Annotated in this window: 101 protein-coding genes, 1 other RNA gene and 1 pseudogene; 58 read left to right on the forward strand and 45 right to left on the reverse strand. The window is 69.6% G+C overall.

The genetic code is table 11. From position 1 onward, the window contains the following. Positions 1–72: 72 nt before the first annotated feature. The 3 genes from phaR to gluQRS form a co-directional block, all read right to left on the reverse strand. Complete coding sequence (phaR, locus tag H9658_RS00610; RefSeq protein ID WP_009597630.1) at positions 73–588, reverse strand: polyhydroxyalkanoate synthesis repressor PhaR; 516 nt, start codon at positions 586–588, stop codon at positions 73–75. A 215-nt stretch (positions 589–803) separates the two neighbouring features. After that, positions 804–1544 (reverse strand): beta-ketoacyl-ACP reductase, encoded by a 741-nt coding sequence (gene phbB, locus H9658_RS00615; RefSeq protein WP_179565313.1) that lies wholly within the window; start codon positions 1542–1544, stop codon positions 804–806. Positions 1545–1601: 57 nt separating this feature from the next. Beyond that, the gene (gene gluQRS, locus H9658_RS00620) at positions 1602–2510 is read right to left on the reverse strand and encodes a tRNA glutamyl-Q(34) synthetase GluQRS (protein ID WP_191823999.1); all 909 of its coding nucleotides are present in this window, start codon (positions 2508–2510) and stop codon (positions 1602–1604) included. Positions 2511–2613: 103 nt separating this feature from the next. On the opposite strand from gluQRS, the gene htpX reads away from it, so the two are divergent. Then, positions 2614–3501, forward strand: a complete 888-nt coding sequence (htpX, locus tag H9658_RS00625) for a protease HtpX (RefSeq protein ID WP_191824000.1) — start codon at positions 2614–2616, stop codon at positions 3499–3501. Positions 3502–3707: 206 nt separating this feature from the next. Here the strand turns inward: htpX and H9658_RS00630 are convergent, their stop codons facing one another. The 3 genes from H9658_RS00630 to H9658_RS00640 form a co-directional block, all read right to left on the reverse strand. Continuing rightward, positions 3708–5780, reverse strand: coding sequence for an EAL domain-containing response regulator (locus tag H9658_RS00630; protein ID WP_179565307.1), 2073 nt, complete (start codon positions 5778–5780; stop codon positions 3708–3710). A 202-nt stretch (positions 5781–5982) separates the two neighbouring features. Next, entirely contained in the window at positions 5983–7179 is a 1197-nt protein-coding gene (locus H9658_RS00635; protein ID WP_191824001.1) for a BaiN/RdsA family NAD(P)/FAD-dependent oxidoreductase, read from the reverse strand. Continuing rightward, entirely contained in the window at positions 7176–7721 is a 546-nt protein-coding gene (locus H9658_RS00640; protein WP_191824002.1) for a YaeQ family protein, read from the reverse strand. Before H9658_RS00640 ends, H9658_RS00635 begins: the two co-directional genes overlap by 4 nt. A 123-nt stretch (positions 7722–7844) precedes the next feature. Here H9658_RS00640 and H9658_RS00645 point away from each other — a divergent pair, with 123 nt between their 5' ends. The 4 genes from H9658_RS00645 (at position 7845) to H9658_RS00660 (ending at position 10842) form a co-directional block, all read left to right on the forward strand. Continuing rightward, complete coding sequence (locus H9658_RS00645; protein ID WP_191824003.1) at positions 7845–8216, forward strand: hypothetical protein; 372 nt, start codon at positions 7845–7847, stop codon at positions 8214–8216. Beyond that, a complete protein-coding gene (locus tag H9658_RS00650; RefSeq protein WP_191824004.1) occupies positions 8213–9091 on the forward strand; it encodes a pseudouridine synthase in 879 nt (292 codons plus the stop codon). The genes H9658_RS00645 and H9658_RS00650 overlap by 4 nt, the downstream gene beginning before the upstream one ends. 616 nt (positions 9092–9707) lie before the next feature. Next, positions 9708–9917 (forward strand): cold-shock protein, encoded by a 210-nt coding sequence (locus tag H9658_RS00655; protein WP_033483465.1) that lies wholly within the window; start codon positions 9708–9710, stop codon positions 9915–9917. A gap of 229 nt (positions 9918–10146) precedes the next feature. After that, positions 10147–10842, forward strand: coding sequence for a glutathione S-transferase family protein (locus H9658_RS00660; RefSeq protein ID WP_179565298.1), 696 nt, complete (start codon positions 10147–10149; stop codon positions 10840–10842). Between the two features lie 70 nt (positions 10843–10912). Here H9658_RS00660 and H9658_RS00665 read toward each other — a convergent pair whose 3' ends face one another. Further along, positions 10913–11809: an alpha/beta hydrolase gene (locus H9658_RS00665; RefSeq protein WP_191824005.1), complete on the reverse strand. Its 897-nt coding sequence runs from the start codon at positions 11807–11809 to the stop codon at positions 10913–10915. A 436-nt stretch (positions 11810–12245) separates the two neighbouring features. Between H9658_RS00665 and H9658_RS00670 the strand changes: the two genes are divergently transcribed. Next, the gene (locus H9658_RS00670) at positions 12246–13799 is read left to right on the forward strand and encodes a protein adenylyltransferase SelO (protein WP_191824006.1); all 1554 of its coding nucleotides are present in this window, start codon (positions 12246–12248) and stop codon (positions 13797–13799) included. Positions 13800–13932: 133 nt separating this feature from the next. On the opposite strand, the gene H9658_RS00675 is transcribed toward H9658_RS00670, so the two are convergent. Then, positions 13933–14637: a TetR/AcrR family transcriptional regulator gene (locus H9658_RS00675; RefSeq protein ID WP_225209653.1), complete on the reverse strand. Its 705-nt coding sequence runs from the start codon at positions 14635–14637 to the stop codon at positions 13933–13935. A 62-nt stretch (positions 14638–14699) separates the two neighbouring features. On the opposite strand from H9658_RS00675, the gene H9658_RS00680 reads away from it, so the two are divergent. The 4 genes from H9658_RS00680 (at position 14700) to H9658_RS00695 (ending at position 20187) form a co-directional block, all read left to right on the forward strand. Then, positions 14700–15854, forward strand: a complete 1155-nt coding sequence (locus H9658_RS00680; RefSeq protein ID WP_191824007.1) for an efflux RND transporter periplasmic adaptor subunit — start codon at positions 14700–14702, stop codon at positions 15852–15854. Between the two features lie 6 nt (positions 15855–15860). Then, positions 15861–18974 carry an efflux RND transporter permease subunit gene (locus tag H9658_RS00685; RefSeq protein ID WP_179565290.1) on the forward strand — a complete coding sequence of 1038 codons (3114 nt, stop codon included), beginning with the start codon at positions 15861–15863 and terminating at the stop codon, positions 18972–18974. A gap of 81 nt (positions 18975–19055) precedes the next feature. Further along, positions 19056–19613: an adenine phosphoribosyltransferase gene (locus H9658_RS00690; protein WP_179565288.1), complete on the forward strand. Its 558-nt coding sequence runs from the start codon at positions 19056–19058 to the stop codon at positions 19611–19613. A gap of 223 nt (positions 19614–19836) precedes the next feature. Beyond that, positions 19837–20187: a hypothetical protein gene (locus tag H9658_RS00695; RefSeq protein WP_191824008.1), complete on the forward strand. Its 351-nt coding sequence runs from the start codon at positions 19837–19839 to the stop codon at positions 20185–20187. Positions 20188–20309: 122 nt separating this feature from the next. On the opposite strand, the gene H9658_RS00700 is transcribed toward H9658_RS00695, so the two are convergent. Next, positions 20310–20828: a DUF6985 domain-containing protein gene (locus tag H9658_RS00700; RefSeq protein ID WP_191824009.1), complete on the reverse strand. Its 519-nt coding sequence runs from the start codon at positions 20826–20828 to the stop codon at positions 20310–20312. Further along, positions 20825–22201, reverse strand: a complete 1377-nt coding sequence (gene dbpA, locus H9658_RS00705) for an ATP-dependent RNA helicase DbpA (RefSeq protein WP_191824010.1) — start codon at positions 22199–22201, stop codon at positions 20825–20827. Before dbpA ends, H9658_RS00700 begins: the two co-directional genes overlap by 4 nt. 129 nt (positions 22202–22330) lie before the next feature. Here dbpA and H9658_RS00710 point away from each other — a divergent pair, with 129 nt between their 5' ends. After that, the gene (locus H9658_RS00710) at positions 22331–24229 is read left to right on the forward strand and encodes an ATP-binding cassette domain-containing protein (protein ID WP_191824011.1); all 1899 of its coding nucleotides are present in this window, start codon (positions 22331–22333) and stop codon (positions 24227–24229) included. A 685-nt stretch (positions 24230–24914) separates the two neighbouring features. Here H9658_RS00710 and H9658_RS00715 read toward each other — a convergent pair. Further along, positions 24915–25415: a barstar family protein gene (locus tag H9658_RS00715; RefSeq protein WP_179565278.1), complete on the reverse strand. Its 501-nt coding sequence runs from the start codon at positions 25413–25415 to the stop codon at positions 24915–24917. Then, complete coding sequence (locus H9658_RS00720) at positions 25412–25885, reverse strand: ribonuclease domain-containing protein (RefSeq protein WP_191824012.1); 474 nt, start codon at positions 25883–25885, stop codon at positions 25412–25414. Before H9658_RS00720 ends, H9658_RS00715 begins: the two co-directional genes overlap by 4 nt. A gap of 333 nt (positions 25886–26218) precedes the next feature. Here H9658_RS00720 and H9658_RS00725 point away from each other — a divergent pair, with 333 nt between their 5' ends. Then, entirely contained in the window at positions 26219–26830 is a 612-nt protein-coding gene (locus H9658_RS00725) for a superoxide dismutase (RefSeq protein WP_179565274.1), read from the forward strand. A 60-nt stretch (positions 26831–26890) separates the two neighbouring features. Here the strand turns inward: H9658_RS00725 and H9658_RS00730 are convergent, their stop codons facing one another. Beyond that, positions 26891–27382 (reverse strand): helix-turn-helix domain-containing protein, encoded by a 492-nt coding sequence (locus tag H9658_RS00730; RefSeq protein ID WP_191824013.1) that lies wholly within the window; start codon positions 27380–27382, stop codon positions 26891–26893. Positions 27383–27525: 143 nt separating this feature from the next. Beyond that, entirely contained in the window at positions 27526–27924 is a 399-nt protein-coding gene (locus H9658_RS00735) for a hypothetical protein (protein ID WP_179565271.1), read from the reverse strand. Between the two features lie 177 nt (positions 27925–28101). Here H9658_RS00735 and H9658_RS00740 point away from each other — a divergent pair, with 177 nt between their 5' ends. Together H9658_RS00740 and H9658_RS00745 are read left to right on the forward strand one after the other, a co-directional pair. After that, entirely contained in the window at positions 28102–31107 is a 3006-nt protein-coding gene (locus H9658_RS00740) for a sensor histidine kinase (protein WP_191824014.1), read from the forward strand. A 45-nt stretch (positions 31108–31152) separates the two neighbouring features. Continuing rightward, the gene (locus H9658_RS00745; RefSeq protein ID WP_179565666.1) at positions 31153–31770 is read left to right on the forward strand and encodes a response regulator; all 618 of its coding nucleotides are present in this window, start codon (positions 31153–31155) and stop codon (positions 31768–31770) included. A gap of 33 nt (positions 31771–31803) precedes the next feature. Here H9658_RS00745 and H9658_RS00750 read toward each other — a convergent pair whose 3' ends face one another. From H9658_RS00750 to H9658_RS00760, 3 genes are all read right to left on the reverse strand, one after another. Then, positions 31804–32709 carry an endonuclease/exonuclease/phosphatase family protein gene (locus tag H9658_RS00750; protein ID WP_191824015.1) on the reverse strand — a complete coding sequence of 302 codons (906 nt, stop codon included), beginning with the start codon at positions 32707–32709 and terminating at the stop codon, positions 31804–31806. 64 nt (positions 32710–32773) lie between these two features. Beyond that, positions 32774–35755: a glycoside hydrolase family 3 C-terminal domain-containing protein gene (locus tag H9658_RS00755; RefSeq protein ID WP_191824016.1), complete on the reverse strand. Its 2982-nt coding sequence runs from the start codon at positions 35753–35755 to the stop codon at positions 32774–32776. A 78-nt stretch (positions 35756–35833) separates the two neighbouring features. Further along, positions 35834–37606: a M14 family metallopeptidase gene (locus tag H9658_RS00760; RefSeq protein ID WP_191824017.1), complete on the reverse strand. Its 1773-nt coding sequence runs from the start codon at positions 37604–37606 to the stop codon at positions 35834–35836. Between the two features lie 179 nt (positions 37607–37785). Between H9658_RS00760 and H9658_RS00765 the strand changes: the two genes are divergently transcribed. Further along, complete coding sequence (locus H9658_RS00765; RefSeq protein WP_179565266.1) at positions 37786–39342, forward strand: POT-type proton-dependent oligopeptide transporter; 1557 nt, start codon at positions 37786–37788, stop codon at positions 39340–39342. 9 nt (positions 39343–39351) lie between these two features. Next, positions 39352–39987, forward strand: a complete 636-nt coding sequence (locus H9658_RS00770; RefSeq protein WP_191824018.1) for a rhomboid family intramembrane serine protease — start codon at positions 39352–39354, stop codon at positions 39985–39987. A gap of 175 nt (positions 39988–40162) precedes the next feature. Here the strand turns inward: H9658_RS00770 and H9658_RS00775 are convergent, their stop codons facing one another. Further along, entirely contained in the window at positions 40163–40363 is a 201-nt protein-coding gene (locus H9658_RS00775) for a hypothetical protein (protein WP_179565262.1), read from the reverse strand. Positions 40364–40662: 299 nt separating this feature from the next. Here H9658_RS00775 and H9658_RS00780 point away from each other — a divergent pair, with 299 nt between their 5' ends. From H9658_RS00780 to H9658_RS00795, 4 genes are all read left to right on the forward strand, one after another. Continuing rightward, positions 40663–40950: a GNAT family N-acetyltransferase gene (locus tag H9658_RS00780; protein ID WP_191824019.1), complete on the forward strand. Its 288-nt coding sequence runs from the start codon at positions 40663–40665 to the stop codon at positions 40948–40950. Positions 40951–41011: 61 nt separating this feature from the next. Continuing rightward, positions 41012–41872, forward strand: coding sequence for a DUF3298 and DUF4163 domain-containing protein (locus H9658_RS00785; protein WP_179565258.1), 861 nt, complete (start codon positions 41012–41014; stop codon positions 41870–41872). An 11-nt stretch (positions 41873–41883) separates the two neighbouring features. Continuing rightward, complete coding sequence (gene cfa / locus H9658_RS00790) at positions 41884–43002, forward strand: cyclopropane fatty acyl phospholipid synthase (RefSeq protein WP_191824020.1); 1119 nt, start codon at positions 41884–41886, stop codon at positions 43000–43002. A 79-nt stretch (positions 43003–43081) separates the two neighbouring features. Then, positions 43082–43579 (forward strand): MarR family winged helix-turn-helix transcriptional regulator, encoded by a 498-nt coding sequence (locus tag H9658_RS00795; protein WP_191824021.1) that lies wholly within the window; start codon positions 43082–43084, stop codon positions 43577–43579. Between the two features lie 106 nt (positions 43580–43685). Here H9658_RS00795 and H9658_RS00800 read toward each other — a convergent pair whose 3' ends face one another. Beyond that, positions 43686–45887, reverse strand: a complete 2202-nt coding sequence (locus H9658_RS00800; RefSeq protein ID WP_191824022.1) for a M3 family metallopeptidase — start codon at positions 45885–45887, stop codon at positions 43686–43688. A gap of 209 nt (positions 45888–46096) precedes the next feature. Here H9658_RS00800 and H9658_RS00805 point away from each other — a divergent pair, with 209 nt between their 5' ends. Both H9658_RS00805 and H9658_RS00810 read left to right on the forward strand, forming a co-directional pair. Further along, positions 46097–48139: an amidohydrolase family protein gene (locus H9658_RS00805; RefSeq protein WP_191824023.1), complete on the forward strand. Its 2043-nt coding sequence runs from the start codon at positions 46097–46099 to the stop codon at positions 48137–48139. Between the two features lie 4 nt (positions 48140–48143). Next, positions 48144–48635 (forward strand): glutathione peroxidase, encoded by a 492-nt coding sequence (locus tag H9658_RS00810; protein ID WP_179565249.1) that lies wholly within the window; start codon positions 48144–48146, stop codon positions 48633–48635. A gap of 144 nt (positions 48636–48779) precedes the next feature. Here H9658_RS00810 and H9658_RS00815 read toward each other — a convergent pair whose 3' ends face one another. The 3 genes from H9658_RS00815 to H9658_RS00825 form a co-directional block, all read right to left on the reverse strand. After that, positions 48780–49559 (reverse strand): ferredoxin--NADP reductase, encoded by a 780-nt coding sequence (locus tag H9658_RS00815; RefSeq protein WP_179565247.1) that lies wholly within the window; start codon positions 49557–49559, stop codon positions 48780–48782. Between the two features lie 97 nt (positions 49560–49656). After that, the gene (locus H9658_RS00820) at positions 49657–50052 is read right to left on the reverse strand and encodes a hypothetical protein (RefSeq protein WP_225209654.1); all 396 of its coding nucleotides are present in this window, start codon (positions 50050–50052) and stop codon (positions 49657–49659) included. 26 nt (positions 50053–50078) lie between these two features. After that, entirely contained in the window at positions 50079–51962 is a 1884-nt protein-coding gene (locus H9658_RS00825) for an ABC transporter ATP-binding protein (RefSeq protein ID WP_191824024.1), read from the reverse strand. A 207-nt stretch (positions 51963–52169) separates the two neighbouring features. Here H9658_RS00825 and H9658_RS00830 point away from each other — a divergent pair, with 207 nt between their 5' ends. Continuing rightward, a complete protein-coding gene (locus H9658_RS00830; protein ID WP_191824025.1) occupies positions 52170–52397 on the forward strand; it encodes a hypothetical protein in 228 nt (75 codons plus the stop codon). 70 nt (positions 52398–52467) lie between these two features. On the opposite strand, the gene H9658_RS00835 is transcribed toward H9658_RS00830, so the two are convergent. The 3 genes from H9658_RS00835 to H9658_RS00845 all read right to left on the reverse strand — a co-directional run bounded on the left by H9658_RS00835 (position 52468) and on the right by H9658_RS00845 (position 54987). Next, a complete protein-coding gene (locus tag H9658_RS00835) occupies positions 52468–53373 on the reverse strand; it encodes a dimethylarginine dimethylaminohydrolase family protein (protein ID WP_191824026.1) in 906 nt (301 codons plus the stop codon). A 194-nt stretch (positions 53374–53567) separates the two neighbouring features. Beyond that, entirely contained in the window at positions 53568–54008 is a 441-nt protein-coding gene (locus tag H9658_RS00840) for a carboxymuconolactone decarboxylase family protein (RefSeq protein ID WP_179565239.1), read from the reverse strand. A 97-nt stretch (positions 54009–54105) separates the two neighbouring features. Further along, positions 54106–54987, reverse strand: coding sequence for an RNA polymerase sigma-70 factor (locus tag H9658_RS00845; RefSeq protein WP_191824027.1), 882 nt, complete (start codon positions 54985–54987; stop codon positions 54106–54108). A 101-nt stretch (positions 54988–55088) separates the two neighbouring features. On the opposite strand from H9658_RS00845, the gene H9658_RS00850 reads away from it, so the two are divergent. Both H9658_RS00850 and H9658_RS00855 read left to right on the forward strand, forming a co-directional pair. Continuing rightward, positions 55089–56612 carry a fumarate hydratase gene (locus H9658_RS00850; RefSeq protein ID WP_179565235.1) on the forward strand — a complete coding sequence of 508 codons (1524 nt, stop codon included), beginning with the start codon at positions 55089–55091 and terminating at the stop codon, positions 56610–56612. 84 nt (positions 56613–56696) lie between these two features. After that, positions 56697–57332 carry a glutathione S-transferase family protein gene (locus H9658_RS00855; protein ID WP_191824028.1) on the forward strand — a complete coding sequence of 212 codons (636 nt, stop codon included), beginning with the start codon at positions 56697–56699 and terminating at the stop codon, positions 57330–57332. A gap of 74 nt (positions 57333–57406) precedes the next feature. Here H9658_RS00855 and H9658_RS00860 read toward each other — a convergent pair whose 3' ends face one another. Continuing rightward, on the reverse strand, positions 57407–58558 hold the full coding sequence (locus tag H9658_RS00860) for a phospholipase A (protein ID WP_179565231.1): 1152 nt from the start codon (positions 58556–58558) through the stop codon (positions 57407–57409). 129 nt (positions 58559–58687) lie between these two features. Beyond that, entirely contained in the window at positions 58688–59173 is a 486-nt protein-coding gene (locus H9658_RS00865; protein ID WP_179565229.1) for a DUF456 domain-containing protein, read from the reverse strand. A gap of 236 nt (positions 59174–59409) precedes the next feature. Here H9658_RS00865 and H9658_RS00870 point away from each other — a divergent pair, with 236 nt between their 5' ends. Further along, positions 59410–59625 carry a cold-shock protein gene (locus tag H9658_RS00870; protein WP_046979462.1) on the forward strand — a complete coding sequence of 72 codons (216 nt, stop codon included), beginning with the start codon at positions 59410–59412 and terminating at the stop codon, positions 59623–59625. A gap of 96 nt (positions 59626–59721) precedes the next feature. Here H9658_RS00870 and H9658_RS00875 read toward each other — a convergent pair whose 3' ends face one another. Next, on the reverse strand, positions 59722–60198 hold the full coding sequence (locus H9658_RS00875; protein ID WP_179565227.1) for a glycine zipper 2TM domain-containing protein: 477 nt from the start codon (positions 60196–60198) through the stop codon (positions 59722–59724). A gap of 153 nt (positions 60199–60351) precedes the next feature. Beyond that, positions 60352–60777: a hypothetical protein gene (locus tag H9658_RS00880; protein ID WP_191824029.1), complete on the reverse strand. Its 426-nt coding sequence runs from the start codon at positions 60775–60777 to the stop codon at positions 60352–60354. 95 nt (positions 60778–60872) lie between these two features. Here H9658_RS00880 and H9658_RS00885 point away from each other — a divergent pair, with 95 nt between their 5' ends. Then, the gene (locus tag H9658_RS00885; RefSeq protein ID WP_191824030.1) at positions 60873–61706 is read left to right on the forward strand and encodes a tRNA threonylcarbamoyladenosine dehydratase; all 834 of its coding nucleotides are present in this window, start codon (positions 60873–60875) and stop codon (positions 61704–61706) included. Between the two features lie 69 nt (positions 61707–61775). Here H9658_RS00885 and H9658_RS00890 read toward each other — a convergent pair whose 3' ends face one another. The 4 genes from H9658_RS00890 to H9658_RS00905 form a co-directional block, all read right to left on the reverse strand. Beyond that, a complete protein-coding gene (locus H9658_RS00890) occupies positions 61776–62210 on the reverse strand; it encodes a tetratricopeptide repeat protein (protein ID WP_191824031.1) in 435 nt (144 codons plus the stop codon). Between the two features lie 3 nt (positions 62211–62213). Next, the gene (locus H9658_RS00895; protein ID WP_191824032.1) at positions 62214–62477 is read right to left on the reverse strand and encodes a hypothetical protein; all 264 of its coding nucleotides are present in this window, start codon (positions 62475–62477) and stop codon (positions 62214–62216) included. Between the two features lie 213 nt (positions 62478–62690). Next, the gene (locus H9658_RS00900; RefSeq protein ID WP_191824033.1) at positions 62691–63473 is read right to left on the reverse strand and encodes a TatD family hydrolase; all 783 of its coding nucleotides are present in this window, start codon (positions 63471–63473) and stop codon (positions 62691–62693) included. Positions 63474–63479: 6 nt separating this feature from the next. After that, entirely contained in the window at positions 63480–63719 is a 240-nt protein-coding gene (locus H9658_RS00905) for a DUF6116 family protein (RefSeq protein ID WP_191824034.1), read from the reverse strand. A 179-nt stretch (positions 63720–63898) separates the two neighbouring features. Between H9658_RS00905 and H9658_RS00910 the strand changes: the two genes are divergently transcribed. From H9658_RS00910 to H9658_RS00965, 12 genes are all read left to right on the forward strand, one after another. Continuing rightward, on the forward strand, positions 63899–64711 hold the full coding sequence (locus H9658_RS00910; RefSeq protein ID WP_179565213.1) for a glycine zipper 2TM domain-containing protein: 813 nt from the start codon (positions 63899–63901) through the stop codon (positions 64709–64711). A 107-nt stretch (positions 64712–64818) separates the two neighbouring features. Then, the gene (locus H9658_RS00915; RefSeq protein ID WP_191824035.1) at positions 64819–65982 is read left to right on the forward strand and encodes an acyl-CoA dehydrogenase family protein; all 1164 of its coding nucleotides are present in this window, start codon (positions 64819–64821) and stop codon (positions 65980–65982) included. Between the two features lie 60 nt (positions 65983–66042). Continuing rightward, entirely contained in the window at positions 66043–66582 is a 540-nt protein-coding gene (locus H9658_RS00920) for a GNAT family N-acetyltransferase (protein WP_191824036.1), read from the forward strand. 91 nt (positions 66583–66673) lie between these two features. Further along, entirely contained in the window at positions 66674–67228 is a 555-nt protein-coding gene (locus H9658_RS00925) for an NADPH-dependent FMN reductase (RefSeq protein WP_179565207.1), read from the forward strand. A 216-nt stretch (positions 67229–67444) separates the two neighbouring features. Continuing rightward, a complete protein-coding gene (locus tag H9658_RS00930) occupies positions 67445–68863 on the forward strand; it encodes a replicative DNA helicase (protein WP_179565205.1) in 1419 nt (472 codons plus the stop codon). Between the two features lie 176 nt (positions 68864–69039). Then, positions 69040–70149: an FIST N-terminal domain-containing protein gene (locus H9658_RS00935; protein WP_179565203.1), complete on the forward strand. Its 1110-nt coding sequence runs from the start codon at positions 69040–69042 to the stop codon at positions 70147–70149. A 2-nt stretch (positions 70150–70151) separates the two neighbouring features. After that, positions 70152–71285 carry a sensor histidine kinase gene (locus tag H9658_RS00940; RefSeq protein ID WP_191824037.1) on the forward strand — a complete coding sequence of 378 codons (1134 nt, stop codon included), beginning with the start codon at positions 70152–70154 and terminating at the stop codon, positions 71283–71285. Between the two features lie 3 nt (positions 71286–71288). After that, positions 71289–72395 carry an HDOD domain-containing protein gene (locus H9658_RS00945; RefSeq protein ID WP_191824038.1) on the forward strand — a complete coding sequence of 369 codons (1107 nt, stop codon included), beginning with the start codon at positions 71289–71291 and terminating at the stop codon, positions 72393–72395. Continuing rightward, positions 72392–73549: an HD domain-containing phosphohydrolase gene (locus H9658_RS00950; RefSeq protein WP_191824039.1), complete on the forward strand. Its 1158-nt coding sequence runs from the start codon at positions 72392–72394 to the stop codon at positions 73547–73549. Before H9658_RS00945 ends, H9658_RS00950 begins: the two co-directional genes overlap by 4 nt. Positions 73550–73651: 102 nt before the next feature. Continuing rightward, entirely contained in the window at positions 73652–75073 is a 1422-nt protein-coding gene (locus H9658_RS00955; protein ID WP_191824040.1) for a cryptochrome/photolyase family protein, read from the forward strand. A 123-nt stretch (positions 75074–75196) separates the two neighbouring features. Beyond that, positions 75197–76651 (forward strand): WS/DGAT/MGAT family O-acyltransferase, encoded by a 1455-nt coding sequence (locus H9658_RS00960; RefSeq protein WP_179565193.1) that lies wholly within the window; start codon positions 75197–75199, stop codon positions 76649–76651. A gap of 106 nt (positions 76652–76757) precedes the next feature. Next, positions 76758–77456 (forward strand): OmpA family protein, encoded by a 699-nt coding sequence (locus H9658_RS00965; protein ID WP_185816158.1) that lies wholly within the window; start codon positions 76758–76760, stop codon positions 77454–77456. 153 nt (positions 77457–77609) lie between these two features. On the opposite strand, the gene H9658_RS00970 is transcribed toward H9658_RS00965, so the two are convergent. After that, positions 77610–78701 (reverse strand): LysR family transcriptional regulator, encoded by a 1092-nt coding sequence (locus H9658_RS00970; protein ID WP_191824041.1) that lies wholly within the window; start codon positions 78699–78701, stop codon positions 77610–77612. A gap of 129 nt (positions 78702–78830) precedes the next feature. On the opposite strand from H9658_RS00970, the gene H9658_RS00975 reads away from it, so the two are divergent. The 6 genes from H9658_RS00975 (at position 78831) to H9658_RS01000 (ending at position 86649) form a co-directional block, all read left to right on the forward strand. Continuing rightward, a complete protein-coding gene (locus tag H9658_RS00975) occupies positions 78831–79055 on the forward strand; it encodes a hypothetical protein (RefSeq protein WP_191824042.1) in 225 nt (74 codons plus the stop codon). Next, entirely contained in the window at positions 79052–79900 is an 849-nt protein-coding gene (locus tag H9658_RS00980; protein WP_191824043.1) for an SDR family oxidoreductase, read from the forward strand. Before H9658_RS00975 ends, H9658_RS00980 begins: the two co-directional genes overlap by 4 nt. An 11-nt stretch (positions 79901–79911) precedes the next feature. Beyond that, positions 79912–81105 carry an efflux RND transporter periplasmic adaptor subunit gene (locus H9658_RS00985; protein ID WP_191824263.1) on the forward strand — a complete coding sequence of 398 codons (1194 nt, stop codon included), beginning with the start codon at positions 79912–79914 and terminating at the stop codon, positions 81103–81105. A gap of 162 nt (positions 81106–81267) precedes the next feature. After that, complete coding sequence (locus tag H9658_RS00990) at positions 81268–84438, forward strand: efflux RND transporter permease subunit (protein ID WP_191824044.1); 3171 nt, start codon at positions 81268–81270, stop codon at positions 84436–84438. Between the two features lie 31 nt (positions 84439–84469). Next, entirely contained in the window at positions 84470–85204 is a 735-nt protein-coding gene (locus H9658_RS00995; RefSeq protein WP_191824045.1) for an SDR family oxidoreductase, read from the forward strand. Next, positions 85198–86649 (forward strand): efflux transporter outer membrane subunit, encoded by a 1452-nt coding sequence (locus H9658_RS01000; RefSeq protein WP_191824046.1) that lies wholly within the window; start codon positions 85198–85200, stop codon positions 86647–86649. The genes H9658_RS00995 and H9658_RS01000 overlap by 7 nt, the downstream gene beginning before the upstream one ends. Before the next feature lie 275 nt (positions 86650–86924). Here H9658_RS01000 and H9658_RS01005 read toward each other — a convergent pair whose 3' ends face one another. Then, the gene (locus H9658_RS01005; RefSeq protein ID WP_179565177.1) at positions 86925–87899 is read right to left on the reverse strand and encodes a GGDEF domain-containing protein; all 975 of its coding nucleotides are present in this window, start codon (positions 87897–87899) and stop codon (positions 86925–86927) included. 288 nt (positions 87900–88187) lie between these two features. Beyond that, entirely contained in the window at positions 88188–89216 is a 1029-nt protein-coding gene (locus H9658_RS01010; RefSeq protein ID WP_191824047.1) for a LysR substrate-binding domain-containing protein, read from the reverse strand. Between the two features lie 120 nt (positions 89217–89336). On the opposite strand from H9658_RS01010, the gene H9658_RS01015 reads away from it, so the two are divergent. Beyond that, positions 89337–89921, forward strand: a complete 585-nt coding sequence (locus tag H9658_RS01015) for an FMN-dependent NADH-azoreductase (protein WP_191824048.1) — start codon at positions 89337–89339, stop codon at positions 89919–89921. Positions 89922–90186: 265 nt separating this feature from the next. On the opposite strand, the gene H9658_RS01020 is transcribed toward H9658_RS01015, so the two are convergent. After that, positions 90187–90360 carry a hypothetical protein gene (locus H9658_RS01020; protein ID WP_179565175.1) on the reverse strand — a complete coding sequence of 58 codons (174 nt, stop codon included), beginning with the start codon at positions 90358–90360 and terminating at the stop codon, positions 90187–90189. Between the two features lie 630 nt (positions 90361–90990). Then, positions 90991–91342, reverse strand: a transfer-messenger RNA (tmRNA) gene (ssrA, locus tag H9658_RS01025). A 674-nt stretch (positions 91343–92016) separates the two neighbouring features. Between ssrA and H9658_RS01030 the strand changes: the two genes are divergently transcribed. After that, complete coding sequence (locus tag H9658_RS01030) at positions 92017–94257, forward strand: S8 family serine peptidase (RefSeq protein ID WP_191824264.1); 2241 nt, start codon at positions 92017–92019, stop codon at positions 94255–94257. A gap of 78 nt (positions 94258–94335) precedes the next feature. Here H9658_RS01030 and smpB read toward each other — a convergent pair whose 3' ends face one another. After that, the gene (smpB, locus tag H9658_RS01035; RefSeq protein WP_003467984.1) at positions 94336–94839 is read right to left on the reverse strand and encodes an SsrA-binding protein SmpB; all 504 of its coding nucleotides are present in this window, start codon (positions 94837–94839) and stop codon (positions 94336–94338) included. Positions 94840–94899: 60 nt separating this feature from the next. On the opposite strand from smpB, the gene H9658_RS01040 reads away from it, so the two are divergent. Both H9658_RS01040 and H9658_RS01045 read left to right on the forward strand, forming a co-directional pair. Further along, positions 94900–95331, forward strand: coding sequence for a type II toxin-antitoxin system RatA family toxin (locus H9658_RS01040; protein ID WP_191824049.1), 432 nt, complete (start codon positions 94900–94902; stop codon positions 95329–95331). After that, the gene (locus tag H9658_RS01045; RefSeq protein ID WP_179565173.1) at positions 95328–95591 is read left to right on the forward strand and encodes an RnfH family protein; all 264 of its coding nucleotides are present in this window, start codon (positions 95328–95330) and stop codon (positions 95589–95591) included. Before H9658_RS01040 ends, H9658_RS01045 begins: the two co-directional genes overlap by 4 nt. A gap of 27 nt (positions 95592–95618) precedes the next feature. On the opposite strand, the gene H9658_RS01050 is transcribed toward H9658_RS01045, so the two are convergent. Beyond that, positions 95619–96017, reverse strand: coding sequence for an outer membrane protein assembly factor BamE (locus tag H9658_RS01050; protein ID WP_179565171.1), 399 nt, complete (start codon positions 96015–96017; stop codon positions 95619–95621). 103 nt (positions 96018–96120) lie between these two features. Between H9658_RS01050 and fur the strand changes: the two genes are divergently transcribed. After that, positions 96121–96543 carry a ferric iron uptake transcriptional regulator gene (gene fur / locus H9658_RS01055; protein WP_179565169.1) on the forward strand — a complete coding sequence of 141 codons (423 nt, stop codon included), beginning with the start codon at positions 96121–96123 and terminating at the stop codon, positions 96541–96543. A gap of 796 nt (positions 96544–97339) precedes the next feature. Here the strand turns inward: fur and H9658_RS23260 are convergent. Together H9658_RS23260 and recN are read right to left on the reverse strand one after the other, a co-directional pair. Continuing rightward, positions 97340–97411 (reverse strand): annotated as a pseudogene (locus H9658_RS23260) (MarR family transcriptional regulator); the annotation flags it as partial. Further along, complete coding sequence (recN, locus tag H9658_RS01065) at positions 97412–99079, reverse strand: DNA repair protein RecN (RefSeq protein WP_191824050.1); 1668 nt, start codon at positions 99077–99079, stop codon at positions 97412–97414. 112 nt (positions 99080–99191) lie between these two features. Between recN and hrcA the strand changes: the two genes are divergently transcribed. From hrcA to H9658_RS01105, 8 genes are all read left to right on the forward strand, one after another. Then, positions 99192–100250: a heat-inducible transcriptional repressor HrcA gene (gene hrcA / locus H9658_RS01070; protein WP_179565165.1), complete on the forward strand. Its 1059-nt coding sequence runs from the start codon at positions 99192–99194 to the stop codon at positions 100248–100250. Between the two features lie 175 nt (positions 100251–100425). Next, the gene (gene grpE / locus H9658_RS01075) at positions 100426–100947 is read left to right on the forward strand and encodes a nucleotide exchange factor GrpE (RefSeq protein ID WP_179565163.1); all 522 of its coding nucleotides are present in this window, start codon (positions 100426–100428) and stop codon (positions 100945–100947) included. Between the two features lie 149 nt (positions 100948–101096). Further along, on the forward strand, positions 101097–103013 hold the full coding sequence (gene dnaK / locus H9658_RS01080) for a molecular chaperone DnaK (protein ID WP_191824051.1): 1917 nt from the start codon (positions 101097–101099) through the stop codon (positions 103011–103013). A 161-nt stretch (positions 103014–103174) separates the two neighbouring features. Beyond that, on the forward strand, positions 103175–104314 hold the full coding sequence (dnaJ, locus tag H9658_RS01085; protein WP_179565159.1) for a molecular chaperone DnaJ: 1140 nt from the start codon (positions 103175–103177) through the stop codon (positions 104312–104314). A gap of 431 nt (positions 104315–104745) precedes the next feature. Continuing rightward, positions 104746–106821, forward strand: coding sequence for a hypothetical protein (locus H9658_RS01090; protein WP_191824052.1), 2076 nt, complete (start codon positions 104746–104748; stop codon positions 106819–106821). Positions 106822–106829: 8 nt separating this feature from the next. Beyond that, positions 106830–107537: a DUF3142 domain-containing protein gene (locus tag H9658_RS01095; protein ID WP_191824053.1), complete on the forward strand. Its 708-nt coding sequence runs from the start codon at positions 106830–106832 to the stop codon at positions 107535–107537. Positions 107538–107583: 46 nt separating this feature from the next. After that, on the forward strand, positions 107584–108492 hold the full coding sequence (gene pdxY, locus H9658_RS01100; protein ID WP_191824054.1) for a pyridoxal kinase: 909 nt from the start codon (positions 107584–107586) through the stop codon (positions 108490–108492). Then, positions 108489–109601, forward strand: coding sequence for a prephenate dehydrogenase (locus H9658_RS01105; protein ID WP_179565153.1), 1113 nt, complete (start codon positions 108489–108491; stop codon positions 109599–109601). The genes pdxY and H9658_RS01105 overlap by 4 nt, the downstream gene beginning before the upstream one ends. 364 nt (positions 109602–109965) lie before the next feature. Here the strand turns inward: H9658_RS01105 and H9658_RS01110 are convergent, their stop codons facing one another. The 3 genes from H9658_RS01110 to H9658_RS01120 form a co-directional block, all read right to left on the reverse strand. Continuing rightward, the gene (locus tag H9658_RS01110; protein WP_179565151.1) at positions 109966–110178 is read right to left on the reverse strand and encodes a hypothetical protein; all 213 of its coding nucleotides are present in this window, start codon (positions 110176–110178) and stop codon (positions 109966–109968) included. 124 nt (positions 110179–110302) lie between these two features. Beyond that, positions 110303–112069, reverse strand: a complete 1767-nt coding sequence (locus tag H9658_RS01115) for an ABC transporter transmembrane domain-containing protein (RefSeq protein WP_191824055.1) — start codon at positions 112067–112069, stop codon at positions 110303–110305. Then, the gene (locus tag H9658_RS01120) at positions 112066–112659 is read right to left on the reverse strand and encodes an IMPACT family protein (RefSeq protein WP_191824056.1); all 594 of its coding nucleotides are present in this window, start codon (positions 112657–112659) and stop codon (positions 112066–112068) included. Before H9658_RS01120 ends, H9658_RS01115 begins: the two co-directional genes overlap by 4 nt. Positions 112660–112704: the final 45 nt, after the last annotated feature.

The raw sequence follows: 112704 nt of genomic DNA on the forward strand, positions 1-112704 counted from the left end.
ACCGGGGCTTTGCCGGTCGCGGCTGAAGCCGCTCCTACAAGGGGGCAGGCGCCTGAAGGCGCCGCAGCGCGCTCAGCGCGCCCGCGACTTCGGTGCGGCCCCGGCGGCCGGCGGCTCGCTCGGCTTGGTGCCGCCCGCGGCAGGGCGACCGAAGCCGGTGCCGAGGTTGCGCTGGAACTCCTGCCACAGCTCCATGTTGCGCTCGGTCAGCTGGTTCATCATGGTCCACGGGGTCTGCCCGAGCAGATTGCCCATCTGCTGGCGGAACTGCTGCTGCTGGTCCAGGAACACCTGCATGCTGCGCTCCAGGTAGTTGCCCATGAAGCCCTGCAGCGAATCGCCGTAGAAACGGATGATCTGGCTGAGCAACTGGGTGGACAGCATCGGTTCGCCGTCCTGTTCCTGGTCGGCGATGATCTGCAGCAGCACTGCACGGCTCAGGTCTTCGCCGGTCTTGGCGTCGCGGACCTCGAATTCTTCGCCGTCGATGATCAGCTGGCGGACGTCTTCGATCGTGATGTAACTGGAAATCTCGGTGTCGTAGAGGCGGCGATTGGGATACTTCTTGATGATGCGGATCTCAGCCATGAAGCGTTCGCTCTTGACGGTAGGCGCGCAGCATGGCGCAGCGCAGCAGGGCTTGCAACCGCCAAAAGCCCCTGAACTCGGGCCCGACGGCAAAAAAAATGCTGCGCAGCACGCGCGCAGCACGGGTACGAAGCGCGCAACGCCAGCTGCAGCATTTTCGGTAGCGTTACCTCGGCGGTGCCGCCTGCGCGCCTGAGCGGTTCAGTCGCCTGCCGCTACCAGCCCATGTGGTGGCCGCCGTTGATGTCCAGGTTCGAGCCGGTGATCCAGGCCGCCTCTTCGGCGACCAGGAACGCGACCGCGTAGGCGATCTCTTCCGGCCTGCCCAGGCGCCCGGTGGGGATGTCGGCGATGATCTTGGCGCGCACCTCTTCCGGCACCGACATCACCATGTCGGTGGCCACGTAGCCCGGCGACACCGTGTTGACGGTGATGCCGTAACCGGCGTTCTCGCGCGCCAGGGAAATGGTGAAGCCGTGCATGCCGGCCTTGGCCGCGGCGTAGTTGGCCTGGCCGTACTGGCCCTTCAGGCCGTTGATCGAACTGATCTGGATGACCCGGCCCCAGCGCTGCTTGCGCATGCCTTCGATCACCGGGCGGGTGACGTTGAACACCGAATTGAGGTTGGTGTTGATGACCTCGTGCCACTGCTCGGCGGTCATCTTGTGGAAGGTGGTGTCGCGGGTGATGCCGGCGTTGTTGATCAGCACCTCGATCGGGCCGAGCTGCCGCTCCACTTCCTGCACCAGCGCCTGGGCGTGGTCGGGCGAGGCGACGTCGCCGGCGACGATGGCGACGTCGTGACCGCGTTCGCGCATGCGCTGCTGCCAGGCCTGCGCCTTGGCCGCGTCGCGGTAGTTGCTGGCCACGCGGTGGCCCTGTGCGGCCAGCCGCTCGCAGATGGCGGTGCCGATGCCGCCGGTACCGCCTGTGACCAGCGCAACGCGTGATGTCATGGATTCGCTCCGGATGGGGGAAGAGGAGAGGGCCGCGCCGCAGCCGAAACCCCGATTCTAGTCAGCCTTGGCGTCGCTGGGGATACCGGCCGCGTCCGCTAGCCTCCGATCTTGCGCCGGCAGCCGCGCCGGCTCGAACGCGCGCAGCGCCGCGGCCAGCAATGCGGTTACCGAGCCGGCCCCGGCCAGCGCTGCCGGGGCCTGCCCCAGCAGGGTCCAGGCCAGGCGCAGCGCGGGCAGCGGATCGGCGTCGTCCAGCGGCAGCGCCGCATGCGACTTGGACAGCTTGCGGCCGTCGTCACCGAGCAGCAGCGGCAGGTGCAGGTAATTCGGCGTCGGCAGGCCCAGTGCGCGCTGCAGCAGGATCTGCCGCGGCGTCGAATCGAGCAGATCGGCGCCGCGGACCACGTCGCTGATGCCTTGCGCGGCATCGTCGACCACCACCGCCAACTGATAGGCCCAGCAGCCGTCGGCGCGCAGCAGCACGAAATCGCCGACCTCGGCATGGACGTCCTGTTCGACATCGCCGCGTACCCCGTCGCGAAACCCGACCGTGCTGCCCGCGGCCACGCGCAGGCGCAGCGCCGGCTGCGGCCGCGCCTGCGCGGCCACGCAACGGTGGTGCACGCCGCCTTGCGCGGCCAGTTCGCTGCGGCTGCAACTGCAGGCGAACGCCTGGCCGCGCTGCAGCAGGCGCTGCGCGGCGGCCTGGTAGAGCGCAGCGCGCTCGCTCTGGCGCAGGATCGGCCCATCGGCTTCCAGTCCGCAGGCGCGCAGGCTGGCGAGTTGGCGCTCGGCCGCGCCGGGCACGCTGCGCGGCCGGTCCACGTCCTCGATGCGCAGCAGCCACTCGCCGCCGGCATGGCGCGCCAGCAGCCAGCTGCCGAAGGCGGCGAGCAGCGAGCCCAGGTGCAGCGGGCCGGTGGGCGAGGGCGCGAAACGGCCGCGGTAGGGAGGCGAGGACATGGGCAAGCTGAATCGTCGGTCAGGTATGCGCTTGAATTCAAGCTGTACGCGCCGCAGATTCGAGCCAGTCCTTCATTTTTCTTGGTGCGGAGTCCACGCCTACATGTTCAATCGAATCGCCTTGTTCCTCATCACCAATCTGGCGGTGCTGGTGCTGGCCGGCATTGTCATGTCCGTGTTCGGGATCAATCCCAACCAGATGGGTGGCCTGCTGGTGATGGCCGCGCTGTTCGGCTTCGGCGGCTCGCTGGTGTCGCTGCTGCTGTCCAAGTTCATGGCCAAGCGCGCCACCGGCGCGCAGGTGATCACCGAGCCGCGCAACCACACCGAGCGCTGGCTGCTGGAGACGGTGCGGCGGCAGGCGCAGGCCGCCGGCATCGGCATGCCCGAGGTCGCGGTCTACGAAGGCCCGGAGATCAACGCCTTCGCCACCGGCGCCAACCGCAACAATGCGCTGGTCGCGGTGTCCACCGGCCTGCTGCAGAACATGACCGAAGACGAAGCGGAAGCCGTGCTCGCGCATGAGATCAGCCATGTCGCCAATGGTGACATGGTGACGATGGCGCTGCTGCAGGGCGTGCTGAACACGTTCGTGATCGTGCTGGCGCGGGTGGTCGGCGGGATCGTCGACGGTTATCTGTCCGGTAACCGCGACGGCGGCCGCCGCGGTCTGGCCTACTACGCCATCGTGATGGTGCTGGAGATGGTGTTCGGCCTGTTCGCGACGATGATCGCGATGTGGTTCTCGCGCTACCGCGAGTTCCGCGCCGACGCCGGCGGCGCCGGCCTGGCCGGGCGCAACAAGATGATCGCGGCGCTGCAGCGGCTGGAACTCAACCATGGGCAGAGCACGCTGCCGTCGCAGGTGCAGGCGTTCGGCATCGCCGGTGGCCTGGGCCAGGGCCTGCGCAAGCTGTTCATGAGCCACCCGCCGCTGTCCGAGCGCATCGCCACGCTGCGCGCCTCGCATAGCAATGCGACGGTGAGCTGAGGCAGGAAGCGGGCTGTCACGCTCTCGGATGGCGCTTCGGCGGACTCGAGCCACCGACTGCACCTGACAGTCGGCTCGGGCAACGCCAGGCAGGTCACCCTGCCTGGCGTTGCTTTTTGCAGGATCGTGTGGATTTGCAGGATCGTGTGGAACGGCTTGGCCGCTGCCGTTGCGAATCCCCAATCCCGAATCCCAAATCCCGGCCTTCAAGCAAAATCGAAGGTCATCCCCGGTCCCGCCAGGCCCACGAATTCGCCCTGCACGTAGTCGACGCCGGCGCTGAACAGCAGGCTCATCGACGTGGCGTCGGTGACGAACTCGGCGATGCTGCGGATCCCGGCCGACTGCGCGCGCTCGGTGATCTCGCGGATCTTTTCCTGGTGCTCGCGGGTCTGCGCCAGGTCCTGGGTAAAGCCGCGATCCAGTTTCAGGAACGAAGGCTGGAAATGCGCCAGCAACTGGAACGAGTCCAGGCCCGAGCCGAACTGCTCCAGCCCGACCTTGCAGCCCAGCCCGGTGGCGGCCGCCAGGAACTGCTGCGCATTGCGCAGGTGGGTGAACACCTTGGCTTCCGGCGTCTGCAGCCACAGGCGCTCGCCGGGCACGCCGTGCGCGGCCAGTTCGCGGCGGATCAGCTCCACCATCTGCAGGTCGGCGAAGGCGTCCGGGCTGATCTTGACCAGCAGGCTGGTGGCATGGCCGGCGCGCTGGCGCTCGCCGATCACCGCGATCGCGCGCGCCACCACCCAGCGGTCGATCTCGGCCATCAGCCCATGTTCGGTGGCGATGCCGAGGAACGTGGTCGGGCCGATGATCTCGTCATTGCGCTCCAGGCGCAGGTAGGCCTCGTACAGTTCGTGCGGCTCGCCCTGCAGGTTCAGCACCGGCTGGTAGTGCAGCAGGAAGCCGTCGCCGGCCAGCGCGTCGCGCAATTGCTGCACCCAGCGCTGGATGCGCTCTTCCTCGACCCGGTCGGCCGCGCCGGGGTCGAAGATCTTGCAGGCGTTGCCGCCCAGCTCGATGGTGGCCTGCACGTTCTCGCTGGCGCGGGCCAGGACCTGGCCGACGGTGGCGATCTTCTCGCCGATCTGCACGCCGCCGATGCTGACGGTGACCGTGGCCGAGCGCTCGCCGACGCTGAACACGTGCGCGGCGTAGGCGTTGAGCAGGCGCTCGGCCTGCGCCGAGGTGCGGCCGTAGTCGCCCTGCAGCAGCAGCGCGAAGTTGTGCTCGCCGAAGCGCGCCGCCTGCACGTCGCCGTCGATCGCCGCGGCCAGGTGCTGGGCCAGCGCCGCGACAAGTGCGTCGGCCGAGTCCAGGCCGATGTCGGCCAGCAGCCGCGTGTAGTGATCGGGTTCGACCAGCAGGAAGCCGTAGTGGCCGTCGCCGCGGCCGACCTGGGCCACCGCGTTCTCCAGCGCCAGCATGAAGGTGGGACGGTTGAGCAGGCCGGTGACCTGGTCGCGCTGGCGCAGGTCCTCGACCTCGCGCGCCAGTTCCGGATCGAATTCCTCGCGACGGCGGAACACCACCTGCACGCAGGCCTCGCCCTCGTAGCTGGCGGTGGCGAACTCCATCGTCGCGGGGAAGCTCTCGCCCTCCATGGTGCGCGCGTCGACCTGGTACTGCGCCGGCGGTGGTTCGCCCTTGCCCAGCGACTTCAGCAGTTGCTTGAATTCCTCCACGTGCTGCGGCGCGACCATGTCCAGCAGCGAGACGCCTTCCACGTCGTCGAACGAGGCGAAGCCGAACATCTCCAGATAGGCGTCGTTGGCGCGGATGTGCATGCCTTCGTGGATGTACGCGATCGGGTCGCGCGAGGAGGCGATCAGCGCATCGCAGCGGCGCTCGGTCTCGCGCATCTGCGCCTCGATCCGGCGCAGGCCGCGGCGCGCGTGCAGGTCGGCCCAGGTGTTGCGCAGCACCGACAGCAGGTGCTCGGGACGCTGGCGCAGGGCGATCGCGCGCGCGCCGCCGGCCACCGCCTCGACCCATTCGTTCTCGTCGATGCTGTCGGCGAGCAGGATCACCGGGATGTCCTTGCCGCTGGCGCCCACGCGCTGCAGCACCTGCGGCAGCGGGATGGCCTGCGAACGCGCGCTCAGCACCAGGTCGATCGGCTGCGCGGCGAGCATCGCGCCCAGTTCCTCGGCGTGCTGCGGCCGCGACGGTCGCACCGCGATGCCGCTGTTGCGCAGGCTGCTGACGATCGCTTCGGCGTCTTCACCGCTGTCGTCGACGATCATCAGGCGCAGGGTGGTGTCTTTGCCTGTTTGCATGAAGCCTCCCGGAGACGGGGTTTAATACACGATGCCCGCAGCGGCGTCCATGTGTGGCCGGGATTGGGGATGCGGGATTGGGGATTCGCAAAGGCGCGCTTCGATGTTTAAGCCCAGCTTTGGGCAACCCACGAACGTTCAGGCACCGGGAACCGCTGTTACGAATCCCCAATCCCCAATCCCCAATCCCCAATCCCGGCCTTCAGGCCACCATGCCGGCCGCGTGGCCCGAGGCCCAGGCCCACTGGAAGTTGTAGCCGCCCAGCCAGCCGGTCACGTCCAGGACCTCGCCGACGAAGTACAGGCTGCGCACCTGGCGCGATTCCATGGTCGCCGACGACACCTGATCGGTGTCCACCCCGCCCAGGGTGACCTCGGCGGTGCGGTAGCCCTCGGTGCCGCTGGCCACCAGCGGCCAGGCGCCGAGCAGGGCGGCGGCGGCGCGCAGCTGCGGTTCGTCGAGCTGGCGGACCGGCTTGTCCGGCAGCCAGACTTCGCACAGGCGCTGCGCGAAGCGGCGCGGCAGGGCCTCGCCCAGCACCGTGCGCAGCTCGGCGGCGCCGCGCAGGCGCTTCTGCTCGCGCAGCCACGCGGCCGCGTCCTGCCCGGGCAGCAGGTCCAGGCGCAGGTCGTCGCCCGGCTGCCAGTACGAGGAGATCTGCAGGATCGCCGGGCCGCTGATGCCGCGATGGGTGATCAGCATGAAGTTGCGGAAGCTGGCGCCATTGCAGCTGGCTTCCACCGGCAGCGCCAGCCCCGACAGGTCCTGCAGGCGTTCCTGGTGCTTGCCGCTGAGGGTCAGCGGCACCAGTCCGGCGCGGGTCGGCAGCACGGCGTGGCCGAACTGGCGGGCCAGGTCGTAGCCGAAGCCGGTGGCGCCCAGGCTGGGAATGGACAGCCCGCCGCTGGCCACGACCAGCGAGGCGGCGTGCACCGGGCCGTCGTCGCTGTCGATGCGGAACCCCTCGCTGTCGCGTTCCACGCTGCGCACGCCGCACTGGGTGCGGATGGTGACGCCAGCCGCGTCGCATTCGTCCACCAGCATGCGCACGATCTGCTTGGAGGAAATGTCGCAGAACAGCTGGCCCAGTTCCTTCTCGTGATAGGCGATGCCGTGGCGTTCGACCATCTCGATGAAATCGGCCGGGCGGTAGCGCGCCAGCGCCGATTTGCAGAAATGCGGGTTGGCGGACAGGAAATTTCCCGGGCCGGTGCCGGTGTTGGTGAAGTTGCAGCGCCCGCCGCCGGACATCAGGATCTTCTTGCCGACCTTGTTGGCATGCTCGATCACCCGCACGCGGCGCCCGCGGCGGCCGGCGGTCAGCGCGCACATCAGCCCGGCGGCGCCGGCGCCGATGACCGCGACGTCGACCCGGATCGGCTCGGCGCGCGCGCTCATGCCGCGGCTTTGCGCACCGTCGGGGTGAAGGTGACGCTGCCGTCGTCGCCGAGCAACTGCACTTCGCCGTCCTGGATCACGACGTCGAAACGCATGCTGCGCTGGATCAGCTCGGCCGCCGCCGCGACCGCGTCGCCGGGCAGGTCGATCACCTGCAGCGGCTTGAGCTTGAGCAGGCCGGAGGCGTTCTTCTCCCACCAGATGTCGGCGACGCGGCCGCCGTAGTTGGCCACCACCACTTCGCGGGCGCGGCCGCAGGCCTTGCGGATGCGCGATTCGTCGGGCTGGCCGACCTCGATCCACTGCTCGATCGCGCCGGTGTAGTCCATCCGCCACAGGTCCGGCTCGTCGTCGCTGCTCAGGCCCTTGCCGAACAGCAGGCGCTCCTCGGCGAACAGGGCGAAGGTCAGCAGTCGCGCCATCAGCCGCTGGTCGGTTTCGGACGGGTGCTGGGCCAGGGTCAGCGCATGCGCCGCGTAGTAGCCGCGGTCCATGTCGGAAATCTGCAGGTCGGCCTTGCGGAGGGTGGCGGTGAGGGCCATGGGGGCACCGGAAGCAAAAAAGAGGACCATGATAGTGGTTTGCTCGAGGCTGTCCGAGACGGTGCTTCTGGATCGACGCGATTGGTGGCACGCTTCCAGCCCGCCGTCCTGGTTGCCCGGTCCATGTCACGCCCCCGTTCCCGACGCCTGCAGATCGAAGGCGCTCCCTTCATCTGCGGCGTGCGCCCGCTGCGCGATGCTGCGGCCGCGGCCGTGGTATTCGCCGCCCACGGCGCGGGCCGGCATCTGCGGCTGTGCTTCCGCTCCGATCCTGCGCAGGGGGGCCTGGCCGGCGACGCCGGGCTGGAGGCCGGCGCCGTGCGCGCGGCGGCGGGACGCTGGGTCAGCCTGCACCGTCCCGGTGTGATGCGGGCGCTGATCGAGGCCGGGTTGGCGCACACCGCGCCGGCAGGGCGCCTCGAGGACGGCTGGCAGTTGCTGGCGGCTGTCACCCTGCCGGCCGACAGCCTGGACCACGCCGGTGAGCCGGCATGACCGCACCCAGTCGCCTGCAATTGCCGCCCGGCGCGTGGCCGACCCTGCTGGACGGACTGTGCGCGCGGTTTCCGCAGGTGCCGCGCGGGCACTGGCTGGACCGCTTCGCGCGCGGGCGGGTGCAGGACCGGCATGGCCGGCCGTTGCCGGCGTCGCTGCCGTACCGGGTCGGGCTGGAAGTGCGCTATTTCCGCGAGGTCGCCGACGAGGCGCCGATCGCCGGGGTGGAGCGGATCGTCCATGCCGACGCGCATCTGGTGGTGGCCGACAAGCCGCACGGGCTGCCGGTGACTCCGTCCGGGCGCTACGTGCGCGAGACCTTGCTGGCGCGGCTGGTGGCGCGGCTGGGCAATCCGGCGCTGGTGCCGCTGCACCGGCTGGACCGCGCCACTGCGGGGCTGGTGCTGTTCTCAGCCGATCCGGGCAGCCGCGCCGCCTACCAGGCGCTGTTCCGCGAGCGGCGCATCGCCAAGGCCTACCAGGCGCTGGCCCCGGCCTTGCCAGGACAGGCGTTTCCGCTGCTGCGCGCGAGCCGGCTGGTGCGCGGCGAGCCGTTCTTCCGCATGGCCGAGGTCGACGGCGAGGCCAACAGCCTGACCCGGATCGCCGTGCTGGACGCGCCCGACGGACCGCTGTGGCGCTACGCGCTGGCGCCGGTGACCGGCCGCAAGCACCAGTTGCGCGTGCACATGGCCGCGCTGGGCGCGCCGATCCTTGGCGATGCGCTGTATCCGCAGTTGCGCGCGGAGGAGGAGGAGGGCGGCGTCCCCGATGTGCTGCAGCTGTTGGCATGCGGGCTGGCGTTCGACGATCCGCTCAGCGGGCAGGCGCGCAGTTTCGCCAGTGCGCAGACCTTGGCCTGGCCGTCGGCGTGATGACGCGACCGAACTCCGCGAGACGCTTCGCGCCGCACCCTCACCCCAACCCCTCTGCCGGCGGGAGCGGGGTTATGCGCCTGGCGGCTGTTTCCCTTCTCCCGTCGGGACCATGGTCCCCTTTTCGGGGGAAGGTGCCCCGCAGGGGCGGATGAGGGTACGGGCGCAGCCTCGTGCACCCAAACTCCGCGAGTCGCTTCGCGCCGGACCCTCACCCCCAACCCTCTCCCGACGGGAGAGGGGCTTTCAGTGTCATAGTGGACGACGATTGCGTGCGCCGGCAGGTCATCTCAGTGGAACGCCCGGCAAGGGGAGGGCGGCTGCGCACTTTGCGTAGAACGGCAGGGGTATCGACTGCGCTGCCGCAAACTTTAGGCCTGGGTTCAGCATCTTTGTGGGCGATCTCGGTTTGTCTACACAAACATGTCGCTTTTTGCGGACGACCCGCGTATGGTAGGTCCCACTGTGTTTGCTAGGGTCACCGTGAATCGTGGCCTGGTGCAGTTGATCTCGCGATCCGCTTCATCGTTCCGCTTTACCAACGCCTGCAACTCAGTCTCGGCCCCGATACCCGGTGGCTGCGATTTCTTCAATCCAATGTTTCAGGAGTTAGTAAATGAGCGAGCGTCAGGGTGGTACCGTGAAGTGGTTCAACGATGCCAAGGGCTTCGGCTTCATCACCCCGGAAAGCGGCCCGGACCTGTTCGTGCATTTCCGCGCGATCCAGGGCACCGGCTTCAAGTCGCTGCAGGAAGGCCAGAAGGTGACGTTCGTCGCCGTCCAGGGCCAGAAGGGCATGCAGGCCGACCAGGTGCAGGCCGTCTAATTTAGACGCCAGCTACCGCAAGGTTGCCAAAACGCCGGGAGCGCAAGCTCTCGGCGTTTTTATTTGTGCGTGTGCGTCGCTGCGGCCCAGCTTGGAGCCGCGCCCGCGTTGGCCCACAGGCGCCTCTGCAGTCGCGTCGGGGTGCAGAGACCTTGCGCGGTGCCTGTAGTCGCGATCCCCATGCGGGCCCGGCTACCATGGCCGCCCCCGCGCCTTCGGAACCGCTGCCATGATCACCGTCCACCACCTCAACCAGTCCCGTTCCCAGCGCGTGCTGTGGCTGCTGGAGGAACTGGCGCTGCCCTATCAGGTGGTCAAATATCAGCGCGACAAGCAGACCATGCTGGCGCCGCCGGAGCTGCGCGCGATCCATCCGCTGGGCAAGTCTCCGGTGCTGGTCGACGACGGCCACGTGCTGGCCGAGTCCGGCGCGATCCTCGATTACCTGGTGGAGCGCTACGACACCGAGCGCGCGCTGTCGCCGTCGCCGCAGCCGCTGGAGGCGCCAGAGCGCCTGCGCTACCGCTACTGGATGCATTACGCCGAGGGTTCGGCGATGCCGCCGTTGCTGATGAGCCTGGTGTTCGGGCGCATCCGTTCGGCGAAGATGCCGTTCTTCGCGCGGCCGATCGCCCGCGCCATCGTCGACAAGGCGATGCACAGCTTCGTCGGCCCGCAACTGAAGCTGCATCTGGACTGGATGGAGCGCGAACTGGCGGCCACCGGCTGGTTCGCCGGCGACCGCTTCACCGCCGCCGACGTGCAGATGAGCTTCCCGGTCCAGGCCGCGGCCGCGCGCGCCGGCCTGCAGGCCTATCCGAACCTGGCCGGCTTCGTGCAGCGCATCGAGCAGCGTCCGGCCTACCAGCGCGCGCTGCAGCAGGGCGGGCCGTTCGAACTGCTCGGCAGCGGCAAGGCCGGCTAGGGCGCGTCCTTCGTCCCCACGCGGATTGCGGCCCGTGGCGAGGGCGTTCGATACGCTGCGCTACGTTGCTTCACGGTTGCGGCGTGCGCGGCTGGCACTGGCGCACGAAGGCGATGCTGTCGGCCATGACCGGCAGCGTCGGATCGTCCTTGCGCAGCGCCAGCGCCAGGCGCAGATGGCCGACGCCCGGATAGATCTTCAGCTCGGCGGGCACGCCGGCGCGGTGCAGGGCCGCCTGCAGCGAGCGGCTGTCGCGCGGTTCGACCACGCGGTCGTCGGCGCCGTGCAGCAGCAGCGCCGGCGGTTCGTCGCCATCGACGAAGGCCACCGGCTGCGAGCGCCGCTGCTGCGCCGGGTCGCGGCCGAACATGCCGATCAGGTCGGTGTCGGTCAGCGGCAGGAAGTCGTAGGGGCCGGCCAGGCCGACCAGACCGCACAGTTGCCGCGGCGACAGGCCCTGCGCCTGCAGCCAGCGGCCGTCGGTGGCCAGCAGCGCGGCCATGTGCGCGCCGGCGGAGTGGCCCATCAGCACCAGCCGGCGCGGATCGCCGCCGTGCTCGGCGGCATGCCGTTGGCTCCAGGCGACCGCGGTGGCGGCGTCGTGCATGAAGCCGTCCAGGGTCACCTGCGGGTACTTGCGGTAGTCCGGCACGATCGCGACCACGCCATGCCGTGCCAGCGCCTCGCCGGCCCAGCGGTACTGTTGGCGGTTGCCGGTCTTCCAGGTGCCGCCGTGAAAGAACACCACCACCGGCGCGTTCTGCGCCGCGACCGGGCGATAGACGTCCAGCTTCAGGCCATGCGCCGCATCGAACACGATCCCGCGCTGCTCGCTCAGCCCGTTGCGCGCGGAGCCGGCGTTGAGGCCGCCGAAGAACACGCTGCTGCAGGCGGAGACCAGCAGCGAGGACAGGGCGACCAGCAGGTGGCGCGGCCAGCGTGGCGGCAACGGCGAACGTTCGGACATGGACGGTACCTGCAGGAAAGGAGCGGGAGCATGCCGCATGCCTGTGTCGGCAGCGAGTGCATGGCGTCGGCGGCACTGCCGGCAAGTACGCGCAAGATGTCGCTGCGGATGCGCTGGCCCGGCTGAGTCCGCCATTTCCTTCTCTCGCCGGGAGCGTGATTCCCTTTTCGGGAAGGTGCCTGGCAGGGCGGATGAGGAGAGGGTAGGGGCTTGTGCACCCAAACACCGCGAGACGCTTCGCGCCGTACCCTCACCCCAACCCCTCTCCCGGTGGGAGAGGGGCTAGCGCTGCACCTTCTTCCATCTGGAGAAGGTGCCCCGCAGGAGCGGATGAGGGTCCGGGCGCAGCCTCGTGAATCCAAACGCAGCGAGGCGCTTCGCGCCGCGCCTTGACCCCAGCTCCTCTCCCGATGGAGAGGGCTGTAAGCTGGCGCGTATGCCTGCATTGCGCTTCGATAACCGTTTTACCGCCGAGCTGCCTGGCGATCCCGAGCGCGGACCGCGTTTGCGCGAGGTGGTGGGCGCGCTGTGGTCGGAGGTCGCGCCGACCCCGGTGGCCGCGCCGCAGTTGCTGGCCCATTCGCGCGAAGTGGCGGCCATGCTCGGCTTGTCGGAGCAGGAGGTGCTGGCGCCGCAGTTCGCCGAGGTCTTCGCCGGCAATGCGCTTTACCCGGGCATGCGGCCGTATGCGACGAACTACGGCGGCCACCAGTTCGGGCATTGGGCCGGTCAGCTCGGCGATGGCCGCGCGATCGCGCTGGGCGAGGCGCTGGGGGCGGACGGGCAGCGCTGGGAGCTGCAACTCAAGGGCGCCGGGCGCACGCCGTATTCGCGCGGCGCCGATGGCCGCGCGGTGCTGCGCTCGTCGATCCGCGAATTCCTGTGCAGCGAGGCGATGCATCACCTCGGCGTGCCGACCACGCGCGCGCTGAGCCTGGTCGCCAGCGGCGAGCGCGTGGTGCGCGACATGTTCTACGACGGCCATCCGCGCGCCGAGCCGGGCGCGGTGGTGTGCCGGGTGGCGCCGTCGTTCGTGCGCTTCGGCAGTTTCGAACTGCCGGCCGCGCGCGGCGAGACGGCCTTGCTGCGGCAACTGGCCGATTTCGTGATCGATCGCGATTTCCCCGAGCTGCGCGCACGCGGCGCCACGCGCCATGCCGACTGGTTCGGCGAGGTCTGCACGCGCACCGCGACGATGGTCGCGCACTGGATGCGGGTCGGTTTCGTGCATGGAGTGATGAACACCGACAACATGTCGATCCTGGGCTTGACCATCGACTACGGCCCGTACGGCTGGATCGACGACTACGATCCGGACTGGACGCCGAACACCACCGATGCCCAGGGCCGCCGCTACCGTTTCGGCACCCAGCCGCAGATCGCGTACTGGAACCTGACGCGGCTGGCGCAGGCGCTGGCGCCGCTGTTCGCCGACGTCGCGCCGCTGCAGGCCGGGCTGGCGCGTTTCCGCGAGACATACGCGCAGGCCGAACGCGACAACACCGCCGCCAAGCTCGGCCTGTCTGCCTGCGGCGAGACCGACCTGGCGCTGATGCAGGACCTGCTGCAACTGCTGCAGCAGGGCGAGGTGGACATGACCCTGTGGTTCCGCGGGCTGAGCGCGGCGCAACTGCCGGCGCTGGAGGACCTGGCCGTGGCGTTCTACGACCCGGCCAAGCTGGCCGCGCAGGCGCCGGCATTCGAGGCCTGGCTGGCGCGCTATGCGCAGCGGCTGCGCGACGATCCGCTGCCGGCGCCCGCGCGCGCGGCGAAGATGCGCGCGGCCAACCCGCGCTACGTGTTGCGCAACTACCTGGCGCAGCAGGCGATCGACCGTGCCGAGCAGGGCGACGCCGAGGGCATCGCCGAATTGCTGGAGGTGCTGCGCCGGCCCTACGACGAGCAGCCGGGACGCGAGGCGTTCGCGGCGCGGCGCCCGGACTGGGCGCGCGACCGCGCCGGTTGTTCGATGCTGTCGTGCAGTTCCTGACGAAACACGAAGCACTGCAGCAGGGGCTTCGGCTCAGACGCTTTGCCGGCAAGGTGTCGGAGCTGAAGCCCCTCCTGCAGAAGACTCGGCATCGCCGCGATTTCGCAGTCGCGTCGTCAGACCCGGGCGGGCGTCAGCGCGACGAAGGCGCGCGATAGCGCCAGGCGGCGAGGAAGCTGGTCACCACCTCTGCGGCCAGCGCCTGCTGGCTGTCGCGATCGGGGGCCTGCCCGTTGAGCATCGCGCCGGGATAGGCGTAGCCGATCGCCGCGCCGATGAAGGCGCTGGCGGCCAGCGTGGGCGAGGCCACGCGCACGTCGCCGCGCGCATCCAGCATCTGCAGCAGGTCGCTCAGGCGCTGGCGCAGGCGCCCGGTGCGGCGCTGGTGCATCGATTGCAGCAGGTCCGGCATCTGCGCGCTGGCCTGCACCAGCAGCCGGTGCAGGCGCAGCGAGGACGGCGCGTACAGGTGCGCCTGCACGGTCAGCGCGATCTGCTGCAGCGCGCGCGGCAGGTCCTGCGAGGCCGCATCGCCGATGTTCTCCAGCTGCGCCTGCAGTTCCTCGTTCAATGCCTCGAACACCTGCATCAGCAGGTCGGCCTTGCTGGAAAAATGGTTGTACAGGCTTTGCCGGGTGAGCCCGGCATGTAGCGCGATCTGCTCCAGCGAGACCTCCAGGCCGTGCTCCAGCAGCAGCTCGCGCGCGGCGTGCAGCAACCGCGGCCGCGCCAGCGCCGGGCGCCCGCGCTGGCGCCCGGGCGGCACAATCGCCCGCGCTTCCGCCGTCGCCGCGGGGGCGCGAGGCGGCGTGGCGCGGACGATTGTGCGATCCTTCATGCTTATTTATTTGTCTTTAAGTAAATTAAATGATCCTCCCCCCAGCTTCCAGGATCAAGCGCATGCCTGCGCCTTTCGTCCAGCGTTCCTGCCGCACGCTGTCGTTGCTGCTGTCCGTCGCCCTCGTCACGCTCGCCGGCTGCAAGGGCGAGCGCACCGCGCCGCCGGCGCAGGCCAGGACCGTGGGGGTGGTGACCTTGCAGCCGCAAAGCGTGCCGCTCAGCGCCGAACTGGCCGGGCGCACCGCCGCCTCCGAAGAATCCGAAGTGCGCCCGCAGGTCGGCGGCATCCTGCGCAAGCGGCTGTTCGAGGAGGGCGCGATGGTGCGCGCCGGGCAGCCGCTGTTCCAGATCGAGCCGGTCCTGTACCAGGCCGCGGCCAACGAGGCGCAGGCCAACCTGGCTACCGCCGAGGCCACGCTGGCCACCGCCAAGCTGCGCGCCGAGCGCTACCGCGAACTGGGCAAGACCCGGCTGGCCGCACAGCAGGACGTGGACGACGCCCAGGCCACCTACAAGGAAGCGCTGGCCAGCCGTGACGCCAACCGCGCCGCGCTGGACACCGCGCGCACGCAGTTGCGCTTCGCCACCGTGGAGGCGCCGATCAGCGGCCGCATCGGCCGCGCGCGGGTGACCCCGGGCGCGCTGGTCACCGCCAGCCAGGCCGATGCGATCGCCAAGATCCAGCAACTGGACCCGATGAACGTGGACATCACCCAGTCCGGCAGTCAGTTCCTGGCGCTGCGTCGCGCGATCGCCGACGGCGGGGTGCAGCCGGCGACCGCCGAAGTGCGGCTGAAGCTGTCCGACGGCAGCGACTATCCGCTGCCGGGCACGCTGCAGTTCGCCGACATCGACGTGGAAGAAACCACCGGCAGCGTGACCCTGCGCGCGCGCTTCCCCAACCCTGACGCGCAGCTGCTGCCGGGCATGTACGTGCGCGCGATCGTCGGCCAGGGCATCCGCCAGCAGGCGCTGCTGGTGCCGCAGGCGGCAGTGGACCGTACGCCGCGCGGCGACGCGCAGGCCTGGGTGGTGGGCACCGACAACATCGTGCGCCAGCGCCAGTTCACCACGCTGCGCGCGGTCGGCGACCGCTGGCTGGTCGGCGACGGGCTCAAGCCCGGCGAGCGGGTGGTGGTGGAGGGCCGACAGGGCCTGAGCGACGGCGCCAAGGTCACGGTCAAGCCGGCCGCCGCTGCCGCCGGCCAGGGCTGATCCGGCATGCTCGCGCGCTTCTTCATCGCCCGCCCGATCTTCGCCTGGGTGCTGGCGATCTGCATCATGGCCGCCGGCGCCATCGCCGTGTTCACCCTGCCGGTGGAGCAGTATCCGGACATCGCCCCGCCTGGGGTCAACGTCACCGCCACCTACAACGGCGCCTCGGCGCAGACGGTGGAGGACAGCGTCACCCAGGTGATCGAGCAGCAGATCAAGGGCATCGACCACCTGCTGTACTTCTCCTCGACCAGTTCCTCGTCCGGGCAGGCGCGGATCAGCATCACCTTCGACCAGGCCGCCAATCCCGACATCGCCCAGGTGCAGGTGCAGAACGCGGTCAACCAGGCACTCAACCGCCTGCCGCAGGAAGTGCAGCAGCAGGGCGTGACCGTCTCCAAGTCGCAGGGCGACAGCCTGATGGCGGTGGCGCTGTACGACAGCACCGACCGGCTGGACAACGTCGACATCTCCGACTACCTGATCAGCACCCTGCAGGACCCGATCAGCCGCATCAACGGCGTCGGCGAGATCAACGTGTTCGGCGCGCAGTACGCGATGCGCGTGTGGATGGATCCACACAAGCTCAACGCCTACAACCTGATGCCCGGCGACGTGCGCAGCGCGATCGAGGCGCAGAACACCCAGGTCACCGCTGGCGAACTCGGCGCGCTGCCCACCGGCGCCGACCAGGAGCTCAACGCCACGGTGACCGCGCAGTCGCGGCTGCAGACCGCAGAGCAGTTCCGCGCCATCATCCTGGCCACCCAGGCCGACGGCTCCAGCGTGCGCCTGGGCGACGTGGCGCGGGTGGAGATCGGCGCGGAGAACTACCAGAACAGCGCCACGCTCAACGGCCATCCGGCGTCCGGCTTCTCGGTGACGCTGTCCTCCGGCGCCAACGCGGTGGCCACCTCCGACGCGGTGCGCGCCACCATCGAGCGGCTCAAGCCGACCTTCCCGCCGGGCATGGAGGTCGCCTACCCGCGCGACAGCACGCCGTTCGTGCGGATCTCGATCGAGGGCGTGGTGCACACCCTGATCGAGGCGATCGTGCTGGTGGTGGTGGTGATGTTCCTGTTCCTGCAGAACGGCCGCGCCACGCTGATCCCGGCGATCACCGTGCCGGTGGTGCTGCTGGGCACGTTCGGCATCCTCGCCGCGGCCGGCTTCACCATCAACACGCTGACCCTGTTCGCGATGGTGCTGGCGATCGGCCTGCTGGTGGACGATGCGATCGTGGTGGTGGAGAACGTCGAGCGGATCATGCACGAGCAGCATCTGCCGCCGCGCGAGGCGACCGAGCAGTCGATGGGCGAGATCACCGGCGCGCTGATCGGCATCACCGTGGTGCTGGGTGCGGTGTTCCTGCCGATGGCGTTCTTCGGCGGCTCCACCGGCATCATCTACCGCCAGTTCTCGATCACCATCGCCTCGGCGATGGCGCTGTCGGCGCTGGTCGCGCTGACCCTGACCCCGGCGCTGTGCGCGACCCTGCTCAAGCCGGTGGAAAAGGAGCGCCAGCTCGGACGCTTCTTCCGCTGGTTCAACCGCGGCGTGGAGCGCAGCCAGCACGCCTACCAGCGCCGGCTCGGCACGATGCTGCGGCAGCCACGGCGCTGGATGGCGCTGTACGCGGTGATCGTGCTGGCGATGGCGGCGCTGTACGCGCGCATGCCGACCGGCTTCCTGCCGGTGGAGGACCAGGGCCAGGTGCAGATCCAGTTCACCACGCCCGAGGGCACGCCGCTGGCCAAGACCGAGGCGCTGGGCCGGCGCATCAACGATTACTTCATGGCCCACGAGAAGAACAACATCACCGCGGTGTTCATGGTGATCGGCCGCAACAACGCCGGCACCGGTCAGAACGCCGGCCAGGCCTTCGTCGCGCTGCGGCCCTGGGGCGAACGCAACCGCGACAACACCGCGCAGGCGATCATCGACCGCGCCAATGCGTATTTCCGCGGCACCGCCGACGCCAAGATCAGCGTGCTGTCGCCGCCGGCGGTGCGCGGCCTGGGCCAGTCCAGCGGCTTCGAGCTGTGGATCCGCGACAGCGACGGCGCCGGCCGCCCGGCGCTGCTGAAGGCGCAGCAGCAGGTGCTGCAGGAGGCCGGCGACGATCCGCAGCTGACCGCGGTGCGGCTCAACGGGCTGGGCGACAAGGCGCAGCTGCAGGTGGACATCGACCAGGCCCAGGCCAGCGCGCTGGGGCTGGCGCAGAGCGACATCAACACCACGCTGTCCACCGCGTGGGGCGGCAGCTACGTCAACGACTTCATCGACCGCGGCCGGGTCAAGCGCGTCTACGTGCAGGGCGATGCGCCGTACCGTTCGCTGCCGGAAGATATCGGCCAGTGGTACGTGCGCGGCAAGGACGGGCAGATGGCGCCGTTCGCCAGCTTCGCCAGCACCCATTGGACCCGCGGGCCGCAGCTGCAGCAGCGGTTCAACGGCCTGCCGGCGTCGCAGATCCAGGGCGGGGCCGCGGCCGACAGCAGTTCCGGCGAGGCGATGCAGCGGATGCAGGCGCTGGTCGCCAAGCAGAAGGGCTTCGACCTGCAGTGGAGCGGCCTGTCCTACCAGGAGCAGCTGTCGAGCAACCAGACGCTGTGGCTGTACACCGCCTCGATCGTCTTCATTTTCCTGTGCCTGGCGGCGCTGTACGAGAGCTGGTCGATTCCGGTGGCGGTGCTGCTGGTGATCCCGCTGGGCGTGCTCGGCACGGTCACCGCGACCACCCTGGCCGGCTTCGTCAACGACATCTATTTCCAGGTCGGCCTGCTGACCACGATCGGCCTGTCGGCGAAGAACGCGATCCTGATCGTCGAGTTCGCCGAGGCCGAGCAGCGCGCCGGGCGGCCGTTGCTGGAGGCGGCGCTGGAAGGCGCGCGGTTGCGCCTGCGGCCGATCGTGATGACCTCGCTGGCGTTCGTCGCCGGCGTGCTGCCGCTGGCGCTGTCCACCGGCGCCGGCGCGGCCAGCCGCCGCGAGATCGGCGTCAGCGTGATCGGCGGCATGCTCTCGGGCACGCTGCTGGCGGTGCTGCTGGTGCCGCTGTTCTTCGTGCTGGTGCGGCGCCTGCTGCATGGCCGGGCGGCGGAGACGCAGGCCGGGTAGGGCGTAGACGGGCAATGCGGCGGCGCTGCACGGCGCCGCATTGCGCCTAAAATGAGCGCTTCCCCACGCTGCGATGTCCCGATGAACGATTCCTCCTGCTGCGGCGCGCCCAGCGACGCACCGGCCCACTGGTCCGGACGCATCCGCGATATCGCCGATTTCCCGAAGCCGGGCATCGTGTTCAAGGACATCACCCCGCTGCTGGCCGACGGCCCGGATTTCGCCTCGGCGCTGGACGAGATGGCGCGTCCCTGGCGCACCACGCCGCTGGACGCGGTGCTGGGCATCGAGTCGCGCGGCTTCATCCTGGGCGCGGCGCTGGCGCACGAACTGCGCACCGGTTTCGTGCCGATCCGCAAGCCGGGCAAGCTGCCGGGCAGGACGGTGACCCAGGACTACACGCTTGAATACGGCAGCGACCGCATCGAGATGCACGCCGACGCGCTGCCGGCCGGCGCGCGGGTGCTGATCGTCGACGACGTGCTCGCCACCGGCGGTACCTTGCGCGCGGCGCTGTCGCTGGCGCGGCAACTGCAGCTGGAGATCGTCGGTGCGGTGGTGCTGGTCGAGCTGCAGGCGCTGCAGGGGCGCGAGCGCTGGAGCGATGCGGTGCCGCTGTTGGCGACGCTGACGTACTAGGGCGGGACGGTCGGTGCGGATGGACGTCGTCGTGTGCGGCGCGCGGTCCTGCGCGCACGGCGAGGGCGACGGACTACCGCGGCAGCGGCAATCGAGCCGGGCGAGCGCTCGTTGGCGGGCGATGTCGATCCGCGGCTGAATGTGTCAACCGCGCGCATTCGCCCGCGAACTGCGTGGCTTACCGTTTTCCGCATGCGATCGGCATGCGACGGGTGGTGGCACGATGAACGGACAAACGCTGTTGCTGGCCTTGGCGGCCGCATTCGCGCTGGCCAAGCTGGTCTCGGCATTGCTCGTGGCGATCTGGCCGGGCGGCACAGCGGCGATCGCCGCTTCGCGTCTGGGCCGCTGCGTCTACGCCAGCGGCAAGACCACACCGGTGCTGCTGGCGCTGACCCTGCTGCTGTACGCGGTGCTGTTCGAACCGCCGGCGCAGCTGCGCGCCTGGTTAGCGCTGGCGCTGCTGCTGGGCGCGGCGCTGGCGCTGCCGATCATCCACCTGCGCCGCAGCCGGCGCGGCAGGGGCGGGGCGCATCCGCTGCGGCAGTGGTCGCGGATCGTGCGGCTGCGCTGAGCGGGTCGAGGCCGGCACCGACGTCGGGTGCGCTTTGGAGCCGATCGTCGACGAGCGAGCGGCCATCGGCGGCAGCGTGCTCGCAGGGACCGCTGCGATCGCGATCCCCGCGCGACGCCGCATCAGTGCGGATAGACCACCGTTTCCAGGCTGGGGTCGGCGTAGGCGTCGGCGTGGCTCAGGTGCCCATCGAACGGGCCGACCTTGCAGATCCGTCCGTCGTGCGTGAACACCAGTTGCAGTCCGTGTTCCTGTTCCCAGTCGCAGTTGCATTCCAGGCTGATGCGGATCCGGCCGTCGCGATAGCGGCTGGCATAGGCCTCGCTGCCGAACTGGACGTGCTGCCACACCTGCGCCTGGTCGTCGACGCGCGGCGAGGGCAAGCCGTGCTTTTCGTGCAAGGCGTGCATGCGTTGGTAATACGCGAACACGTGCGTCGCGGCGGCGGCGAACACCGCATCGTCGATGTGCAGAAACGCTTCGATGGCGGCACCGAAGTCGGCCTGCGCCGGATCGGCGGCATAGTCTTCGAGGACGAAACTGCAGTCCGCGCGCATCCAGCGCACCGGCACCGCATCGCTCCAGGCGGTGCCGTCCTCGTCCTCGTCCAGCGACGCCAATATCTGCGCCAGCAAGCTCACAGCTTGCTGACCCGGAACCGGCGGCCCTTGATCTTGCCCGCCTGCAGTTGTCCCAGCGCGCGGCCGGCATGCTCGCGGGCGATGGCGACATAGGAGCGGGTCGCGTAGATCGCGATCTTGCCGATCGCCGCGCCCGACAGGCCGGCATCGCCGGTCAGCGCGCCGAGGATGTCGCCGGCGCGCAGCTTGTCGGTCTTGCCGCCGTCGATGCGCAACGTGACCATCGCCGCCTGCGGCAGCTGCGCCGGGCGCGCGGTGGCCAGCGGTGCGCGCGACCAGCGCAGCGGCTGGCCCTGTTCGGCCTCCAGCGCCTGCGCGCGCGCCAGCTCGCGCGGCGCCACCAGGCTCAGTGCCAGGCCGCGCTTGCCGGCACGCGCGGTGCGGCCGATGCGGTGGCGGTAGGTTTCGGTATCGGTCGGCAGTTCGTAGTTGAGCACCGCCGCCAGGTCCTCCACGTCCAGTCCGCGCGCGGCCACGTCGCTGGCGACCAGCACGTTGCAGCTGCGGTTGACGAAGCGCACCAGCACCTCGTCGCGGTCGCGCTGTTCCATGTCGCCGTGCAGCGCCAGCGCCGAGAAGCCGAACTGCTGCAGCGAGCCGGCCACCTCGTCGACCTCCTTGCGGGTGTTGCAGAACACCACGCTGGACTCGGGGGTGAAGCGCAGCAGCAGCCCGGCCACCGCTTTCTGCCGGTAGGTGGGGTCGACTTCGAAGAACTGCTGCTCGATCTCCGGCGCGCTGTCGGCGCCTTCGATGGTGATTTCCGCCGGCTCCTTCAGCAGTTCGCGCGCCAGGGTGCGGATCGCGTCGGGGAAGGTGGCCGAGAACAGCAGACTCTGGCGGTGCTTGTCGCAGCGGCTGGCGATCTCGCGGATCGGCTCCTCGAAGCCCATGTCGAGCATGCGGTCGCCCTCGTCCAGCACCAGCGTGCGCACCCCGCCCAGGTGCAGCGCGCGCTTGCGCGCAAGCTCCTGGATGCGCCCGGGCGTGCCGACCACCACCTGCGGGTCGTGCGCCTCCAGCGAGGCCAGCTGCGGGCCCAGCGGCATGCCGCCGGTCAGCACCACCAGCTTCATGTTGGGAATGCCGGTGGCCAGCTTGCGCAGCTGCTTGCCGACCTGGTCGGCCAGTTCGCGGGTCGGGCACAGCACCAGCGCCTGCGCGCGGCTCAGCGCCGGGTCCAGCTTGTGCAGCAGGCCCAGGCCGAACGCCGCGGTCTTGCCGCTGCCGGTGGGCGCCTGCACGATGACGTCCTGGCCGGCCAGGATCGGCGGCAGGCTCTGCGCCTGCACCGGGGTCATCGTGGTGTAGCCGAGCGCGTCGATGCCCGGCGCCAGCGCCGGGGAGAGGGACAGGGTGTCGAAATCGTTCATGGCGCATTTTAGCCGGGACTGGGGACTCGGGACCGGGGACTCGGCAAATCCAGAGCAACGCGCGGCCAACCGCGGCCGTCTGCGCTCTTGGTCCCGAGTCCCGAGTCCCGAGTCCCGTACAATTCCCCCATGCCTCTTATCACCCTACAGAACGTCGACTACAGCGTCGGCGGCCCCTTGTTGCTGGAAAAGACCGAACTGTCGATCGAGCCGGGCGAGCGTATCGCCCTGATCGGCCGCAACGGCGCCGGCAAATCGACCTTGATGAAACTGATCGCCGGCGAGCTCAAGCCCGACGATGGCGAGATTCGCGTCCAGCAGGGCGTGCGCATCGCGCGGCTGGAGCAGGAGGTGCCGCACGGCGCCGCCGGCAGCGTGTTCGACGTGGTCGCCGACGGCCTGGGCGAGCTCGGCCACTGGCTGGCCGAGTTCCACCGGCTCAGCCACGCCGCCGAGTTCGACGGCGACGCGCTGGGCGCGGTGCAGTCCAAGATCGACGGCGCCAACGGCTGGGCGCTGGACCAGCGGGTCAACGAGACCCTGACCCGGCTCGACCTGGACGGCGACGCCGAGTTCGCGCGGCTGTCCGGCGGCATGAAGCGGCGCGTGCTGCTGGCGCGTGCGCTGGTGTCGGCGCCGGACCTGCTGCTGCTCGACGAGCCGACCAACCACCTGGATATCGAGGCGATCGACTGGCTGGAACTGTTCCTGAAAGGCTGGAACGGCAGCGTGGTGTTCGTCACCCACGACCGGCGCTTCCTGCGTGCCCTGGCGACGCGCATCGTCGAGATCGACCGCGGCCAGGTCACCAGCTGGCCCGGCGACTGGGCCAACTACGAGCGCCGCCGCGAGGAGCGGCTCAATGCGCAGGCGCAGGAGAATGCGCGCTTCGACAAGATGCTGGCGCAGGAAGAAGTGTGGATCCGCCAGGGCATCAAGGCGCGCCGCACCCGCGACGAAGGCCGCGTGCGGCGCCTGGAATCGATGCGCAACGAGCGCACCCAGCGCCGCGAACTCGGCGGCAACGTGCGCATGGAGGCGGCGCAGGGCGAGTCTTCGGGCAAGAAGGTGATCGAGGCCAAGGAGCTGAGTTTCGCCTTCGGCGCGCGGACCATGGTGCGCGATTTCTCCAGCACCATCCTGCGCGGCGACCGCATCGGCCTGATCGGCCCCAACGGCAGCGGCAAGACCACGCTGCTGAAGCTGCTGCTGGGCGAGCTGACCCCGGGCAGCGGCGAGGTCCGCACCGGTACCAACCTGCAGGTGGCGTATTTCGACCAGTACCGCGCCACCTTGCGCGAGGACTGGAGCGCGATCGAGAACGTCGCCGAGGGCCGCGACTTCATCGAGGTCAACGGCAAGCGCAAGCATGTGCACGGCTATCTGCAGGATTTCCTGTTCACTCCGGAACGCGCGCGCGCGCCGATCACCCGCCTGTCCGGCGGCGAGCGCAACCGCCTGCTGCTGGCGCGGCTGTTCGCGCAGCCGTCGAACCTGCTGGTGATGGATGAACCGACCAACGACCTGGACGTGGAGACGCTGGAGCTGCTGGAAGAGCTGCTCGGCGACTACACCGGCACCTTGCTGCTGGTCAGCCACGACCGCGACTTCATCGACAACGTGGTGACCTCGACCATGGTGATGGAAGGCGACGGCCGCATCGGCGAGTACGTCGGTGGCTACAGCGACTGGGTGCGCCAGCGCGCCGCGCCGCCGGCCAGCGCGATGGCGGTGGCCAAGGCCTCGGCCACCGCGGCGGCGACCGCGCCTTCAGTGGCAGCGCCCGCCGCTGCCGCGGCGCCGGCGGCCAAGCGCAAGCTCAGCTACAAGGATGCGCGCGAGCTGGAGCAGTTGCCGGCGCGGATCGAGACCCTGGAGCAGCAGGTCGCGGCATTGACCGCGGCGATGACGGAGTCGTCGTTCTACCAGCGCGATGCGGCGGCGGTGACCGCGCATACGCAGGCGCTGACCCAGGCGCAGGCCGAGCTGGACGCGGCCTATGCGCGCTGGAGCGAGCTGGACGCGTAGCGGCGCCGGTTTAAGGGGCGTTCTCTGCTACAGGCGCTTGCCATCGGCTGGCTGGCGCACTGTGGGGCTGCAGGGGGACTTCAGTCACTACAGCATCCGAAGCCGGAGAGTCCACCGCTTCGCGCGTCGCGACTGAAGTCGCTCCCACAGGGAACTGGCGCCGAGTTGGATAGGTGCACTGTGTGAGGGACTTCAGTCCCGACGCGGTCCGGTTGCGGCGACTCCGCCGCTTCGTTCGTCGCGGCTGAAGCCGCTCCTACAAAGTCTCGTGGCCTGCGTGCTGGGTGCACTGTGGGAGGGACTTCAGTCCCGGCGCGGTGCGGTTGCGGCGACTTCGCCGCTTCGTCCGTCGCGGCTGAAGCCGCTCCTACAAAGTCTCGCGGCCAGCGTGCTGGGTGCACTGTGGGAGGGACTTCAGTCCCGGCGCGGTTCGGTTGCGGCGACTTCGCCGCTTCGTTCGTCGCGGCTGAAGCCGCTCCTACAAAGTCTCGCGGCCAGCGTGCTGGGTGCGCTGTGGGAGGGACTTCAGTCCCGGCGCGGTTCGGTTGCGGCGACTTCGCGGCTTCGTCCGTCGCGGCTGAAGCCGCTCCTACAAAGTCTTGCGGCCAGCGTGCTGGGTGCACCTTGGGCGGGATTTCAGCATTGAAGCGGCGCCAGCCGCGCGACTGCGCAGCCGGCGCTCCGCTCAGCGCGAGGCGGCTTCCTCTTCGTCGTCGTCTTCGTCCAGATCATCGGCCTGGCTGTCGCGCTCGTCGGATTCGGCCTCGTCGCCGGTCAGCAGGCCGACGAAGGCGACGAAGGCGATGCCGTCCTGCGCCCATTCCTTGGCCACGTCGTCGAGCAGTTCCAGCAGCACGTCGAAATCCTTCTTCGCCACCGATTGCAGCTCGGCCGCGTCTTCCAGCAGCAGCGCATAGCCGCCCTTGGCCGGCAGCCACGACAGGTCGCGCAGGCCGTCCATCAAGGCATCCCAGTTGCGGCCGAAGCCGATCGGGAAGTCCAACTGCGCGGCCAGCCGCATCAGCAGCATCGGCTTGCTGCTGCAGCCCTGCAGGTCGATCCGGCACAGCCGCAGGCCGGCGTCGCGGCCGAGCGCGGCGATGCTGTCCAGGTCGCTGTTGGCGACGCGGTAGACGCCGGATGCGGCCGGCTCGGCCAGGTTCAGCGAAAAATTGAAAGTGTTCATGGCGACGGCCTCCCGGAGGCGATGCTGAAACTGCGGAAACTGGCGTAGTGGTCGTCGCTGTAGTACCAGACGTCCGGCGGGTCGCCGCCGGTGACGATGCGCCGCGTCCCGCGGTGCTCCAGCCCCGGCGTGTCGACGGTGTATTCGCGATAGTAGCCGCGCGGGCGTGACGGCAGCCGGTTTTCGCGGTTGCCGAACACGCTGCCGTCCTGGCGGTGCGGGAACGGACCGCCGCGCTGGATCAGGGCGATGGTGGTGCGCGCTTCGGGCGGCAGGAACGCCGGCAGCGTGGCGTCCGCGCTCGCGGCCGGCGTGGCCGGCGGCTGGGCCGGCGCAGGTGCCGGCAGCGGAGCGGGGTTGGTGAGCGCGGGCGCGAACTGCGGATGCGGCGGCTGCTGCAATGCGCGGATGCCCCACAGCCCGGCGGCGAGCAGCACGATCGCGGCGATCAGTAACACGGGCTTGCGCATCGGGGGAAGCTCCAGCGAGAACGGCGGGCGCCGCGTTCTGGCGCAGCAGCGGCACAGTATGGGCGAGCGCGGCTGTTCGTGCTCTTAACCACGCGCCAGCAATGCTGGCCTGGCGTCGCGCCAGCGCCGCGGACGCGGCTGCAACGCGCGATTCACATGCGACTAACCGGGTGCTGGCGCATGGTAGCCGCCGATCCGCGGCGGCGGCCGGCACTGCCGCTGCGCGATGGGACGATGTTTCCCCAACGCCGGTCTTGGTATGGTCGCCGGTCGTCCCTACCATTCATCATGCAACGTCCGTCCTTCCGGCGGGCGAACGTCCAGGAGAACCACATGGCCTACACCCTCCCCAAGCTGCCCTACGCTTACGACGCGCTGGAACCGCACATCGATGCGCAGACGATGGAAATCCATCACACCAAGCATCACCAGACCTACATCAACAACGTCAATGCCGCGCTGGAAGGCACCGAGTACGCCGACCTGCCGGTCGAGGCGCTGGTGTCCAAGCTGAAGTCGCTGCCGGAGAATCTGCAGGGTCCGGTGCGCAACAACGGCGGCGGCCACGCCAACCATTCGCTGTTCTGGACGGTGATGGCGCCCAACGCCGGCGGCACCCCGGTCGGCGAGGTCGCCAAGGCGATCGACAGCCAGCTCGGCGGCTTCGACAAGTTCAAGGAAGCCTTCACCAAGGCCGCGCTGACCCGCTTCGGCAGCGGCTGGGCATGGCTGAGCGTGACCCCGGACAAGAAGATCGTGGTCGAAAGCACCGCCAACCAGGACAGCCCGCTGTTCGAGGGCAACACTCCGATCCTGGGCCTGGACGTGTGGGAACACGCCTACTACCTGAAGTACCAGAACCGCCGCCCGGACTACATCGGCGCGTTCTTCAATGTGGTGGACTGGAACGAAGTCGAGCGCCGCTATCACGCCGCGATCGCCTGATCGCGCCGGCAGCGCCGTGGATCGAAAGGCCGGGTTCGCCCGGCCTTTCGTTTTGTGCGCTCAGGCGGCCGGCAGGCATAGCCTGGCGGTGACGGGCGCACGCTCGGCACCATTGCCGGGCACCGCGGCCGGCGTGCCGGTACCGGCGCTGTCGCGGTTGTGCCGCGCATACCAGCCCGGGGTCGCGCCGGTGACGCGGCGGAAGCTGTTGACGAAATGGCTCTGGTCGAAGAAGCCGAGTTCGTAGGCCACGGTGCTGACCGAATGGCGTCCGCTCAACAGCAGTTGCCGGGCGCGTTCGATCCGCCGCTGCAGCAGGTATTGCATCGGGCTGTGGCCGGTACTCAGGCGGAACATGCGCGCGAAGTGGTAGCGGCTGACGCAGGCGGCGTTGGCGATGTCGGCCAGGCCGATGCGCTCGGCCAGATGGTGGTCGATGTAGCGTTGGGCGCGGGCCAGTGCGCACGGGCGCAGGCCTTTGCCGGCGGCGCTGGCGGCGGGCGGGCGATCGGTGGCGGTGGAGCGTTGGGCGGGAGCGTGGGGGCGGGGCATGGCGTGTCTCCTGGGAAGCGCCGGAAACGCACGCGCGCGATCTCGGCTGGCGCCTGCGGCATGCGCGTGGATGCGGTTCCGGGACCTGTCCATGCTGCTGCCGGCACCGCAGCGCGGCCACCCCATTCCGGCAGAGCGGATGCTCACCCGTTCGGGGGATTCCGCTGCGAGGCCTGTGCCGGTTCGCGCGGTAACACCAGCAGGCGCCGGCCGAAACAGCGTGCGTCGAGCGAATAGGCTCCGGGCCCGAGCAGGGCCAGTGCCAGCGCCGGCAGTGCCGCCAGCAGTGCGCTGCCCGCCACGGTCGTGCCATGCCACAACGCCAGCGCCGGCACTGCGCAGGCCAGCGCGGCGGCGAGCGGAGTGAGCGCGCCGACCGCCGCCAGCAGCGCCAGCGCCAGCGCCGCCCAGCGCCAGTGCGGCGGCAATGCCCAGGCGCCGCCGGCGGTGGACGGCCATAGGCTCAGCGCCAGGAACAGCCGCAGGGCCAGCAGCCCGAGTCCGGCGCTGCCGCCGGGGAACATGGAGTAAAGTCGTTGCATGGCCCTCAGGCTAAGGCCGGCGCAGCACGCCGGCCTAGCCGTATTCGGGGCAGCGCAACATCCCTCGATCGGGGCGTTGGCGGGTTCGGCGCAGCCGTCGAAAATCCGGTTTTTTCCTTTTTGCGAGCGAGAGAAAGCGCAGTGCGAAGTCTGCGAAGACGGCTTTGGGCGGGCGCCGTGCTGGTGCTCGGCCTGGCCTTCGCGGCGACGCTTGCCGCGGCCACACCGACGCCGTTGCGGCCGACGCCGCTGCACAACACCGCCTGGCGAGTGGAGCAGGGCGCGCCGGCGGACGTGTGGGCGCTGGCGCAGTCGGGCGACGGCTATCTGTGGATGGCCACCGGGTTCGGCCTGTACCGCTTCGATGGCGAGCGCTTCGAGCGCCGCGAGCCGGCGCATGGCGCGCAGCTGCTGTCGCAGAACGTGACCGCGCTGACCGTGTTGCCGGACGGGCGCATGTGGCTGGGCTATTTCGATGGCGGCGCCAGCCTGCTGCAAGGCGGCCGACTGCTGAACTTCGGCGCGGCCGAGGGCTTCCCGGCCGGGCCGGTGGCGCGCTTGGAAACGGACGGCCAGGGCACGCTGTGGGCGGCGACCTGGGCCGGGCTGGCCCGCTTCGACGGCCGCCGTTGGCAGCGGATCGGCGCCGACTGGGGGTATCCGTCCGCACGCGCCGACTGGCTGCTGCGCGACCGCCGCGGCGTGCTGTGGGTGAGCAGCGGCGACAGCGTGCTGCGGCTGCGCCCGGGCGCACGCCGCTTCGAGTCCACGGGCATCGCCACCATGCTGTACGCGGTGCTGGCCGAAAGCCCGGACGGCCGCATCTGGCTGTCGGACCGGCGCGGCGGCACCCGCGTCATCGCCGATGCCGACGGCACGTTGCTGCCGCCGACGGCGCAGCTCGCCGTGCCGGCGCTGCGCGGTCTGGCGGCACGGCGCATGGGCTTCGCCCGCGACGGCAGCCTGTGGCTGTCCGATTTCCAGGCGCGCGGCGCGGTGCGGGTGGTGCTGGACGATCCGCGCGCGCCGCGGCTGGAGCGGTTGCGCCGCAGCGACGGGCTGGCCTCGGACTTCGCCGCGCCGGTGCTGGAGGACAAGGAGGGCAATGTCTGGATCGGCAGCACGCTAGGTCTCAACCGCTACCGCCAGCGCAACGTGATGGCGCTGCCCGGCCAGCCCGGTGCCGAGGCCGGCGAGGTCGAAGTGCATGCGCAGCCCGACGGCAGCGTGCTGGTCTCCGACCCGCAGGGCATGTTCCGCGCCGACCGCGCCAGTGCCGAGCGGCTGCTGCGCGGCGAACCGCTGGCGCAGGAGTACGCGCGGCTGCGCGACAGTGGCTGGGTGCTCGGCGCCGACGCCATGCTGCGGCTGCGCCACGGGCGCCGCGAGGAGGTCGCGTTGCCGAACGGGTTCGCGCCGCGGCAGGTGCGCGCGTTCCTGTCCGATCGCGCCGGCGACGCCTGGGTCGCGATCGCCGAGCACGGCGTGTTCCGCTACCGCGCCGGGCAATGGACGCGGCAGGCGCTGCTGCCGCCGGCGACCTGCACCGCGATCGCCGAGGACGCGCAAGGCCGCTACTGGTTTGGCTACGCATCCGGGGAAGTGCGGCAGTTGCAGGGCGGGCGGGTCCGCGCGTTCGCGGCCGGCGACGGCGTGCAGGTCGGCCGGGTCAATACCATCCATGCCGGCGCCGGCGCGCTGCTGGTGGCCGGCGAGCTGGGCATCGCGCAATGGCAGGGCGCGCGCTTCGCGACATTGCCGCCGTCGCGCGCACCGGGCTTGCGCGGCATCACCGGCATCGCCGAGAGCGAGGACGGCGAGCTGTGGCTCAACGGTGCCGTCGGCGTGTCGCGGATCGGCCGGCGCCAGCTCGATGCGGCGCTCGGCGCCGCCGCGGCGACGCTGCAACCGGCCTACTACGGTGCCGCCGACGGCTTGCCCGGCCTGGCGGTGCAGGCCAGCCGCAGCGGCACCGCGGCGCGCGACGGCGACGGCCTGGTCTGGCTGGCCACCAGCCAGGGCCTGGCCTGGATCGACACCCGGCGCCTGTGGCGCAACCCGTGGCCGCCGCAGGTGTTCGTGCGCGCGCTGTTCGCTAACGAGCGGCCGCTGCCGCTGGACGCGCCGCTGCTGTTGCCCAAGGGCACCACGCGGGTGCAGATCGCCTACACCGCGACCAGCCTGACCTCGCCGGAGCGGATGCGTTTCCGCTTCCGCCTGGACGGCGTGGACGAGACCTGGCGCGATGCCGGCGCGCGCCGCGAGGCGTTCTACACCAACCTGCGCCCCGGGCAGTACCGCTTCCAGGTCATCGCCGCCAACAACGACGGGGTCTGGAACACGCAGGGCGCCACGCTGCGCTTCGGCATCGCGCCGCGCTTCGTGCAGACCCCTGCGTTCTGGCTGCTGTGCGCGCTGGCGCTGCTGCTGGCCTTGTCGGCGCTGTACCTGCTGCGCATGCGCCAGCTGGCCACGCGGCTGCGGCTGCGGCTGGAAGAGCGCTACCAGGAGCGCGAACGCATCGCCCGCGAACTGCACGACACCTTGCTGCAGGGCTACCAGGGCCTGATCCTGCGCACCCATGCGGCGCTGGGCACGCTGCCGGCCGGCGCGCCGCTGCGGCGCGAACTGGAGAGCACGCTCGATCGCGCCGAACAGGCGCTGGAGCAGGGGCGCGACCGGGTCGAGGGCTTGCGCGCCAGCGCCGGGAACACGCCCTCGCTGCCGACCGCCTTCGCCGACATGCTCGAGGAACTGGGCGCGCAATCGCAGGTGCAGCGGCGGGTGCTGGTCGAAGGCGCGCCGCTGCCGCTGCAGCCGCTGGTCGCCGACGAGTTGTACCAGCTCGGCCGCGAGGCGCTGCTCAACGCGTTCCGGCATGCGCAGGCGAGCAGCATCGAGGTCGAGATCGCCTACGGCCGCGATGCGCTGCGGCTGCGTTTCCGCGACGACGGCCGCGGCATCGAGCCGCAGGTGCTGGCCGCCGGCGGCCGCGCCGGGCATTGGGGACTGACCGGCATGCAGGAGCGCGCGCGGCGCATCGAGGCGCGCCTGGATGTGTGGTCGCGGCCCGGCATGGGCACCGAGCTCAATCTGCGCCTGCCGGCGCGCCGCGCCTACCGCGAACCGGCGCGAAACCGGCTATGGTGCCGCCTGCGCCAGTGGCTGGCGGGAACCGAATGAAGTGAGACGTGAAGTGAGCGAGCCGAAGTGAACGAGGTGTTGCCGATGCCGATCCGCATCCTCGTCGTCGACGACCATCCGCTGCTGCGCGAGGGCATGGCCGCGGTGCTGGCCGCGCAACCGGACCTGCAACTGGTCGGCGAGGCTGCCGATGGCCTGCAGGCGCTGCAGGCCTATCGCACGCTGCGCCCGGACCTGGTGCTGCTGGACCTGCAGTTGCCCGGCCTCGGCGGCATCGAGGTGATCGTCGCCCTGCGCAAGGAATTCCCGCAGGCGCGGATCGTGGTGGTCACCGCCTCGCGCGGCGACGTGCAGGCGGTGCGCGCGCTGGAAGCCGGCGCCAGCGGCTATCTGCTCAAGAGCGGGCTGCGCCGCGAACTGGTCGACACGGTGCGCGCGGTGCACCAGGGCCGGCGCCAGGTGCAGGCCGAAGTGGCGGCGGGGATCGCCGAACACCTGCTCGGCGACAGCCTGTCCGCGCGCGAAATCCAGGTGCTGCAGAGCGTGGCCGCGGGCAACTCCAACAAGGCCATCGCCGCGCTGCTGTCGATCGCCGAGGAGACGGTCAAGGCGCACATGAAGAACATCCTGTGCAAGCTCGGCGCACGCGACCGCACTCATGCGGTGGCGATCGCGGTCAAGCGCGGCATCATCGAACTGTAGGCAGAGCGGCGCGCGCCGTCGCGCGCGCTGCGGTCAAGGCACCGGCAACGGCGGGGCCGCGTCCGCCGGCAGCGGATCCAGCGGTTGCAGCGCCACCAGCAGGCCGCGCGGGTCGGCGCCACGCGCGGCGCCCGGCGTTCGCGGCAGCAGCCGCGCGCTGCGCAGCGGACGGAAGCGGTCGCGTTCGAAGAACACATGGTCGGCCTGCGCGGCCAGCGCGAACAGGTGCGGATCCAGGCCGTTGCGCGGCGCGTCGTTGCCGGCGCCGCGCAGGCGCGCGTCGCTGTCGCCGAAGCGCGCGGCCAGCGGCGCCAGTTCCGGTGCGTCGGCGGCGGCGTAGAAGCCGCCGGCCAGCAGCGAGGGCACGCCTTCGGCGGTGGCATCGATCCACGCCATCAGGTCGTCGGCCTGTTCGCGGCGGCTGGCGCCACCGTCGCGCTCGGCATGCAGGCGGGTGAAGTACAGGTTCACCGGCTGCCCGTGCAGGTCCACGCGGACCAGACCGGCCACGCTGTAGTCCTCGAACGGATGCAACAGGGTCTCCGCTTCTTCCAGTACCGGTAACCGGGTCAGCAGCGCATTGCCGCGGCGTTGCGGCCGGCTCGGCGGATCGGCGCTGATGAAATGGCAGTGGTAGCCGAGCTGCGCGGCCAGCCATTGCGCCTGGTTCGGCAACGCGGAGGTCTGCAGCACTTCCTGCAGCGCGATCGCATCGGGTTGCAGCCGTTGCAGCGCATCGACGAGGCGCCCGCGGCGCGCGGGCCAGTCGTTGCGGTCCTGATCGAGATTGAGGCTGACCACGCTGAGCGTCGCCGCGGGCGCAGGCGGCGGCACCGGCAAGCCGGCGGGCAGCGCTTGCGCGCCCGCATGCGTCACCAGGGCCAGCAGCAGCCAGCCGAGGCGATGCCGTCGTCGTGGAGTCCCGGGCGTGCGCGTCATGCGCTGGATGCTAGGACCTGCGGCTTCAGCGCCGCGTGTACACGGACACGCGGCGCTGCGGTTTCTAGCGCGACAGCACGCTTTCTTGTAGACGCAGCGGCACGCTGGCCGCGGCCTGCGTCGCCGAGCGGCCCAGCACCAGTTCGTAGTCGCCGGCGGCGATGCGCCACTGGCGCTGCGCCGGGTCGTAGTCGGCCAGGGTCTTGGGTTCGGCGACGATGCTGACGCGGCGGGTTTCGCCGGGCTTGAGCGTGAGCTTGTCCCAGCCGACCAGGCGGATCGGCGTGTGGTGGCCCTGCGGCAGGCGCAGGTACAGCTGCGGCACGTCGGCGCCTTCGCGTTCGCCGCTGTTGCGCACGTCGAAGCTGGCGATCACCGTGCTGCCGTCCACCTGCACGCTCAGGTTGGCGTAGTCGAAGCGGGTGTAGGACAGGCCGTGGCCGAACGCGTACAGCGGATCCAGGCCGCGCGCGGCGAACCAGCGGTAGCCGACGTTGGCGCCTTCGATGTCGTAGTCGACATTGCTGCCGGCCGGTTGCGCCGGCTTGAAGCCCAGCCCCGGGATCGATGGCCGCGGCAGCTGCGCCACGTCGCGCAGCCAGGTCACCGGCAGGCGCCCGGACGGATTGACCTCGCCCAGCAGCAGGCGCGCCAGCGCTTCGCCGCCGCGGATGCCCGGGTACCAGGCTTCCAGCACCGCCGGCACCTGTTGCAGCCACGGCATCGCCACCGGGCCGTTGGTCTCCAGCACCACCACCGTGCGCGGGTTGGCCTTGGCCATTGCCGCGATCAGCGCGTCCTGCTTGCCGGGCAGTTTGATGTCGGGCAGGTCCACCGATTCGGCCGACCACTGCGTGGCGAACACGATCACCGCTTCGGCACCGCGCGCGAGCTTGGCCGCCGCCGCCACATCGTCGCCGCTGGCATAGTCGATCTGCGCGTCAGGCATTGCCTTGCGCAATGCCTGCAGCGGCGAGGACGGATGGAACATCACCGGGCCCGGCCAGGTGGTCGGGGCCAGCCCCGGCACCGCGTTGGCGCCGTTGACGGTGAAGCCGACCATCGATGAGCCGCCGCCGCCGATCACGCCCTTGTCGGCATGCCCGCCGATCACCGCGATGCGCCGCAGCGTGCGCGGCAACGGCAGCGTGTCGCGCTCGTTGCGCAGCAGCACCGTGCCTTCCTCGACCACTTTCTGCACCGCCGCGCCGCCGGCGACGTCGTCGATCGGCTGGCGCTGCGGCGGATGGTCGAAGCTGCCGGTGGCGATGAAGGCGCGCAGGATGCGCCGCACCATGTCGTCCAGGCGCGCCTGCGGCACCGTGCCGCCGGCCACCGCCAGGCGCAGCGGCTGGTCGAAGTACACCGCCTTGTCGAACACTTCGCCGGCCGATTGCTGGTCCAGCCCGGCCAGCGCCGCCTTGGAACCGCTGTGCACGCCGCCCCAGTCGGACATCACGTAGCCGGGGAACTTCCATTCCTGCTTGAGCACCTTGTTGAGCAGGTAGTCGTGTTCGCAGCCGTAGATGCCGTTGATGCGGTTGTAGGAACACATCACCGAGCCGGGTTCGCCGATCTTCAGCGCCAGCTCGAACGCCAGCAGGTCCGATTCGTGCATGGCCTGCTCGCCGATGTCGGCGCTGTGGGTGTTGCGCCCGGTCTCCAGGTCGTTCATCGCGAAGTGCTTCATCGTCGACACCACGCGCTGGCTCTGCACGCCGCGGATCGACTCGCCGACCATCACCCCGGCCAGCAGCGGATCTTCGCCGGCGTACTCGAAGTTGCGGCCGTTGCGCGGATCGCGCTGCAGGTTGACGCTGCCGGCCAGCAGCACGTTGAAGCCCTGCTGCCAGGCCTCGCGGCCCATGGTGGCGCCGCCGGCGAAGGCCAGGTCGCGGTTCCAGGTGGCGGCGGTGGCCGGGCCGGACGGCAGCGCGGTGGCGTGGTCGCCGGGGCGCACGTTGCCCGGATTGGTCACGCCGACGCCGGCGTCGGCCAGCTGCTGCGCGGCGATGCCAAGGCGTTCGATCGCCGGCACGAAGCCGGCCGAGCCGAGCGCGCCGGGCGGCAGCGGACCGCCGTCCTTGCCCAGGCCGAAGTAGCTGTGCAGCATCTGGAACTTCTCGTCCTGGGTCATCGCCTGCACCAGCAACGCGGCGCGGCGGTCCGGCGCCAGCGCGCGATCGGTCCACGGGCGCTGCGCATCGGCGGTGGCGCTGGGCGCCAGGCGGAACGTGCTGACCAGGCCGAAGTGATCCGAGGCCCAGACGCCGTTGGCGTCGGGCTTCTGGAACAGGATGCGGCTGCTCACCGGTTCGAACCGCTCGCGCTGGAAGAACACGTGGTCGATGCGCCTGGGCGGGTTGAACTTCGGGTTCAAGGTGCTGTCGGCACGACGGTCCTTGGCGCCGTGCAGGCTGCCGTAGCTGTCGCCGAAGCCGCTGCGCAGCGCGGCCAGTTCCGGCGCGTCGGCGCTGGCGTTGAAGTCGCCGGCGAGCAGCGACGGCGCGCCGTCGGCGGTCTTGTCGACCCAGGCCAGCAGGTCCTGCAGCTGGCGCTCGCGCAACGCGCCGCCGGCCTCGGTCCAGTGCAGGTGGGTGACGTAGAGATTGACCGCGCGGCCGTCCACGTCCAGGCGCAGGCGCCCGGCGGTGCGGCTGTCGTCGAGCGGGTTCAGGCGGATCTGTTCGCGCGCCAGGATCGGGCGCCGGGTCAGCAGCGCGTTGCCGTAGCGCTGCGCGGCGCCGGGCGGATCGACGCTGGTGAAGTAATAGGCGTAGCCGAGCTGCTCGGCCAGCCATTGCGCCTGGTTCGGCAGCGTGTCGTGCTGCAGCACTTCTTCCAGCGCGATCGCGTCCGGACGCAGTTCGCGCAGGGTCTGCACGATCTGGGTGCGCCGATTCGGCCAGTCGAGCTTGTCGTGGTACAGGTTCAGCGTGACCACGCTGAGCGTCGGGGTGTCCTTGGCGGTCGCGGGCGCAGGCGCGGCGAAGGCCGGCCAGGCCAGCGCGAGCGCCAGGCAAAGGAGTCCTGAAAACGTTTTCATAGCGGGGCGTGAGGCCTCTCTAGCAGCTGAAGGGATTGCGCATCGGGGGGAGTTGGGGAGGGGAGAGCCGCTGAAGCGCTAGGACGGCGCTTCGTCGCTGCGCATCACCGGATACAGCCGGTACTGCGCATCCCAGGAGGAATGGCGGCGGTGGAAGAACTCCAGCCGCGCATGCGGATCCTTGGCGAAGTCGGCGTCGTGCTCGAGCTTGCTCTCGAATTCGGCCTTCAGTGCCGGGTCGCTGGCCAGCATCTGCCGCGCCACGTCCTCGGCCACATAGTCTTCCATGTATTCGGTGCGCTCGAAGGCGCTGTTGAACTCGCCCCACTGCAGCAGCGAGTCCGGCGCCTGCGGTTCCAGCAACGCCATCAGCAACCGCGCCTTGGGCTGGGCGATCGGCACGAACAGGGCGCCGGCGCCGATGGCGCGCGTCGCGGGGGTCCAGCCGCCCTGCACGCTGAGCCGCTGGTGGCCTTCGGAGGAACGCGCGGCGAAGCTGGCATCGTCGGCGCGGAACGTCTGCACCGGCAGCGTGGCGGCGCGGTCCAGGGTGCGGAACGCGATGCCGTGCTGGCGCAACTTGGCGGCGACCAGCGCCGCCTGCGCGGCCGGCACCAGATAGCCGGCGCGCGGCGCCACGACTTCCACGCTGGGCACGATGTGATCGCGCAGCGGTACCCGCCAGATCTGCGGGGTGCGCTCGTCGTAGCGGGTCATCAGCGCACCGGACACCGGCGACAGCGTGCGGGTATAGGCGTAGCCGCGGAAATCCACCAGGCGCGACTGCTCGGTGGTGCGGTAGTCCAGCGCCAGCGTCTTGCCGCCGAGCTGCTGCGCGCGCGCGTCGGCGGCGAGCGCGTCGGCGCGCCAGCGGCCGCCGTTGCGCGCCACCTGCTGCAGCACCGAGATGATGGTGTTGCGGGTGATGCGCACGCGTTGCGGATAGGGCTTCCACGAATGCGTTTCCACCAGCATGCCGAAGCGGTTGCGCAGCTGGAAATAGCCGTGCGAGAAGCGCGGCGTGGCCACGCCGTCCTCGAAGCCGGAGGCCGGATCGTCGTTGACCACGAACGAGGGGTAGTAGGGCAGCGGCAGCGAGCCCTGCCGCTTCAGGTCGGCGAGCACGCCGTCGCGCAGGCGCAGGCCGTCGCCGCGCAGCGCGGCGTCGCCGGCATGCAGCGGTTCCACCTGCACCGACACGTCGTGCTCGAACTGCGCGCCGTCGGTGACGTGCAGGTCCACGTACAGCAGCGGGTCCCATTGTTCGACCAGGCGCAGCATCGCCTGCATCTCCGGCGCGTCGGCCTTGACGTAGTCGCGATTGAGGTTGAGGTTCTGCGCGGTGGTGCGCCAGCCCATCTGCTCCGGCCCGCGCTGGTTGGGCCGGTTCCAGGCGCCGAAGCGCTCGTGGCCATCGACGTTGAACACCGGCACGAACAGCCACACCTGCTTGTCCAGCGCGCCGCGCGCGGCCTCACCGTCGAGCAGTTGGCGCAGCGCCAGGAAGCCGGCGTCCTTGCCGTCGATCTCGCCGGCGTGGATGCCGCCCTGGATCAGCACCACCGGCAGCTTGCGCGCTTGCGCCGTTGCGGCATCCAGCGCGCCGGACTTGGAGACCGCCAGCGCCTTCATCGGCCGGCCCTCGGGCGTGGTGCCGAAGTCGAAGCACCGCACCGCCTGCGGATAGCGCTGCGCGAACGCGTCGCACAGCGCGATGGTCTCCGCGTAGCGCCCGGTACGCAGAAAACCGCTGCGCTCGGCCTCGGTGGACAGGCCCGCATCGCTGGCCAGCAATGGCATGCTGCACAGCAGCATCGGCAGCAGGAGGGGGACCAGCCAGGGTCGGATCATTGCGGCACCGTCGCGGGAGAGGCCCCCATGATGCGTGCAGCGCGCCGATTGCGAAAGCACCTGCGTGCCGCCGCGGCCGCTGCGCACGGTTCGATTCGCCCGGAACGATCGGGTAACCTTCTGAAAATTTTGCCTGGACCAGTGCCTGTGACGAGCGAACGATCGACGAGGAAGTGCGGATGAGTGCGGCCAACGCGCACGCCGGCGCGCGGATGCCGCGGCAGATCCCGTACATCATCGGCAACGAGGCCTGCGAGCGTTTCAGCTTCTACGGCATGCGCAACATCCTGGTGCAGTTCCTGATCACCTCGCTGCTGCTGCAGGAAATGACCGCGCCCGGCCGCGAGGCCGAGGCCAAGCACATCATGCACAGCTTCATGGTCGGCGTGTATTTCTTCCCGCTGCTCGGCGGCTGGCTGGCCGACCGCTTCTTCGGCAAGTACACCACCATCCTGTGGTTCAGCCTGATCTATTGCGCGGGCCACGCCTGCCTGGCGCTGTTCGAGGGCAGCCGCGAAGGGTTCTTCGTCGGCCTGGGGCTGATCGCGCTGGGCGCCGGCGGAATCAAGCCGCTGGTGGCCTCGTTCATGGGCGACCAGTTCGACCAGTCCAACAAGCACCTGGCCAAGGTGGTGTTCGACGCCTTCTACTGGATCATCAACTTCGGTTCGCTGTTCGCCTCGCTGCTGATCCCGCTGGCGTTGAAGAACCTGGGCCCGGCGTGGGCGTTCGGCATTCCCGGCATCCTGATGTTCGTGGCCACGCTGGTGTTCTGGGCCGGGCGCCGCCGCTACGTGCGCGTGCCGCTGCCGCCGCAGGACCCGCACGGCTTCGCCCAGGTGGTGCGCAGCGCGCTGCTGTCGCGCGCGCCGGGGCAGGGGCGTCCCGGCCTGGCGCTCGCCGCCATCGCGGTGGTGCTGGCGCTGGCCAGCTTCGCGCTGCTGCCGACGCTGGGCATCGTGATCTGCCTGTGCCTGGCGCTGGTGCTGCTGCTGGCCGGGATCGGCGGCGGTACCTGGTGGCAGCTGGAGCGCGCCCGCGCGGTGCATCCGGACGCGGCGGTGGACGGCGTGCGCGCGGTGCTGCGGGTGCTGGTGGTGTTCGCGCTGGCGACGCCGTTCTTCTCGCTGTTCGACCAGAAGGCCTCGACCTGGGTGCTGCAGGGCCAGCAGATGCAGATGCCCGACTGGTTCAGCGCCTCGCAGATGCAGGCGCTGAATCCGGCGCTGGTGATGCTGCTGATCCCTTTCAACAACCTGGTGCTGTATCCGCTGCTGCGCCGTGGCGGCTACGAGCCGACCGCGCTGCGGCGGATGACCGCGGGCATCGCCTTCAGCGGCCTGGCCTGGATCGTGGTCGGCACGCTGCAGGTGGCGATGGACGGCGGCGACGCGCTGTCCATCGCCTGGCAGATCCTGCCGTACGCGCTGCTGACCTTCGGCGAGGTGCTGGTCTCGGCGACCGGCCTGGAGTTCGCCTACAGCCAGGCGCCGCAATCGATGAAGGGCGTGGTGATGAGTTTCTGGAACCTGACCACCACGGTCGGCAACCTGTGGGTGCTGCTGTCCAACGCGGCGGTGCGCAACGACACCGTCACCGCGCACATCGGCAGTACCGGGCTCAGCGAAACCGCGTTCCTGATGTTCTTCTTCGCCGCCTTCGCCTGCGTCGCCGCGCTGTTGTTCGGGCTGTATGCGCGCCGTTACCGCATGGTCGATCATTACCGTACCGCCTGAGGCCCCCGCATGCCGTCCGTCACCCCCGTCAACCTGATCCTGATCGTCCTCACCGTGCTGGTGTCGTGGGCGGCGTTCAACAACCGCAAGCTGCTCGACCGGTTGATCCTGTGGCCGCCGGCGATCGACCGGCACAAGCAGTACGACCGGCTGGTGACACATGGCTTCATCCACGCCGATTTCCCGCATCTGCTGTTCAACATGGTCACGCTGTATTTCTTCGGCGGTCCGATCGAACGGCTGATGGAGCGGTTGACCGGGAGCCTGCTGACCTATCCGCTGTTCTACCTGGCGGCGCTGGTGGTGGCGATCCTGCCCAGTTACCTGAAGAACCAGAAGAACCCTAACTACTTCAGCCTGGGCGCGTCCGGCGCGGTCTCGGCGGTGCTGTTCGCCTACATCCTGCTGGCGCCGTGGACCGGGATCTACTTCTTCTTCATCCCGATTCCGATCCCGGCGATCCTGTACGCGCTGTTCTATGTGGGCTACAGCATCTGGATGGACCGCCGTGGCGGCGACAACATCAACCACAGCGCGCATCTGGCCGGCGCTGCGTTCGGGGTGATGTTCCTGCTGATCATGGAACCGTCGGTGCTGCAGCACTTCCTCGACCAGCTGGCGCAGCCGCGCTTCGGCCGCGGCTAGCGGCTGCGCGGATTCGCGAACGCCGGCGGCGATGCCGTCGCTGCAGGTGGGCGCGAGGCGAGGGTGCCCGCGAAACGGAATCCGGCCGTCAGCCCGGGGTGCGCGCTGCGGCCGGTGGCTCGAAACCTCTCCGGCGGTCTGCGGCCCGCGTCGCGGTCCGCGCGTGACGCTCGGCTCAGGCGGCCTGCTGGCCGCGCAATTGCACGTTGGCGCTGCCGATCGCGGCGTGTTCGTAGGTTTGCTTCAGTCGGTCGTAGACCTCGCTGTTGAGCTGGTCGAATTCCCAGCCCTGGGTGTGGCCGCTGACCACCAGTTGGTACAGCCCTTCCAGCAACGACGCATCGTGGTCGCCATGGATCTGTTCGTTGTCGCTCATGCGCATCGCCCCTGTTCGATTACACCGTGATGGATTTCGCAAGTCCCATGCCAGATTTCCACGGTGGTACGCGGTTGGTAGCGGCCGCGCGCGGCAGGACTTTAGGGCGCGTCGCCGATTCCCCAGCCGGCTGCAGAGATCGGCGCGCGTACCTGAGCCGCGTCGTGGTCGGCGGCCGGCCCGGCCCGGCCGGAAGTGACGCAGCGCGTCGGCTGCGGGTGACGCGGCGCGGCGTGCGGCTTCACATCGTCGCGGCGCGCGCGCGACCAGACTGTGCATTCCGTCGCATGAGCCAGGCCATGAGCGCAGCGTCCTCCCCACCGATCGCACACGATCCGCAGCGACAGCGCTTCGCGCTGCAGCTGGACGGCCATGAGGCCGAGTTGGACTATCTGTTGCAGGACGGCCGCCTGGTCATCACCCATACCGGCGTGCCGACCGCGATCGGCGGCCGCGGCTTGGCGGCACGGCTGGTGAGCGCGGCGCTGGACCATGCGCGGGCGCAGGGATGGAAGGTGGTCCCGGCCTGTTCGTACGCGGCGGTGTTCGTGCAGCGCCATCCCGAATACGCCGACTTGCTCGGCTGAGTGCGCACGACGCGACGACGGCGCGATAATTCGTCATCACACAGACGCAAGACACAGGGGAATGGATGTGAGGCACAGGGTACAGACGGGGCAGAACATTCCATGGCGGTGGACGGCGCTGGCGTTGGCGGCGACGTTGGCCGTGGCAGGGTGCAAGCGCGAGGCGGCGGCGCCGGCCGCCGAACCGGCGCCGGCTCCGGCGCCCGCCGCCGCGGCGGCGCCCGCAGCGCCGGCCCCGATGGAACTGAAGGACGTGATCGAGCACAGCCCCAGCTACGTGGTCGGTATCACCTTCCCACCGGCGCTCAACCGCTATCCGGGCCTGGCCGAGGCGGTCGGCCGCTACGCGCAGGCCGCGCGCGGCGAACTGATGGAAGCGGTCGGCGGCCTCGGCAACGACCGTCCCAGCGCGCCCTACGAGTTGTCGCTGCAGTTCGAGATGCTGCTGGAACGGCCCGAGCTGGTGGCGGTGGCCGCCGACGGCAGCCGCTATACCGGCGGCGCTCATGGCGAGCCGCTGGTGGCGCGCTTCGTATGGCTGCCGCAGCAGCAGCGCATGCTGACCGCCGAGACGCTGATTCCCGATCCCAAGGGCTGGGCGCAGGTGGCTGGCTATGTCGCCACGCAGCTGCGCCAGGCGGTGCAGGCGCGGGTGGATGCCGAACAGTTGCCGCCGGAGGACCATGACGAACAGGTCCGCAGCGCCGACAAGATGATCGCCGAAGGAACCGAGCCGCAAGCGGAGAACTTCAGTCAGTTCCAGCCCCTGGTCGACGCCGCCGGCAAGATCGTGGCGTTGCGCTTCGTGTTCCCGCCTTACCAGGTGGGACCGTATTCCGATGGCACGCAGACGGTGGATGTCCCGGCCAGCGTGCTGCGCGGGTTGGTGGCGCCGGAATACGCGGAGCTGTTCGCGGCATAGCGGGTGCGGGCGTGGCCGGGCCGCTGCAGCGCCGTGTCGTCGACCTGCTCGCCAGTGCCGACGTGCGCGTCGGCGGCGCGCGCGCCCACGACATCGCGGTGCACGACCCGCGTTTCTACGCGCGGGTGCTGGCGCAAGGGTCGCTGGGCCTGGGCGAAAGCTACATGGACGGCTGGTGGGAGGCGCCGGCGCTGGACCAGACCCTGGCGCGGCTGCTCGATGCCCGGCTCGAGCAGCGCGTGCACGGCATCGCCGACCTGGCCTACGCGGTGCGCGCACGCCTGTTCAACCTGCAACGCGGACGCCGCAGCTACGAGGTCGGGCGCCGCCACTACGACCTGGGCAACGACCTGTACCGCGCGATGCTCGGCCGCCGCCTGGTCTACAGCTGCGGTTACTGGGCCGCCGCCGACGCTCTGGATGCGGCGCAGGAGGCCAAGCTGGACCTGGTCTGCCGCAAGCTGCGGTTGCGCCCGGGCATGCGCGTGCTCGACATCGGCTGCGGCTGGGGCGAGGCGCTGAAGTTCGCCGCCGAGCGCTACGGCGTGGCGGGCGTCGGCGTCACCGTGTCGCAGGAACAGGCCGATTACGCGCGGCAGCTGTGCCGCGGCCTGCCGATCGAGATCCGCCTGCAGGACTACCGCGCGCTGGACGAGCGTTTCGACGCGATCTTCTCGATCGGCATGTTCGAGCACGTCGGCGACAAGAACTACCGCAGCTACTTAGCACGGGTACGGCAGTGCCTGCATCCGCACGGGCTGTTCCTGTTGCACAGCATCGGCAGCAACGTGTCGCGGCACCGGACCGATCCGTGGATCGCGCGCTACATCTTTCCCAATTCGATGTTGCCCTCGGCCGCGCAGATCGCCGCGGCGCTGGAAGACCGCTTCGTGTGCGAGGACTGGCACAACTTCGGCGCCGACTACGAGCGCACGCTGCACGCCTGGCGCGACAACGTCGAGGCGGCCTGGCCGGATCTGGATGCGCAGCGCTACGACCTGCGTTTCCGGCGCATGTGGCGCTTCTATCTGGCCGGGTCGATGGCCACCTTTCGCTGCCGCCGCGCGCAGTTGTGGCAGCTGCTGCTGTCGCCCGAAGGTGTACGGGGAGGATACCGCGCACCGCGGTGAGCGAAGGCGGGTGGTTGCTGTCCCGCAACAGTCGGTAGCATTGGCGGCCCCGACCCCCGACGTGCGATTCCACCCTCCCATGGGAAGTTTTGATCAGACCGAGCGGCGCGTAGCCTTCACCTGCGAGCGCTACCCTGCCTTCCCACGCGAACCGGCCGTGCTGGTCAGGCTCGTCAAGCATCTGTACAAGCGCATCCACGCCAATGCCTGCGGGCTGCTCAAGGCGCACGGCATCAGTCCACCGGAATACGAGATCCTGATGATGCTGTACGGCACGCCCGGGCAATGCATCACCCCGACCGAAGTGGCCGAGGCGGCGAGCGAGAAGCCCGCCAACATCACCCGCCTCACCGACAACCTGTGCGGCAAGGGCCTGCTGCTGCGCTCGGCCAGCCCCGAGGACCGGCGCAAGATCACCCTGACCCTGCAGCCGGCCGGGATCGCGCTGATCGAACGCATGTTGCCGGCGGTGTGCACGTTCCTGGACGAGGAGACCGCCGGCCTGGACGAGGCCGAGCAGGTGCAGCTGGAGACGCTGCTCAAGAAGATGCTGGCCGGCATCGACAGCGCCGTCTGACCGCGCCGCGTCCGCGCGTGCGGACGCAAGTGGCTGCGGCAAGCGCCGCAAACGACGACGCCGCCCGCGAATGCGGTCGGCGTCGGGGTGCGCATGGCGCCGGGGTTCAGTCCTTGCCGGCCGGCGTCTGCGGCATGGCGCCGTCGCCGCCACCCGGGGTCAGGCCGCGCTTTTCCAGCAACGGTTCGATCTTCGGCGCGTGCCCGGCGAAGTCCTGGAACAGCTGCATCGCGTCGACGCTGCCGCCGCGCGAGAGCAGGGTCTGGCGGAAGCGGTCGCCGTTGGCGCGGCTGAGCCCGCCATGCTGCTTGAACCACTGCTGGGTGTTGGCGTCGAGCACCTCGGACCAGATATAGGCGTAGTAGCCGGCCGCGTAGCCGCCCATGATGTGGCTGAAATAGGGCGTGCGGTAGCGTGGCGGCACCGGCGCGTAGGCGATGCCATCGGCGGCCAGCGCCTTGGCCTCGAAGTCCATCACCCCCGCTGCCGGCGGCACCTGGCCGGCAGCGAGCTGGTGCCAGCGCTGGTCGAGCATCGCCGCGCCCAGGTATTCGGTGGTGGCGAAGCCCTGGTTGAACTTGGCCGCGGCCACCACCTTGTCCAGCAAGGCCTGCGGCATCGGCGCGCCGCTCTGGTAGTGCTTGGCGTAGTGCTTGAGGATGGCCGGATCGTCCGCCCACATCTCGTTGACCTGCGACGGGAACTCGACGAAATCGCGCGGCACGCTGGTGCCGGAGAAGTACGGGTACTTCACGTTGGAGAACATGCCGTGCAGCGCATGGCCGAACTCGTGGAACGCGGTGGTGACCTCGTCCCAGGTCAGCAGCGTGGGCTGGCCGGCCGGCGGCTTGGGAATGTTGAGGTGGTTGGCGACCACCGGCTTGTAGCCGGTCAGCGCCGACTGCGACACGTAGGAATTCATCCACGCGCCGCCGCGCTTGGATTCGCGCGCGTACATGTCGGCGATGAAGATCGCCAGCTGCTGGCCGTCGGCGTCGAACACGTCGTAGACCAGCAGGTCGTCGCGGTAGGTCGGCAGGTCGGTGCGCTGCTTGAAGGTCAGCCCGTATTCCTGGTTGGCGGCGTAGAACACGCCGTTTTCCAGCACGTTCTTCAGTTCGAAGTAGGGCTTGAGCTGGGACTCGTCGAAGTCGTACTTGGCCTGGCGCACCTTCTCGGTGTAGTAGGCCCAGTCCCAGGCGGCGAGGGTGAAGCTCGGCTTGCCGGCCGCCTTCTGTTCCTTGTCGATCATCGCCTGCAGGTCGGCGGCCTCGCGCTTGGCGTTGGCGACCGCGGCCGGGGCCAGCTTGCCGAGCATCGCGTTGACCGCTTCGGGGGTCTTGGCGGTCTGGTCTTCCAGCGAGTAGGCGGCGTGGTTCGGGTAGCCCAGCAGCTTGGCGCGCTCGGCGCGCAGGCTCATGATCCGCGACACCAGCGCGGTGTTGTCGTACTTGCCGCCGTGGCTGCCGCGCGACACCGAGGCTTCGTAGATCTTCTGCCGCAGCGCGCGGTCCTTGAGCTGGGTCAGCGGCGGCTGGCCGGTGGTGTTGAGCAGCGCGATCACGTACTTGCCGTCGAGCTTGCGTGCCTTGGCCGCTTCGGCCGCCGAGGCTATCTGTTCGTCGGACAGGCCGTCGAGCTGCTTGACGTCGTCCACCACCACCGCGGCGGCATTCACTTCGGCCAGCACGTTCTGGCTGAACTGGGTGCCGAGCTTGGCCAGCTCGGCGTTCATCGCCTTGAGCTTGGTCTTGTCGGCATCGCCGAGCTTGGCGCCGTCGCGCACGAAATCGCTGTAGTACTTCTCCACCAGGCGCACGCCCTGCGCGTCCAGGCCGAGCTGGTTGCGGGTGTCGTACAGCGCCTGGATGCGCGCGAACAGCTTGGGATTGAGCGAGATCGTGTCGCGGTGCGCGGCGAACTTGCCCGAGTACTCGGCCTGCAGCTGCTTGCGCGCATCGTTGGTGTCGGCGCCGACCAGGTTGAAGAACACCGTGGTCGCGCGGTCCAGCACCTGGCCGCTCTTCTCCATCGCCACGATGGTGTTGTCGAAACTCGGCTTGGCCTTCTGGTTGGCGATCGCCTCCACTTCCTTCAGCTGCTGCGCCATGCCGGCGTCGAAGGCCGGGGCGAAGTCGCTGTCCTTGATCCGGTCGAACTGCGGGTAGTGCAGCGGCAACGGGCTTTCGGCGAAGAACGGATTGGCCTGCGTGGCCGCTTGCGCAGCGGCGGGCGTGGCGGCGTTGGCGTAGGCAGGCATGGCGAGTCCGAGCGTGGCGGCGAGCGCGAGGGCGAGGCGGGTGGTCATCAAGCGGTATCCAGCGATAAGGTTGGACCATGCAGGCTACCGCAGTGCGGCGCATGCGGCCCGTGACTAAAGCCATGGGGCCTATGGCGCGGCGCAGCACATGCTGCAAGCGCGCTTGCCTTCGCCGCGGCGGCGGCGTCATATAGCGCCTGACCGATGCAGACCACTGCCATTGCGTGAACACGGCCGACGGCCGCAGGGAGAAACCGATGAAAGCGATCTTCGGCTTGTGCGTGGCCGCGTGCGCGGTATGGGCGGCGCCGGCGTGGTCGGCGCAGACGCTGCGCTACGTGATGCTGGTGGACGGCGGCAAGCAGGCCGGGCAGCAGAGCGTCAGCGTCGGCGACGACGGCATCACCCGGGTGGACTTCGTGTTCAAGGACAACGGCCGCGGCCCGGAACTGAAGGAGCAGTACACGCTGGCCGCCGACGGCACCTTCAAGACCTACCAGGTACAGGGCACCTCCACCTTCGGCGCGCCGGTGGACGAGCGCTTCAGCCGCGACGGCGAGCGCGTACAGTGGAAGTCCACGTCCGACCAGGGCGAGCGGCGCGTGGCCGGCGGCGCGCAGTACTGGCCGCTCGGCGGCACCCCGGCGGCGACCTCGGCGGCGGTGACCGCGCTGAGCCGCCGCGCCGACGGCAGGCTGCCGCTGATCCCCAGCGGCGCGCTGACCCTGCGCAAGCTGCAGCAGGCGCAGGTCGGCCAGGGCAACAGCGCGCGCAAGGTGCAACTGGTGGCGCTGACCGGGGTCGGCTTCACCCCCACCTTCGCCTGGCTCACCACCGACACCACGCCGCGCCTGTTCGCGTTCATCGCGCCGGGCTGGATGCAGCTGATCGAAACCGGCTACGAAAAGGATGCCGACGCGCTGGAAGCGGCGCAGAAGCAGGCCGAAGCCACCGCCCTGGTCGAGTTGCAGCAGCGCCTGGCGCATCCCTTGCCCGGCACCACGCTGATCCGCAACGCGCGCGTGTTCGACAGCGAGCACGCCACGCTCGGCGCCGCGTCCGACGTGCTGCTGCGCGACGGCAAGATCGTCTCGGTGGTCGCCACCGGCAGCGCGCCGGCGCAGGCGCAGCAGGTGGTCGATGCGCAGGGGCGGGTGCTGCTGCCCGGCCTGTTCGACATGCATGGGCACGTCGGCCGCTGGGACGGCGGCCTGCACCTGGCCGCCGGCGTCACCACCGTGCGCGACATGGGCAACGACAACGCCACGCTGCAGCAGGTGATGCAGGAAGAGCGCGCCGGCCAGTTGCTGATGCCGAGCCTGGTCGCCTGCGGCTTCCTGGAGGGCGAGAGCCCAATGGCGGCACGCAACGGCTTCGTGGTCAGCACCCAGGCGCAGGCCAACGAGGCGGTCGACTGGTATGCGGCGCACGGCTACGTCGGCATCAAGATCTACAACTCGTTCCCGCAGGCGCTGGTGCGCGACACTGCCGCCTACGCGCACGCCAAGGGCCTGCGCGTGAGCGGGCACATTCCGGTGCACATGCTCGCGCACGAGGCGGTGGAGCAGGGTTACGACGAGATCCAGCACATCAACCAGGTGCTGCTGAACTTCTACGCCACCCACGACACCGATACGCGCACGCTGGAGCGTTTCTACCTGCCGGCCAAGCGCACCGCCGACCTGGATTTCGACTCGGCGCCGGTGCAGGCCTTCGTGCAGGAACTGGCCAGGCGGCAGATCGTCATCGATTCGACCGTGGCCACCTTCGACTTCATCCGCCAGCGGCCGGGCGACCTGTCGCAGGCTTATGCCGCGGTCGCCGGGCACCTGCCGCCGGACGTGCAGCGCGGGCTGCGCAGCGCCGAGTTCGACATTCCCGACGACGCCACCGCGGCGCTGTACGAGCGTTCCTACGAGAAGATGGTGGCCTTCGTCGGGCGCCTGTACCGCGCCGGCGTGCCGCTGGTGGCCGGCACCGACGCCACCCCGGGCTTCACCCTGCAGCGCGAGATCGAACTGTACGTGCAGGCCGGGCTGACCCCGGCGCAGGCGCTGCAGGTGGCGACCTGGAACGGCGCCAAGTACTCGCGCACGCTGGACAGCCGCGGCTCGATCGCGCCCGGCAAGCGCGCCGACCTGATCCTGGTCGATGGCGACCCGACCCGCGACATCGCCGACCTGCGCAAGGTCGCGCTGGTGGTGAAGCAGGGCACGGCGTATTACCCCAGCGAGGTCTACGCGGCGCTGGGCATCGAACCGTTCGCCGCGCCCGCGCGCATCGCCACCGTCGAGGATTGAGCGCATGGACACGCCGACCACCGCCTACGCCTTCACCGCCGACGACCTCGATGGCCGTCCGCAGCCGCTCGCCGACTACACCGGCAAGGTGCTGTTGATCGTCAATGTCGCTTCCAAGTGCGGCTTCACCCCGCAATACGCCGGGCTGCAGGCGCTGTGGCAGCGATACCGCGAACGCGGGCTGGTGGTGCTGGGGTTTCCCTGCGACCAGTTCGGCCACCAAGAGCCCGGCACCGCGGAGGAAATCAAACAGTTCTGCGCGCTGACCTACGACGTCGATTTCCCGATGTTCGCCAAGGTGCAGGTCAACGGCGACGCCGCGCATCCGCTGTGGCAGTGGCTCAAGCAGCAGAAATCGGGGCTGCTCGGCATCGCCGCGATCAAGTGGAATTTCAGCAAGTTCCTGGTCGGCCGCGACGGCCGGGTGCTGGCGCGCTATGCGCCGACCGACAAGCCGGAAGCGCTGGCGGCGGAGATCGAGCGCGCGCTGGGGTGAGCGGAAGCGGTGCGCGATGCGGCCCGCTTTTTCTGTAGGAGCGGCTTCAGCCGCGACAGGCTCTGCGGATAGCGGCTGTCGCGGCTGAAGCCGCTCCTACAGTGGTGCGTAGTGGTTGGCGGGCGCAGCGATCGCGGCCGTGCGTTACTTCTCGACGAAGGCGCGCTCGAACACGTAGTGGCCCGGCGTGCCGATCCGCGAGGAGGCGACGAAGCCGCGCGCGTCCAGGGTCTGGCGCAGGTCGGCCAGCATCTGCGGGCTGCCGCAGATCATCGCCCGGTCGTATTCCGGATTCAGCGGCGGCAGGCCCAGGGTCTGCTGCATCTGCCCGCTTTCCAGCAGTTCGGTGAGGCGGCCGCGGTTGCGGAAGTCCTCGCGGGTCACCGCCGGGTAGTACAGCAGTTTCTCGCGAATGGTCTCGCCGAGGAACTCGTGCTGCGGCAATTCGTTCTCGAAGTAGTCGCGGTAGGCGAGGTCTTTTTCGAAACGCACGCCGTGGGTGAGGATCACCTTGTCGAAGCGCTCGTAGGTTTCCGGATCCTTGATCACCGACAGCCACGGCGCCAGGCCGGTGCCGGTGCCGAGCAGATACAGGTGCCGGCCCGGGTGCAGGTCGCTGATCAGCAGGGTGCCGGTGGGCTTCTTGCCGACCAGCACCGCATCGCCCGGCTTGATGTGCTGCAGGCGCGAGGTCAGCGGGCCGTCCGGCACCTTGATGCTGAAGAACTCCAGCCGCTCTTCCCAGTTGGCGCTGGCGATGGAGTAGGCGCGCAGCAGCGGCCGCGTCTCCGTCTCCAGGCCGATCATCACGAACTGGCCGTTGTCGAAGCGGAAGCCTTCGTTGCGGGTGGTGGTGAAGCTGAAGTAGTCGTCCGTCCAGTGGCGGACGTCGAGCACCGTTTCGGGGCCAAAAGCAGAGGACATGCCGTTGATCGTGATGGGGAAGGAGCGGGCGCCATTCTACCCCATGTCGCCCCAAATGAGAGGGAATCTCATTTGGGATGGTTCATCCCGGCGTGCGTCACTTTTCGAACGACAGTTCGTAGGACAGGTACAGCGGCGCCTGCGGTGGGACCAGCAACGGGCGCTGGCGCAGGAAGCGCTCCAGGCACAGCGCCAGCGGCGTGGTGCCGTTGCGCCAGCTCGCGCCGACGTTGCCGTCGGCCTGCAGCTGGACCACGACGACGAACGGCGAGGTGTCCGGGCGCGGCGTGGCGCAGCTGGCCACGCCCTCGTCCAGCGCCGCGCGTTGCAGCGCCTGCAGGCGCTCGGCCAGCGCGCCGGGCAGCGCGGCCTCGTCGCGGTCGGCCAGGGCCTTGGCGGCGGCGTAGTCGGATGGGCCGGGAACCGGGTCGGCCGCGGCGGCGGGGAACGCCACGGCGGCGGCAAGCAGGCAGGGCAGGAGGCGTCGCAGCATGGCGGATCCGAAAGGGCGGACGAAGCTCAACGATACCCAGCGGCCTGCAATTCGAACAGCTCCGCGTAGCGTCCGCCCTGCGCCATCAGTTCGGCATGGGTGCCGCTGGCCTCGATCTGGCCGCCGGCCAGGACCAGGATGCGGTCGGCCATGCGCACGCTGGAGAAGCGGTGCGAGATCAGCACCGCGGTGCGGTTGTCGGACAGCTCCTTGAAGCGCTGGAACACCTCGAACTCGCTGCGCGCGTCCAGCGCCGCGGTCGGCTCGTCGAGGATCATCACCTGCGCATCGCGCATGTAGGCGCGCGCGATCGCGATCTTCTGCCACTGCCCGCCGGACAGGTCCACCCCGGTCTTGAAGCGGCGTCCGATCAGTTGCTCGTAGCCGTGCGGCAGGCCTTCGATCAGCTCGCTGGCCATCGCCCGCTGCGCGGCGGCGCGGATCCGCGTCGCATCGGCCATCGAATCGACCCGGCCGACGCCGATGTTCTCGCCGGCGCTGAGGTGGTAGCGCACGAAATCCTGGAAGATCACCCCCAGGTTGGCGCGCAGGTCGTCCAGGTCGTAGTCGCGCAGGTCGCGGCCGTCGAGCAGGATGCGGCCCTCGTCCGGGTCGTACAGCCGCGCCAGCAGCTTGACCAGGGTGGTCTTGCCGGCGCCGTTCTCGCCGACCAGCGCCAGCACCTCGCCGGCGCGCAGCTCGAAGTCCAGGTGCCGCACCGCCCATTGCTCGGCGTCCGGGTAGCGGAAGCCGACGTTCTCGAACACGAAGCCGCGCACGATCGGACGCGGCACCGGCACCGCGCCGGGGCGGGTGCGGATCTCGGGCACGATGCGGAAGAACGAATACAGGTCGTCCAGGTACAGCGCCTGTCCGGCGACCTGCGAAAACCCGATCAACAGGCCTTCCAGCAGCTGGCGCAGGCGCAGGAAACTGCCGGCCAGGAAGGTCAGGTCGCCGATGCTGAAATCGCCGCGCACCGTGCGCCAGGCGATGTAGCCATAGGCGGCGTAGTAGCCCAGCGTGCCCAGCGCCGCGAGCAGCGTGCCCCACAGCATGCGTTTGCGCGCCAGCGCGCGGTTGGCCTGGAAGAAGCGGTCGGCCAGCGCGCGGTAGCGCGCGATCAGGAAGCTGTGCAGGTTGAAGATCTTCACTTCCTTGGCGGTCTCGACGCTGGCGCCGACCTGGCGCAGGTAGTCGAGCTGGCGCCGCTCGGCGGTCCACTGGAAGTTCAGCGAATAGCCCAGCGCGTTGAAATGCGCCTCGCCGACGAACGCCGGGATCAACGCGACGGCCAACAGCAACATCAGCCACGGCGCATACACCACCAGGCCGATCGCGAAGCTGACCACGGTGATCGCGTCCTGCACCTGGCCGAACAGCTGGCTCATCAGGTTCATCCGGCCCATGGTCTGGCGCCGCGCGCGGTCGAGCTTGTCCTGCTGCTCCGGGTCCTCGAAATCCTCCAGGTCCAGTTGCGCGGCATGTTCCATCAGCTGCACGCTGGTGACGTTGTTGAACAGCTCCGACAGCAGCGTATCGGCATAGCTGACCAGCCGCCCGAGCAGGTCCGAGCCGATCGCCAGCGCCAGTTCCAGCGCCAGCAGCTCCAGCAACCGTTCCAGCCGCCCGCTGGCCAGCGCCTCGCCGAACGAGGTGAAGCCGGGCGACTGCCCGACCAGGTGGATCGCCTCGTCGATGATCAGCTTGCCGATGTACAGCGAGGCCACCGGGATCAGCGCGCGCAGCACGCGCAGGCCGATGCTGGTCAGGGTCAGCCCGCGGCTGGTCTGCCAGATCTGGCGCAGGAACGGCGGCAGGTTGCGCATCGCGTCGAAGCGTTCGCGCAGGCTGGGGCCGGTACGGGGAGAGGGGCGCGGTGCGCCATGGACAGAAGAAGGGGAGGGCATCCGCGCATTGTGCCGGGGCCGGATGTGGGCGGGGAGTGTTTGGGCCTGGTGCGACCGGCGGGCCGCGGTGCGCTATCGGTGCGGCGGCCGCGGCCCGCTGTCGCCAAGACGCTATTCCCGCTATCTTCCGAGCCCGGACCAGGGACCGCTCTCCATGCAGGACGCACTGCCGCTTGCCGCGCTCGACTGCTTTGGAGGACGTGCGCGATGACGGCGGGCTTCGCCATCCGCTACGTCGTCTACTGTCTGGCCATCCTCGGTTGCCTGTTCTGGATCAACTCCTTTCTGCCGCCGGCTGTCGCCATCGTCGCCGCGCTGGTGTTCTTCGGGTTTGCGGTCGTCTACACCGTGTTCCGCCTGCTGGGCGGGCGCGGCCGCATCGGTGTCGGCAGACTCTGGAAGGAGTTCCTGGATTTCCTCTACGGTCTGGGCTGACCAGCGGGGCAGCGCTGCGGATATCGCGCATGCGGCCATGCGCTGGCAGGCCGTCGATCGCGGCGGAACGTCACTCGTCCAGGCGCAGGGTCAGGCACTTGGCCGCGCCGCCGGCCTTCAGGAATTCGTCCAGCGGGGTCTGCACCACGCGGTAGCCGATCCGCGCCAACGCCGCGCACAGCTCCGGCGAGGCGCGGTTGAGCAGCAGGCGCTGGTCCAGGTCCACCGCATTGCAGGCGAAGGCGAGGGCGTCGGCTTCGCCGACCGCGATGCGCCGCGCCGGCGGGATGCGGCGGGCGATGGCTTCCTGCGCGTAGTCGTCGAAGGCGGCCGGGTAGTACAGCAGGTAGCCGTCGCGCAGCGGGCAGAAGCAGGTGTCCAGGTGATAGAAGCGCGGATCGACCAGGCGCAGCGGCATCACCTCGATGTCCAGCAGGTCGGCCAGCTCGTGCGCGGCGGCGAGGTCGCTGCGATGGCCGTGGCCCATCCACAGCCGGCGTGCGCCGCGCTCCAGCAACGCATCGCCGGCGCCTTCGAAGCGTACGTCTTCGGGCAACGCACGGATGCGGAAGCCGGCGCGGCGGCACCAGTCGGCGAACAGCGCTTCCTCGCCGCGGCGCTCGGCATGGCGGAAGCGGCTGGGCACGAAGCTGTCGCCGAGCACCAGGCCGGCGTTGGCGCTGAACACCATGTCCGGCAGTCCGGCGGCCGGGGCGATCCGCTCGACCTGGGCGCCGGCCGCCTCGGCCGCCGCGACCAAGGCATCCCACTGCGCCTGGGCGCGCTCGCGGCTGGCGGCGTGGATGTTGCCTTCCATCCAGGGGTTGATCACGTAATCCACGGCGAAGTGCTGCGGCGCGCACATCAGCAGGCGGTGGCCTGCGTGGGCGGCGCTGCAGGCCTGCGCTTGCGGCTCGGCGAATGCCAGGTCCGTGTCGTCCGCGGCCGCGCCACCCGCCAGGAATTTCTCGCTCATGCCCGCCTCGCTGTGCGTTGGTGATGCGCAAACGCTAGCGGTGTCGTGTTGCGGTTTGCGGTCACGCTATTCGGGATTCGGGATTCGGGATTCGGGATTGGGGATTGGGAATCGGAATCGGGATCGGGATCGGGATCGGGATTGCGGGGCGGGCGGCGTACCGGCGTGCGCCGGGACGCCGTTTCGCGCTTCGCTTACGGCATTGCCGGTTGCAGGCCTACGCCGAGCCGGTTCCAGGCATTGATGAGGGCGATGGCCATGGTCAGCGCGCTGATGCCGTGTTCGTCGAAGTGCGCCGACAGGGCGTCGTAGGCGTCCTGCGGCGGCGCGCCGGACGGCAGGGTGGTGAGCGCCTCGGCCCAGGCCAGCGCCAGCCGTTCGCGCGGATCGAAGAAGCGGCTCTCGCGCCAGCCGGCGAGGGTGTCGAGCTTGCGCGGTTCGATGCCGGCCTTGCGCAGCGCGGTGGCGTGCATGTCGATGCAATAGGCGCAGCCGTTGAGCTGGGAGACGCGCAGGAACACCAGTTCGGCCAGTTCGTGGCCGAGCACGCCCTCGTGCACCTGCTGGCTGGCGCTCAGCAGGGCGCGGAAGGCGACGGGTTCGTGGCGGGTGTAGTCGATGCGATGGAAGTGCATGTGTCCTGCTCCATGACGGCCGCAACGGCCGTCTTCGCAGCAAGGACGCGGCAGCGCGCGGCGGCGTGACAGCGCCGCCCCGGACCAGGCGTTCGCGTCAGGCGCTCGCGGCAGCGCCTGCGCCGGCCAGCGGCGGCAGCTTGTCCGGATTCATCAGGGTCAGCACTTCGACGATGCGCTCGCCGTCGATCACCACCAGCACCGCCGAATGCAGGCGCGCGCCGATGAAGCGCAGGATCGCCGGTTCGCCGTTGACCGTGCCGATCCGCGCCTGCAGGCCCAGGCCGCGCCGCGCCACCGCCCAATACAGCATGGCGATGCGTTCGGCGCCGAGCAGCGGACGCAGCGTGGCGGTGACCTTGCCGCCGCCGTCGGAGAACATCCGCGCGTTGGCGTCGAGCAGAGCCACGATCGCGCCGCGGTCGCCCTGCTGCGAGGCGTGCATGAAGCGCTCCAGCAGTTGCCGGTGGCGTTGCGGCGCCACCGCGAAGCGCGGCCGGCCGGCCTTGAGCCGTTCGCGCGCGCGGTGCACCAGCTGCCGGCAGTTGGCTTCGGCATGTCCGAGCAGTTGGCCGATCTGCGCATAGTCGTAGTCGAACGCTTCCTTCAGCAGGAACGCGGCACGCTCCTCCGGACCCAGCCGTTCCAGCAGCGCCAGGAACGCCACCGACACCTGCTCGGCGCGCGCGTGGCGCTCGGCCGGGTCGGTGTCCTCGGCGATCTCCAGCGGCTCGGGCAGCCACGGGCCGGTGTAGTGGACGCGGGCGCTGCGCGCCGCGCGCAACCGGTCCAGCCCGAGCCGGGTGGTGGTGGTCACCAGCCAGGCCTCCGGGTCGCGGATCGCGGCACGGTCGCTGGACTGCCAGCGCAGCCAGGCGTCCTGCAGCACGTCCTCGGCGTCGCTGCGGCTGCCGAGCAGGCGATAGGCCAGGCCGAACAGCCGGGGACGTTGGGATTCGAAGGTGGGATCGGGGCTCATGGCGACCAGGACGGAACAGCGCGTGCCGGCGTGACAGCGGGCGAAGCGGTCACTTTGCCCTAAAATGGCCGGGTTTCCCCCCGCCAGCCGTAGAGCCAGCCGTGACCTCGATCAAACAGGAAGACCTCATCCAGTCCGTCGCCGACGCGCTGCAGTACATCAGCTACTACCACCCGGTCGACTACATCAAGAACCTGGCCGCCGCCTACGAGCGCGAACAGTCGCCGGCCGCCAAGGACGCCATCGCGCAGATCCTGATCAACTCGCGCATGTGCGCCGAGGGCCACCGCCCGATCTGCCAGGACACCGGCATCGTCACCGTGTTCCTGGAAATCGGCATGAACGTGCGCTGGGACGACGCCACGATGGGCGTGGAGGACATGGTCAACGAGGGCGTGCGCCGCGCCTACAACCATCCGGACAACAAGCTGCGCGCCAGCGTGCTGGCCGATCCGGCCGGCAAGCGCGCCAACACCAGGGACAACACCCCGGCGGTGGTCAACACCAAGATCGTGCCGGGCGAGCACGTCGAGGTGATCGTCGCGGCCAAGGGCGGCGGCTCGGAAGCCAAGAGCAAGTTCGCGATGCTCAACCCGTCCGATTCGATCGTCGACTGGGTGCTCAAGACCGTGCCGACCATGGGCGCCGGCTGGTGCCCGCCGGGCATGCTCGGCATCGGCATCGGCGGCACCGCCGAGAAGGCGATGCTGCTGGCCAAGGAAGCGCTGATGGAGCCGATCGACATCGTCGACCTGCAGGCGCGCGGCGCGTCCAACCGGGCCGAGGAACTGCGCCTGGAGCTGTACGAGAAGGTCAACGCGCTGGGCATCGGCGCGCAGGGCCTGGGCGGCCTGACCACGGTGCTGGACATCAAGGTCAAGGACTACCCGACCCACGCCGCCAACCTGCCGGTGGCGCTGATCCCGAACTGCGCGGCGACCCGCCATGCGCATTTCACCCTGGACGGCAGCGGCCCGGTGATGCTGGAGCCGCCGTCGCTGGAAGACTGGCCCAAGCTGACCTACAACCCGAGCAACGCGCGCCGGGTCAACCTGGATACCATCACCCGCGAAGAAGTCGCCAGCTTCAAGCCGGGCGAGGTCGTGCTGCTCAACGGCAAGCTGCTGACCGGCCGCGACGCCGCGCACAAGCGCATGATCGACATGCTCAACCGCGGCGAGACGCTGCCGGTCGATTTCACCAACCGCTTCATCTACTACGTCGGCCCGGTCGATCCGGTGCGCGACGAAGTGGTGGGCCCGGCCGGCCCGACCACCGCCACGCGCATGGACAAGTTCACCCGGCAGATGCTGGAGCAGACCGGCCTGCTCGGCATGGTCGGCAAGTCCGAGCGCGGCGACGCGGCGATCGCGGCGATCCGCGACAACAAGGCCGTGTACCTGATGGCGGTCGGCGGGTCGGCCTACCTGGTGTCCAAGGCGATCAAGGCCTCGCGCGTGCTGGCGTTCGAAGACCTGGGCATGGAGGCGATCTACGAGTTCGAGGTCAAGGACATGCCGGTCACCGTGGCGGTGGATGCCAGCGGCGAGTCGGTGCACAAGACCGGCCCGCGCGAATGGCAATCGCGCATCGGCAAGATCCCGGTGGTGGTCGAACCGGCCTGAGCCGGCGCCGCCGCCGGCACGGCGCGGCATGCGAGACTGCCACGGCCGCAGTGATCCGGCTGCGGCGACTTACCAGGAGATTGCATGAGCGCCACCCTGTACTACTCGCCCAGCACCGCCGCCCTGGTGGTGCACTGGCTGCTGATCGAACTGGACGTGCCGCATACGCTGCACGCCCTGGATTTCGAGCGGCGCGAGCATAAAACGCCGGAGTACCTGCAGCTCAATCCGTCCGGCGTGGTGCCCACGCTGGTGCTGGACGGGCAGGTGCTGACCGAGGCGGCGGCGATCGTGCTGCACCTGGCCGACCTGCATCCGCAAGCCGGACTGGCCCCGCCGCCCGGCAGCCCGGCGCGCGCCGACTACTACCGCTGGATGTTGTTCTGCGCCAACACGCTGCAGCCGGCGTACCGCGCCTGGTTCTATCCGGACGAGCCGGCCGGTGCCGACAACGTCGAGGCGAGCAAGGCGCAGGCGCGGCAGAAGCTGGAGGCGGCCTGGGAGCAGGTCGCGCAGCATCTGCAGGCGAACGGTCCGTACCTGCTCGGCGCGCAGCTGTCGGCGGCCGATTTCATGCTGACGATGATGATGCGCTGGTCGCGCAACATGCCGCGGCCCAGCGATACCTGGCCGGCGCTGCAGGCGCACGCGCAACGGATGAAGGCGCGTGCCGCGTTCCAGGAAACCTATCGCCGCGAAGGCCTGACCGACTGGACCTGAGCGCGGCGTCGGCCATGGGGCGCGGGGGCCCCGGGCCGCCCCCCCCGCGATGCCGCTCCGGGGCCGTTCGGGCCTCAGTACCACTCCAGCAGCGACACGCCCAGGCCCACATAGGTGGCGCGGTGGTTGTAGTCGATCATGCTCTCGCCGTAGCCGTCGAACACCTGCACGTGGCCGCGCAGCAGGTTGCTGATCGGGAAGCCCCAGTCCAGCTGCACCGCGCCGTGCGAGCGGTCGCCGCTGCGCAGCGAATGCCGCGCCATCAGCGAGATCTCGTGGCCGCCGCGGTTGTAGGTCAGGGTCGCATCGCCGCGGCCCATGTAGTCCTCGATGTCCGGGTTGTTGTCCTGGCGGTCGCTCTCCGGGATCCGGTACCACGGGCGCAGCACCAGCGCCCAGTTCTCGCGGTCCAGGCCGACATTGAGGATTGCCCGGTTCCAGCTGCGTGAGAACGGATCGCTGCGGCCGTTGGACTGGTGGGTGAGCTGGATCCCGGTCATCCGCCCCTTCCAGCCGAACAGGCTGTAGTTGTTGCGGAACACCAGCGCCAGTTCCGGCTCGTAGTTGGTCTCGCGGAACGGGCGCGACTGCTCGCTGTTGTAGACCTGCCAGCGCGAACTCTGGGTATAGGCGCCCCACAGGTCGCCGTTGTCGCCGAAGATGTTCTCCACGATCTTGGTCTTGAAGCTGAGCTGGAACTTGGCTTCGATGCTGTCCAGCGACTCGGCCGTGGTCACCGTGTTGTTCGGGTTCGGCGAGGACGGCGTCTCGTTCTTCTTGCTGGTCCAGAACGCCGGCAGCAGGTACACCGGCTTGTAGGCGCGCAGCTGGAAGGTGCCCAGCTTGGAGTCCTTGGCCAGTTCCCAGCGGCTGTCCAGCAGCGAGCCCTTGCCGGCGTTGGCGATGGTGGCGTCGTAGCGGTCGTCCTTGAACAGCGAGGCGGCGCGCTGGCGGGTGCGTTCGGCCAGGCCGGCGTCCTGCGGGATCGACGCATCCAGCTGTTGCTTCTGGTTCTCGATGGCCATCTTCGCCGCCGCATCGGCGGCCTGCGGATCGGCGACCCGGCGCGACAGCGCCTGGTCGTAGCAGGACAGGCGCGCGGCGTCGCTGGTGATCGCGACGCAGGCCTCGGGCGAGGCAGGGGTGGGCTTCACTTCCTGGGCGTGGGCCAGCGGCATCGCCGCGAAGGACAGCAGCAACAGGGGACGGGCCGGGCGATGGATCATGCAGGTTCTCTCGGAAACAGGCGGCGCGGGCGGGTGGTGCGCTGCCGAGGTGAATAGCCGGCTGCGAAAATACAGCAGCGTCCACAACGGAGTCATCACGCGTTCATCTCACGGCGCCGACGCGGGGCCTCACAGCAGCCAGGCGGCGGCGAACAGGCCGACCATCGCCAGCGCCAGGGCCAGCTTGGCGGCGGTCCCCAGGACGATGCCCAGCCAGGTGCCGAGGCCGACCTTGGTCGCCTGCTGCAGCTGCCGGCCGTGCCAGTATTCGCCGGCCAGCGCGCCGACGAAGGGCCCGACGAACAGGCCGATCGGCATGAAGAACAATCCCGCAATGCTGCCCAGGACCGAGCCCCACAGCGCCTTGCGGCTGGCGCCCACGCGCTTGGCGCCGAACACGGTGGCCAGGAAATCGACCAGGAACGACAGCAGGGTCAGCACGCCGAGCACCGTCAGCATCACCCAGCCCACGCGCTGGAAACCGTCGGCCCAGGCCGCCAGCAACAGCCCGGCGAACAGCAGCGGCATCCCCGGCAGGGCCGGCAGCACCACCCCGGCCAGGCCCAGCACCACCAGCAGCCCGGCGACGATGTAGTAGATGAACGTAGGATCCACGCGGCTTGCTCCGGAGGGTGATTTGGGGGTTGACAGATGGGGTGTTTTTGCTGATTGCATTTTCATTTTCGCCGCGGTAAGTTTCAGCCGCTGCGTTTGCAAAGGTCACCGTGAATCGTGGCCCGATGCGGTAGATCCAAACGATCCGCTACAGCGTTATACCTCGCTTCCTCCTTGCAACCAGCCGCCGAACCCACGGCGTACCCACCCCTGAGACTGTTTCAAGGAGTAAGTCCATGACTGACGGCAATCGCGAAAACGGCACCGTGAAGTGGTTCAACGATGCCAAGGGCTTCGGTTTCATCAGCCGCGAGAACGGCGAGGACGTGTTCGTGCACTTCCGCGCGATCCAGACCCAAGGCTTCAAGAGCCTGAAGGAAGGGCAGAAGGTCAGCTTCACCGTGGTGCAGGGCCAGAAGGGCCTGCAGGCCGACGCGGTGCAGCCGGTCTGAACCCGGCGCGCCCGGCGCAACGCCGGGCCCGCGCCCAGCAAAAAGGCCCGCAGTGCGGGCCTTTTTGCGTTTCGGCAAGCGCGGCAGCGCGAGCGCTTAGCGCGGCACCACGCGGCCGTTGACCACGCGCACATAGGTGTTCTCGCGGATTCCGGCCAGATCGCGCTGGTTGACCACGATCACCCGGCCATCGTCCATCTGCACGTGCACGTCGTAGCTGTCGCTGGTGACGTTGTTCTGGATCTGGTTGCCGGCCAGCGCGCCGGCGGCGGCACCGGCCACGGCCGATACGTTCTGGTTGCCCTTGCTGCCGCCGGTGTGGTCGGAGATCTCGTGGCCGGCGATCGCGCCGACGATGCCGCCCAGGACCGCGCCGGTGCCGGTGGGCGCGGTGCGGCCGGAGGCCACCGTATCGATGCGGGTGACGATGCCGCAGTCCGCGCAGCGGTTGTCCGAATAGCCGCGCGACGGCTGGCTGTAGCCGCCGCCACCGCCGCCGTAGCCGGGGGACGTGGCGCAGCCGGCCAATGCCAGAACGGCGACGGCGCCAGTGGCCAGTAGATGAATCTTCATGTGTGCTCTCCTCGACAGACGGTGGACCGCGGCAGCCCCGCGTTTGCACGCATCCTGTCCGCCAGCGTGTGAATGCAACGCCAATCGCCACGCGCCTGGATGGCCGACGCGCTGCAGCGTCAGGGGGAATTCATCGACAAGCGCGATGGCGGGTCAGCGGAAATCGCGATGGCAGGCGTCGCAACCGTCGTCGATCCGGTGGGTGAGCTGGTCTAGCGCGGCGCAGGTGGTCGGCAGCGGGGCCTGCGCCGCATCCAGCGTGGCGCGCAGCGCCCCGGCATGCTGCTGGAAGCGGCTGTCGTCGCTGAGTCCGGGAAACGCGGTTTCCAGGTCGTTGCCGAGCAGGCGCAGCGTGTGCACGCGCGCCTGCAGGTCGGCGGCGCTGCAGCGGTTCTGCGCATGGCTGCGTTGCAGCAAGGCCAGCTGCTTGTCCATCACCTGCATCAGGCTGCGCGGGAACGGATCCTGCCGCGCCTGCAGCGCGCGCATCGACATCACGGTCGCGACCAGGCCGATCAGGATCCCGGCGAGCAGCAAGAACAGGTAGCGGGAGGCAGTGGAGGCGGGCGGGCTGGCCATGGGGCAGGCTGGCGGAAGGAAAGCGCGATAGTACGCCGGCCGCCGACCCGCGTGGCGTCGCCGCCGCGGCGTCGCCGATGAAATAAACTGCGCGCATGAACGAACAATTGCGCGAGCGCTTCGCCGGCATCGACCGGCTGTACGGGCGCGGGACCATCGAGCGCCTGGCGCAATGCCGGGTGGCGGTGGTGGGGATGGGGGGCGTCGGCTCGTGGGTGGTGGAGGCGCTGGCGCGTTCGGCGGTCGGCCATCTGACCCTGGTCGACGCCGACGACATCTGCGTGTCCAACACCAACCGCCAGTTGCCGGCGCTGCAGGGCCAGTACGGGCGCAACAAGGCGCGGGCCATGGCCGAGCGCTGCGTGGCGATCAACCCGGCGATCGAAGCGACCGCGGTCGAGGCCTTCCTGACCCCGTCCAACATCGCCGAACTGCTCGGCACCGGCTTCGACCTGGTCATCGATGCCTGCGACAGCTTCCGGGTCAAGGTGGAGACCATCGCCTGGTGCCGCCGGCGCAAGCTGCCGCTGCTGACCGTGGGTTCGGCCGGCGGCCGCACCGACCCGACCCTGGTGCGCATCCGCGACGTGTCGCGCACCGAGCACGACGCGATGCTGGCGCTGATCCGCAAGAAGCTGCGCAGCGAGTTCAACTTCCCCAAGAACCCGCAGCGCTACTTCGGCGTGCCGGCGGTGTATTCGCTGGAGAACGTGCGCTACCCGCAGGCCGACGGCAGCGTGTGCGGGCTGCGGCCGCAGCTGGGGCCGGATGCGGCGTTGAACCTGGACTGCGGCGCCGGGCTGGGCGCCGCCACGCATATCACCGGCGCGTTCGCCTTCGCCGCGGCGGGCAAGGCCTTGGAGATGCTGTTGAAACCGAAGCGGGAGCAGCCGGCGACAGCGGCGGCTGCGGCGCTGGAAGCGGAGTAGCGAGTCGAAGCGGTTGTCCGCCCCGTGGGCCTGACAATTGGTTCACGCCTGCCGGCCTGGCGGAGTCCGTCAGTGATTCTTTTCCAGATAGAACGCGAGGTACTTCCTTGGCCGTTCCTGGAAGGCTCTTGCCTTGCCGAGGCGGTGGACTTGGTCGAAACAGCGATAGGCCTCGGAATATTCTTCCAGCTCGAAGTGCGCCATTCCCAGGTCGAGCAATGGGCCGGTATCGCTCTCCGATTCACGGGCCTGTAGCGACTTCTGCGCCCATTGTTTGGCGGCGGCGAAGTCGGCGTTGTCGAAATGCAGGTTGTAGAAGGAGCCGGTGATCCACGCCGACAGCGGCGGCCATTCCAGCTTCGGCTCGGGCAGCAAGTCCCAGGCGCGGTGGTAGGCCGATCGGGCGGCGTCCTTGTCGCCGCGCTCGTCCAGCGCATTGCCCGACTCCATGATGCCCATGATGTCCTTCGCCAGCTCGGGGTTTGCGTCTGCCAGGTCTTGCATGCGTCACGGCTCCTTGCCGATGCGTTCTTCGTGGTCCGCCGATTCTACATCCGGCCCAGCGGGCAGCCATTTGCCCTCGATTCTCTTGTAACTGTCTGCCCGGGGGCGAGCGACGATGCGCGAAATTCGCGTCTGGAAATCGCGCTCCTCATGCCAGACGCTGCCGCACTCGCCGCAGCCCCAGAACGGCGGCGGATCGGCATCGATCCAATCGACCCATCCCGCGCATCGTGGAAGCGGGCCGCGATAGGGGGGCCTCGTGGTCATGCGGCTTGGCGACAGCGACCATCGTGACGTACTGCGTGGACGCGCCGCAGCACTAGCACTCGATCATGATGAAACGCTGGCCCTTTGCCAGCAGCGGCATGACGAACGCACGCTGTTGCGTGTCCAGGTCGAAGCGCTGCTTGCAGAGCTGGCACTGTGCGTCCGCTGTGACGCTATGTCTGTTTCCCTGCAGGCCGCCGCATTTCCGAGCCGTCACGCCGGCTCGGCACGCACATCCAGGCCGAACAGTTGCTGCGCATTGCGCGTGGTCTGTTCGGCGATCTCGGCGGCGGGCTGGCCGCGCAGCGCGGCGATCGTGTCCAGGACCGTGCGCAGCCGCGCCGGCTCGTTGCGCTCGCCGCGGATGGACGCGTCGGGCTGGTCCGGGGCGTCGGTTTCCAGCAGCAACTGCTGCAGCGGCAGCTCGGCCGCCAGGCGCCGCAGCCGCTGCGCGCGTGCGTAAGTGACCGGGCCGCCGAGGCCGATCAGGAAATCTAGCGACTGCAGTTGCCGCGCCTGTTCCGGGCTGCCGGCAAAGCTGTGCACCACGCCGCGCAGGCGCCCGACCTTGCGGATCGCCAGGATCACCGCATCCACCGCGCGCCGCGCGTGCACGATCACCGGCAGGTCGAACGCGCGCGCCAGCTGCAGCTGGCCGGCGAAATACCGCTGCTGCTCGGCTTCGTCCAACCCTTCGACGAAGAAATCCAGGCCGCATTCGCCGATGGCGCAGGGGCGCTCGCGTTCGATCCACTCGCCGAGCAACGGCAGATGCTCCGGGCGGTGCTGGTCCAGGAACAGCGGATGCAGGCCGTAAGCCGGATACAGGCCGTCGGCCATCGCGCAGACCTCGCGCAGCTTCGGCCAGGAGGCCGCCGTCACCGCCGGCAGCACCTGCGCGACGATGCCGGCGGCCTGCGCGCGCGCGACCACCGCGGCGCGGTCGCCGTCGAACTCGGCGGCGTCGAGATGGCAGTGGCTGTCGATCAGACGCATCGGCGGTCAGCGGCGCACGCGGCGCGCGCTGGACGCGATGGGCTCCGGTTCGACGGGCGCAGGCGTGCGGGTCTTCCAGTTGGCCAGCAACAAGGTGCCCAGGCCGAACACGATCTCGTCGATGAAGGGCAGCGGGTCGGGCAGCAGCACGCTCAGCACGAACAGGCCGGCGGTCAGTTTGAACAGCGTGGGGTAGCGCAATTTGCCGGCCCAGCGCAGCAATGGCAGCACGATCGGGTTAGGCATGGACGATCCTCCGGCAGGGTGATGAAAACGCTAACACGCTTGATATGGCGCCTTTCCGCATGCCGCACCAGTCCGCGCTCAGGATTTTCGCTGAATAGGGAGCGGATCGGTTCAGCTTCGGCATGGTAATCACAGCACCGTAGATGCAGACAACGCGGCCAGACCGCAGGAGAGAAACGATGAAGAGCAATACGACAACCATTCTGGTCGCGGCTGGCGCATTGCTGGTCGGCGGCGTGGCCACCGCGGCCTTCATGAACAACCGCGACAAGCAGGAGTTCGCCGGCAGCGGCGACGTGCGTCCGGCGGCGGACAGTGTTGCCGGCGACGCGGTCGCAGGCAACGACGTCGGCGGCAAGCTGGAATACGCAGACGTGGTGCGGGTCGATCCGATCACGCAGAAGGAACAGCGCTACGCCGAGGTGATCGGCACCGAGCCGCTGCGCGAGACTTCCACCACCACCACCCCGCGCCAGGTCTGCAACGACGTGGTGGTGCAGGAGCGCCTGCCCGAGCGCGACGGCAACGTCGGCGGCACCGTGGTCGGTGCGGTGGTCGGCGGGCTGCTCGGCAACCAGGTCGGCCATGGCAACGGCCGCAAGGCGGCGACCGCGGCCGGCGCAGTGGCCGGCGGCTTCATCGGCAACCAGGTCGACCGCAACCACGTCGGCGGCCGCGTGGTCGATCGCACCGAGCGCCAGTGCCACACCGAGAACAGCACCGCCGAGTCCTCGCGCATCACCGGCTACAACGTGACCTACCGCAACGACGACGGCAGCACCGGCACCATGCGCACCGACAGCAAGCCGGGCAGCCGCATCGCCTTGGGCAAGGACGACGTGGTCAAGGGCTACGAGGTCACCTACCGCTACGACGGCCAGGAGAAGACCGTGCGCATGGACGACAAGCCCAGCAGCGACCGCCTGCCGGTGCTGGACGGGCGCCTGGTCACCCAGACCGCCTCGGCCGGCGACGTGATCAGCCAGCGCTGAGTCTCGCCGCGGCAGCAGGGAGAAAAGGTCGGCCAGGTGCCGGCCTTTTCTTTTTCCGGAGCGCGGGCAGGCCGATACAATGCGGCTTTCGCCTGCCGAGTCCCGCCATGCCGTTGCCTTGCGACGATCTGTTCAACGTGGCCGCGCTGCTGAGCGAGGAGGAGCGCGCGATCCAGCAGGCGGTGGCGCGCTTCGTCGATGCCAGGGTGCTGCCGATCATCGGCGATGCGTTCGACCAGGCGCGGTTCCCCGCCGAACTGGTGCCGGACCTGGCGCAACTGGGCCTGCTCGGCGCCACGCTGCCGCCCGCCGACGGCGGCGCCGGGCTCAATGCGGTCTGCTACGGCCTGATCTGCCAGGAACTGGAACGCGGCGACAGCGGGCTGCGCAGCTTCGTCAGCGTGCAGTCCTCGCTGTGCATGTATCCGATCCACGCCTATGGCAGCCAGGCGCAGCGGCAGCGCTGGTTGGCGGCGATGGCCGCCGGCACCGCGATTGGCTGCTTCGGCCTGACCGAGGCGCAGGGCGGTTCCGACCCGGCCGCGATGCAGACCCGCGCGGTGCGCGACGGCGACGGCTGGCGCCTGAGCGGCAGCAAGATGTGGATCACCAACGGCAGCCTGGCCGACGTGGCGATCGTGTGGGCGCAGACCGAGGACGGGGTGCAGGGTTTCCTGGTCGAAGCCGGCACGCCGGGCTTCGCGACGCAGGACATCGCGCACAAGATGAGCCTGCGCGTCTCGGTGACCTCGGCGCTGTTCCTGGACGACGTGCGCGTGGCGGACACGCAGCGGCTGCCGGGCGTGCGCGGGCTGAAAGGCCCGCTGGGCTGCCTGACCCAGGCCCGCTACGGCATCAGCTGGGGCGCGATCGGCGCGGCGATCGCCTGCCTGCGCGAGGCGCTGGCCTATGCCGGCGAACGCATCCTGTTCGGACGCCCGCTGGCGGCCACGCAGAGCGCGCAGATCAAGCTGGCCGACATGGCCCGGCGCATCGCCGGCGCGCAGCTGTTGGCGCTGCAGCTGGGCCGGCTCAAGGATGCAGGCGCACTGCAGCCGGCGCAGGTGTCGCTGGCGAAGTGGAACAACGTGCGCATGGCGCTGGACATCGCCCGCGAATGCCGCGACCTGCTCGGCGGCGCCGGCATCACCACCGAATACGGCGCCATCCGCCATGCCTTGAACCTGGAATCGGTGATCACCTACGAAGGCACCGAGACCGTGCACCAACTGGTGGTCGGCCGCGAGCTGACCGGCATCAATGCGTTCTGAACCGGTGCGCGCCGCGGCCATGGCGCCCGGGGCAATGGACAGGCACGAGGAGGCGAGGGCATGAGCATTTTCGATTTGCAACTGGACACCGGGCGTCTGCTGCTGCGCCCGCCGAGCGCGGCGGATTTCGACGACTTCTGCCGGTTCACCGGCGATGCCGAGACGATGCGCCATCTGGGCGGCGTGCAACCGCCGCCGGTGGCCTGGCGCGCGCTGGCGGCGCTGGTCGGCAGCTGGCAGTTGCAAGGGTTTTCGATGTTCTCGGTGATCGAGAAGCGCAGCGGGCAATGGATCGGCCGGGTCGGGCCGTGGCAGCCGCATGGCTGGCCGGGGACCGAGGTCGGCTGGGGGATCGCGCGCCCGTACTGGGGCCAGGGCTATGCGCCGGAAGCGGCGCGCGCCTCGATCGACTGGGCGTTCGCGCAATTGGGCTGGACCGAGGTGATCCACACCATCGCCGCCGACAACGCCAATTCCAAGGCGGTCGCGGCCAAGCTGGGCGCGCGCTACCTGCGCCAGGATCGCCTGCCCGAGCCGCTGCAGGCGCACGAGGTGGAAGTGTGGGGGCAGTCGCGCGCGGACTGGCAGGGGCGGCGCTGAGCGGCCTGGCGGCGGTCGCCTTGGCCGTATTCACCTGGCCACGCTGCGCCGGCGGCTAGGCTGCAAGCCCCAAATCGGTCAGGAGTACACCATGAGCCAGTACCGCATCGCCGTCTTCGTCGGCAGCCTGCGCAAGGAGTCGTTCAACCGGCGCCTGGCGCTGGCGCTGGAGAAACTGGTCGGCGACCGCGCCCGCTTCGAGTACGTGGAAATCGGCGACCTGCCGCTGTACGACCAGGACCAGGATCACGACTATCCGGAGCAGGGCAAGCGGCTGAAGGCTCAGGTCAGCGACGCCGACGCGGTGCTGTTCGTCACCCCCGAGTACAACCGCTCGATCCCCGGCGTGCTCAAGAACGCGATCGACCTGGGCTCGCGGCCCTACGGCGACAGCGCCTTCGCCGGCAAGCCGGCAGCGGTGTGCGGAGCGTCGCCGGGCACGCTCGGCACCGCGCTGGCGCAGCAGCACCTGCGCAACGTGCTGGCCTACCTGGACATGCCGGTGCTGAGCCAGCCGGAGGTGTTCGTGCAGTTCAAGGACGGCTTGATCGAGGCCGACGGCAGCATCGGCAACGACGATACGCGCAAGTTCCTGCAGGGCTTCGTCGACAAGTTCATCGCCTGGGTCGACGAACTGCAGGCCTGAGCCGGCGACCCCGCGATCTCAGCGGATGCGACGCACAACGGCGATGCTGCATCGCCGCGGCGATCGCCTTGCGTGGCGCGGCCTGCGTGCAGTTCTCAACGGGTTGTCCACAGACTTGTCCCTAGCCGCGCCGCACGCCGCTGACTAAGATGGCCGGCCGGGTCGCGCCATCGGCGCCGCCCGCCGACCGCGCCCCCCAGAGAGAAGATCCAGCCCATGTCCGCCCGTCCCGGCTACCGCGGCGACCGCAAAAGCGAGCGTGGCGAACGCAGCGAGCCGCGTATCGATCAGTTGCGCGTGCCGCCGCATTCGATCGAGGCCGAACAGGCCGTGCTCGGCGGCTTGATGCTGGCGCCCGACGCCTACGACCGGGTCAACGACCAGCTCACCGACAACGATTTCTACCGGCGCGATCATCAGCTGATCTACCGCGCGATCCGCGAGCTGGCCGAGAAGGGCCGCCCGTTCGATGCGGTGACCCTGGGCGAGTGGTTCGAGTCGCAGGGCAAGCTGGAGATGGTCGGCGACGGCGCTTACCTGATCGAACTGGCCAGCACCACGCCGTCGGCGGCCAACATCGCCGCCTATGCCGAGATCGTGCGCGACAAGGCGGTGCTGCGGCAGCTGATCGAGGTCGGTACCACCATCGTCAACGACGGCTTCCAGCCGGAAGGGCGCGAGAGCGCGGAGCTGCTGGCCAGCGCCGAGAAGGCGGTGTTCAAGATCGCCGAGGCCGGCGCGCGCGGGCGCAGCGATTTCGTGGCCATGCCCGGCGCGTTGAAGGACGCGTTCGAGGAATTGCGCAGCCGCTTCGAGAACGGCGGCAACATCACCGGCCTGCCCACCGGCTACAGCGACTTCGACGCGATGACCGCCGGGCTGCAGCCGACCGACCTGATCATCCTGGCCGCGCGTCCGGCGATGGGCAAGACCACCCTGGCGCTGAACATCGCCGAGTACGCCGCGATCAAGTCGAAGAAGGCGGTGGCGGTGTTCTCGATGGAAATGTCGGCCTCGCAGCTGGCGATGCGCCTGATCTCCTCCAACGGCCGCATCAACGCCCAGCGCCTGCGTACCGGCCAGCTCGAGGACGAGGACTGGGCGCGGGTCACCGGCGCGATCAAGATGCTGAAGGAAACCAAGATCTTCATCGACGACACGCCCGGCGTGTCGCCGGAGATCCTGCGCTCCAAGGCGCGCCGGCTCAAGCGCGAGCACGACCTGGGGCTGATCGTCATCGACTACCTGCAGCTGATGTCGGTGCCGGGCAACAGCGAGAACCGCGCCACCGAGATCTCCGAGATCTCGCGTTCGCTCAAGGGCCTGGCCAAGGAGCTGGGCGTGCCGGTGATCGCGCTGTCGCAGCTCAACCGCTCGCTGGAAACGCGTACCGACAAGCGCCCGGTGATGGCCGACCTGCGCGAATCCGGCGCGATCGAGCAGGACGCGGACATGATCGTGTTCATCTACCGCGACGATTACTACAACAAGGAAAATTCGCCGGACAAGGGCCTGGCCGAGATCATCATCGGCAAGCATCGCGGCGGCCCGACCGGCTCGTGCAAGCTCAAGTTCTTCGGCGAATACACCCGCTTCGACAACCTGTCGCACGATTCGGTGGGCGCGTTCGAGTAGGCGCCGCACGCGACCCGCAACGCCGGCCGCGCGATTGCTGCGCTGCAGTGGATGCGGCCGGCGGCGCGCGTATTCATCCGGGCACAGCGATACTTCTGTCACAGAGCGCTTTGACCGCGCTCAACCTCAATCCGTGATGGTCGATACCCGGAGGGAACCCTTCCTGGATCCCGCCCATGCCGTTGACCGTCACCCATGCGGAAACCGCCGACCGCGATGCCGTCGCTGCGGTCGCCGCGTTGCGCGCGCAACTGGGCGCCGCGCCGCTGGACGCCGTGCTGCTGTTCTGCGATGCCGAATACGATCTGGACGCGTTGGGGCCGGCGATCAAGGCCGGCTTCGACTGCCCGGTGATCGGCTGCACCGCTGCCGGCCAGATCGGCGAGCACGGCTTCCAGAGCAACGGCATCCTGGTCGCCGGCCTGCGCGGCGGCGTGCTGCAGGCGCAGCCGCTGCTGATCGCGCCGCTGAGCGACCTGCAGGCGCAGGTCGCGGTGGTGGCCGAGACGGTGCAGGCGGCGACGGCCGACAAGGCCGGGCAGTGCTTCTCGCTGCTGCTGGTCGACGGACTGTCCACCTGCGAGGAATACCTGGCGGCGGCGCTGTACCGGATGATCGGCGACGTGCCGCTGCTCGGCGGCTCGGCCGGCGACAATCTGCGTTTCGAGCGCACCCTGGTCTACTACGACGGCCGCTTCCTGGCCGATGCGGCGGTGCTGACCCTGTTCCATTCGCGGCACCCGTTCGTGGTGTTCAAGCTGCAGCACTTCGTCGCCAGCGAGATCGAACTGGTGGTCACCGACGCCGATCCGGCGCGGCGCCTGATCCGCGAGATCAATGGCGAGCCGGCCGCGCTGGCCTACGCGCAGGCGATCGGCGTGCCGCTGGAAGAACTGGAGCCGAAGGTGTTCTCGACCTATCCGCTGCTGCTGACCTTGAGCGGCGAGCCCTACGTGCGTTCGATCCTGCGCGTCAACGAGGACTTGTCGATGACCTGCTACTGCGCGGTGGAAGAGGGCATGGTGGTGTCGGTCGGCCAGGCGGTGGACGTGATGGAAACGCTGCAGCAGGCCTTTGCCGAAGTGCACGAGACGATATCCGACCCGGCGCTGGTGATCGGTTGCGATTGCATCCTGCGCCGCCTGGAGTTCGGCCAGTCGCAGATGCAGCAGCAGGTCGGCGCGTTCATGGCGCAGCAAGGCGTGTTCGGTTTCTCCACCTACGGCGAGCAGTTCAACGGCTTGCACGTCAACCAGACCTTTACCGGCGTGGCGATCGGGAGATGAGCATGTCCGCAGATGCAGCGACGGTCCCGATCCTGGCGCATGCCGCAACCGCGCCGCTGGAGAGCGGCGAGACGGCGTTGATCGCCGAGTTGCGCCGGCAACTGGCCGCGCGCGACAAGGTGATCGCCGTGTTGAAGAAGCGGGTCACCGCGCGCGACGATGCGGCGGCCTCGCCGCTGGCGACGCTGCAGCAGAACATCGCGCTGGGCAAGGTGGTGGCGCTGAAGACGCAGGAGCTGAGCCGCGAGCGGCAGGAGCTGGAGCATGCCCTGGCCGACCTCGGCAAGGCCCAGGTCGCGCTGCTGCAGGCGCAGAAGATGGAGTCGATCGGCCAGCTCGCCGCCGGCATCGCCCACGAGATCAACACGCCGGCGCAGTACGTGCGCGACAACCTGGCCTTCGTGTGCAAGGCCAAGCAGATCCTCGACCACGTGTTCGACATGACCTTCGCTATCGTCGATGCGGCGCGTGCGCAGGGCGTGGCGCCGGAGCTGGTGGCCGCGCTTGACGCGCAGGTGACCTCGTCCAAGTTCCAGTACCTGCGCAAGCAGACCCCCGAGGCCTTGCAGCAGTCGCTGGAAGGGCTGGACCGCATCACCAAGATCGTCAGTGCGATGAAGACCTTCTCGCATCCCTCGGCCGGCGAGAAGGAACCGGTCGACCTGCGCGAGCTGGTCGCCACCACCATCACCGTCGCCCGCAACGAATGGAAGTACGTGGCCGAGATCGAGACCGATTTCGCCGCGGACGTGCCAATGGTGCCGTGCCTGCGCGACGAGATCGGCCAGGTGTTGCTGAACCTGGTGGTCAACGCAGCGCATGCGATCGGCGACACGCTGGTGCCGGGCGAGCGCGAGCAGGGCCGGATCCGCATCATCCTGCGGCGTGCCGGCGACAGCCACGTGGACCTGTGCGTCAGCGACGACGGTCCGGGCATTCCCGAGGCGATCCGGACCAAGGTGTTCGATCCGTTCTTCACCACCAAGCCGGTCGGCAAGGGCACCGGCCAGGGCCTGGCGATCGCCTATTCGGCGGTGGTGGAAAAGCACCAGGGACGGATCTTCTTCGAACCGCCGGCGGACCAGCGCGGCACCACGTTCGTGGTGCGGCTGCCGTTGAACGCCGTGGCGGGCTGAACGATGCGCGTGCTGTTCGTCGACGACGAGAAGCAGGTGCTGGCCGGCCTCGAGCGCACCATGTTCATGGCCGACCGCGATTGGGACGTGGCCTTCGCCGGCAGCGGCGCCGAGGCGCTGGTCGCGCTGCGGGCGCAACCGGCCGACGTGGTGGTCTCGGACATGCGCATGCCGATGATGGACGGCGCCGAATTGCTGCGCCAGGTGCGCGACAGTTGCCCACGCACCATCCGCATCATCCTGTCCGGGCATACCGAACAGGAAGCGGCGCTGCGTTCGCTGGACGTGGCCCATCAGTTCCTGGCCAAGCCCTGCGAGGGCGATGCGCTGATCGAAGCGATCGACCGCGCCGTGGCGCTGCAGGTGCTGCTAGACGATCCGGCGGTGCAGGCGGTGGCCGGACGCATCGGCGGGTTGCCGTCGGCACCGCGCATGTTCGCGCGGCTCAACCGCCTGCTCGGCGACCCCGCTGCCGGCGTGGCGCAGGTGGCCGCGGTGGTGGAAGGCGACCCGGCGCTGGCGGCCAAGGTGCTGCAGCTGGCCAATTGCGCGTTCTTCGGCAACGGCCATCGCGTGGCCGAGATCAAGGACGCGGTCAACCGCATCGGCATCGGTCTGCTGCGTACGCTGGTGCTGGCCAGCGAGGTGTTCCACAGCGACGCCGGCGACTCGGCCGACGCGATCCGCACCGATGCGGTGCGCGCGTCGCGGCTGGCGGCGGTGGTCGGCAAGGGCCACGTCGCCGAGGACGTGGTCACGACCGCGGCGCTGCTGGCCAACGTCGGCGCGTTGCTGCCGGACGTCGAGCGCCTGTGCCGCGATGCCGATCCGCACGGGCGCGGCTTCCCGTCGCATGCGGAGATCGGCGCCTACCTGCTCGGCGTGTGGGGCCTGCCCGGGGCGATCGTCGAGGCGGTCGCCCATCACCGCGCGCCGCGCCGGGTCGAGCATCGCCAGTTCGATGCGATCGGCGTGGTGCATGTGGCGGTGGCGCTGGCCCAAGGCCAGGCGCCTGATATGGAGTACCTGCAGGCGATGGGCGTGGCCGCGCAGCTGCCGCAGTGGCAGGCGGCGTGCGCGCAGATTCGCGAAGCGGAGGTCGTGTCATGAGCGAGCCGGAACTGCCGCGCATCCTGTGCGTGGACGACGAACCCAATCTGCTGGCGGCGCTGGAGCGCAACCTGTTCGGCCAGTTCGACGTGGTCACCGCCAATGGCGGCGAGGCCGGACTGGCCGCGATCGCCGCCGGCCCGCCGTTCGCGGCGATCGTGTCAGATATGCGCATGCCGGGCATGGACGGCGCCGCGTTCCTGGCCGCGGCGCGCGCGCGCGCGCCGGACAGCGTGCGCCTGCTGCTGACCGGGCAGGCCGATGCGACCTCGGCGATCGCCGCGATTAACCAGGGCGCGATCTTCCGCTTCCTGTGCAAGCCGTGCCCGACCGAGGAACTGGTCGCCGCGCTGGAACAGGCGGTGGCGCTGCATCGCGCCACGCTGCTGGAACGCGAGCTGCTGGAAACCACGCTGGCCGGCACCACGCGCATGCTCACCGAGGTGCTGTCGATGGTCGCGCCGTGGGCGTTCCAGCGCTCGGCGCAACTGCAGGCCTGCGTCAGCCACGTCACCGCCAAGCTGCCGTGGCCCAACCGCTGGATGGTGGAAGTGGCCGCGGCGTTGAGCCACATCGGCTGCGTCAGCGTGCCGGGCGACATCGTGCAGCGCGAGATCGCCGGCGACGAACTGTCCGAGGAAGAGCAGAAACTGATCGACGGCCATCCGCTGGTCGCGTACCGGCTGCTGACGGCGATCCCGCGCATGCAGGCGGTGGCAGAGATCGTGCGCTACCAGGCGCTGCCGCCGCCGGCCGACGCCTCGCCGGACGTGGTCCGCGGCGCGCAGCTGCTGCGCGCCTCGCTGCTGCTGGTGCGCGGGCTGGCGCGCAAGCTGCCGTTGGCGCACGCGGTACAGGAGCTGCGCAAGGTCGAGCCGCCGCTGCCGCGCGGCCTGATCGACGCGCTCGCCGACCTGCAGCTCAATACCCGCAGCGGCATCCGCAAGGCCAAGGTCTGCGATCTGGTGCCGGGCTGGCGCCTGGAGCAGGACGTGGTGTCCAAGCGCGGCATGATGCTGCTGGCGCACGGCAGCGAACTGAGCCTCACCTCGGTCCTGGCCTTGCGCAATCTGCAGGCGGCCGGCGCCATCGTCGAGCCGCTGCTGGTCAGCTACGGCAACCAGGAACAGTCCGGCGCGCCGGTCGCGGCCTAGCCAGCGCGCCAGCCGGCACCCGCGCCGGCGCCGCGCGCGCTCACGCCGGCTGCGCGCCGGCCCCGCGTATCCTTGCGCGTCCTTTTCCGGCCCGTCCTGCGCATGAGCTACGCCATCGTCTGGTTCCGGCGCGACCTGCGCCTGCACGATCAACCCGCGTTGCATGCGGCGCTGGCCGCCGGGCACACGCCGGTGCCGGTGTACGTGCACAGTCCCGGCGACGAGGGCGCCTGGGCCGCCGGCACGGCCTCGCTGAGCTGGCTGCAGCGCTCGCTGGCCGCGCTCGACGCGCAACTGCAATCGTGCGGATCGCGGCTGATCCTGCGCCAGGGTCCGGCCGAGACCGTGCTGCGCGAGCTGATCGCCGAATGCGGCGCGGTCGCGGTGTACTGGAACCACCGCTACGAACCGGCCACGCAGCCGCGCGACGCCCGGCTCAAGCGCGAACTGCGCCAGCAGGGCCTGGAGGTGCACAGCCACAACGGTGCGCTGCTGTTCGAGCCGTGGCAGCTGGCGACCCAGCAGGGCGGGCCGTACAAGGTGTTCACGCCGTTCTGGCGCAGCGCGCTGAGCCATTGGCAGGTGCCGGCGCTCTTGCCCGCGCCGAAGACGCTGCCGCCACCGCCGCCGGCACTGCACAGCCTGCCGCTGGAACAACTGGGACTGGCGCCGGCGCTGGGCTGGGACCGCGGTTTCTGGGAGCTATGGCGACCGGGCGAAGCGGGCGCGCACGAGGCGCTGGAGGTGTTCGTCGACGGCGCCCTGCGCGGCTACGTCGCCGGCCGCGACCGTCCCGACCAGGTCGGCACCTCGCGCCTGTCGCCGCACCTGCATTTCGGCGAGATCGCGCCGTGGCGGATCGTCGCGGCACTGGAAAACGAGCGCAGCGCCGCCACCGGCGCGGCGATCGACGGCTACATCCGCCAGCTGGGCTGGCGCGACTTCGCCCATCACCTGCTGCACCATTTCCCGGCCACACCCGAGCACAACCTCAATCCGCGCTTCGCCCGGTTCCGCTGGGCCACGCCGGATCCGGCGCAACTGCAGGCCTGGCAGCGCGGCCGCACCGGCGTGCCGATCGTCGACGCCGGCCTGCGCGAACTGTGGCATACCGGCTGGATGCACAACCGGGTGCGGATGATCGTCGCCAGCTACCTGTGCAAGCACTTGCGCGTGCATTGGTCCGAAGGCGCGCGCTGGTTCTGGGACACGCTGGTCGATGCCGACCTGGCCAACAACACGCTCGGCTGGCAGTGGGTGGCGGGCACCGGCGCCGACGCCGCGCCGTACTTCCGCGTGTTCAATCCGGTGACGCAGGCGCAGAAGTTCGATCCGCAGGGCCGCTATATCGCGCGCTGGGTGCCGGAGCTGGCGGCGCTGCCGGTGGCCGAGCGCTTCGCGCCGTGGCTGTCGCCGCAGCGCCTGGCCGCCAGCGCGCCGCACTATCCGCGGCAGCCGATCGTGGACCTGGCCGCCGGACGCGACGCCGCGCTGGCCGCCTACCGCGAGACCGGCGGCGGCTGACGCGGGCGAATGCGGTGCGCGCGTGCTGCGCTGCGGCGTGAACCGCGGCAGCGCGGGGCAGGGCGCCGCGATTGACGCCCTTCGCCGCGCCATGATTCACTCCGGCCAGGCACAGGAGCATGCATGGCCACCAGCACAGCCCGCCGCAAGCCGCGGCGCGAACCGATGTCGCGCGTGGATACCGCCTGGTTGCGGATGGAGCGGCCGACCAATCCGATGATGATCACCGGCGTGCTGATGCTCGACGAGGCGCTGTCGCTGTCGCAGTTCAAGCAGTTGGTGCGCAAACGCTTCCTGTCGTTTCCGCGCTTCCAGCAAAAGCCGGTGGACACCGCGACCGGCGCCTACTGGCAACACGACGACGACTTCGACCTGGACTGGCACGTGCGCCTGTCGGCCCTGCCCGGACGCGGCGGCAAGAAGGCGCTGGAACGCTTCGCCGGGCAGATGGCGTCCACGCCCTTGGACAAGACCAAGCCGCTGTGGCAGTTCCATCTGATCGAACGCTATGAAGGCGGCTCGGCGCTGGTCGCGCGCATCCACCACAGCTACGCCGACGGCATCGCCCTGGTGCAGGTGCTGCTGTCGCTGACCGACATGCAGCGCGTGCCGGAACCATCGGCGCAGTTGGGCCGCGCCTGGCTGAAGGACGACGGCAAGGAAGTGGTGCGCCGGGTCGGCGCCATCGACCGCTACCTGAAACTGGGCGGGCGCATGCTCGACAAGGGCCGCGAGATGTACCAGGACCCGAACCTGGCGCAGATGCTGGCCAAGGAAGGCGGCCTGATCGGCCGCGAACTGGCCAATGCGTTGCTGCTGTCCGACGATCCGCCGACGCTGCTGCGTGGGCGTCTGGGGGTCAGCAAGCGGGTGGCCTGGGCCGCGCCGCTGGACCTGGACGAAGTGAAGGCGGTCGGCCGCGCCTGCGACTGCACGGTCAACGACGTGCTGATGGCGACGATGGCCGGCGCCCTGCGCGATTACATGCTCGAGCGCGGCGAGCAGTTGGACGGGGTGACCCTGCGCGCCACCGTGCCGGTCAACCTGCGCCCGCTGGAACACGCGCGCAAGCTCGGCAACCATTTCGGGCTGGTGTTCCTGGACCTGCCGGTCGGCGAGGCCAATCCGGTGCGGCGCGTGCAGCGCGTGGCCGAATCGATGCAGCAGCTCAAGCAATCGCGGCAGGCGATGGTGGTGTTCGGGCTGCTGGCCGCGGTGGGCATGGCGCCGGCGGCGCTGCAGTCGCTGGCGCTGGACCTGTTCAGCCGCAAGGCGACCACCGTGGCGACCAACGTGCCGGGACCGCAGCAGCCGCTGTATCTGGCCGGCAGCCGCGTGCGCGAGATGATGTTCTGGGTGCCGCAGACCGGTTCGATCGGGGTCGGCGTGTCGATCATGAGCTACAACCACCGCGTGCACTTCGGCCTGATCGGCGACGCGCGGCTGATTCCCGACCCGGATGCGGTGATGCGCCGGATCGGCGCCGAATTCGAGAAGCTGCTGTACCTGGCGCTGATGGGCGACTGGGAGCATCCGCTGCGCGCAGCGGATGCGGACGCGCTGCTGCCGGTTTCCTGAACAGGGCGCATGCGGGCGCAGCGCGACCCGCGCGGCGTTCATGCCCGTCTCGCAGGCGCTTGTTTATGCTTGCTCCCACTTCAATCCAGATGTGGGAGAGAGCGCGATGAAACGCACCGTCATTCAAGGCATGTCCGTGGCGCTGGCCAGCGCGCTGCTGTTGTCCGCCTGCGCCACCGGCGGTTCCTACGTGCAGCGCGACCAATACGGCAATCCGACCGAACAGCAGAACAACCGCACCGGCCGCGGCGCGCTGATCGGCACCGCGGTCGGCGTCGCCGCCGGCCTGCTCAGCGGCAGCAGCGCCACCGAGCGCCGCCAGCACGCGATGATCGGCGCCGGGATCGGCGCGCTCAGCGGCGCGGCGATCGGCAACTACCAGGATCGCCAGGAGCGCGCGCTGCGCGAGCGCACCGCCAACACCGGCATCGACGTGCGCCGCGACGGCGACAACATCACCCTGAACCTGCCCGACGGCATCACCTTCGACTTCAACCAGTCCACGCTGAAGCCGCAGTTCTATTCGGCGCTCAACGGCGTGGCCTCGACCCTGGGCGAATACAACCAGACCATGATCGAAGTGGTCGGGCACACCGACAGCATCGGCAGCGATGCGGTCAACCAGCGCCTGTCCGAGCAGCGTGCCGCCTCGGTGGCCGCGTACCTGACCGCGCAGGGCGTGCAGCGCGAACGCATCGAGACGCTGGGTGCGGGCAAGAAGTACCCGATCGCCGACAACAGCACCGAGGCCGGCCGCGCGCAGAACCGCCGGGTCGAGATCCGCGTGGTGCCGCTGCGTTCCTGAGCGGCGTCCACCAAGCCGGAAATGCGAACGGGCCGCGGATGCGGCCCGTTTCGCGTTGTGCGCCACCGGCGCGCCGGCGTGTGCCGAGGTCGCCCCGGGATCGCCGCGCGCAGGACCGGGGCCAGCGGCCGCGGTCGCCGCCCGCCTGCCTGCTCAGACCAGCGCTTCTTCCTCCAGCTCCTGCGCCGGTTCCGCCTCCGCCTCTTCCAGCGATGGCAGTTCGACCAACTGCGGCAACGCCAGGGTCTGGGTATTCATCGCCACGCCGCTGCACAGGGTGAACTCGGCGCCGCTGTCGGCGTGTTGCGTGGCCAGCTTGGCCGGGCACTGCGCCAGCATGTAGTTGACGTCGAAGTTGAGCTTGTCGACCAGGAAATCGACGAAGGCGCGGACCTTCGGCGACAGCATGCGCCCGCCGGGAAACACCGCGTTGAAATCCAGGTCCGGGCCGACCCAGCCGCCGAGCACGCGGCGCGCCTTGCCGGCCTCGATCAGCGGCTTGATCGTCGCGTCGCTGGCCAGCACCAGGCCTTCGCCGCAGACCAGCCCGCCGATCAGCGCGGCCGAGTCGTTGGCGACCAGGATCGGCTGGATCGCGAAGTCGCCGCTCTGCTTGCCGTTGCGCAGCGGCCAGCTGAGCCGGTTGTTGCCGTTGCGGCCATTGCTCAGCGCCAGCGTGCGGTGGTGTTGCAGGTCGTCCGGATGCAGCGGCTCGCCGTGGCGCTCGATGTAGTTGGGGCTGGCGAACACCTGGGTGCGGAAGGTGGCCAGCTTGCGCGCGACCATGGTCGAGTCCAGCAGCGCGCCCATGTGCAGGGCCACGTCCACGCCTTCGGCGATCGGATCGACCTTGTCGCTGGTCATGACCATTTCCAGGCGCACTTCCGGATGCTGCTTGTGGAATTCGCCCAGGATCGGCGCCACCCAGGAAATGCCGGCGGAGTAGGGCACGCTGAAGCGCAGCCAGCCGCGCGGGCCGGCCTGCAGCTGCCCGACCGCGCTCTCGGCTTCCTCCAGTTCGCGGGCGATGCGCTGGCAATGTTCGTGATAGACCGCGCCGGCCTCGGTCAGGCCGAGGCGGCGCGTGGTCCGGTGCAGCAGGCGCGCGCCCAGGCGCGCCTCCAGATCCTGCACCTTTCTGCTGACGGTGGTCTTGGGCAGGCCGAGCGCATTGGCCGCGGCGATGAAGCTGCCTTGCTCGACCACCTTGACGAAGATCAGGGTGTCGTTCAGATCGTGGGTCATGGCGGGTTCCTGAGGGGGTGGAGACGATTGGACCGGTGACGGGACGATTATTCCCCTTAATTCGGACTAATCAAGTGCGGCTTTGGCGCCTAATTTGTACGCATTCGCCGCCACCCAGGCCATTTGCTCATGCTGTTGCGCACTCTGTTCCAGTTTCTCGCAGGCGTCCGTCGCCCGAATCGAGTCGATGGTACGCCCATCGACACGCTGGAAACCGGTTACCTCAAGGCATTTCGTGAATTCACCCCGCCGCCGCGCAGCCAGGCCGGCAGTTCGATGCAGCTCGGCCAGCGCGGCAGCGGCCGACTCGGTCGGATCGCGATTGTCCCGTTTGCGGGAGTAAAAGTCCCGTGAGCGGGACGCTGGACCCGGAGGTGCTGGTGCTCGGCGGCACCGGTAACATCGGTCTGGGCGTGGTCCGCGCCTTGCTCGAAGCCGGCAGTCCGGTCGTGGCCGTGGCGCGCGACCGCGGCCGGTTGCGCGCCTTGCGCGATCGCTACAGCGACGAACCGGCGTTGGACGTGCTGCAGGGCTCGGTCGCCAACGATGCCACCGCCGCCGCCCTGGCGGCGGCCGTGCGCCGCGGCCGCGGGCGCGGGGCGGGGGGGTGGCCCGCCGCGGCCGCCCCCCCCCCCGCCCGGGCGGGGGCCGGGGCGCAGCGGCCGCGGCCGCTGGCCGGGGTGGTCGCCAGCCTCGGCAGCCCGCTGCGCTGCGGGCGCCTGCTGGACCAGCCGGTGACCGCGCTGCGCCGGCGCATGGAAGCCGACCTGCTGCCGCATCTGGCCGCCGCCCGGCACCTGCTGCCGCTGCTGGCGCAGGCCGAGCGCGGCGGCCGCTACATCCTGCTAGGCAGCCCGTGCGCGTTGCGCGCCTGGGCCGGGCATGGCGAAAGCTCGGTGGCCGCGGCCTCGATCCGCATGCTCGCCCAGGTCCTGCACGAAGAAGCCAAGCCGCTGGGCGTGCGCGTGCAACTGCTGTCGCTGACCCATCCGGTCTGCCGCAGCGAAGCCGGCGCCGACGACTGCCCGGAATGGTTCACCACGCTCAGCGTGGGCCGCGCCGCGGTGGCGCTGCTCGCCGACGCCGGCGTGCCGGGCCAGGCCATCGTCGACATCGACAAACACCACTACGCGCATCCACGCACCTCGTTGATGACCGCACCGCATTTTTCTCCTTCCACTCACGAGGTTTCTCCATGAACCCGATTCCGATGTCGTTCCATTCCCCATCGCGTGCCCTGCGCCCGCTGGCCATCGCGCTGCTGGCCGCGGCCCTGGCCGCCTGCGGCGGCAAGGCCGAACAGCAGGGCGCGCCGCCGCCGCCGGCGGTCGGCGTGGCGCCAGCGCTGCAGAAGGAAATCAGCCAGTGGGACGAGTTCAGCGGCCGCGTCGAGGCGGTCGAACACGTCGACCTGCGCCCGCGCGTGTCCGGCTACATCGACAAGGTCAACTACGTCGAAGGGCAGGAGGTGAAGAAGGGCGATGTGCTGTTCACCATCGACGCGCGCAGCTACCGCGCCGAACTGGCGCGCGCCAACGCCGAACTGGCGCGGGCGCGGACCCAGTCCAAGCTCAGCGGCAGCGAGGCGTCGCGCGCCAAGAAGCTGTCCGACCAGCAGGCGATCTCCACCGAGACCTGGGAGCAGCGCCACGCCGCCGCCGAACAGGCCGATGCCGACGTGCTCGCCGCGCAGGCCGCGGTGGATACCGCGCGCCTGAATCTGGAGTGGACCCAGGTCCGCGCGCCGATCGACGGCCACGCCGGCCGCGCCCTGGTCACCGCCGGCAATCTGGTCAGCGCCGGCGACAGCGCCAGCGTGCTGACCACGCTGGTGTCGCTGGACAAGGTGCATGTGTATTTCGATGCCGACGAAGGCACCTTCCTGCGCTATGCGCAGATGGCGCGCAAGGGCGAGCGGCCCAGCGAGCGCGACGGGCAGTTGCCGGTGCAGGTCGGCCTGGTCGGCGAGGACGGGTTCCCGCACGCGGGCAAGGTCGATTTCCTCGATAACCAGATCACCCGCAGCACCGGCACCATCCGCGTGCGCGCCGTGCTCGACAACGCCGATCGCAGCTTCACCCCGGGCCTGTTCGCCCGCGTGCGCCTGCTCGGCAGCGGCCGCTTCAACGCGCTGCTGATCGACGACAGGTCGGTGCTGACCGACCAGGATCGCAAGTATGTCTATGTCGTCGACAAGGACGGCAAGGCGCAGCGTCGCGACGTGCAGCTGGGACGCAGCGCCGAAGGTTTGCGCATCGTGCTCGGCGGGCTCAACCCCGGCGACCGCGTCATCGTCGACGGGGTGCAGAAAGTGTTCATGCCGGGCATGCCGGTGCAGGCCAAGCCGGTGGCCCTGGCCACGGCGTCGCCGGCGGCCGCACGCAAGGCCGTCGCGCTCGACTGATCGCTTCCGACTGACGCCGGAGGCGCGCACAGCGTCGTAGACCGGCCGCGCTGGCGGCCGGTGCTTGCCGGCCGGGCCACCGTCGTGGCCCGGCGTCGCCGCCGCTTTGCCTGCCTTCCTGTTCGGCCATCCGTTTCACCTTAGTTTCCAGGACCACCACCCATGGACTTTTCCAGATTCTTCATCGACCGGCCGATCTTCGCGGCCGTGCTGTCGATCGTCATCTTCGCCGCGGGACTGATCGCGATCCCGATGCTGCCCATCGGCGAATACCCCGAAGTGGTACCGCCGTCGGTGGTAGTGCGCACGGTGTATCCGGGCGCCAACCCCAAGGTCATCGCCGAGACCGTGTCCACGCCGCTGGAGGAAGCGATCAACGGCGTCGAGAACATGATGTACATCAAGTCGGTGGCCGGCTCCGACGGCGTGCTGCAGATGACCGTGACCTTCCGCCCGGGAACCGACCCGGACGACGCCGCGGTCAAGGTGCAGAACCGCGTCGCACAGGCGCAGGCGCGCCTGCCCGAGGACGTGCGCCGGCAGGGCGTGACCACGCAGAAGCAGTCGCCGACCTTCCTGATGGTGGTGCACCTGACCTCGCCCAAGGGCAAGTACGACAGCCTGTACCTGCGCAACTACGCGCGCCTGCACGTCAAGGATGCGCTGGCGCGGATCCAGGGCGTGGGCGATGCGCAGGTGTTCGGCGGCGGCGACTACGCCATGCGCGCCTGGCTGGACCCGGAGCGGGTGGCCGCGCGTGGGCTCACCGCCGGCGACGTGGTCGCGGCGATGCGCGAGCAGAACGTGCAGGTCTCGGCCGGCCAGCTCGGCGCCGAGCCGATGCCCGACAGCAAGTTCCTGACCCTGATCAACGCGCAGGGCCGCCTGCGCAGCGAAAAGGAGTTCGGCGACATCGTGCTCAAGGTCGGCGCCGATGGCGAAACCGTGCGCCTGGGCGACGTCGCGCGCCTGGAGCTGGGCGCCGGCGACTACACCCTGCGCTCGCAGCTGGACGGCAAGAACGCGGTCGGCATCGGCATCTTCCAGGCGCCGGGCGCGAACGCGCTGCAGATCCGCGACCAGGTGATCGCCAAGATGGACGAGCTCACCAAGCAGTTCCCGGAGGACGTCAAGTACGAGGCGGTCTACGACACCACGATCTTCGTACGCGACTCGATCACCGCCGTGGTCCACACCTTGCTGGAAGCGGTGCTGCTGGTGGTGCTGGTGGTGATCCTGTTCCTGCAGACCTGGCGCGCCTCGATCATTCCGTTGATCGCGGTCCCGGTGTCGGTGGTGGGTACCTTCGCCGCGCTGTACGTGCTGGGTTTCTCGATCAACACGCTGACCCTGTTCGGCCTGGTGCTGGCGATCGGCATCGTCGTCGACGATGCGATCGTGGTGGTGGAGAACGTGGAACGCAACATCGAGGAAGGGCTGGCCCCGCTGGCCGCCGCCCACCAGGCGATGCGCGAGGTGTCCGGCCCGATCGTGGCGATCGCGCTGGTGCTGTGCGCGGTGTTCGTGCCGATGGCGTTCCTGTCCGGCGTGACCGGCCAGTTCTACAAGCAGTTCGCGGTGACCATCGCCATCTCCACGGTGATCTCGGCGATCAACTCGCTGACCCTGTCGCCGGCGCTGGCCGCGCGCCTGCTGCGTGCGCACGACGCGCCCAAGGACGGCCCGTCGCGGCTGATGGACCGCCTGTTCGGCGGCTGGCTGTTCCGTCCGTTCAACCGTTTCTTCAACCGCAGCTCCGAGCGCTACCAGGGCAGCGTGTCGCGCATCCTCGGCAGGCGTGGCGTGGTGTTCGTGGTCTATCTCGGCCTGCTGCTGGTCACCGGCGTAATGTTCAAGGCGGTGCCGGCCGGCTTCATCCCGACCCAGGACAAGATGTACCTGATCGCCGGCGTGAAGCTGCCCGAAGGCGCCTCGCTGGAACGCACCGATGCGTTGCTGCGCAAGGTCACCACCATCGCCATGCAGACCGAGGGCGTCGAGCACTCGATCTCCTTCCCCGGTTTGAACGCGTTGCAGTTCACCAATACGCCCAATACCGGCGTGGTGTTCCTGACCTTGAAGCCGTTCGCCAAGCGCCATCGCAGCGCGTTGGAGATCAACGCCGAAATCAACCAGCGCATCTCGCAGTTGGGCGAAGGCATGGCGTTCGCGTTCATGCCGCCGCCGATCCTCGGCCTGGGCAACGGCAACGGCTATCAGCTGTTCATCGAGGACCGCGCCAACCTGGGCTACGGCGCGCTGCAGAATGCGGTCAGCACGATGCAGGGCGCGGTGGCGCAGACCCCGGGCATGAGCTTCCCGATCGGCACCTACCAGGCCAACGTGCCGCAGCTGGATGCCGAGGTCGACCGGGTCAAGGCCAAAGCGCAGGGCGTGGCCCTGACCGATCTGTTCGATACCTTGCAGACCTACCTGGGCTCGGCCTACGTCAACGACTTCAACCAGTTCGGCCGCACCTGGCAGGTGATCGCCCAGGCCGACGCGCCGTTCCGCGAGAACGTGGAGGACATCGCGCGGTTGCGCACCCGCAACGCCGCCGGCGAAATGGTGCCGATCGGCTCGATGGTGACGATCAAGCAGAGCTTCGGTCCGGATCCGGTGTTGCGCTACAACGGCTATCCGGCGGCCGATCTGGCCGGCGAGGCGGATGCGCGCATGCTGTCCTCGGCCGAAGCGATGGCCAAGATCACCCAGATCGCCAAGCAGGTGCTGCCCAACGGCATGGAGATCGAATGGACCGACCTGAGCTATCAGCAGGCGAGCCAGGGCAATGCGGCGATGGTGGTGTTCCCGCTGGCGGTGATGCTGGCGTTCCTGGTGCTCGCCGCGCTGTACGAAAGCTGGACGCTGCCGCTGGCGGTGATCCTGATCGTGCCGATGACGCTGCTGTCGGCGCTGTTCGGGGTGTGGTTGACCGGCGGCGACAACAACGTGTTCGTGCAGGTCGGCCTGGTGGTGCTGATGGGCCTGGCGTGCAAGAACGCGATCCTGATCGTCGAGTTCGCCCGCGAACTGGAGCTGCAGGGCAAGGGCATCGTGGAATCGGCGCTGCAGGCCTGCCGCCTGCGTCTGCGTCCGATCGTGATGACCTCGATCGCGTTCATCGCCGGCACCGTGCCGCTGGTGTTCTCGCATGGCGCCGGCGCGGAAGTGCGCTCGGCCACCGGCATCACCGTGTTCGCCGGCATGCTCGGCGTGACCCTGTTCGGCCTGTTCCTGACCCCGGTGTTCTACGTCGCCCTGCGCAAGCTGTCCGGGCGTCCGCTGGTGTCGCATGCGCCGCCGCACGCCGATGCGCCGATCCACGCTTGATCCTTTCATTCCCCCTTTTCAGGACATCCGCATGAACACGACCCACAAGATCGCCCTCGTCACCGGCGCCACCCGCGGCATTGGCCTGCATACCGTGCGCCAGCTGGCCGAGGCCGGCGTGCACACGCTGCTGGCCGGCCGCGATTCCACCCGCACCACGGCCGCTGCGCTGGAACTGCAGGGCGAGGGCTTGCCGGTGGAGGCGCTGACCCTGGACGTCACCGACGCCGCCAGCATCGCCGCCGCGGTGGCGGCGGTGCAGGCGCGCCATGGCCGGCTCGACATCCTGGTCAACAACGCCGGCATCATGATCGACGATATGAAGCTGGCGGTCTCGCAGCAGAGCCTGGAGACCTGGCGCAAGACCTTCGACACCAACGTGTTCGGCCTGATCGCCGTCACCCAGGCATTCCTGCCGCTGATGCGCGCCGCGCCGGCCGCGCGCATCGTCAACGTGTCCAGCCTGCTCGGCTCGCTCGCCCTGCACAGCCAGCCCGGCTCGCCGATCTACGACTTCAAGGTGCCGGCCTACAACGTGTCCAAGAGCGCGGTGAACGCGTGGACCGTGCAACTGGCCTACGAACTGCGCGACACCCCGATCAAGGTCAACACCATCCACCCCGGCTACGTGAAGACCGACATGAATTCCGGCGAGGGCGAGCTGGAAGTGGCCGACGGCGCGCGCAGCAGCGTGATGATGGCGCTGCTCGACGCCGATGGCCCGACCGGCAGCTACACCCATGTGGGCCAGGTGCTGCCATGGTGATCCGTCCCGCGATCGGCGCGCTGGCGTTGGCGCTGCTCAGCGCCTGCGCCAGCGTCGGCCCCAACTACCGCGCCCCGGAACAGGCGCCGGTGACGCTGCAGGGCGCGGCGGCACCGGTGTTCGCGACCGCCTCGCCGGTGGCATCGTGGTGGGCGCAGTTCGACGACCCGGTGCTGGAACAGCTGGTGCACCAGAGCCTGGTCGCCAACCTCGACCTGCGCATCGCCCTGTCGCGGGTGCACGAGGCGCGCGCGGTCTTCGCCGAACGGCGCCTGGACCAGGCGCCGCACGTCACCGCCAACGGCGACTACAGCCGCGGCAAGGCGCCGGATGCGGACGCCGGCGGCGCGCGGGTGCTGACCGAGAGCTACAGCCTGGGCTTCGATGCCGGCTGGGAACTCGATCTGTTCGGGCGCCAGCGCCGCGCCACCGAGGCGGCGCGCGCCGACCTGGAAGCCGAACAGGCCGGCATGGCCGATGCGCAGGTCACCGTGGCCGCGGAAGTGGCGCGCAACTACTTCGAGTTGCGCGGCGCGCAGAAGCGCATCGCGGTGGCGCGCACCACGCTGGACAACCTGCGCGATACCCAGCGCCTGACCGAGACCCGCTGGCAACTGGGCGCCGGCAGCGAACTGGACGTGCAGAGCAGCCGCGCCCGGCTCAAGGCGATCGAGGCCGACATCCCGTTGCTGGAAGTCAGCGAAGCGCAGGCCCGGCATCGGCTGGCGGTGCTGCTGGGCCGCCCGCCCGGCGCGCTGGACGAGCTGCTGGCGCCGCGCGCGACGCCGGCCTATGCGCGCGCGCTGCCGCTGGGCGATACCACCCAGTTGCTGCGCCGGCGTCCCGACGTGCGCATCGCCGAGCGCCGGCTGGCGGCGGCGACGGCGCGGATCGGCGTGGCCACCGCCGACCTGTTCCCGCGGATCAGCCTCAGCGGCTTCGTCGGCTTCCTGTCCGGCGATGCCGGCTCGCTGCTGCGGGGCAGCAGCAAGGCCTGGTCGCTGACCCCGTCGATCAGCTGGGCGGCGTTCGACTTCGGCACCGTGCGGGCGCGGCTGCGCGCCAGCGAGGCGCAGGCCGACGGTGCCGCCGCCGACTACGAGAAGGCGGTGCTCGGCGCGCTGGAGGATACCGAGAACGCGTTGACCTCCTACGCCAAACAGCAGGCGCGGCTGGCGATCGTCGCCGAACAGGCGCAAGCGGCGGGCCGTGCCGAAGCGCTGGCGCAATTGCGCTACCGCGAGGGGTCGGAGGATTTCCTGACCCTGCTCGATACGCAGCGCACCAAGCTGTCCGCCGACGATGCCCTGGCCGATGCCGAGGCGTCGGTCAACGTCGGCGTGGTGCGGGTGTACAAGGCGCTCGGCGGCTGGGGCCAGGATGCGGTGCTGCCGCCGGAGGTGGCGCTGGCGACGCCGCCTGCGCCGGCGCCAGTTCCGCGCTGACCGCCTGGGCGTTTTCTCGCTGCTGTTCACGGCCGCCGGTCTCTCGCTGGCGGAGCGACCCCAGTCGCGTTGGGCGGTAGCGAAAACGCCCAGCGCGACTGAGCAGCGCGTGGCAGGCGAGGGCGCTGCGGCCGGCATGCCGCGGCAGCTGCGCGGCAGAGGGTGGTGCGACCGCGCATGGCGGCAAGATCGCCCTGCAGGTCGATGCCGATCCTGCCGCCCTGCCCAGGCATCGGCGGCAGTGCGGCCCGCTGGCGCACCACCGGCGCCCGCGATCAGCCCTCGATCAGGTCGTCGGCGATCACGTAGGTGTCGCGGCCGCCGTTCTTGGCGTGGTACAGCGCCGCGTCCGCGCGCGAGAACCAATCCTGCCAGTGTTGCTCGCCGCACAGCATGGCCGCGCCGAGGGAGACGCTGATGCGGCCGCCGGGGCCGCGCAAGGCCTCGCGCGTGACCTGGTGCAGGCGCTTGGTGAAGGCGGCCAGCTCGCTGCGCGACTGCACGCGCGTCACCACCACGAATTCCTCGCCGCCGAAGCGGAACACCTCGTCCGGCGCGCGCACCTGGAAGCGCAGCAGTGCGGCCAGCTCGGCCAGCGTGCGGTCGCCGGCGGCGTGTCCGTAGAGATCGTTGACCTCCTTGAAGTGATCGATGTCGATCACGATCAGCCCATGCCGGCGCGGCTTGCGGCGCGCATCGGCCACGCGCTGCGACAGGCTGCGTTCCAGCATGCGCCGGTTCGGCAGCCCGGTCAGCGCGTCGTTCGACGCCAGCTGTTCCAGCTGCACGCGGTCGCCCTCCAGGCGCAGCGACAGCACGTAGCCCAGGCCGGTGATCAGCAGCGACACCGCGAGCAGCGAGAACGTGTGCTCGGTGCCGAGCAGGGTGCCCGGGGTGACCAGCATGATCACGATCAAGGTGGCGTTGCAGGCCAGCCCGACGCCGCGCGCGACCACGAAGAAGTTGCTCATCATCGCCAGGTACAGCCACGGTACCGCGGCCTGGTGCAGGGCATGGCTGGCCAGCGCGCTGCCCAGCAACCAGCTCAGGGTCAGCAGCGCGTCCATGCGGCCGTCGCCGCGGCGCAAGGCCAGCGAGGTGGCCAGCGCCGCCAGGCCGGCCAGCGTGGCGCCGGCGGCGGCGCTCCAGGCATGGCCCTGGAGCCACTGATAGGCCCCGAACAGCAGCAGCACCGCGGCGGTGGTCGGCCCCAGGATCTTGATGATGCCGAGCCGGAAGTGCCGGCGCATCGATGCGCTCACGGCCGGACGGCGCTCTGCGTGGCGAGCGCTATCGGCTTGGCAACGACACGCTGGGGAACGGGGAGAAAGGCGTGCATGCGGGCATCGCGCTGCGTTAGGGTCGCAGTGAACAGGCAAATTCTGTGCCGTCCGCCGCATCGGCTGCGTGAGTGCGGCAGGGCGGGGAGATCGCGAGGCAGCTGGCGTCGCCCCGGTCGTGGCCGCGTGCCGGTTCGCCTTGCCCCGTATCGGCGCAAGGCGTGAGCCGGCGCAGCGCCGGCGTCGCACTCGCGCGTTTTACTCCCGCACAGGCATAGGCGCAGCTGCCGCCGCGGGCCCGGTGCTGGCGACGCGGGCCGTGTGCGGCCTGGCGGCCTGGCTCGGGTCGGGCGCCAGCCGCTGGCAGTCGTGGTGGAACGTGGCCTGCGGCAGGCGTTCGGCCAGGAAATCGACGAAGCTGCGGATCGCCGGCAGCAGGCCGCGGCGGCTGGGGTAGACGAAATGCAGCAGGCCCTGGGCGGTGCTGTAGTCCGGCAACACCCATTCCAGCATGCCGTTGGCGAGCAGCGGGGCGCAGAATTCCTCGGGCAGCAGCGCCACGCCGCAGTCCTGTACGGCCGCGGCCATGAGCACGGAGAAATCGCCGCTGACCAGCCGCGGCGTCATCTCCACCGCGGTCTTGTTGCCGTCGCCGTCGAGCAGTTCCCACAGCTGCGCGCCCTCGTGTTCGAACATCGACAAGGCCGGCAGCCGGGCCAGCTCCTGCAGCGTCTGCGGACGGCCCTGCGCGTCCAGGAACGCGCGGCTGGCCACCAGCATGCCGCGCGCATGGCCGATGCTGCGCACCACCAGGGTGGCATCGGTATCGAGCTTGTCGCGCACCCGGATCGCCACGTCGTAGCCTTCGCCGATCACGTCCACGCGGCGGTTGGTCGCGGTGAGCCGCACCTGCACCTTGGGGTGTGCGAGCAGGAACGCCGGCAGGATCGGGCCCAGCACGTTCTGCGCCAGCGACACCGGGCAGCTGACCCGGACCACCCCGCGCGGTTCGGTGCGCAGTTCGTCGACCGCCTCCTGCGCGGCGCGCGCTTCTTCCAGCACCGCGCGGCAATGCTGGTAGAAGCGCGTGCCGACCTCGGTGACCACGAAGCGTCGCGTGGTCCGCTGCAGCAGGCGCACGCTGAGCCGCTCCTCGAGCTGGGCGACGCGCTTGCTCAGCCGCGACTTGGGCAGGCCCAGCGCCCGCCCGGCGGCGGAAAATCCGCCGTGTTCGACCACCGAGGCGAAGAAATACAGATCGTTGAGGTCGTGCAGGACGCCGTCCATCGTCGGGATCATCGTTTCTAGTTGCGAACGATCAGTGTACTTCAGGCGGACTAATCGTTCGATTGTTTCGCGCGTATCGTCTCCGCCATGCCGCTTCGCGGCCAACGCAAAGGAACCTCCATGAAACTCCTGCACATCGACAGCAGCGCGCTCGGCGCGCATTCCGTCTCGCGCGGCCTGACCGCGGCCATCGTCGCCGAGTTCGTCGCCGCGCATCCGGGCGTGGACGTCGCCTACCGCGACGTGCACGCCGCGCCGCTGAGCCACTGGGCGCCGCCGGCCGGCGATGCCGACCCGGCAGCCATCGAAAACAGCCAGGTGCTGGAAGAGTTCCTGGCCGCCGACGTCGTCGTGGTCGGCGCGCCGATGTACAACTTCGGCATCGCCAGCTCGCTGAAGGCCTGGATCGACCGCCTCGCCGTGGCCGGCAAGACCTTCCGCTACGGCGCAGCCGGTCCGGAAGGCCTGGCCGGCGGCAAGCGCGTGATCGTCGCGTCCTCGCGCGGCGGCATCTACAGCGCAGGCAGCCCGGCGGCGGCGAACGATTTCCAGGAGACCTACCTGCGCGCGGCGTTCGGCTTCTTCGGCATCACCGACATCGCGTTCGTCCGCGCCGAAGGCGTGGCGATGGGCGAGGACCACCGCAGCCAGGCGATCGGCGGCGCGATCGCGGGCATCGGCGGCCTGTTGCGCGAGGCGGCGTGAACCGTCGCTTCGCGCGTTGCCGGGACGTCTGCCGGTAGAGCGGGGCATCGGTGAGGCAAGAGCGGTCGGCGCAAATAGGCCCGGCCGCTTTCGCATGTGTGCTGGAGTGGCGCGTGTTTCGCGCAGAGCGTCGGCACAGCCAGCATGGCCTCGATGCCAAGACTGCGTGGGCCATGCCGCAGAGATCGGAATGCGCCCGTCGATCCGATGGCGTCCATGCCACCGCGCGCGGCCGTTGCCGGCGCCAGCCGGCGCCGTGGGTGCTCTACGGTGTTTCGCCGTCGATCAGGCGCATGCCCTGCGGGCTGAGCGCGATGTCGCCGTCTTCGCCTTGCGCCGCGTGGTTTTCGCGCACCGCCCAGTTCGCCTCTTCTTCGGTGACCGGCTTCGTGGCGTGGATGTCTTGCAGAATGCGCAGTTGTTCGCGGGTCAGTTGCATGGCGCACCAGGGTGGCAATCGATGCCGTCACCGTACAGGCCGCGCGTGATGGGTATGTCGCCGGCATCGGCCTGGGCTGGCTGCGTTTCTTCGGGCGGCGCAGCGCCACACACCGTCCATTGTGGGATCCGCAACGCAAGTCTGGATGCCGCCCCGCGCATGTCGTCGTTCCGACATGCCGCGAGGACATGTTCCTAACAGTGCCTGCCGCATCCTTGCCCTACCAGCTGTGCGGCCGTAGGTAAAATCTCAGGGCTGCTTCAAGGGTGCAGGCATCCGCGGCTGGACCATTTCCTTTCGACGTGTTGCAGATGCCCCACCGCTGGGCGTCTGCCATCTTCGGCTGCGCCGTGCGCTACCGGCGCTCCCGTAACGACTCGCAGCAACTCCGATCCGCTCGCTTGCAGCATCGAACCGACGTGCTGGGCGACGCGGTTCGCTGCGAAGCCTGCCCGTCGCGGTCGCTCCGCGATGGCCGCGCCTATCCCGGAGCCCCCCGCAGATACATCGCTGTGCCGTCAACGGCGTCCTGTCGGTGGCGGGGGGACAAACAAAAAAGGCCGGATTGCCCTGGAATCCAGGAAAATCCGACCCTTGTCGTACGTCCGCGAATTGCTGCGAACGTTCAGATGGTGGAGGTGGGCGGAATCGAACCGCCGTCCGAAGGCACTCCATCCCCGGCACTACATGCTTAGCTCATCGTTGGATCTCATCCCGGAACAGCACGATGTGCGAAGCGCATCCCGGGACCAGCCTGCTTTATTTAGCCAATGGCTGACAGGCAGCCACCACCGGCGATTCCGTGATAATGACCCTACGTCGCGAGCACGGACACAAGCGATTTCGGGGCTAGGCCTTAAGCGGCCAGTGCGTAGTTGTCGTCGTTGGCAACTATAAGTTTGCTGCTGGATTTACGAGGAAAGCGGCCCCCTCGGCATGCGCCAAGCGATTTTGCAACCCCCGTCGAAACCAGTGCACCCCCGGGGAAAACGTAAAACGCTGACCGACACAGTGTAGGGATCGGGGAGGGCAGTCACAAGTCTTGCGACAGGGGCGGCTTAAGCTGGCTTCACTCGGCGCGGCAGCTGGCGGTAGGCGCCGACGGATCTCCCCCAGGCATGGAGCACCGCGATGGCAACCAGGCAACAGCGTGCGCGCGACGGCGGGCGCGATGGGAAACGAGCAGCCGCGGCAGCGGTCGCCGCAGCGAAACCAGCGAACGCGTCCGTCCCGGCCGGCCGGGCAGGGCCTGCACGGCAGGGCATTGCGGCGAAGAAGGCCAAGCCCAAGAAGGCCGCCACGCAGCGGGTCGAGGCGAAGAGCGCGGGAAAGACGGCCGCTCGGTCGAGCGGGCCGGCGCGGCGCAGCGCGGCGAAGGCAGTGGCTGGCGACAGATCCAGGACAGGCGCGCCCAAGGCGGCCAAGCCCAAGACAGTCAAGCCCAAGACGGGTAGATCCGGGGCAGCCAAGCCGGACGCCGCCGCCAAGCGCGCGCCGTCGTCTCATCGCGGCACAGATGCCGCCACCGCCGCCAGCGTTCAGGCGCCTGCGCGCACCACCAGGCCCAAGGCCACCGGCGAAGGCTCGCTGGCACAGGGCCAGGCGCGCACGGTCATCTACATCCATGGCATCGGCAACAAGCCGCCGGCCGAGGTGCTGCGCTGCCAGTGGGATCGTGCTCTGTTCGGCCGCGAGATGGGCGAGCGCACGCGCATGGCGTACTGGGTCAGCCGCGAGCGCTATCCGTCGCCGGAACCGGGCAGTTGCCAGGACCAGGACCGCGGCCCGGCGCTGAACCAGGCCGAGCAGCGGGTGCTCGGCGCGCTGGGCGTGGTGCCGCAGCTGGCCGATCTGCGCCAACTGGCCGATACACTGGCCGGCAGCGACGCCGAACGCGCGCGCCTGCGGCAGTTGCTGGACGAGGTGCAGGCCGCCGCGCCGGAGGCGGCCGGCCTGCATGCGCAGGGGCCGATCGACGTGCTGAACCGGATGCTGCTGAAACTGATCTCCGCCGCGCTGCTGCAGGACGTGCACGATTTCTTCTTCGTGCCGGCGCGGCGCGCGCAGATGCGCGAAAGCCTGCTGCAGCGCATGCGCGCCGGCGGCGGTCCGTTCGTGGTGGTCGCGCACAGCCAGGGCTCGCTGATCGCCTACGACGTGCTGCGCGAGTTCGAGGCCGAGGGCTGCGAAGTGTCGCTGCTGTTGACCCTGGGGTCGCCGCTGGGCCTGCCGGTGGTACGCAGCATGTTCAAGCAGTGGACCGGCACCGAGAAGTTGCCGTTTCCGGCCTGCGTGAAGCGTTGGGTCAACGTCGCCGAGCGGCGCGATCCGGTGGCGCTGGACGACGATCTGAGCGACGACATCGCCGATGCGCAGGGGCGCTTCCACAACATCGCCGGGTCGCGCATCAACCCGGATTGGCAACGCAATCCGCATTCCGGCTCCGGCTATCTGTCCATCGCCGAGGTCCGCGCCGAGGTGCGGCGCGCGGTGGGCGTGGGCTTCGATCAGCCGATCGCGCATCCGGTGCTGATCAAGGATCTGTCCGACCAACTGGAGGCGCACCCGCCGGACTATCGCCACGAGGTGCTGATCGAACTGGACCGCCTGCCGGACGCGCGCGAGCCGGCGCAGTTGAAGCGCGACCTGGTCGCGGCGCTGCGCGAGCTGGCCCAGGCGTCCACCGGATTGCACGGCGAGGCGCTGGACGCGGCGATCGAGCTGGAAGACACGCTGCAGCGCTACGTGTCGGCGCGCCTGACCCGGTTCGAGATCGAAAGCCTGCGCGAGCGCTATCGCACGTTGAGCCTGAAACGGCTGTGGCGCGACGCCGGCAAGCGCGCCCTGATCTACCAGTCGCGCAGCACCGTGCAGGCCGACGCGGCGCAGGTGGCGTACCGCGCGCTCGGCACCGGCATCGGCTGGGCGGTGCTGGACAGCGGCATCGCCGCGGCGCATCCGCATTTCCAGCAGCCCGGTCTGCCGGAAACGGTGCTGGCGCAATGGGACTGCACGCAGCGCGGCCGCGCCCGCGAACTGCGCCACCGCGACGGCGCCGGTTTCGCCGCGCTGGACGGCAACGGCCATGGCACCCACGTGGCCGGGATCATCGCCGGGCAGTGCGAGGCGCCGCTGCCCGGGGCGGCGCCGGCCACGCCACTGCGCTTCGCCGGCATGGCGCCGCAGGCGCGGCTGTACGGGCTGAAGGTGCTGGACGACGACGGCAACGGCCGCGACTCGTGGATCATCAAGGGCGTGCAGCAGGTCGCCGAGATCAACGAGCGCGCCGGCGAGCTGGTCATCCACGGGGTCAACCTGAGCCTGGGCGGCTACTTCGATGCGGAAAGCTACGGCTGCGGCTTCACCCCGCTGTGCAACGAACTGCGTCGGCTGTGGCGGCAGGGCGTGGTGGTGGTGATCGCGGCCGGCAACGACGGCCTGGCCTGGCTGATGCAGGACGATGGGCAGGCCTACCCGATGAACCTGGACCTGAGCATCGGCGACCCGGCCAACCTGGAGGAGGCGCTGGCGGTGGGCTCGGTGCACAAGAGCAGCCCGCACAGCTATGGCGTGTCGTATTTCTCCTCGCGCGGCCCGACCGCCGATGGCCGGCACAAGCCGGACCTGGTGGCGCCGGGCGAGAAGATCGTCTCGGCCCACCATCGCTACGACGCCGATGACCCCAGCACCTGGATGGTGGAGATGAGCGGCACCAGCATGGCGGCCGCGCACGTGTCCGGACTGATCGCCGCGTTCCTGTCGGTGCGCCGCGAGTTCATCGGCTTCCCGGACCGGGTCAAGCAACTGCTGCTGGACCAGTGCCTGGACCTGCAGCGCGATCCCTACATGCAGGGCCGCGGGTTGCCGAGCCTGATGCGGATGCTTGGCGGGACGTGATGGGGCGGGGATTCGGGATTTGGGATTAGGGATTGGCAAAGGCGGCGCACCGCGAATCCCCAATCCCGTCATCCCCAATCACGCATTTTTATTGTGCCGCCGCATGATCCGCTGCTTGTCGCGGGCCCAGTCGCGGTCCTTGGCGGCGTCGCGCTTGTCGTGGTCCTGCTTGCCCTTGGCCAGCGCGATCTCGAGCTTGATCTTGTTCTTGCTCCAGTACATCGCGGTGGGCACCAGGGTGTAGCCGTCGCGCTCGACGCGGCCGATCAGCTTGTCGATCTCGCTCCGGTGCAGCAGCAGCTTGCGGGTGCGGCGGTCGTCGGCGACCACGTGGGTGGAGGCCTGGATCAGCGGGGTGAACTGCGCGCCGAACAGGAACAGCTCGCCCTGGCGCACGAACGCGTAGCTCTCGCCGATGTTGGCGCGGCCGGCGCGGATCGACTTGACCTCCCAGCCCTGCAGGGCCAGGCCGGCTTCGTAGCGGTCCTCCAGGTGGTATTCGTGGCGCGCACGCTTGTTCAACGCGATGGTCTTGTTGGCCGTCGCGCCGTTTGCTTTATCCTTGGCGGGTTTCTTGCTCATCTTGCTATTGTCTCCGATTCGGGGCCTCCCGAACGTCTTGGTCCACTTTCCCCGCACCGAATGCCTATCATCCGCCGCAGCGCCCTGGTCGAACACCCCGCAACGCGCATGTTCGACCTGGTCAATGATGTCGCCGCCTATCCGCGCCGCTTCGCCTGGTGCGATGCGGCGCATGTGCTCGAGCACAGCGACCAGTACCTGGTGGCGCGGCTGGACCTGGGCGTGGGCTCGTTCCGCACCTGGTTCACCACCGAAAACCGGCTGCAGCGCCCCGACCGCATCGATATGCTGCTGCGCGACGGCCCGTTCAAGCGCCTGCAGGGGCAGTGGGAGTTCCAGGGCTTCAACGAGCATGCCAGCAAGGTCAGCCTGACGCTGGACTTCGAGCCGGCCTCGCGGTTGCTCGGGCCGGCGCTGGCGCTGGGCTTCCAGAGCCTGGCCGACCGCATGGTCAACGACTTCGTGCGCGTGGCCGACCGCGAAGACGCATGAGCGGGCTGCGGGTCGAGGTGGTGCTGGCCTGGCCGGAGCGCTTCGTCGCGCGCACGCTGCAATTGCCCGAAGGTTCCACCGTCGCCGATGCGTTGAGCGCAGCGGCCTTGGCCGAGGCGACGCCGGGCATGCCCTGCGCGATCCATGGCAGCGTCGCCGCGCCGACCCAGCTCCTGCACGATGGCGACCGGGTCGAAGTGCTCAGGCCATTGCTGGCCGATCCGAAGGACGCCCGGCGGCGGCGCGCGAAACCGCGCTAGCGCCGCCAGGCGCGTTGCCGGCGCTGCTTACTCGCTGCGGCGCTGCTTCTTCTTGTCCTTGGCCAGGTTGCGGCCGAACTGGCGCACGCTGTTCTTGGCCAGCTCCGAATCGTTGTCCGGGAAATAGTCGCCTTCCCAGCGGGTCACCGTGTCGTTGTCGAAATAGACGACGAAATTCTTGATCTCGGTCCGGCCGAGGCGATCGAGGCGCTCGGTCGAGGTGTAGTCCCAGCGTTGGGCATGGAACGGATCCGGGATCGACGGGGTGCCGAGCAGCGCGTTGACCTGCTGCTTGCTTTGGCCGACCTTGAGCTGATCGACGGCCCCCTGCTTGATCAGGTTGCCTTGGTAGATAGGCTGCTTGTAGATGATCCCGCAGCCAGCGGTGGACAGGGCAACAGCGGCGACCAGCAAGAGATTGCGCATCGGGGACAGTACTGAGGGAAATCGGGTCGATGATACACTCCCGACGACCGCCGCGACCCATCCCGAGGCAGCTGGCGCTAAACCAGCTATGAACGGAGACGCCATGGAATCCCACGATCTGCGCAAAGTCGGCCTGAAGGTCACGCATCCCCGGATGCGCATCCTGGAGCTGCTCGAGCAGAAGTCGGCGCGCCACCACATGACCGCGGAAGAGATCTACCGCCAGTTGCTCGATCACGGCGACGAGATCGGCCTGGCCACCGTGTACCGCGTCCTGACCCAGTTCGAGGCGGCCGGCCTGGTGCTCAAGCACAATTTCGAAGGCGGCCAGGCGGTGTACGAACTGGACCGCGGCGGCCACCACGACCACATGGTGGACGTGGATACCGGCAACGTCATCGAGTTCGAAAGCGCCGAGATCGAGGAACTGCAGCGCAAGATCGCCGCCGATCACGGCTACGAACTGGAAGAGCACTCGTTGGTACTGTACGTGCGCAGCAAGCGCCCGGCCGGCAAGAAGGGCTGAGCTGCCGCCCGAGCGGGCGCGTTCGCGCTCGACCTAGAGTCATCGCCGCAGGCCGCCGCCGTTGGCGCTGCGTGCGGCAGGTTGGATCGGCGCTGGCGCTATCGTTACTGGCGCCTCGCGCAGGCCTGGGTGCGGCGCGCCTGTTGCGAGAACTCGGTTCTGGGGTCGCGGCCATCGCACCACCCGTGTGCCGGCTGTATGCCGGACAGGCCAGCGTGCCTAATGCGTTCGTCTTGGTCCGGTTGATCGCAACCACGTGGAACCGTTCCTGTGGCGTCTCAATAGACAGAGCGAGTGCCCTGTGGAGAGGGGTGGCTTGAGGGGCTTCGGTCTCTGTGGATTGCCCAGCCGTCACGGATCCCGACTCCGTTCGTCGCGACTGAAGTCGCTCCCACAGGGGCGTGCGGCTGGCCGGCTGGGTGCACTAGGGAGCGACTCCCGGTGGCTTTGGCATCGGTCCTGATTGCCGCCGAAATCGGTTGGCTGGATGGCGTCGTTCGTCGCGGTTGAAACCGCTCCTACAAGGGGGACTGGCGGCGAACCGGCTGGGTGCACTGTGGGAGGGGCTGCAGCCGCGACTGCTTCCGAGTCCGGAACGGCTAATGGCTCCGTTCGTCGCGGTTGAAACCGCTCCTACAGGGCGCGCGACGAACCGGCTGGGTGCACTGTAGGAGGGGCTTCAGCCCCGACCCGACCCCATCCGAAGCCAGCAAGCTTCCTATCACCTGATGGCTCGGGATTCCCCAGTGCATGCGCGCGGGGACACCCCACGCTACCGAGCCGAAATCCAGGCCGCCAGCCCGGCGGAACGGTACTGCAGGCGCTTCAACAGTGGCGTCAGCGTGGCCGAATCCAGGAACAGCCGCTCTCAGCCAGCGCTCTGCAGCAGCCGCTTGGCCGCCGCGCGGGCTTCCTTGCTGACCTCGACCCCGCCCAGCATCCGCGCCAGCTCTTCCTCGCGCTGGCGCGGCGCCAGCAGTTCGACCGAGCTCTGGGTCATGCCCTCGACCGGGGCCTTGCTGACCCGGTAGTGGGCGTGGCCCTGCGCCGCGACCTGCGGCAGGTGGGTCACGCAAAGCACCTGGCGCTGCTCGCCGAGCGCGCGCAGCTTCTTGCCGACGATGTCGGCGACCGCGCCGCCGATGCCCGAGTCCACCTCGTCGAACACCATCGTCGGCACCGCGTCCAGGCCCAGCGCGGCGACCTCGATCGCCAGCGAGATGCGCGACAGCTCGCCGCCGGAGGCGACCTTGCGCAGCGCCCGCGGCGGCTGGCCGGCGTTGGCCGCGACCAGGAATTCGACGCGCTCGGCGCCGGCCGGGTCGGGGCGCTCGGCCTCGTGCGGCTCGAGCTGGATCTCGAAGCGCCCGCCGCCCATGCCCAGTTCGCCGATCAGCGCGGTGGTGTCGCGCGACAGCGCCTGCGCGCCGCGCTGGCGGGTGCCGCTGAGCGCGGCGGCGGCGTCGCGCCAGGCCTGGGTGGCGCGGGCGATCTCCGCATCCAGCACGTCCAGCCGTTCGCCGGCCCCGCGCAGGCCCTCGACTTCGGCCAGCAGCGCGTCGCGGTGCTCGCCCAGCGTGTCCGGGGTGACCCGGTGCTTGCGCGCCAGGTCGTGCAGCCGGCCCAGCTTGCGTTCCATGTCCTCGAACTGCGCCGGATCGGCATCGAGGTCGTCGCGCACCCGGTCGACCAGCGCCAGCGCCTCTTCCAGCTGGATCGTGGCGCTGTCGATCAGCGCTTCGACCTCGGCCAGGCGCGGCTCGTATTCGCCGACCTTGCCGAGTTCGTGGCGGGTCTGCTGCAGCAGTTCCAGCACCGCCGGAGCTTCGTCGCCGTTGAGCCGCTGTGCGGCGCCCTCGCAGGCGCCGATCAGCGCCGCGGCGTGGGCCTGGCGGCGATGGTTGGCGTCCAGCGCAGCGATCGCCGCCGGCTCCAGGTCCTCGCGCTGCAGCTCGGCCAGCTGGTGCTCGAGGAAGCCGATGCGGTCGGACACGTCGCCCTGCGCCAGCAGCGTCTCGCGCTCGGCCAGCAGCGCCTGCCAGCGCGCGGCAGCGGCGCGCACCGCGGCGCGTTCGGCCTCGTTGCGGGCGTAGGCGTCGAGCAGGCCGAGCTGGCTGCCGCGCGACAGCAGCGCCTGGTGTTCGTGCTGGCCGTGGATCTCGACCAGGTACCCGGCCAGTTCGGCCAGCTGCGACAGGGTCACCGGGCGGCCGTTGATCCAGGCGCGCGAGCCGCCGTCGGCGCGGATCACCCGGCGCAGCTGGCATTGGTCGTCGTCGTCGAGCTCGTTCTCGCGCAGCCAGGCGCGCGCCGGGGCGGCCTCGGGCACGGCGAATTCGGCCGACAGTTCGGCGCGGTCGGCGCCATGGCGGACCACGCCGCTGTCGGCGCGCAGCCCGGACAGGAAGCCGAGCGCGTCCACCATCAGCGACTTGCCGGCGCCGGTTTCGCCGGACACGACGGTCATGCCAGCGCCGAATTCCAGTTCGGTGCCGCGGACGACGGCGAAATCCTTGATCGAGAGATGTCTGAGCATGGGGGTCGGGATCCAGGGGCGCGCAACGCTAGCACGCGGGGGTAGGTGGGCCAATGACTTGCCAAGCCGGCATGCAGCCATTATCTAGTGTCCAGTCTCACGGATTGATTGCATGCGCGCCTCCCCGGTCCACTCCTCGCTCGACCCACGCGCCCGGCAGCTGTTGCGCACGCTGATCTCGCGCTATATCCGCGACGGCGAACCGGTCGGCTCGCAGACCCTGGCCCGCCACGCCGGGCTGGACGTGAGTCCGGCGACGATCCGCAACATCCTCGCCGACCTGGAGGACGCCGGCCTGCTCAGCTCGCCGCACACCTCGGCCGGGCGCATTCCCACCGCCACCGGCTACCGGGTGTTCGTCGACAGCCTGGTGCAGATGCGCCCGCCGGGCGAGGGCGAGGTGGCGCGGTTGCGCGCGGAGATGAGCAATGCCGCCGGCACGCAGGCGCTGCTCGGCAGCGCCTCGGAGCTGCTGTCGGCGATGACCCACTTCGTCGGCGTGGTCAGCGCGCCCAAGCGCGAGCAGTTCGCGTTCCGGCACATCGACTTCGTGCCGCTGGACGCGCGCCGGGTGCTGGCGATCCTGGTGTTCGCCGACAACGAGGTGCAGAACCGGGTCATCGAACCGCGCAAGGCCTACGAACCGGCCGAGCTGGAACGGGTGGCCAATTACCTGAACGCGCATTTCGCCGGGCGTGCGCTGGCCGACATCCGCGCCAGCCTGGTGCGCGACCTGCGCCACGCGCGCGACGAGATGGAGCTGCTGCTGGCGCACAGCGTGGAGCTGGCCGAGCAGGCGCTGGCCCCGGCCGGCGACGACATGGTGCTGGCCGGGCAGACCAAGCTGATGGGGGTGCAGGACCTGTCGGACCTGGAGCGGCTGCGCGAGCTGTTCGAGATCTTCGCCAGCAAGCGCGAGATCCTGCAGCTGCTGGAGCGCACCATCCGTGCGCCGGGGGTGCGCATCTTCATCGGCGAGGAAACCGGGGTGGTGCCGCTGGAGAGCGTGTCGCTGGTCACCGCGCCGTACATGGCCGGCGGCCAGGTGCTGGGCGTGCTGGGGGTGATCGGCCCCAAGCGCATGGACTACGACCGGGTGATCCCGCTGGTGCAGACCGCCGCCGAAGTCCTGGGCGCGGCCCTGGACCCAACCCCGCCAACAGAGCGCTAGCGCGCAGGGCAATGCGGCCAGCCGGCGGCCGCCCCCCGCGGTTGCCGCCTGCTTTTCCCATTCCCGATTCCCGTCTCCCCATTCCCCCAAATGCAACACAGCATCTTGAATCCGCCCCGCACGCCCACATAGGTGGTCCGGTAGGGCGGGTGCATCTCCCGCCAGGGAACCGGAAATGAACCAAGACCACCCCGAATTCGATTCTGAACACCTGTCCGAGGCGCAGCAGCCGGCGACCGATCCGCTGCAGGCGCAGATCGAGACGCTGCGCACCGAGCTGGCGCTGCTCAAGGCCGACGTGCTGCGCGAGCGCGCCGACCTGGAAAACCAGCGCAAGCGCATCGCCCGCGACGTCGAGCAGGCGCGCAAGTTCGCCAACGAGCGCCTGCTCGGCGACCTGCTGCCGGTGTTCGACAGCCTGGACGCCGGCCTGAGCGCCGCCGGCAGCGAACCCAGCCCGCTGCGCGACGGCCTGGAGCTGACCTACAAGCAGCTGCTCAAGGTCGCCGCCGACAACGGCCTGACCCTGCTCGACCCGACCGGGCAGCCGTTCAACCCGGAGCACCACCAGGCGATCAGCCAGGCCGAGGCCGACGGCGTCGCCCCCGGCCATGTGATCCAGGTGTTCCAGAAGGGCTACCTGCTCAACGAGCGCCTGCTGCGGCCGGCGCTCGTGGTGGTCGCCAAGCACGATTGACGCGTGGCGCCGGCGGTGCGCGCCTGAATCGGGCGCGGCCGCGGCAGAACGCTAATTTGCGGTGATGGCTTGAATGACCTGCGGCCATCCCTATATCCGAACCAGACCCCGGCAGCGGCCGGACACCAGAAATTTTCAGGAGTCATCCAATGGGCAAGATCATCGGCATCGACCTGGGCACGACCAACTCGTGCGTGGCGATCATGGACGGCGGCAAGGCCCGCGTCATCGAAAATTCCGAAGGCGACCGTACCACGCCCTCGATCGTCGCCTACACCAAGGACGGCGAAGTGCTGGTGGGCGCCTCGGCCAAGCGCCAGGCGGTCACCAATCCGAAGAACACCTTCTACGCGGTGAAGCGCCTGATCGGCCGCAAGTTCACCGACGCCGAAGTGCAGAAGGACATCGGCCTGGTGCCGTACGGCATCGTCCAGCACGACAACGGCGACGCCTGGGTGGCCACCGCCGACGGCCGCAAGCTGGCCTCGCAGGAAATCTCCGCGCAGGTGCTGGAGAAGATGAAGAAGACCGCCGAGGCGTTCCTGGGCGAGGCCGTCACCGAGGCGGTCATCACCGTGCCGGCGTACTTCAACGACAGCCAGCGCCAGGCGACCAAGGACGCCGGCCGCATCGCCGGCCTGGACGTCAAGCGCATCATCAACGAGCCGACCGCCGCGGCGCTGGCCTACGGCCTGGACAAGGGCCAGGGCGGCGATCGCAAGATCGCGGTGTACGACCTGGGCGGCGGCACCTTCGACGTGTCGATCATCGAGATCGCCAACGTCGACGGCGAGAAGCAGTTCGAAGTGCTGGCCACCAACGGCGACACCTTCCTGGGCGGCGAAGACTTCGACAAGCGCGTCATCGACTACCTGGTCGAGGAATTCAACAAGGACCAGGGCATCGACCTGCGCAAGGATCCGCTGGCGCTGCAGCGCCTGAAGGATGCGGCCGAGCGCGCCAAGATCGAGCTGTCGTCCTCGCAGCAGACCGAAGTCAACCTGCCGTACGTCACCGCCGACGCGTCGGGCCCGAAGCACCTCAACATCAAGCTGACCCGGGCCAAGCTCGAGGCGCTGGTCGAGGACCTGGTCAAGCGCACCATCGAGCCGTGCCGCACCGCGCTCAACGACGCCGGCCTGCGCGCCAGCGACGTGACCGAGGTGATCCTGGTCGGCGGCCAGACCCGCATGCCGAAGGTGCAGCAGGCGGTGGCCGAGTTCTTCGGCAAGGATCCGCGCAAGGACGTCAATCCCGACGAGGCCGTGGCGCTGGGCGCGGCGATCCAGGGCGGCGTGCTGGCCGGCGACGTCAAGGACGTGCTGCTGCTCGACGTGACCCCGCTGAGCCTGGGCATCGAGACCCTGGGCGGCGTGTTCACCAAGATCATCGAGAAGAACACCACGATCCCGACCAAGGCCTCGCAGACCTTCTCCACTGCCGAGGACAACCAGTCCGCGGTGACGGTGCACGTGCTGCAGGGCGAGCGCGAGCAGGCCCGCTACAACAAGTCGCTGGCCAAGTTCGACCTGTCCGGCATCGAGCCGGCGCCGCGCGGCCTGCCGCAGGTGGAGGTGTCCTTCGACATCGACGCCAACGGCATCCTGCACGTGTCGGCCAAGGACAAGAAGACCAACAAGGAACAGAAGGTCGAGATCAAGGCCGGCTCCGGCCTGTCGGACGACGAGATCCAGCGGATGGTCGCCGACGCGGAAGCCAACCGCGAGGAAGACAAGAAGTTCCATGAGCTGGTGCAGGCGCGCAACCAGGCCGACGGCCTCATCCACGCCACCCGCAGCGCGATCACCGAGCACGGCAGCAAGGTCGGCGGCGACGTGATCGGCAAGGTCGAGTCGGCCCTGGCGGACCTGGAAACGGCGATGAAGGGCGACGACAAGGGCCAGATCGAGGCCAAGACCAAGGTGCTGGAAGAAGCCGGGCAGTCGCTGTACGCGGCGGCGGCCGCCGGCGAGCAGCCGGGCGCTGCGCCGGGCGGCGCGCAGGCCGCGGCCGGCGACGACGTGGTCGACGCCGAGTTCACCGAGGTCAAGGACGACAAGAAGTAAGGCCGGGATTCGGGATTCGGGAATAGGGATTCGAAAGGCCTTTGCCTGCCCGCTTCCCGCTCCCGATCCCCTGTCCGTAGCGCTCGCAAAAGCGGAAGAGTTGACGCTCTCCGCTTTTGCTTTACACGAATCCCGAATTTCGAATCCCCAATCTCCGCCCTATGAGCAAACGCGACTACTACGAAGTGCTGGGCGTGGCCCGTACCGCCAACGACGACGAGCTGAAGAAGGCCTATCGCCGTTGCGCGATGAAGTTCCACCCCGACCGCAATCCTGGCGACCACGCCGCCGAGGCGGCGTTCAAGGAGTGCAAGGAGGCCTACGAGGTCCTGTCCGACGGCAACAAGCGGCGCATGTACGACGCGCACGGCCATGCCGCGTTCGAGCACGGTATGGGCGGCATGGGCGGCGGTGGCGGTGCTGGCGGCCCGGACATGGGCGACATCTTCGGCGACATCTTCGGCAACATCTTCGGGGGCGCCGGCGGCGGTGGCGGCCGCGCGGCGCGGCGCGGCGCCGACATCGGCTACGTGCTGGAACTGGATCTGGAAGAGGCGGTGGCCGGGATCGAGCGGCGCATCGAGATTCCGACCCTGGGCGAATGCGAACACTGCCACGGCAGCGGCTCGGAAGACGGCAAGGTGGAGACCTGCACGACCTGCCAGGGGCGCGGCCAGGTGCGGATCCAGCGCGGCATCTTCGCGATGCAGCAGAGCTGCCCGCATTGCGCCGGGCGCGGCCAGATCGTGCAGAACCCGTGCGGTACCTGCCACGGCGCCGGTCGCGTCGAAGAAACCAAGGTGCTGTCGGTGAAGATTCCGCCCGGCGTGGACAACGGCGACCGCATCCGCCTGTCCGGCGAAGGCGAGGCCGGTCCGGCCGGCACCCCGCCTGGCGATCTGTATGTGGAAGTGCGGGTGCGCGAGCATGCGATCTTCCAGCGCGACGGCGACGACCTGCACTGCGAAGTGCCGATCCGCATCTCTCAGGCCGCGCTCGGCGACACCGTGCGCGTGGCCACGCTGGGCGGCGAGGCCGAGATCCGCATTCCGGCCGAGACCCAGACCGGCAAGCTGTTCCGCTTGCGCGGCAAGGGCGTGCGTTCGGTGCGCAGCCGCAGCGAGGGCGACCTGTACTGCCGCGTGGTGGTGGAAACCCCGGTCAATCTCACCGCCGACCAGCGCAAGCTGCTGGAGCAGTTCGAATCCACCTTCACCGGCGAGGACGCGCGCAAGCATTCGCCGAAGTCGGCGACCTTCATCGACGGGGTGAAGGGGTTCTGGGACCGGATGACGTCGTAGAGCCGGGATTGGGGATTCGGGATTCGCAACGGCGGGTGCCTAGCGGCGGTCGCGAGTGTGTGGACCGATGGAAGAGGCACGTGCAGGGCGAGAGCCCGGCACGTGCCTTTTTCGGTTTTCTGGATTGCGATCGATTGCGTGCGAATCGAATGCCGGTTTCGGGAGGGATCGCCGCGGTGCTGCTGTTACCAATCCCCAATCCCGCATCCCGATCCCAGCCCTTGAACTACGGCGATGCACGGAAGGGGGTCTGGGACCGGATGACCTCCTGATCCTTCCGCGCGGGCCGCGTCGGCGCAATGCCCGCGCGGCCGCGCTGGCCGCGCATCGCTAGCGTGCGCCGTCTGCGCCGCGTCACCCTGCGTGGCGCGGTCCGGCATGCGAACATGCCGCTACGCCGATCGCGGCGCATCTGGAGTGCAGAGTTCGCCATGGACATCGGCCGTTCCGTTGTTGCCCGCCTTGCAGCGCTGCTGCTGTGCGCTTGCCTTGCGGCACCCGCGCTCGCCAGTTCCGATGCCGGTTGCGACGCCAGCCTGCTGCTGGATTTCGGCGATTACAGCGGGTGCCAGAACACCGTCGCGCTCGCGCCGGGCAGCGACACCCGGGTCAATCTGCTGCTGTTGATGCGCGATGGCGCCGCGCCGGCGGTGGCGCCTGCCAGCCCGCTCGAACCCGCGTTCACCTGGGAGGCGGCGGTGCAGGCGCTGCAACCGCCGGCGACCGATCAGGCCGCCGCTGCCGACGGGATGCTCGACGGCGAGGCGAACCGCTGCAACAGCAATGCGCGCGGCGGCAGCGAGTTCAACGAGGCACTGAACGCGAACGCGCGCGTGCCGGCGGCGGAAAAAGCGCGCTTGGTCCAGGCGCGGCCGGCGCAGTGCCCGGACCAGCAAATCGCCGCGCCCGACGGCGTGTCGTCGGCCGCAGGCAGGGAATTCGCGCAGTACCTGCAGGCCGCCAGCGCGTTCTATGCCGGCGCCTTCGACGCGTCCGCGCAGGGCTTCGATACGCTGGCAAAGGCGGCCGACCCCTGGCTCCGGGAGACGGCGCGCTACATGCTGGGGCGGGTCGCGCTCAACGCGGCGCAGGTCGATGGCTTCGACGAGTACGGCGTGCAGCGCGAACCGGCGCAGTTCGACCGGGCCGCATTGGAGCGCGCCGAGCGGGCGTTCGCCGCGTACCTGCACGACTATCCGCAAGGACGCTACGCCGTATCTGCACGCGGATTGCTGCGACGGGTGTACTGGCTCGGTGGCGACACGCCGAAGCTGGCCGCCGAATACGAACGCTTGCTGCGCCTGCCCGCGGCGCAGCGCGGCCTGTCGGACCAGGAACTGGCCCAGGAAATCGACAACAAGCTGCTGGCCAACGCCGCTCCCGCGGCGCTGACCACACCGCTGCTGCTGGCCGTGGCCGATCTCAAGGCGATGCGCTCGGGTGATGGCAGCGATGGCCACGGACTGTCGCCGGCCGCGCTGGAGGCGCAGCGGCCGCGCTTTGCCGACGAGCCGGACCTGTTCGCGCTGCTGCTGTCCAGCTACCAGTACTACGTGGCGCGGTCGCCGGCGCAGGCGCTGCGCCTGCTGGATGCCGGCAAGGGGCCGGCCAAGCGCGGCAGCGTGGCCTTCGCCGCCGCCATGCTCCAGGGCTTGGCGCTGGAGGACACCGGGGCGCCGGACCTGGCGGCCTACTGGCGGCGCCTGCTGGACAGTGCCGAGCCGGCGCTGCAGCAACCGCTGGTGCAGCTGGCGCTGGCGCGGCGCCTGGAGCGCGACCGTGCGCTCGACCAGGCGTTCGCCGCGGATTCTCCGATCGTCAACCAAGCCATCCGCGACCAGTTGCTGATCTACGCCGCCGGTGCCGACCTGCTGCGGCGTCGCGCGACGGCGACGGACGTGCCGGCGCACGAGCGCGAACTGGCCGCCTTCGTGTTGCTGTACAAGGAACTGTCGCGCGGCCAGGCCAAGGCCTTCCTGCAGGATCGCGTGCTGCTTGCCGACGTGCCGCACGACACCAGCGATCCCCGGCGCGGTCCTTACTGGTTGCCGCAGTCGTCGCCGCCGCTGGTGGTGTTCTCCGGCCCGTTCGAGCAGGGCGAGGATGCGTGTCCGGCGATCGAAGCGGTGGCAAAGACCTTGGCCTCCGCCCCCGCCGACGCCCATGCGCAGTTGTGCGTGGCCGAGTTCGTCCGGGTCATGAACTGGGATCACTTGCCGATCAACCTGCCACCGTCGGCCACCGAGCTCGGCGGAGCGCCGTCGCAGTTTCCCGGCCCCGCATATTTCCGTTTGCCGGTCTACCAGCGCGTCATCGATGCCGCGGATGTGCCTGCCAACGACAAGGCGTATGCGCTGTATCGCGCCATCAACTGCTACGCGCCCAGCGGGAACAACGGTTGCGGCGGCAAGGACGTGCCGGTGAGCGAGCGCAAGCGTTGGTTCCAGCGCCTGAAACGGGAGTTTCCGTCAACGGCCTGGGCGCAGGACCTGAAGTACTACTGGTGAGCGGCGCCATGCCCGGGCGCTGCGCCGTGCTGTTGGCGCTGTGCATGTCGATGGGCGCGGCGATCGCCGCACCGGTGGATGCGCGCCGCTACGATGCGTTCTGGCTCTGGGCCGGGGTGCGGCCGCAGCCGGTGCTGGCCAATGCGCGCCGCGTGTACCTGCTGCAGGCCGAGGTGCCGCTGGACGCCGGCGTGCCGGCACGACTGGTGGCGCAACGCGCCGCGCTGCCGCAGCTGCGCCACTGCCAGGTGTGGATGGTGTTGCGGGTGGAACGCATCGACTGGACGCCGGCATTGTTCGAGGCGGTCCTGGTGCAGCTGCAGCGCTGGCATGCGGCCGGCAACGACGTGGTCGGCCTGCAGATCGATTTCGATGCCGGTACCCGCCACCTCGCGCAGTACGTGGCGTTCCTGCGCACGCTGCGTGCGCGCTTGCCGGCAGGCTACCAACTCGGCATCACCGGCCTGCTGGACTGGAGCGTCAACGGCCGCGCCGAGGCACTGGCCGGATTGCGCGGCGTGGTCGACGAGGTGGTGCTGCAGATCTACCAGGGACGCGCGGTGATCCCCGACTATCCGGTCTATGTCGCCCGGCTCGGCAGGTTGCGGGTGCCGTTCCGCATCGGCCTGCTGCAGGATGGCGACTGGCAGCCGCCGCAAGGCCTGCAGGACAATCCGTGGTTCCGCGGCTACGTGGTGTTCCTGCGCAACCGCTGAGCGGTGCCGGTACGCCGCCGTCGCTGCCGCGGCCTAGAATGTGCGGATGAACGCATCCACTGCCAGCCATCTCGTCCACGGCCGTCGCCAGCGTCCGGATGGACAGTCGCCGATCGACGTGATCTCGGTACAGTCGCAATTGGTCTACGGCCACGCCGGCAACAGCGCGGCGGTGCCGCCGTTGCGCACGCTGGGCCTGCGCGTGGCCGAAGTCCCGACGACCTTGCTCAGCAACGCGCCGTTCTACGACACCTTGCGCGGCAAGGTGCTGCCGTCGGACTGGTTCGCCGACCTGCTGCTCGGCGCCAGCGAGCGCGGCTTGCCGCAGCGTGCGCGCATGGTGGTGTCCGGCTATTTCGGCAGCGTCGGCAACGGCACTGCATTCGCCGACTGGCTCGACGCCACGCTGCCGCAGTGCCCGTCGCTGCGCTACTGCCTGGATCCGGTGATCGGCGATACGCATACCGGACCCTATGTCGAGCCGGGCTTGGAAGCGGTGTTCGCCGAACGCCTGTTGCCGCATGCGTGGCTGGTCACGCCGAATGCGTTCGAACTCGGCCGCCTGACCGGCCTGCCGGCGCTGGCGCAGGACGATGCCATCGCCGCGGCGCGCGTGCTGCTGGCGCGCGGGCCGCAGTGGGTGTTGGCGCACAGCGTCAGCGGCGACGCAGGCCAGCTGGTGACCCTGGCGGTGAGCCGCGAGGCGGTCTACCGCTGGTGCTCGCCGCTGTTGCCGGTGGACGTGGCCGGCACCGGCGACGTGCTGATGGCGCTGCTGGTCGCGTTCCTGCTGCGCGGCGACGCGTTCGAGCTGGCGATCGGCCGCGCCATCGCCGGCGTGCATGCGGCGCTGGAAGCGACCCTGGCGAGCGGCTACGAGGAACTGGACGTGCTCGCCGCCGCGCCCGCGGCGCTGGTCACGCCGCTGCGCTTCGCCGCCGAGCGCCTGGCGTGAGCCTGCGCCCGGTCGTCGGCATCGTCGGCAGCGCCGGCGCCTATGGCCGCTGGCTGAGCCGGTTCTTCCGCGAGCGCATGCAGTTGGAGGTGGTCGGCCACGATCCGGCCGATCCGCAGTCGCTGGATCCCGATGCCGTGCTGCAGCGCGCGCAGGTGCTGATCTTCTCCGCGCCGATCCGGCACACGCCGGCGCTGATCGGCGACTACGTGCGCCGCGCCGCCGGGCGCGAACGCGAGCAGCTGTGGCTGGACGTGACCTCGGTCAAGCGCGAGCCGGTGGCGGCGATGCTGGCGTCGCAGGCGGAAGTGGCCGGGCTGCATCCGATGACCGCGCCGCCGAAGTCGCCCACGCTCAAGGGCCGCGTGCTGGTGGTGTGCGAAGCGCGGTTGGCGCGCTGGAGCGAATGGCTGCAACAGCTGTGCACGGCGCTGGAGGCCGAATGCGTGCGCAGCACGCCCGATCACCACGACCAGGTGATGGCGCTGGTGCAGGCGATGGTGCACGCCAGCCACCTGGCCCAGGCCGGCGTGTTGCGCACGCACGCGCCGACGCTGGGGCCGCTGGAGGCATTGATGCCATACCGTTCGGCCTCGTTCGAACTGGATACCGCGATCATCGCGCGCATCCTGGCGTTGAATCCGGCGATCTACGAAGACATCCAGTTCGGCAATCCGCATGTCGGCGGCGTGCTCGACGGCTTGATCGCGCAACTGTCGCGGCTGCGCGACCAGGTGAGTCGTGGCGACGATGCGGCGCGCGCGCAATTCCGCGCCGATTTCCTCGACGCCAATCGCCAGGCGCTGGGCGCGGCGGCGATCGCGCACGGCAACTACAGCTACGAACGCGTCGGCTATCTGCTCGCGGATCTGACCGAGCAATTGACGCTCAGCGTCTACCTGCCCGAAGACCGTGCCGGCTCGCTGCGGAGCTTGCTGTACGTGTTCGAGCGCCACGGCGTCAGCCTGGCCTCGATCCATTCCTCGCGCACGCCGGCCGGCGAACTGCATTTCCGCATCGGCTTCGACCCGGCCACCGTGGCGACGGCATTGGATGCCGCGGCGGCGGAGATCGACGCCAGCGGCATCGGCCGGGTGTTGCCGCGCTAGTCCGGTGCAGACGGCCCCCCTGTAGGGGCGGCTTCAGCCGCGACAGGCAGTGCCGATCAAGCGATCGGGTGTGGTCGGCGGGCAGCATGTTGCGCATGCATGTGCGTGTCCAGATAGTCACGGTCGCGGCTGAAGCCGCTCCTACACGGGGGTAGAGAGAACACCCTGTTGCTGCAGCCGCACTTCATCCACAGGCAGTGTGGATGGAATGCGCGCAAACATGTGGATAAGTGTCTGCGCGCCTTGCTGGGCGGGCGTGTCAAGAGGCTTGGTCAATAATTGACCACTGGCCCGTCGCGCGTACCGCGCACGAGGCGGACAGATCGCACTGCCGCTCGTCGTCGCTACGCGGCAGCGCGCGCGCTCACACCGCGGTCAGGGTCAGTTCGCCGCCGGTGGTGGTGAACTGCTGGCCGCGGCGGATCAGTTTGCGCCCGTCGGCCAGTTCGTAGCGCAGCGCCGGCGTGGACGGCGCGTCGTGCTGCGCCTGCTGCTGATGCTGGACTTCGTCCTGGAACTCGGTGATCAGATAGGCCTCGCCGTCGGGGCCGAGGGCGGGCAGCTGGCGAAAGGACATGGCATGTCTCCTGAAGGCGATTCGTCGAACCGGATTGCGCCGGAAACGCTGCCGGCGCCTTGCGCCTCCGCCGTTGCGTGGGGCGCAGCGGGACCGTAGTCCCGCCGGTGTTAGCACCGCGTGCTCAGTCGATGAATTGCAGTCGTGCCAGTTCCGCGTACAGGCCGCCCTGCGCCAACAGCTCGGCATGGGTGCCCTGGGCGACGATGCGGCCGTGCTCCATCACCACGATGCGGTCGGCCTTGAGCACCGTTGCCAGGCGGTGCGCGATGACCAAGGTGGTGCGCCCGGCCATCAGGCGTTCCAGCGCCTGCTGCACGGCATGTTCGCTCTGCGCGTCGAGCGCGCTGGTGGCTTCGTCCAGCAGCAGGATCGGCGCGTCCTTGAGCAGGGCGCGGGCGATGGCGATGCGCTGCTGCTGGCCGCCGGACAGGCGCGCGCCGCGCTCGCCCAGTTCGCTGGCGTAGCCGTCCGGCAACTGGCGGATGAAGGTGTCGGCTTCGGCGGCGCGCGCCGCGGCCTCGACCTCGGCGTCGCTGGCCGCGAGCCGGCCGTAGCGGATGTTGTCGGCGGCGCTGGCCGCGAACAGGGTCGGATGCTGCGGCACCAGGCCGATGCCTTCGCGCAGCTGCGCCGGGTCCAGTTCGCGCAGGTCGGCGCCGTCCACCCGCACCGTGCCCGATTGCGGATCGTGGAAGCGCAGCAGCAGCGACAGCACGGTGCTCTTGCCGGCGCCGGAGGGGCCGACCAGGGCCACGCTCTCGCCGGGCCGCACGTGCAGGTCGAAGCCGTCCAGCGCCGGATGGTCGGGGCGTTGCGGGTAGCGGAACACCACGTTGTCGAAGCGCACTTCGCCGCGCAGCGGCTGCGGCAGCGCGCGCGGCTGCGCCGGCGCCAGCACCTCGGGGCGTTCGGCGAACAGTTCGGCGATGCGGCCCATGCCGCCGGCCGCGCGCTGCAGGTCGTTCCAGACTTCGGCCAGCGACGCCACCGAGCCGCCGCCGAACATCGCATACAGCACGAACTGGCCGAGCGCGCCGGCGCTCAGTTCGCCGGCCGCCACTTCGTGCGCGCCGGACCACAGCACCAGCACGATTGCGCCGAACACCAGCACGATCGCCACCGCGGTGATCAGCGCCTGCGCGCGCACCCGGCGCCGCGCCACGTCCACCGACAGCGCAAGCGCCTGGCCGAAGCGGCCGCGCTCGTAGGGTTCGCGCGCATGCGCCTGCACCGTGCGCACCGCGCCCAGGGTTTCGGCGGCCAGCGTGTTGGCGTCGGCGACGCGGTCCTGGCTGGCGCGCGAGATCTTCTGCAGGCGGCGCGCGCCGAGCACGATCGGCAACACCGCCAGCGGGATGCCCAGCAGCGCGTAGGCGGCCAGGTGCGGGCTGGTCACGAACAGCATCACGATGCTGCCGATCGCCGTGACTGTGCTGCGCAGCGCCACCGACATGGTGCTGCCGATCACCCCGCGCAGCAGTTCGCTGTCGGCCGACAGCCGCGACACCAGCTCGCCGCTGCGGTTGCGGTCGTGGAAGCCGGCGTGCAGGCCGATCAGGTGCGCATACAGGCGCCCACGCAGGTCGGCGACGACCTTCTCGCCCAGCAGCGACACGAAGTAGAAGCGCAGCGCGGTGGCGATCGCCAGCACCACCGACACCGCGAACAGCAGCGCGAAGGACTGGTTGATCCTGCTGCCGTCGCTGAAACCGTGGTCGATCATCTGCCGGACCGCCACCGGCAGGCTCAGCGTCGCGCTGGAGGACACCGCCAGCGCCAGCAGCCAGGCGCCGAACAGGCCGCGCTGGCGCTGCACGAACGGCCACAGGGTGCGCAGGCTGCCGAGTTTGCGCAGCGACTTGGCCTGGTCGGCCGACGGATCGTTCATGCGGGGGAGGTTTCCGAACAGCGGACCCTGTTCCGAGTGGCGTCGCGCAGCCGCGTTTTCAAGGCGTCCACGCGATCGCTGGGCAGGCGCAGGTGCAGTTCGGCGCCGTCGGCGTCGAAGCGTTCATCGAGTTTTTCGGCGGCGCAGGCGCTCAGCGCCGCGTGCACCGCGCCCAGATCGTCGAAGCCGCAGTGCAGGGTGATCAGGCTCAAGGCCAGCAGCGGCTGCCGCGGCGCCAGGCGCAGGCACTCGGCGGCGGTGCCGCCGTAGGCGCGGACCAGGCCGCCGGCACCGAGCTTGATGCCGCCGTACCAGCGCGTGACCACCACCACCACGCGGTCGAAGCCCTGGCCGTCGATCGCCGCCAGGATCGGGCGGCCGGCGGTGCCGGCCGGTTCGCCGTCGTCGCTGGAGCGGTAGTCGTCGCCGTGGCGGTAGGCCCAGCAGTTGTGGGTGGCATCGGCCACCGCGACCCGCTGCACGAACGCCAGCGCCGCGCCGGCGTCGGCGATCGGCGCCGCCTGCGCCACAAAGCGGCTGTGCTTGATGTCCACGCTGTGGCTGACGAGGTGGGGAAGCGTATCGGGCATCGGCGCCATTCTAGACGAGGCGCCGTGGTCAGCTGCGGTTGACTG

Origin of the sequence: Xanthomonas bonasiae (genome assembly GCF_014836395.1) — a bacterium.
Taxonomy (GTDB): Bacteria; Pseudomonadota; Gammaproteobacteria; order Xanthomonadales; family Xanthomonadaceae; genus Xanthomonas_A; species Xanthomonas_A bonasiae.

Coding starts and splice junctions, on each gene's coding strand:
- phaR (WP_009597630.1), bottom strand. CDS start 588: ATGGCTGAGATCCGCATCATCAAGAAGTATCCCAATCGCCGCCTCTAC.
- phbB (WP_179565313.1), bottom strand. CDS start 1,544: ATGACATCACGCGTTGCGCTGGTCACAGGCGGTACCGGCGGCATCGGC.
- gluQRS (WP_191823999.1), bottom strand. CDS start 2,510: ATGTCCTCGCCTCCCTACCGCGGCCGTTTCGCGCCCTCGCCCACCGGC.
- htpX (WP_191824000.1), top strand. CDS start 2,614: ATGTTCAATCGAATCGCCTTGTTCCTCATCACCAATCTGGCGGTGCTG.
- H9658_RS00630 (WP_179565307.1), bottom strand. CDS start 5,780: ATGCAAACAGGCAAAGACACCACCCTGCGCCTGATGATCGTCGACGAC.
- H9658_RS00635 (WP_191824001.1), bottom strand. CDS start 7,179: ATGAGCGCGCGCGCCGAGCCGATCCGGGTCGACGTCGCGGTCATCGGC.
- H9658_RS00640 (WP_191824002.1), bottom strand. CDS start 7,721: ATGGCCCTCACCGCCACCCTCCGCAAGGCCGACCTGCAGATTTCCGAC.
- H9658_RS00645 (WP_191824003.1), top strand. CDS start 7,845: ATGTCACGCCCCCGTTCCCGACGCCTGCAGATCGAAGGCGCTCCCTTC.
- H9658_RS00650 (WP_191824004.1), top strand. CDS start 8,213: ATGACCGCACCCAGTCGCCTGCAATTGCCGCCCGGCGCGTGGCCGACC.
- H9658_RS00655 (WP_033483465.1), top strand. CDS start 9,708: ATGAGCGAGCGTCAGGGTGGTACCGTGAAGTGGTTCAACGATGCCAAG.
- H9658_RS00660 (WP_179565298.1), top strand. CDS start 10,147: ATGATCACCGTCCACCACCTCAACCAGTCCCGTTCCCAGCGCGTGCTG.
- H9658_RS00665 (WP_191824005.1), bottom strand. CDS start 11,809: ATGTCCGAACGTTCGCCGTTGCCGCCACGCTGGCCGCGCCACCTGCTG.
- H9658_RS00670 (WP_191824006.1), top strand. CDS start 12,246: ATGCCTGCATTGCGCTTCGATAACCGTTTTACCGCCGAGCTGCCTGGC.
- H9658_RS00675 (WP_225209653.1), bottom strand. CDS start 14,637: ATGAAGGATCGCACAATCGTCCGCGCCACGCCGCCTCGCGCCCCCGCG.
- H9658_RS00680 (WP_191824007.1), top strand. CDS start 14,700: ATGCCTGCGCCTTTCGTCCAGCGTTCCTGCCGCACGCTGTCGTTGCTG.
- H9658_RS00685 (WP_179565290.1), top strand. CDS start 15,861: ATGCTCGCGCGCTTCTTCATCGCCCGCCCGATCTTCGCCTGGGTGCTG.
- H9658_RS00690 (WP_179565288.1), top strand. CDS start 19,056: ATGAACGATTCCTCCTGCTGCGGCGCGCCCAGCGACGCACCGGCCCAC.
- H9658_RS00695 (WP_191824008.1), top strand. CDS start 19,837: ATGAACGGACAAACGCTGTTGCTGGCCTTGGCGGCCGCATTCGCGCTG.
- dbpA (WP_191824010.1), bottom strand. CDS start 22,201: ATGAACGATTTCGACACCCTGTCCCTCTCCCCGGCGCTGGCGCCGGGC.
- H9658_RS00710 (WP_191824011.1), top strand. CDS start 22,331: ATGCCTCTTATCACCCTACAGAACGTCGACTACAGCGTCGGCGGCCCC.
- H9658_RS00715 (WP_179565278.1), bottom strand. CDS start 25,415: ATGAACACTTTCAATTTTTCGCTGAACCTGGCCGAGCCGGCCGCATCC.
- H9658_RS00720 (WP_191824012.1), bottom strand. CDS start 25,885: ATGCGCAAGCCCGTGTTACTGATCGCCGCGATCGTGCTGCTCGCCGCC.
- H9658_RS00725 (WP_179565274.1), top strand. CDS start 26,219: ATGGCCTACACCCTCCCCAAGCTGCCCTACGCTTACGACGCGCTGGAA.
- H9658_RS00730 (WP_191824013.1), bottom strand. CDS start 27,382: ATGCCCCGCCCCCACGCTCCCGCCCAACGCTCCACCGCCACCGATCGC.
- H9658_RS00735 (WP_179565271.1), bottom strand. CDS start 27,924: ATGCAACGACTTTACTCCATGTTCCCCGGCGGCAGCGCCGGACTCGGG.
- H9658_RS00745 (WP_179565666.1), top strand. CDS start 31,153: ATGCCGATCCGCATCCTCGTCGTCGACGACCATCCGCTGCTGCGCGAG.
- H9658_RS00750 (WP_191824015.1), bottom strand. CDS start 32,709: ATGACGCGCACGCCCGGGACTCCACGACGACGGCATCGCCTCGGCTGG.
- H9658_RS00755 (WP_191824016.1), bottom strand. CDS start 35,755: ATGAAAACGTTTTCAGGACTCCTTTGCCTGGCGCTCGCGCTGGCCTGG.
- H9658_RS00760 (WP_191824017.1), bottom strand. CDS start 37,606: ATGATCCGACCCTGGCTGGTCCCCCTCCTGCTGCCGATGCTGCTGTGC.
- H9658_RS00765 (WP_179565266.1), top strand. CDS start 37,786: ATGAGTGCGGCCAACGCGCACGCCGGCGCGCGGATGCCGCGGCAGATC.
- H9658_RS00770 (WP_191824018.1), top strand. CDS start 39,352: ATGCCGTCCGTCACCCCCGTCAACCTGATCCTGATCGTCCTCACCGTG.
- H9658_RS00775 (WP_179565262.1), bottom strand. CDS start 40,363: ATGAGCGACAACGAACAGATCCATGGCGACCACGATGCGTCGTTGCTG.
- H9658_RS00780 (WP_191824019.1), top strand. CDS start 40,663: ATGAGCGCAGCGTCCTCCCCACCGATCGCACACGATCCGCAGCGACAG.
- H9658_RS00785 (WP_179565258.1), top strand. CDS start 41,012: ATGGATGTGAGGCACAGGGTACAGACGGGGCAGAACATTCCATGGCGG.
- H9658_RS00795 (WP_191824021.1), top strand. CDS start 43,082: ATGGGAAGTTTTGATCAGACCGAGCGGCGCGTAGCCTTCACCTGCGAG.
- H9658_RS00800 (WP_191824022.1), bottom strand. CDS start 45,887: ATGACCACCCGCCTCGCCCTCGCGCTCGCCGCCACGCTCGGACTCGCC.
- H9658_RS00805 (WP_191824023.1), top strand. CDS start 46,097: ATGAAAGCGATCTTCGGCTTGTGCGTGGCCGCGTGCGCGGTATGGGCG.
- H9658_RS00810 (WP_179565249.1), top strand. CDS start 48,144: ATGGACACGCCGACCACCGCCTACGCCTTCACCGCCGACGACCTCGAT.
- H9658_RS00815 (WP_179565247.1), bottom strand. CDS start 49,559: ATGTCCTCTGCTTTTGGCCCCGAAACGGTGCTCGACGTCCGCCACTGG.
- H9658_RS00820 (WP_225209654.1), bottom strand. CDS start 50,052: ATGCTGCGACGCCTCCTGCCCTGCCTGCTTGCCGCCGCCGTGGCGTTC.
- H9658_RS00825 (WP_191824024.1), bottom strand. CDS start 51,962: ATGCCCTCCCCTTCTTCTGTCCATGGCGCACCGCGCCCCTCTCCCCGT.
- H9658_RS00830 (WP_191824025.1), top strand. CDS start 52,170: ATGACGGCGGGCTTCGCCATCCGCTACGTCGTCTACTGTCTGGCCATC.
- H9658_RS00835 (WP_191824026.1), bottom strand. CDS start 53,373: ATGAGCGAGAAATTCCTGGCGGGTGGCGCGGCCGCGGACGACACGGAC.
- H9658_RS00840 (WP_179565239.1), bottom strand. CDS start 54,008: ATGCACTTCCATCGCATCGACTACACCCGCCACGAACCCGTCGCCTTC.
- H9658_RS00845 (WP_191824027.1), bottom strand. CDS start 54,987: ATGAGCCCCGATCCCACCTTCGAATCCCAACGTCCCCGGCTGTTCGGC.
- H9658_RS00855 (WP_191824028.1), top strand. CDS start 56,697: ATGAGCGCCACCCTGTACTACTCGCCCAGCACCGCCGCCCTGGTGGTG.
- H9658_RS00860 (WP_179565231.1), bottom strand. CDS start 58,558: ATGATCCATCGCCCGGCCCGTCCCCTGTTGCTGCTGTCCTTCGCGGCG.
- H9658_RS00870 (WP_046979462.1), top strand. CDS start 59,410: ATGACTGACGGCAATCGCGAAAACGGCACCGTGAAGTGGTTCAACGAT.
- H9658_RS00875 (WP_179565227.1), bottom strand. CDS start 60,198: ATGAAGATTCATCTACTGGCCACTGGCGCCGTCGCCGTTCTGGCATTG.
- H9658_RS00880 (WP_191824029.1), bottom strand. CDS start 60,777: ATGGCCAGCCCGCCCGCCTCCACTGCCTCCCGCTACCTGTTCTTGCTG.
- H9658_RS00885 (WP_191824030.1), top strand. CDS start 60,873: ATGAACGAACAATTGCGCGAGCGCTTCGCCGGCATCGACCGGCTGTAC.
- H9658_RS00890 (WP_191824031.1), bottom strand. CDS start 62,210: ATGCAAGACCTGGCAGACGCAAACCCCGAGCTGGCGAAGGACATCATG.
- H9658_RS00895 (WP_191824032.1), bottom strand. CDS start 62,477: ATGACCACGAGGCCCCCCTATCGCGGCCCGCTTCCACGATGCGCGGGA.
- H9658_RS00900 (WP_191824033.1), bottom strand. CDS start 63,473: ATGCGTCTGATCGACAGCCACTGCCATCTCGACGCCGCCGAGTTCGAC.
- H9658_RS00905 (WP_191824034.1), bottom strand. CDS start 63,719: ATGCCTAACCCGATCGTGCTGCCATTGCTGCGCTGGGCCGGCAAATTG.
- H9658_RS00910 (WP_179565213.1), top strand. CDS start 63,899: ATGAAGAGCAATACGACAACCATTCTGGTCGCGGCTGGCGCATTGCTG.
- H9658_RS00915 (WP_191824035.1), top strand. CDS start 64,819: ATGCCGTTGCCTTGCGACGATCTGTTCAACGTGGCCGCGCTGCTGAGC.
- H9658_RS00920 (WP_191824036.1), top strand. CDS start 66,043: ATGAGCATTTTCGATTTGCAACTGGACACCGGGCGTCTGCTGCTGCGC.
- H9658_RS00925 (WP_179565207.1), top strand. CDS start 66,674: ATGAGCCAGTACCGCATCGCCGTCTTCGTCGGCAGCCTGCGCAAGGAG.
- H9658_RS00930 (WP_179565205.1), top strand. CDS start 67,445: ATGTCCGCCCGTCCCGGCTACCGCGGCGACCGCAAAAGCGAGCGTGGC.
- H9658_RS00935 (WP_179565203.1), top strand. CDS start 69,040: ATGCCGTTGACCGTCACCCATGCGGAAACCGCCGACCGCGATGCCGTC.
- H9658_RS00940 (WP_191824037.1), top strand. CDS start 70,152: ATGTCCGCAGATGCAGCGACGGTCCCGATCCTGGCGCATGCCGCAACC.
- H9658_RS00945 (WP_191824038.1), top strand. CDS start 71,289: ATGCGCGTGCTGTTCGTCGACGACGAGAAGCAGGTGCTGGCCGGCCTC.
- H9658_RS00950 (WP_191824039.1), top strand. CDS start 72,392: ATGAGCGAGCCGGAACTGCCGCGCATCCTGTGCGTGGACGACGAACCC.
- H9658_RS00955 (WP_191824040.1), top strand. CDS start 73,652: ATGAGCTACGCCATCGTCTGGTTCCGGCGCGACCTGCGCCTGCACGAT.
- H9658_RS00960 (WP_179565193.1), top strand. CDS start 75,197: ATGGCCACCAGCACAGCCCGCCGCAAGCCGCGGCGCGAACCGATGTCG.
- H9658_RS00965 (WP_185816158.1), top strand. CDS start 76,758: ATGAAACGCACCGTCATTCAAGGCATGTCCGTGGCGCTGGCCAGCGCG.
- H9658_RS00970 (WP_191824041.1), bottom strand. CDS start 78,701: ATGACCCACGATCTGAACGACACCCTGATCTTCGTCAAGGTGGTCGAG.
- H9658_RS00975 (WP_191824042.1), top strand. CDS start 78,831: ATGCTGTTGCGCACTCTGTTCCAGTTTCTCGCAGGCGTCCGTCGCCCG.
- H9658_RS00985 (WP_191824263.1), top strand. CDS start 79,912: ATGTCGTTCCATTCCCCATCGCGTGCCCTGCGCCCGCTGGCCATCGCG.
- H9658_RS00990 (WP_191824044.1), top strand. CDS start 81,268: ATGGACTTTTCCAGATTCTTCATCGACCGGCCGATCTTCGCGGCCGTG.
- H9658_RS00995 (WP_191824045.1), top strand. CDS start 84,470: ATGAACACGACCCACAAGATCGCCCTCGTCACCGGCGCCACCCGCGGC.
- H9658_RS01000 (WP_191824046.1), top strand. CDS start 85,198: ATGGTGATCCGTCCCGCGATCGGCGCGCTGGCGTTGGCGCTGCTCAGC.
- H9658_RS01005 (WP_179565177.1), bottom strand. CDS start 87,899: ATGCGCCGGCACTTCCGGCTCGGCATCATCAAGATCCTGGGGCCGACC.
- H9658_RS01010 (WP_191824047.1), bottom strand. CDS start 89,216: ATGGACGGCGTCCTGCACGACCTCAACGATCTGTATTTCTTCGCCTCG.
- H9658_RS01015 (WP_191824048.1), top strand. CDS start 89,337: ATGAAACTCCTGCACATCGACAGCAGCGCGCTCGGCGCGCATTCCGTC.
- H9658_RS01020 (WP_179565175.1), bottom strand. CDS start 90,360: ATGCAACTGACCCGCGAACAACTGCGCATTCTGCAAGACATCCACGCC.
- smpB (WP_003467984.1), bottom strand. CDS start 94,839: ATGAGCAAGAAACCCGCCAAGGATAAAGCAAACGGCGCGACGGCCAAC.
- H9658_RS01040 (WP_191824049.1), top strand. CDS start 94,900: ATGCCTATCATCCGCCGCAGCGCCCTGGTCGAACACCCCGCAACGCGC.
- H9658_RS01045 (WP_179565173.1), top strand. CDS start 95,328: ATGAGCGGGCTGCGGGTCGAGGTGGTGCTGGCCTGGCCGGAGCGCTTC.
- H9658_RS01050 (WP_179565171.1), bottom strand. CDS start 96,017: ATGCGCAATCTCTTGCTGGTCGCCGCTGTTGCCCTGTCCACCGCTGGC.
- fur (WP_179565169.1), top strand. CDS start 96,121: ATGGAATCCCACGATCTGCGCAAAGTCGGCCTGAAGGTCACGCATCCC.
- recN (WP_191824050.1), bottom strand. CDS start 99,079: ATGCTCAGACATCTCTCGATCAAGGATTTCGCCGTCGTCCGCGGCACC.
- hrcA (WP_179565165.1), top strand. CDS start 99,192: ATGCGCGCCTCCCCGGTCCACTCCTCGCTCGACCCACGCGCCCGGCAG.
- grpE (WP_179565163.1), top strand. CDS start 100,426: ATGAACCAAGACCACCCCGAATTCGATTCTGAACACCTGTCCGAGGCG.
- dnaK (WP_191824051.1), top strand. CDS start 101,097: ATGGGCAAGATCATCGGCATCGACCTGGGCACGACCAACTCGTGCGTG.
- dnaJ (WP_179565159.1), top strand. CDS start 103,175: ATGAGCAAACGCGACTACTACGAAGTGCTGGGCGTGGCCCGTACCGCC.
- H9658_RS01090 (WP_191824052.1), top strand. CDS start 104,746: ATGGACATCGGCCGTTCCGTTGTTGCCCGCCTTGCAGCGCTGCTGCTG.
- H9658_RS01095 (WP_191824053.1), top strand. CDS start 106,830: ATGCCCGGGCGCTGCGCCGTGCTGTTGGCGCTGTGCATGTCGATGGGC.
- pdxY (WP_191824054.1), top strand. CDS start 107,584: ATGAACGCATCCACTGCCAGCCATCTCGTCCACGGCCGTCGCCAGCGT.
- H9658_RS01110 (WP_179565151.1), bottom strand. CDS start 110,178: ATGTCCTTTCGCCAGCTGCCCGCCCTCGGCCCCGACGGCGAGGCCTAT.
- H9658_RS01115 (WP_191824055.1), bottom strand. CDS start 112,069: ATGAACGATCCGTCGGCCGACCAGGCCAAGTCGCTGCGCAAACTCGGC.
- H9658_RS01120 (WP_191824056.1), bottom strand. CDS start 112,659: ATGCCCGATACGCTTCCCCACCTCGTCAGCCACAGCGTGGACATCAAG.